The sequence below is a fragment of the Pseudomonas sp. PNPG3 genome, assembly GCF_023093815.1.
In the GTDB taxonomy this organism is placed as follows: Bacteria; Pseudomonadota; Gammaproteobacteria; order Pseudomonadales; family Pseudomonadaceae; genus Aquipseudomonas; species Aquipseudomonas asiatica.
The window spans coordinates 1-94,701 of record NZ_JALLKV010000021.1 but is presented as its reverse complement, the minus strand read 5'-3'; the positions used below and the strand labels follow the sequence as shown (position 1 = coordinate 94,701).

At 62.9% G+C, this 94,701-nt stretch carries 91 protein-coding genes and 3 pseudogenes; 43 read left to right on the top strand and 51 right to left on the bottom strand.

Features of this window, described 5'->3' with window-relative positions:
- Positions 1-186 precede the first annotated feature (186 nt).
- The 4 genes from MJ643_RS15795 to MJ643_RS15780 are packed head-to-tail and all read left to right on the top strand — an operon-like array spanning position 187 to position 3,664.
- Positions 187-1,320 (top strand): MlaE family lipid ABC transporter permease subunit, encoded by a 1,134-nt coding sequence (locus MJ643_RS15795; protein ID WP_024087957.1) that lies wholly within the window; start codon positions 187-189, stop codon positions 1,318-1,320.
- Entirely contained in the window at positions 1,317-2,108 is a 792-nt protein-coding gene (locus MJ643_RS15790) for an ATP-binding cassette domain-containing protein (protein ID WP_023661568.1), read from the top strand. Before MJ643_RS15795 ends, MJ643_RS15790 begins: the two co-directional genes overlap by 4 nt.
- A gap of 3 nt (positions 2,109-2,111) precedes the next feature.
- Complete coding sequence (locus MJ643_RS15785; protein ID WP_003256978.1) at positions 2,112-3,050, top strand: MlaD family protein; 939 nt, start codon at positions 2,112-2,114, stop codon at positions 3,048-3,050.
- The gene (locus MJ643_RS15780) at positions 3,047-3,664 is read left to right on the top strand and encodes an ABC-type transport auxiliary lipoprotein family protein (protein WP_023661567.1); all 618 of its coding nucleotides are present in this window, start codon (positions 3,047-3,049) and stop codon (positions 3,662-3,664) included. Before MJ643_RS15785 ends, MJ643_RS15780 begins: the two co-directional genes overlap by 4 nt.
- A 142-nt stretch (positions 3,665-3,806) precedes the next feature.
- On the opposite strand, the gene MJ643_RS15775 is transcribed toward MJ643_RS15780, so the two are convergent.
- The 6 genes from MJ643_RS15775 to MJ643_RS15750 form a co-directional block, all read right to left on the bottom strand.
- Positions 3,807-5,036: a spore maturation protein gene (locus tag MJ643_RS15775; RefSeq protein ID WP_023661566.1), complete on the bottom strand. Its 1,230-nt coding sequence runs from the start codon at positions 5,034-5,036 to the stop codon at positions 3,807-3,809.
- Positions 5,037-5,213: 177 nt separating this feature from the next.
- On the bottom strand, positions 5,214-6,542 hold the full coding sequence (gene gltP / locus MJ643_RS15770; RefSeq protein ID WP_208209344.1) for a glutamate/aspartate:proton symporter GltP: 1,329 nt from the start codon (positions 6,540-6,542) through the stop codon (positions 5,214-5,216).
- Positions 6,543-7,286: 744 nt separating this feature from the next.
- Entirely contained in the window at positions 7,287-7,757 is a 471-nt protein-coding gene (locus MJ643_RS15765) for an inhibitor of vertebrate lysozyme family protein (RefSeq protein WP_024087956.1), read from the bottom strand.
- Positions 7,758-7,759: 2 nt separating this feature from the next.
- Positions 7,760-7,921 carry a DUF1328 domain-containing protein gene (locus tag MJ643_RS15760; RefSeq protein WP_003252966.1) on the bottom strand — a complete coding sequence of 54 codons (162 nt, stop codon included), beginning with the start codon at positions 7,919-7,921 and terminating at the stop codon, positions 7,760-7,762.
- Positions 7,922-7,962: 41 nt separating this feature from the next.
- Positions 7,963-8,253, bottom strand: a complete 291-nt coding sequence (locus tag MJ643_RS15755) for a hypothetical protein (RefSeq protein WP_013970327.1) — start codon at positions 8,251-8,253, stop codon at positions 7,963-7,965.
- A 174-nt stretch (positions 8,254-8,427) separates the two neighbouring features.
- On the bottom strand, positions 8,428-9,249 hold the full coding sequence (locus MJ643_RS15750; RefSeq protein WP_023661565.1) for a BON domain-containing protein: 822 nt from the start codon (positions 9,247-9,249) through the stop codon (positions 8,428-8,430).
- Between the two features lie 211 nt (positions 9,250-9,460).
- On the opposite strand from MJ643_RS15750, the gene algB reads away from it, so the two are divergent.
- Complete coding sequence (gene algB / locus MJ643_RS15745; RefSeq protein WP_015268485.1) at positions 9,461-10,807, top strand: sigma-54-dependent response regulator transcription factor AlgB; 1,347 nt, start codon at positions 9,461-9,463, stop codon at positions 10,805-10,807.
- Positions 10,804-12,585, top strand: a complete 1,782-nt coding sequence (locus tag MJ643_RS15740) for a KinB sensor domain-containing domain (protein ID WP_023661564.1) — start codon at positions 10,804-10,806, stop codon at positions 12,583-12,585. The genes algB and MJ643_RS15740 overlap by 4 nt, the downstream gene beginning before the upstream one ends.
- A 40-nt stretch (positions 12,586-12,625) precedes the next feature.
- Here MJ643_RS15740 and MJ643_RS15735 read toward each other — a convergent pair whose 3' ends face one another.
- The 7 genes from MJ643_RS15735 to MJ643_RS15705 form a co-directional block, all read right to left on the bottom strand.
- Positions 12,626-14,230: an EAL domain-containing protein gene (locus MJ643_RS15735; RefSeq protein ID WP_015268483.1), complete on the bottom strand. Its 1,605-nt coding sequence runs from the start codon at positions 14,228-14,230 to the stop codon at positions 12,626-12,628.
- 122 nt (positions 14,231-14,352) lie between these two features.
- Positions 14,353-15,141 carry an N-acetylmuramoyl-L-alanine amidase gene (locus tag MJ643_RS15730; RefSeq protein ID WP_013970322.1) on the bottom strand — a complete coding sequence of 263 codons (789 nt, stop codon included), beginning with the start codon at positions 15,139-15,141 and terminating at the stop codon, positions 14,353-14,355.
- Between the two features lie 80 nt (positions 15,142-15,221).
- Positions 15,222-17,165, bottom strand: a complete 1,944-nt coding sequence (locus tag MJ643_RS15725; RefSeq protein ID WP_013970321.1) for a GGDEF domain-containing protein — start codon at positions 17,163-17,165, stop codon at positions 15,222-15,224.
- 27 nt (positions 17,166-17,192) lie between these two features.
- Positions 17,193-18,047 carry an endonuclease/exonuclease/phosphatase family protein gene (locus MJ643_RS15720; RefSeq protein WP_003256949.1) on the bottom strand — a complete coding sequence of 285 codons (855 nt, stop codon included), beginning with the start codon at positions 18,045-18,047 and terminating at the stop codon, positions 17,193-17,195.
- A 12-nt stretch (positions 18,048-18,059) separates the two neighbouring features.
- Positions 18,060-18,692, bottom strand: a complete 633-nt coding sequence (gene dsbA / locus MJ643_RS15715) for a thiol:disulfide interchange protein DsbA (protein WP_013970320.1) — start codon at positions 18,690-18,692, stop codon at positions 18,060-18,062.
- A gap of 151 nt (positions 18,693-18,843) precedes the next feature.
- Entirely contained in the window at positions 18,844-19,461 is a 618-nt protein-coding gene (locus MJ643_RS15710) for a c-type cytochrome (protein WP_003256951.1), read from the bottom strand.
- A 31-nt stretch (positions 19,462-19,492) separates the two neighbouring features.
- Positions 19,493-19,795, bottom strand: a complete 303-nt coding sequence (locus MJ643_RS15705) for a c-type cytochrome (protein ID WP_015268479.1) — start codon at positions 19,793-19,795, stop codon at positions 19,493-19,495.
- A 201-nt stretch (positions 19,796-19,996) separates the two neighbouring features.
- On the opposite strand from MJ643_RS15705, the gene yihA reads away from it, so the two are divergent.
- Positions 19,997-20,629 carry a ribosome biogenesis GTP-binding protein YihA/YsxC gene (gene yihA / locus MJ643_RS15700; RefSeq protein ID WP_013970318.1) on the top strand — a complete coding sequence of 211 codons (633 nt, stop codon included), beginning with the start codon at positions 19,997-19,999 and terminating at the stop codon, positions 20,627-20,629.
- A 400-nt stretch (positions 20,630-21,029) separates the two neighbouring features.
- Here the strand turns inward: yihA and polA are convergent, their stop codons facing one another.
- Positions 21,030-23,777, bottom strand: a complete 2,748-nt coding sequence (gene polA, locus MJ643_RS15695; RefSeq protein ID WP_024087955.1) for a DNA polymerase I — start codon at positions 23,775-23,777, stop codon at positions 21,030-21,032.
- A gap of 75 nt (positions 23,778-23,852) precedes the next feature.
- Between polA and MJ643_RS15690 the strand changes: the two genes are divergently transcribed.
- Positions 23,853-24,140 (top strand): DUF2782 domain-containing protein, encoded by a 288-nt coding sequence (locus tag MJ643_RS15690; RefSeq protein ID WP_013970316.1) that lies wholly within the window; start codon positions 23,853-23,855, stop codon positions 24,138-24,140.
- A 69-nt stretch (positions 24,141-24,209) separates the two neighbouring features.
- Positions 24,210-25,160 (top strand): homoserine kinase, encoded by a 951-nt coding sequence (locus tag MJ643_RS15685; protein ID WP_024087954.1) that lies wholly within the window; start codon positions 24,210-24,212, stop codon positions 25,158-25,160.
- Positions 25,161-25,261: 101 nt separating this feature from the next.
- On the opposite strand, the gene MJ643_RS15680 is transcribed toward MJ643_RS15685, so the two are convergent.
- Positions 25,262-26,218 carry a zinc ABC transporter substrate-binding protein gene (locus tag MJ643_RS15680; RefSeq protein WP_044039948.1) on the bottom strand — a complete coding sequence of 319 codons (957 nt, stop codon included), beginning with the start codon at positions 26,216-26,218 and terminating at the stop codon, positions 25,262-25,264.
- Between the two features lie 18 nt (positions 26,219-26,236).
- On the opposite strand from MJ643_RS15680, the gene zur reads away from it, so the two are divergent.
- From zur to MJ643_RS15660, 4 genes are all read left to right on the top strand, one after another.
- The gene (zur, locus tag MJ643_RS15675) at positions 26,237-26,722 is read left to right on the top strand and encodes a zinc uptake transcriptional repressor Zur (RefSeq protein WP_013970312.1); all 486 of its coding nucleotides are present in this window, start codon (positions 26,237-26,239) and stop codon (positions 26,720-26,722) included.
- Entirely contained in the window at positions 26,719-27,495 is a 777-nt protein-coding gene (gene znuC, locus MJ643_RS15670; protein WP_013970311.1) for a zinc ABC transporter ATP-binding protein ZnuC, read from the top strand. Before zur ends, znuC begins: the two co-directional genes overlap by 4 nt.
- Entirely contained in the window at positions 27,488-28,270 is a 783-nt protein-coding gene (gene znuB / locus MJ643_RS15665) for a zinc ABC transporter permease subunit ZnuB (protein WP_013970310.1), read from the top strand. Before znuC ends, znuB begins: the two co-directional genes overlap by 8 nt.
- 127 nt (positions 28,271-28,397) lie before the next feature.
- Positions 28,398-29,105: a PA5502 family lipoprotein gene (locus tag MJ643_RS15660; RefSeq protein ID WP_013970309.1), complete on the top strand. Its 708-nt coding sequence runs from the start codon at positions 28,398-28,400 to the stop codon at positions 29,103-29,105.
- Positions 29,106-29,214: 109 nt separating this feature from the next.
- On the opposite strand, the gene katE is transcribed toward MJ643_RS15660, so the two are convergent.
- On the bottom strand, positions 29,215-31,350 hold the full coding sequence (gene katE, locus MJ643_RS15655; RefSeq protein ID WP_047595913.1) for a catalase HPII: 2,136 nt from the start codon (positions 31,348-31,350) through the stop codon (positions 29,215-29,217).
- Between the two features lie 227 nt (positions 31,351-31,577).
- Here katE and MJ643_RS15650 point away from each other — a divergent pair, with 227 nt between their 5' ends.
- The 3 genes from MJ643_RS15650 (at position 31,578) to MJ643_RS15640 (ending at position 34,091) form a co-directional block, all read left to right on the top strand.
- Complete coding sequence (locus tag MJ643_RS15650; protein WP_003256960.1) at positions 31,578-32,585, top strand: methionine ABC transporter ATP-binding protein; 1,008 nt, start codon at positions 31,578-31,580, stop codon at positions 32,583-32,585.
- Positions 32,585-33,256: a methionine ABC transporter permease gene (locus MJ643_RS15645; RefSeq protein ID WP_013970307.1), complete on the top strand. Its 672-nt coding sequence runs from the start codon at positions 32,585-32,587 to the stop codon at positions 33,254-33,256. The genes MJ643_RS15650 and MJ643_RS15645 overlap by 1 nt, the downstream gene beginning before the upstream one ends.
- Positions 33,257-33,320: 64 nt before the next feature.
- Complete coding sequence (locus tag MJ643_RS15640) at positions 33,321-34,091, top strand: MetQ/NlpA family ABC transporter substrate-binding protein (RefSeq protein ID WP_013970306.1); 771 nt, start codon at positions 33,321-33,323, stop codon at positions 34,089-34,091.
- Positions 34,092-34,210: 119 nt separating this feature from the next.
- Here MJ643_RS15640 and MJ643_RS15635 read toward each other — a convergent pair whose 3' ends face one another.
- The 5 genes and pseudogenes from MJ643_RS15635 to MJ643_RS15615 form a co-directional block, all read right to left on the bottom strand.
- Entirely contained in the window at positions 34,211-34,843 is a 633-nt protein-coding gene (locus MJ643_RS15635; protein WP_013970305.1) for an SCO family protein, read from the bottom strand.
- Positions 34,840-35,733 (bottom strand): annotated as a pseudogene (gene cyoE, locus MJ643_RS15630) (heme o synthase). The gene MJ643_RS15635 and the pseudogene cyoE overlap by 4 nt, the downstream one beginning before the upstream one ends.
- Positions 35,718-36,797, bottom strand: coding sequence for a COX15/CtaA family protein (locus MJ643_RS15625; protein WP_023660932.1), 1,080 nt, complete (start codon positions 36,795-36,797; stop codon positions 35,718-35,720). The pseudogene cyoE and the gene MJ643_RS15625 overlap by 16 nt, the downstream one beginning before the upstream one ends.
- A 9-nt stretch (positions 36,798-36,806) precedes the next feature.
- Entirely contained in the window at positions 36,807-37,388 is a 582-nt protein-coding gene (locus tag MJ643_RS15620; RefSeq protein WP_023660931.1) for a hypothetical protein, read from the bottom strand.
- Positions 37,357-38,094: an SURF1 family protein gene (locus tag MJ643_RS15615; protein ID WP_024087951.1), complete on the bottom strand. Its 738-nt coding sequence runs from the start codon at positions 38,092-38,094 to the stop codon at positions 37,357-37,359. Before MJ643_RS15615 ends, MJ643_RS15620 begins: the two co-directional genes overlap by 32 nt.
- A gap of 63 nt (positions 38,095-38,157) precedes the next feature.
- On the opposite strand from MJ643_RS15615, the gene MJ643_RS15610 reads away from it, so the two are divergent.
- A complete protein-coding gene (locus tag MJ643_RS15610; protein WP_003258925.1) occupies positions 38,158-38,361 on the top strand; it encodes a twin transmembrane helix small protein in 204 nt (67 codons plus the stop codon).
- A gap of 99 nt (positions 38,362-38,460) precedes the next feature.
- On the opposite strand, the gene MJ643_RS15605 is transcribed toward MJ643_RS15610, so the two are convergent.
- Genes MJ643_RS15605 through coxB form a run of 4 tightly spaced genes read right to left on the bottom strand, consistent with a single transcriptional unit; the run spans position 38,461 to position 42,702 of the window.
- Positions 38,461-39,348, bottom strand: coding sequence for a cytochrome c oxidase subunit 3 (locus tag MJ643_RS15605; protein WP_003258926.1), 888 nt, complete (start codon positions 39,346-39,348; stop codon positions 38,461-38,463).
- Between the two features lie 16 nt (positions 39,349-39,364).
- On the bottom strand, positions 39,365-39,931 hold the full coding sequence (locus tag MJ643_RS15600; RefSeq protein ID WP_013970301.1) for a cytochrome c oxidase assembly protein: 567 nt from the start codon (positions 39,929-39,931) through the stop codon (positions 39,365-39,367).
- 10 nt (positions 39,932-39,941) lie between these two features.
- Positions 39,942-41,531, bottom strand: coding sequence for a cytochrome c oxidase subunit I (gene ctaD / locus MJ643_RS15595; protein ID WP_013970300.1), 1,590 nt, complete (start codon positions 41,529-41,531; stop codon positions 39,942-39,944).
- A gap of 43 nt (positions 41,532-41,574) precedes the next feature.
- On the bottom strand, positions 41,575-42,702 hold the full coding sequence (gene coxB, locus MJ643_RS15590; protein ID WP_015268462.1) for a cytochrome c oxidase subunit II: 1,128 nt from the start codon (positions 42,700-42,702) through the stop codon (positions 41,575-41,577).
- Positions 42,703-43,072: 370 nt separating this feature from the next.
- Here coxB and MJ643_RS15585 point away from each other — a divergent pair, with 370 nt between their 5' ends.
- Entirely contained in the window at positions 43,073-43,714 is a 642-nt protein-coding gene (locus tag MJ643_RS15585; RefSeq protein ID WP_013970297.1) for a hypothetical protein, read from the top strand.
- 132 nt (positions 43,715-43,846) lie between these two features.
- Here MJ643_RS15585 and MJ643_RS15580 read toward each other — a convergent pair whose 3' ends face one another.
- The 6 genes from MJ643_RS15580 to prlC form a co-directional block, all read right to left on the bottom strand.
- A complete protein-coding gene (locus MJ643_RS15580; RefSeq protein WP_013970296.1) occupies positions 43,847-45,379 on the bottom strand; it encodes a SulP family inorganic anion transporter in 1,533 nt (510 codons plus the stop codon).
- Between the two features lie 192 nt (positions 45,380-45,571).
- Entirely contained in the window at positions 45,572-46,291 is a 720-nt protein-coding gene (locus MJ643_RS15575) for a carbonic anhydrase (protein ID WP_013970295.1), read from the bottom strand.
- Between the two features lie 422 nt (positions 46,292-46,713).
- A complete protein-coding gene (locus MJ643_RS15570) occupies positions 46,714-47,772 on the bottom strand; it encodes a PA0069 family radical SAM protein (protein WP_208209345.1) in 1,059 nt (352 codons plus the stop codon).
- Positions 47,773-47,849: 77 nt separating this feature from the next.
- The gene (locus tag MJ643_RS15565; protein ID WP_169774686.1) at positions 47,850-49,844 is read right to left on the bottom strand and encodes a M3 family metallopeptidase; all 1,995 of its coding nucleotides are present in this window, start codon (positions 49,842-49,844) and stop codon (positions 47,850-47,852) included.
- A gap of 124 nt (positions 49,845-49,968) precedes the next feature.
- Positions 49,969-50,250, bottom strand: coding sequence for a YheV family putative zinc ribbon protein (locus MJ643_RS15560; RefSeq protein WP_013970292.1), 282 nt, complete (start codon positions 50,248-50,250; stop codon positions 49,969-49,971).
- Entirely contained in the window at positions 50,247-52,334 is a 2,088-nt protein-coding gene (gene prlC / locus MJ643_RS15555; RefSeq protein ID WP_023661440.1) for an oligopeptidase A, read from the bottom strand. Before prlC ends, MJ643_RS15560 begins: the two co-directional genes overlap by 4 nt.
- Before the next feature lie 66 nt (positions 52,335-52,400).
- Between prlC and MJ643_RS15550 the strand changes: the two genes are divergently transcribed.
- Positions 52,401-52,949 (top strand): gamma carbonic anhydrase family protein, encoded by a 549-nt coding sequence (locus tag MJ643_RS15550; protein ID WP_023661439.1) that lies wholly within the window; start codon positions 52,401-52,403, stop codon positions 52,947-52,949.
- Between the two features lie 121 nt (positions 52,950-53,070).
- On the top strand, positions 53,071-53,721 hold the full coding sequence (locus MJ643_RS15545; RefSeq protein ID WP_024087950.1) for an HAD family hydrolase: 651 nt from the start codon (positions 53,071-53,073) through the stop codon (positions 53,719-53,721).
- A 122-nt stretch (positions 53,722-53,843) separates the two neighbouring features.
- Here MJ643_RS15545 and MJ643_RS15540 read toward each other — a convergent pair whose 3' ends face one another.
- The gene (locus MJ643_RS15540) at positions 53,844-54,917 is read right to left on the bottom strand and encodes an aminopeptidase (RefSeq protein WP_169774687.1); all 1,074 of its coding nucleotides are present in this window, start codon (positions 54,915-54,917) and stop codon (positions 53,844-53,846) included.
- 85 nt (positions 54,918-55,002) lie between these two features.
- Between MJ643_RS15540 and MJ643_RS15535 the strand changes: the two genes are divergently transcribed.
- Together MJ643_RS15535 and MJ643_RS15530 are read left to right on the top strand one after the other, a co-directional pair.
- Positions 55,003-55,416: a hypothetical protein gene (locus tag MJ643_RS15535; protein ID WP_013970287.1), complete on the top strand. Its 414-nt coding sequence runs from the start codon at positions 55,003-55,005 to the stop codon at positions 55,414-55,416.
- A gap of 55 nt (positions 55,417-55,471) precedes the next feature.
- Entirely contained in the window at positions 55,472-55,885 is a 414-nt protein-coding gene (locus MJ643_RS15530) for a hypothetical protein (protein ID WP_013970286.1), read from the top strand.
- A 34-nt stretch (positions 55,886-55,919) separates the two neighbouring features.
- On the opposite strand, the gene MJ643_RS15525 is transcribed toward MJ643_RS15530, so the two are convergent.
- Both MJ643_RS15525 and MJ643_RS15520 read right to left on the bottom strand, forming a co-directional pair.
- Complete coding sequence (locus MJ643_RS15525; RefSeq protein ID WP_003261043.1) at positions 55,920-56,153, bottom strand: DUF1161 domain-containing protein; 234 nt, start codon at positions 56,151-56,153, stop codon at positions 55,920-55,922.
- Between the two features lie 73 nt (positions 56,154-56,226).
- The gene (locus MJ643_RS15520) at positions 56,227-56,652 is read right to left on the bottom strand and encodes an OsmC family protein (RefSeq protein ID WP_169774688.1); all 426 of its coding nucleotides are present in this window, start codon (positions 56,650-56,652) and stop codon (positions 56,227-56,229) included.
- A 152-nt stretch (positions 56,653-56,804) separates the two neighbouring features.
- On the opposite strand from MJ643_RS15520, the gene MJ643_RS15515 reads away from it, so the two are divergent.
- Positions 56,805-57,809: an LLM class flavin-dependent oxidoreductase gene (locus MJ643_RS15515; RefSeq protein WP_013970284.1), complete on the top strand. Its 1,005-nt coding sequence runs from the start codon at positions 56,805-56,807 to the stop codon at positions 57,807-57,809.
- 98 nt (positions 57,810-57,907) lie between these two features.
- On the opposite strand, the gene MJ643_RS15510 is transcribed toward MJ643_RS15515, so the two are convergent.
- On the bottom strand, positions 57,908-58,129 hold the full coding sequence (locus MJ643_RS15510) for a DUF1161 domain-containing protein (RefSeq protein ID WP_023661435.1): 222 nt from the start codon (positions 58,127-58,129) through the stop codon (positions 57,908-57,910).
- 101 nt (positions 58,130-58,230) lie between these two features.
- On the bottom strand, positions 58,231-58,446 hold the full coding sequence (locus tag MJ643_RS15505; RefSeq protein ID WP_013970282.1) for a dodecin: 216 nt from the start codon (positions 58,444-58,446) through the stop codon (positions 58,231-58,233).
- A 150-nt stretch (positions 58,447-58,596) separates the two neighbouring features.
- Between MJ643_RS15505 and MJ643_RS15500 the strand changes: the two genes are divergently transcribed.
- Positions 58,597-58,920, top strand: coding sequence for a DUF883 family protein (locus MJ643_RS15500; protein ID WP_003261039.1), 324 nt, complete (start codon positions 58,597-58,599; stop codon positions 58,918-58,920).
- On the opposite strand, the gene MJ643_RS15495 is transcribed toward MJ643_RS15500, so the two are convergent.
- Positions 58,917-59,813 carry a LysR family transcriptional regulator gene (locus MJ643_RS15495; protein ID WP_024087948.1) on the bottom strand — a complete coding sequence of 299 codons (897 nt, stop codon included), beginning with the start codon at positions 59,811-59,813 and terminating at the stop codon, positions 58,917-58,919. The two genes, MJ643_RS15500 and MJ643_RS15495, sit on opposite strands and share 4 nt — an antisense overlap.
- Positions 59,814-59,924: 111 nt before the next feature.
- Between MJ643_RS15495 and trpB the strand changes: the two genes are divergently transcribed.
- Positions 59,925-61,142 (top strand): tryptophan synthase subunit beta, encoded by a 1,218-nt coding sequence (gene trpB / locus MJ643_RS15490; RefSeq protein WP_015268451.1) that lies wholly within the window; start codon positions 59,925-59,927, stop codon positions 61,140-61,142.
- Positions 61,139-61,948, top strand: a complete 810-nt coding sequence (trpA, locus tag MJ643_RS15485; RefSeq protein WP_013970279.1) for a tryptophan synthase subunit alpha — start codon at positions 61,139-61,141, stop codon at positions 61,946-61,948. The genes trpB and trpA overlap by 4 nt, the downstream gene beginning before the upstream one ends.
- 120 nt (positions 61,949-62,068) lie before the next feature.
- Here trpA and MJ643_RS15480 read toward each other — a convergent pair whose 3' ends face one another.
- Positions 62,069-62,401, bottom strand: coding sequence for a DOPA 4,5-dioxygenase family protein (locus MJ643_RS15480; protein WP_013970278.1), 333 nt, complete (start codon positions 62,399-62,401; stop codon positions 62,069-62,071).
- 52 nt (positions 62,402-62,453) lie between these two features.
- On the opposite strand from MJ643_RS15480, the gene MJ643_RS15475 reads away from it, so the two are divergent.
- Positions 62,454-63,071: an NAD(P)H-binding protein gene (locus MJ643_RS15475; protein ID WP_013970277.1), complete on the top strand. Its 618-nt coding sequence runs from the start codon at positions 62,454-62,456 to the stop codon at positions 63,069-63,071.
- A gap of 32 nt (positions 63,072-63,103) precedes the next feature.
- Here the strand turns inward: MJ643_RS15475 and MJ643_RS15470 are convergent, their stop codons facing one another.
- On the bottom strand, positions 63,104-64,003 hold the full coding sequence (locus MJ643_RS15470; RefSeq protein ID WP_013970276.1) for a LysR family transcriptional regulator: 900 nt from the start codon (positions 64,001-64,003) through the stop codon (positions 63,104-63,106).
- A gap of 108 nt (positions 64,004-64,111) precedes the next feature.
- Between MJ643_RS15470 and betC the strand changes: the two genes are divergently transcribed.
- The 3 genes from betC (at position 64,112) to MJ643_RS15455 (ending at position 68,269) form a co-directional block, all read left to right on the top strand.
- Positions 64,112-65,629 carry a choline-sulfatase gene (betC, locus tag MJ643_RS15465; RefSeq protein WP_023661433.1) on the top strand — a complete coding sequence of 506 codons (1,518 nt, stop codon included), beginning with the start codon at positions 64,112-64,114 and terminating at the stop codon, positions 65,627-65,629.
- 14 nt (positions 65,630-65,643) lie between these two features.
- Positions 65,644-66,573, top strand: a complete 930-nt coding sequence (choX, locus tag MJ643_RS15460) for a choline ABC transporter substrate-binding protein (RefSeq protein WP_013970274.1) — start codon at positions 65,644-65,646, stop codon at positions 66,571-66,573.
- Between the two features lie 130 nt (positions 66,574-66,703).
- Entirely contained in the window at positions 66,704-68,269 is a 1,566-nt protein-coding gene (locus MJ643_RS15455) for a SulP family inorganic anion transporter (RefSeq protein WP_024087947.1), read from the top strand.
- Between the two features lie 139 nt (positions 68,270-68,408).
- Here the strand turns inward: MJ643_RS15455 and aroE are convergent, their stop codons facing one another.
- Together aroE and hemF are read right to left on the bottom strand one after the other, a co-directional pair.
- Complete coding sequence (gene aroE / locus MJ643_RS15450) at positions 68,409-69,233, bottom strand: shikimate dehydrogenase (RefSeq protein ID WP_013970272.1); 825 nt, start codon at positions 69,231-69,233, stop codon at positions 68,409-68,411.
- A 25-nt stretch (positions 69,234-69,258) separates the two neighbouring features.
- Positions 69,259-70,170: an oxygen-dependent coproporphyrinogen oxidase gene (hemF, locus tag MJ643_RS15445; RefSeq protein WP_013970271.1), complete on the bottom strand. Its 912-nt coding sequence runs from the start codon at positions 70,168-70,170 to the stop codon at positions 69,259-69,261.
- Between the two features lie 134 nt (positions 70,171-70,304).
- Between hemF and MJ643_RS15440 the strand changes: the two genes are divergently transcribed.
- Entirely contained in the window at positions 70,305-71,282 is a 978-nt protein-coding gene (locus tag MJ643_RS15440; protein ID WP_013970270.1) for an NADPH:quinone reductase, read from the top strand.
- Between the two features lie 278 nt (positions 71,283-71,560).
- Here MJ643_RS15440 and MJ643_RS15435 read toward each other — a convergent pair whose 3' ends face one another.
- From MJ643_RS15435 to dprA, 3 genes and pseudogenes are all read right to left on the bottom strand, one after another.
- Complete coding sequence (locus tag MJ643_RS15435; protein WP_013970269.1) at positions 71,561-71,872, bottom strand: hypothetical protein; 312 nt, start codon at positions 71,870-71,872, stop codon at positions 71,561-71,563.
- A 333-nt stretch (positions 71,873-72,205) separates the two neighbouring features.
- On the bottom strand, positions 72,206-72,763 hold the full coding sequence (locus tag MJ643_RS15430; RefSeq protein ID WP_024087945.1) for an L-threonylcarbamoyladenylate synthase: 558 nt from the start codon (positions 72,761-72,763) through the stop codon (positions 72,206-72,208).
- A 42-nt stretch (positions 72,764-72,805) separates the two neighbouring features.
- Positions 72,806-73,904: pseudogene (gene dprA, locus MJ643_RS15425) on the bottom strand (DNA-processing protein DprA).
- A 207-nt stretch (positions 73,905-74,111) separates the two neighbouring features.
- On the opposite strand from dprA, the gene def reads away from it, so the two are divergent.
- From def to MJ643_RS15400, 5 genes are read left to right on the top strand one after another with little or no spacing between them, the layout of a single operon-like run.
- Positions 74,112-74,618, top strand: coding sequence for a peptide deformylase (gene def, locus MJ643_RS15420; RefSeq protein WP_003260000.1), 507 nt, complete (start codon positions 74,112-74,114; stop codon positions 74,616-74,618).
- 60 nt (positions 74,619-74,678) lie between these two features.
- Positions 74,679-75,611 carry a methionyl-tRNA formyltransferase gene (gene fmt, locus MJ643_RS15415; protein ID WP_023660947.1) on the top strand — a complete coding sequence of 311 codons (933 nt, stop codon included), beginning with the start codon at positions 74,679-74,681 and terminating at the stop codon, positions 75,609-75,611.
- Positions 75,608-76,918: a 16S rRNA (cytosine(967)-C(5))-methyltransferase RsmB gene (gene rsmB / locus MJ643_RS15410; RefSeq protein WP_024087943.1), complete on the top strand. Its 1,311-nt coding sequence runs from the start codon at positions 75,608-75,610 to the stop codon at positions 76,916-76,918. Before fmt ends, rsmB begins: the two co-directional genes overlap by 4 nt.
- Positions 76,919-76,941: 23 nt before the next feature.
- Positions 76,942-78,315, top strand: coding sequence for a Trk system potassium transporter TrkA (gene trkA / locus MJ643_RS15405; RefSeq protein WP_013970264.1), 1,374 nt, complete (start codon positions 76,942-76,944; stop codon positions 78,313-78,315).
- An 11-nt stretch (positions 78,316-78,326) separates the two neighbouring features.
- Entirely contained in the window at positions 78,327-78,641 is a 315-nt protein-coding gene (locus tag MJ643_RS15400) for a tetratricopeptide repeat protein (protein ID WP_013970263.1), read from the top strand.
- A gap of 97 nt (positions 78,642-78,738) precedes the next feature.
- On the opposite strand, the gene MJ643_RS15395 is transcribed toward MJ643_RS15400, so the two are convergent.
- Complete coding sequence (locus tag MJ643_RS15395; protein WP_003260003.1) at positions 78,739-79,626, bottom strand: lysophospholipid acyltransferase; 888 nt, start codon at positions 79,624-79,626, stop codon at positions 78,739-78,741.
- 41 nt (positions 79,627-79,667) lie between these two features.
- The gene (locus MJ643_RS15390) at positions 79,668-80,219 is read right to left on the bottom strand and encodes a DNA-3-methyladenine glycosylase I (RefSeq protein ID WP_003260004.1); all 552 of its coding nucleotides are present in this window, start codon (positions 80,217-80,219) and stop codon (positions 79,668-79,670) included.
- Positions 80,220-80,302: 83 nt separating this feature from the next.
- On the opposite strand from MJ643_RS15390, the gene glyQ reads away from it, so the two are divergent.
- Genes glyQ through MJ643_RS15370 form a run of 4 tightly spaced genes read left to right on the top strand, consistent with a single transcriptional unit; the run spans position 80,303 to position 84,661 of the window.
- Positions 80,303-81,250, top strand: a complete 948-nt coding sequence (glyQ, locus tag MJ643_RS15385; protein ID WP_013970261.1) for a glycine--tRNA ligase subunit alpha — start codon at positions 80,303-80,305, stop codon at positions 81,248-81,250.
- Positions 81,247-83,298: a glycine--tRNA ligase subunit beta gene (gene glyS, locus MJ643_RS15380; RefSeq protein ID WP_013970260.1), complete on the top strand. Its 2,052-nt coding sequence runs from the start codon at positions 81,247-81,249 to the stop codon at positions 83,296-83,298. Before glyQ ends, glyS begins: the two co-directional genes overlap by 4 nt.
- A 3-nt stretch (positions 83,299-83,301) precedes the next feature.
- Entirely contained in the window at positions 83,302-83,829 is a 528-nt protein-coding gene (gmhB, locus tag MJ643_RS15375; RefSeq protein WP_013970259.1) for a D-glycero-beta-D-manno-heptose 1,7-bisphosphate 7-phosphatase, read from the top strand.
- A gap of 46 nt (positions 83,830-83,875) precedes the next feature.
- Positions 83,876-84,661: a lysophospholipid acyltransferase family protein gene (locus MJ643_RS15370; protein WP_025337179.1), complete on the top strand. Its 786-nt coding sequence runs from the start codon at positions 83,876-83,878 to the stop codon at positions 84,659-84,661.
- 201 nt (positions 84,662-84,862) lie between these two features.
- On the opposite strand, the gene MJ643_RS15365 is transcribed toward MJ643_RS15370, so the two are convergent.
- Both MJ643_RS15365 and MJ643_RS15360 read right to left on the bottom strand, forming a co-directional pair.
- Entirely contained in the window at positions 84,863-86,482 is a 1,620-nt protein-coding gene (locus MJ643_RS15365) for an MFS transporter (RefSeq protein WP_023662756.1), read from the bottom strand.
- 98 nt (positions 86,483-86,580) lie between these two features.
- Positions 86,581-88,227 carry a GMC family oxidoreductase N-terminal domain-containing protein gene (locus MJ643_RS15360; protein WP_024087941.1) on the bottom strand — a complete coding sequence of 549 codons (1,647 nt, stop codon included), beginning with the start codon at positions 88,225-88,227 and terminating at the stop codon, positions 86,581-86,583.
- A gap of 221 nt (positions 88,228-88,448) precedes the next feature.
- Between MJ643_RS15360 and MJ643_RS15355 the strand changes: the two genes are divergently transcribed.
- The gene (locus MJ643_RS15355) at positions 88,449-89,336 is read left to right on the top strand and encodes a LysR family transcriptional regulator (RefSeq protein WP_013970255.1); all 888 of its coding nucleotides are present in this window, start codon (positions 88,449-88,451) and stop codon (positions 89,334-89,336) included.
- On the opposite strand, the gene MJ643_RS15350 is transcribed toward MJ643_RS15355, so the two are convergent.
- Genes MJ643_RS15350 through MJ643_RS15340 form a run of 3 tightly spaced genes read right to left on the bottom strand, consistent with a single transcriptional unit; the run spans position 89,325 to position 92,335 of the window.
- A complete protein-coding gene (locus MJ643_RS15350) occupies positions 89,325-90,143 on the bottom strand; it encodes a sulfite exporter TauE/SafE family protein (protein WP_013970254.1) in 819 nt (272 codons plus the stop codon). The genes MJ643_RS15355 and MJ643_RS15350 overlap by 12 nt on opposite strands.
- Positions 90,140-91,411 (bottom strand): FAD/NAD(P)-binding oxidoreductase, encoded by a 1,272-nt coding sequence (locus tag MJ643_RS15345; protein WP_169774689.1) that lies wholly within the window; start codon positions 91,409-91,411, stop codon positions 90,140-90,142. The genes MJ643_RS15350 and MJ643_RS15345 overlap by 4 nt, the downstream gene beginning before the upstream one ends.
- A gap of 39 nt (positions 91,412-91,450) precedes the next feature.
- Positions 91,451-92,335, bottom strand: a complete 885-nt coding sequence (locus MJ643_RS15340) for an MBL fold metallo-hydrolase (RefSeq protein WP_013970252.1) — start codon at positions 92,333-92,335, stop codon at positions 91,451-91,453.
- A 222-nt stretch (positions 92,336-92,557) separates the two neighbouring features.
- Here MJ643_RS15340 and MJ643_RS15335 point away from each other — a divergent pair, with 222 nt between their 5' ends.
- A complete protein-coding gene (locus tag MJ643_RS15335) occupies positions 92,558-93,850 on the top strand; it encodes a sigma-54-dependent Fis family transcriptional regulator (RefSeq protein ID WP_013970251.1) in 1,293 nt (430 codons plus the stop codon).
- A 71-nt stretch (positions 93,851-93,921) separates the two neighbouring features.
- Positions 93,922-94,020: pseudogene (locus tag MJ643_RS15330) on the top strand (RcnB family protein); the annotation flags it as partial.
- Between the last annotated feature and the right edge of the window lie 681 nt (positions 94,021-94,701).

Below are 94,701 nucleotides of genomic sequence, written 5' to 3'. Positions count from 1 at the left end.
TCCACTGCTCTCACCCTTTCGAGTTTAAGAGACCTTGAAGACACAAGCTGGCTTGTCGTGGCGACGAACCGCGGCGATGGGCTGCAAAGCAGCCCCCAAGGTCCGTGAAGACAGCACATAATCACCAAACAGCCCATGCCCGCTGCGCTATGATCAGGCCCTAAGCCTTAGCGCCGAGTCAGTAGCATGGAGCCGATGACCACCCCCAGCGCCACCCTGGACACCAGTAGCCAACCGGCCTGCCTGCGCATTACCGGTGACTGGACCCTGGCGCACTACGCCAGCCTCAAGCGTGAGAGCGAGCGCCTGCGGGCGCAATATGCTGCCGATACCGTCGCCGACCTTAGCCAACTGGGACGCCTGGATACCGCCGGTGCCTCGCTGCTGGCCGAACTGCTCGGCTCCGAACGTCTGTCCCGCTGCACCCATGGCCTGCCCGAAGCCAGCCGCGCCCTGCTCAAGAATGTCTACTGCTCGGTGCAGGACTACTGCATTCCGGTCAAGGAACCCGAGCGTAACGTGCTGCTGTTGCTTCTAGAGCGCATCGGCTGCGCCGTTGGCAACTTGTGGCAAGACACCCTGCAGGTGCTCGGCTTCGTTGGCCTGATCCTCGAAACCCTGCTACGCCGTGCCCTGCAACCCCATCGCTGGCGCTTTACCCCGGTTGTGGCGCACATCGAACAGACCGGTCTGGACGCCGCGCCCATCGTCGCCCTGCTGACCTTCCTGGTGGGCGCGGTGGTGGCCTTCCTCGGCGCCACGGTGCTGGCCGATTTCGGCGCAACCATCTTCACCGTCGACCTGGTGGCATTCTCGTTCCTGCGAGAGTTCGCCGTGCTGCTGACCGCCATCCTCATGGCCGGCCGCACCGCCAGCGCGTTCACCGCTCAGATCGGCTCGATGAAGGCCAACGAAGAAATCGACGCCATCCGCACCCTGGGCCTGAACCCCATGGAGCTGCTGGTGGTGCCGCGCGTACTGGCGCTGCTGATTTCGCTGCCCTTGCTGACCTTCATCGCGATGATCTGCGGCATCGTCGGCGGCGCGGTGGTGTGTGCGCTGACACTGGACATCTCGCCAGCCATGTTCCTGTCGCTGCTGCAAAGCGACATCGGCGTGCAGCACTTCCTGGTCGGCCTGGCAAAGGCACCGTTCTTCGCCTTCCTGATCGCCTCGATCGGCTGCCTGGAAGGCTTCAAGGTCAGCGGCAGCGCCGAATCGGTGGGCGCGCACACCACCTCGGCGGTCGTGCAGTCGATATTCGTGGTCATCGTGCTGGATGCGGTGGCTGCGCTGTTCTTCATGGAGATGGGCTGGTGAATGGCCAGGAACGTGTGATCGAGGCCCGGGGCATCTGTAACCGCTTCGGCCGTCAGAGCGTGCACGAAAACCTCGACCTCGACCTGTATCGCGGCGAGATCCTCGCCGTGGTCGGCGGCTCGGGCAGCGGCAAGTCGGTGCTGCTACGCAGCATCATTGGCCTGCGGCGGCCCGACGAAGGGCAGATCAAGGTGTTCGGCCAGGACTTGGCCGGCCTGCGCGAAGAGCAGCGCTCACTGGTCGAACAGCGCTTCGGCGTACTGTTCCAGAAAGGCGCGCTGTTCTCTTCACTGACCGTCACCGAAAACGTGGCATTGCCACTGATCGAGCACGCAGGGCTGTCCCGCGCCGATGCCGAGCACCTGGCCGGAGTTAAGCTGGCCTTGGCCGGGCTGCCGATCTCGGCCGCCGACAAGTACCCGGCTTCGCTTTCGGGGGGCATGATCAAGCGCGCGGCGCTGGCTCGTGCCCTGGCACTGGACCCGGACATCCTGTTTCTCGACGAACCCACCGCCGGCCTGGACCCGATCGGCGCCGCCGCCTTCGACCAGTTGATCCTGACCCTGCGTGACGCCCTGGGCCTGTCGGTATTCCTCATCACCCACGACCTCGACACCTTGTACACCATTACCGACCGCATCGCAGTGCTGTCGCAGAAGAAGGTCCTGGTGGCCGGCCCGCTGGCCGAGGTCGAGCAGACCGACGACGCCTGGATTCAAGAATACTTTCATGGCCCACGCGGGCGCGCAGCCGAGCAGGCCGCCACCCGTGCCGGGCAGGAGCGCTGAGCAATGGAAACCCGAGCCCATCACGTTCTTATCGGCCTGGTCACCGTCCTGGTGGTGGCCGGCGCCATGCTGTTCGGCATGTGGCTGGCCAAATCGAGTGTCGACGACGCCTTCAAGGACTACGAAGTGGTGTTCAACGAAGCCGTCTCCGGCCTATCCCGCGGCAGCCCGGTGCAGTACAACGGCATCAAGGTAGGCGATGTGTCCACCCTGCGCCTGGACCCGAAAGACCCGCGCCGGGTACTGGCACGGGTGCGCCTGAGCGCCGACACCCCGGTGAAGGAAGACACCCAGGCCAAGCTGACCCTGGCCGGCGTGACCGGCAACTCGTTCATCCAGCTCAGCGGGGGCACCCCGCAAAGCCCCGAGTTGAAAGGCAAGGACGGCAAGCTGCCGGTGATCATCGCATCGCCCTCGCCAATCTCGCGCCTGCTCAATGACAGCAGCGACCTGGTGACCAACATCAACCTCCTGCTGCATAACGCCAACCAGATGTTTTCCGAGGACAACATCGGCCACCTCAGCAACACCCTGTCCAACCTCGACAAGACCACCGGCGCCTTCGCTGGCCAGCACGGCAGCATCACCCAGGCCATCGAGCAGCTGGTGCAGGTGGGCAAGCAGGCCAGCGCCACCCTGGCCGAAACCCAGGCACTGATGCGCAATGCCAACGGCCTGCTGGGCAGCGAAGGCAAGCAGGCAATCGGCAGCGCCGAGCAGGCCATGCAGTCACTGGCCGAGAGCACCGCCACCATCAACCGCCTGCTCGAGGACAACCGCGAAGCCATCGGCGACGGTGCCCAGGGCCTGAACCAGCTGACCCCGGCGATTCGCGAGCTACGCGAAACCCTAAACGCACTCAAAGGCATTTCCCGGCAACTGGAGGCCGACCCTAGCGGCTACCTGCTCGGCCGCGACAACAACAAGGAGTTCCAACCATGAAACCGTCGCTGCGCCTGCTGGCCCTGGCGGCCGCACTGAGCCTGGCCAGTGCCTGCTCGATCCTGCCGCAGAGCGAGCCCGTCGACCTGTACCGTCTTCCGGTGAACCAGCCCGGCCGGACGGCGCCGGCGCTGGACTGGTCATTGCGCCTGAACAAGCCGCTGGCCAGCGAAGTGCTGGCCGGGCCACGGATTGCAGTGATTCCCCAGGGCGATGTGGTCAGCAGCTACAAGGGCGCGCGCTGGAGCGACGCAGTGCCGGTGCTGCTGCGCAACCGCCTGCTCGACGGTTTCCAGCGTGACGGCCAGGTACAACGCCTTAGCGCCGACGACAGCAACCTGCAAGCCGACTACGAGTTGGCTGGCGAGCTGCAGGCGTTCCAGACCGAATACCGCGCGGGCGGGGCGGTGGAGGTGGTGATCCGCTATGACGCACGCCTGGTCCAAGGCCGCAACCAGCGCATTCTGGCCAGCAAACGCTTCGAAATCCGCCAGCCGCTGGCCGACAAGCAGGTGTCAGCGGTGGTTGCCGGCTTCGGGAAAGCCTGCGACCAGCTGACCGGGCAGGTGGTGAGTTGGACCATTGCGCAAGCAGCCAGCGTTCCCGCTCACTGAACCCCTGCCTGCTTTTTGTGGGAGCGGCCTTGTGTCGCGAAAGGGCCGCGAAGCGGCCCCGGCATTCTTGCATGAGCGCCGAAATCCTGGGGCCGCTGTGCGGCCCTTTCGCGACGCAAGGCCGCTCCCACAAGGGTCCGCGTCAGGCGAAGAACCAGTAGCAGACGAATATCGCCGCGATCACACCGGAAAACTCCGCCAGCAAGGCGCAGCCGACGGCATGGCGCACGCGCTGGATACCCACCGCACCAAAGTAAACCGCCAGCACGTAGAAGGTGGTTTCGGTACTCCCCTGAATCGTCGCCGCCACCAGCGCCGGGAAGCTGTCCACACCGTGGGTCTGCATGGTCTCGATCAGCATCGCCCGCGCCGCACTGCCGGAGAACGGTTTGACCAGCGCCGTGGGCAAGCCCTCGACGAAGCGGGTGTCCAGGCCCAGCCCAGTCACCGCATGACGAATACCGTCCAAGGCCAGCTCCAGGGCGCCTGAGGCCCGCAATACACCCACCGCCACCAGCATCGCCACCAGGTAAGGCAACAGGCCCTTGGCCACATCGAAACCTTCCTTGGCGCCTTCGACAAAGGCTTCATACACCTTGACCCGCTTCAAGGCGCCGATCACCAGGAACAGGGTGATCACGCCAAACAACGTGAGGTTGCCCAGGATCGACGAAAGGCTGGCCAGCGCGGCCGCCGAAAGGGTGCCGAGAAAGGCCATGAAGCCGCCCAGCAGCAAGGCACCGGGAATCAGGTAGGCAAGCACTACCGGGTCCCACAGGCGCAGGCGCTGCATCACTGCCACCGACAGCAGGCCGACCAAGGTGGAGACGCTGGTGGCCAGCAGGATTGGCAGGAACACTATGGTCGGGTCCGCCGCACCTTGCTGGGCCCGATACATGAAGATGGTCACAGGCAGCAGGGTCAACGACGATGCGTTGAGCACCAGGAACAGGATCTGCGCGTTGCTCGCCGTGGTACTGCTGGGGTTCAACTCCTGCAGCGCGCGCATGGCCTTCAGGCCGATCGGCGTGGCGGCGTTGTCCAGCCCAAGGCCGTTGGCGGCGAAGTTCATGGTGATCAGGCCCAGGGCCGGGTGGCCGGGCGGAACTTCCGGCATCAGCCGGGCAAACAGCGGGCCGAGCACCTTGGCCAGCCACTCGACGATGCCAGCCTTCTCGGCGATCTTGAGAAAGCCCAGCCACAGGGTCAGCGTGCCGAACAACAGCACCATCACCTCGACCGACAACTTGGCCATGGCGAATATGCTCTCGACCATCGCCGCGAAGATGCTGGCGTTGCCGCCTATTAGCCATTGGACCAGGGCGGACACTGCCGCCACCAGGAAAAAGCCAAGCCAAAGGCCGTTGAGCATCCGTGTGTTCCCCCTGAAAAATGCCCGAATGATAGCGTATCGGGGCGCATGGCTGGAGACCGCAGACCTGACACAGGGATCGCGCAGGCCTCGAGAAAAGGGTCCGCGAGCAGCCTGGAATCTCACAGGCAACAAAAAGCCCCGACAGGTCGGGGCTTCTTGTTCAGCTCATCAGGCTCAGCGCTTGGCAGCTTCGCCAACCATGGCCGCTTCCTGCTTGCCGGCCATCAGCGAGGCGTAGTACTTCTCGCCCTTGGCGGCGTCGTACATGCCTTCCCAGCGCGCGATGACCAGGGCTGCCAGGGCGTTGCCCACAACGTTCAAGGCGGTACGAGCCATGTCCATGATGCGGTCGACACCGGCGATGAAGGCCAGGCCTTCCAGCGGGATACCCACGCTGCCCAGGGTGGCCAGCAGCACCACGAAGGAAACACCCGGTACGCCAGCGATACCCTTGGAGGTGACCATCAGGGTCAGCACCAGCAGCAGCTGCTGGCTCCACGACAGGTCGATACCGTACAGCTGGGCAATGAAGATGGCCGCGATGCTCTGGTACAGGGTCGAGCCGTCGAGGTTGAACGAGTAGCCGGTCGGTACCACGAACGAGCAGATCGACTTCGGAGCACCGTACTTCTCCATCTTCTCGATCACGCGCGGCAGCACGGTTTCCGAGCTGGAGGTGGAGTAGGCGAGAATCAGCTCATCTTTCATGATGCGCATGATCTTGATCACCGAGAAGCCGAACAGGCGGGCAACCAGGCCCAGCACCATGAAGGCGAAGAAGGCGATGGCGAAGTACACCAGTACCACCAGCTTGGCCAGCGGCAGCAGCGAGCTGAACCCGAAGTTGGCCACGGTCACGGCGATCAGGGCGAACACGCCGATAGGGGCGTAGTTCATGATCATGTGGGTGACCTTGAACATAGTCTCGGAAACCGCCTGGAAAGTACGCACCAGCGGGTCGCGCAGCTCTGCCTGCAGGCTCGACAGGCCCAGGCCGAACATCACCGAGAAGAAGATGATCGGCAGCATTTCGCCACGCATCAGCGCTGCGAAGATGTTCGACGGGATCAGGTTCAGCAGGGTTTCGATGAACGCATACTCATGCTGCACCTCGGCCGCGGTAGCCTGGTACTTGGAGATGTCCACTGTACCCAGGGTGCTCATGTCGATGCCGGCGCCCGGGTGGAACAGGTTGGCCAACACCAGGCCGACGACGATGGCGATGGTGGTCACCACTTCGAAGTAGATGATGGTCTTCAGGCCGATGCTGCCCAGTTTCTTCGCGTCGCCAACCCCGGCGATACCCACGATCAGCGACGAAATCACGATCGGGACGACGATCATCTTGATCAGGCGAATGAAGATGTCACCAGCGGGCTGGAGGACGTTGCTGATCCACCATGCCTTTTCTGCACTGAAATGATTCAGTAGAGCGCCGATTGCAACACCCAGGACCAGACCGATGACGATCTGCCAGGCGAGGCTCAGTTTTGCCTTCTTCATGTCTTTACCCTTTGTTCTAGTGGTCATGGGCACCCAACGGAAACGCGCGTAACAGAGCCGTTGGCTAGGTCACGGGCAGCAGCTGCTTCCGTCCGGCGACTTCATGTAAGGACACCGCAGGCGAGCGACAGGGGCGCTCGGCCGGCGAAAAAGGCGGCAACTATTGCGATGGCAAAGGGGGAAATCTAATGCCGGAAACGCATAGCCCATGCCGTTTATGCATAACATTTCTGACCAAAACGGAAGGTTTGCAAGTGCTTGATTTATAACGTTCGGAATCCCGAACAAGACCAAACCGCCATATTTAGGCAGATTTGGCAGGGTATAAATGGCATTGAAGATGGCTTGTTCGACAATCCGAATGGCTGAAATGCCGCTTGAACAAGCGCTGGGGGGATCGAAAAAAATTTGATGTACGGTCGAGACAAAATGTGTCCCGAAGAAGAAATCGCGCAGGAAGAGAGGTTTCCTACATGGCTCCTCGGAAGTCAGGTCTGGTCAGGTGCCTTGATGCCCCCCCCGACCTGAAACTTCCGATTCCGCCTTTCCTGACCCGGCCCATTGCTGGAGGCACTCCCTGTACCCCTAGGCCACTCCGATCCTGCAACAATCAGAACAGCCCGGCCCCTTGGTCATGTGCAGCCCCTCCTCGGGGCGGCGCATCATAGAAGGCTGAAATATAGAAAGGTTCAGCTTCTATTACGTGACAGTGCATGACCTTTCATCCGTACCACGTACAAACGCTCAGTACCAGTTCGGGTCACGCTTGAGCTGCTCCTGCAGCATCGCTTTCATGCCATCGTCCGGCTCACCCAGCCAGCGGTACTGTGCGTGGCGGGTGGGCGACTTGTCATGCGGCAGACCTTCGGGCACCTCCACGAGCATCCCGTAGGCATCATCCTTGTCCCAGCTGAACGCCACGATCAGGCGCTTGTAGGTGCAGTTGTCCTTGCCTTCGCACAACGGGCCGACCAGGTACTTGTCGCCGTCCTCGGTAACTGCAGACATCTGCTGCTGGGAACTGCCGGTCAGATTGACCACCCAGTCAGGCAGGCGTTCCTCGCCTTTGATCGTGTCCTGCCAGGTTTCCCTGTACTCCGGGTCCGAGCCGAGCAACTGGTCGACCCGGACCTGGCCGTCATTGGCCGCCATCGCCGCTGCACTGCCACCCAGTACCAGGGCGGCAGCCAGGGCTGTCCAACGCTTCCTGCCCATCTTCAACCTCGTCCACGTCCAAAGAAGAAGGAGGCTACGAACAGCACCAGGAAGACAATGAACAGAATCTTCGCGATACCCGTGGCAGCGCCCGCGATACCACCGAAGCCCAGTACGGCGGCGACAATGGCGATGATGAGGAAAGTGATAGCCCAACTCAGCATGGTGGTTCTCCTTTCTTTTTCGGAATCGGTTCAGCCGGCGGTCAGAACACCCAGCGGTCCTGGGGTACGACATTTTCCAAGGTGGCCGGTGACGCAGTGGCCTGGCCGGTTGGCAGCGGGTCGGCGGCCTTGACCAGGGTGTTGGCACGGGTTGCCTGAATCTGCGTCAATAGGGCGGTCTGCGCCGCCACTTGCTCGGCCAGGCGTGCGGTCTGCCAGCTGTAATAGAAGAGGCCAGCGGCCAAAGTCAGTACCAGCGCCAGGCTGAGTGACAACACCTGGCGCAGGGGCAGTGCGGCGCTCTGCAAGCGGTTGACGGATTGGCAGTTCATGCCGGCTCCTCCTGCTGTAATTCTTGTTCAAACCTGAATAAGTAATTGCAGCCTGCATGCCAGCCTTTTGATTCAAATAAAATCCTTTGAAATCAAGCGTTTAAACAGGAAGACAATAATCGACAGGGACGTATCCTGCACGATGCCGTCCGTGGGGTCGTGCGAATTGCACGATCAACCTTCGACCTTGGTCGCTACCTTGAGCAGGTCCGCGTCCACCCCACGCACGCCGATGATCTGCCTAGCGATTTCCACGGCGATGGTTTTCTGCTCGCTGCTGACCACTTCGCCTGAAAGCCGAACCAGCCCCTCTTCACTAGCCACTTTCAGGTTCAGGCCATCGAGGTTGCGGCTGAAGCGGTAGCTGTTCTGGATCTTGTCGATGATCCAGCTGTCACTCGGCTGCGGCCCGGTCGGCAGCCCAATCGGAGCTTCCCGGGCCTTGGCCATGGCGGCGGTATCGAGGCTGACCAGGTTGTTGACCAGGTGCACGCCCTCCGTGGTGCGCGCCACCACGCCGGCCAGCTCCTTGGCCTCGGCACTGTCGACCTTGCCGCGCAGGGTCACCACACCTTCGCTGCTCTGTACATCTATAGGTGCCTTCTCGGTTATGCGGCTCCATAGCAGCCGAGCACGGATCACGGCGGCCAGGGTGGCATCCTCCAGGCGCTGGGCGTAGGCACGCAACGCCAGCGGGCGCTCCACCAGCTGGGCATTGACCCGCAGTTGGTTGTCAACTTGCTCGATGCCACGGGTAGCCAGAGCCACATGCTCTGCCAGCTGGCGCTCGACGTCGTTCTCCACCTCACCGGAAAGCCGCGCCTGCTTGCCATCCACCTCGACCTGAATACGGAACGGGTCGAGCATACGGTTCAGCGACAGGGCAGTTTGCAAGGCCCCCTCCAGGCGGGCGTCTTGCACCGGATCGGCGAATACCGGCGTGAACACCGGTAGCAGTGTGGCTGCCAACATGGCGGCTCGGATGGAAAAGGGCATGGCAGTGCCTCCTTTTGTAGGCAAAAACTGAAAATCCTCGCAACCAATGTGCCACCGTGCGCCTCTAAGAAAATCATCTGGAAAGCGCGGCCTCCACGCGCTGATTGGCCAGTGGCTAGCATGCAAAGGACAGGTTCCTTCACAATGGACCATGCAACTTGCCCGATTTTTCCCACACTAAATGAAGATCTTTCCTAAAGGAGCGCAGCACATGGAGTCAGCCCAGGACAACCAAGGCCGCATTCTGCTGGTGGATGACGAGTCCGCGATCCTGCGCACCTTCCGCTACTGCCTGGAGGACGAGGGCTACAATGTGGCAACGGCCAACAGCGCCGCCCAGGCCGAGGCCTTGCTGCAGCGCCAAGTATTCGACCTGTGCTTCCTCGATTTGCGCCTGGGCGAGGACAACGGCCTCGATGTGCTGGCGCAGATGCGTATCCAGGCCCCCTGGATGCGGGTGGTGATCGTAACCGCGCACTCAGCGATCGATACGGCGGTAGACGCGATCCAGGCCGGCGCCGCCGATTACTTGGTCAAGCCGTGCAGCCCCGACCAGCTGCGCCTGGCTACAGCCAAACAGTTGGAAGTACGCCAGCTTTCCGCACGACTGGAGGCCCTGGAAGGTGAAGTGCGCAAACCCAAGGACGGGCTCGACTCGCACAGCCCGGCCATGATGGCGGTACTGGAAACCGCCCGCCAGGTCGCTACCACCGACGCCAACATCCTCATCCTTGGCGAGTCGGGCACAGGTAAAGGTGAACTGGCCCGGGCCATCCACGGCTGGAGCAAGCGCGCGCGCAAATCCTGCGTGACCATCAACTGCCCGTCACTGAACGCCGAGCTGATGGAAAGCGAGTTGTTTGGCCACACCCGCGGCGCCTTCACCGGCGCCAGCGAAAGCACCCTGGGGCGAGTCAACCAGGCAGATGGGGGCACGCTGTTCCTCGACGAGATCGGCGATTTCCCGCTGACCTTGCAGCCCAAACTGCTGCGCTTCATCCAGGATAAGGAATACGAGCGCGTCGGCGACCCGGTAACCCGTCGCGCCGATGTACGTATACTCGCCGCTACCAACCTCAACCTCGAAGAGATGGTGCGTGAGAGCCGTTTCCGCGAAGACCTGCTGTATCGCCTGAACGTCATCACTTTGCACCTGCCGCCGCTGCGCGAGCGCAGTGAAGACATCCTGACCTTGGCCGACCGCTTTCTCGCCCGCTTCGTCAAGGAATACTCTCGGCCTGCGCGCGGCTTCAGTGACGAAGCCCGCACAGCCCTGCTCAACTACCGCTGGCCCGGCAACATTCGCGAACTGCGTAACGTGGTGGAGCGGGCCAGTATCATCTGCCCGCAGGAACGCGTGGAAATCAGCCACCTGGGCATGGGCGAGCAGCCTGCTGGTAACGCCCCTCGCATAGGCGCTGCACTGAGCCTTGATGAGCTGGAGCGCGCCCACATTGGTGCGGTGCTGGCCGCCAGTGACACCCTTGACCAGGCCGCCAAGACCCTGGGGATCGATGCATCCACCCTGTACCGCAAGCGCAAGCAGTACAACCTATGAAATGGCCGCCCATGAAGCTGCGCACGCGGCTTTTCCTCAGCATTTCGGCGCTGGTCACCGTGGCCCTGCTCGGGCTGCTGCTGGGCCTGGTCAGCGTGCTGCAGATGGCCACGGTGCAGCAGCGACTGGTGCGCGATACCACCCACACCTTGGAAATAGGGCTGAAGTTGCGCCAGAACCTTGGCGAACAGTTGACCCTGATCCTCGATGACGAGACCGCCCCGGAAAACCTGCGGCTGCTGCAAGACAACTTCCAGACCCTGCTCAACCAAGGGCTGGACCAAGGTGGCGAGCGCACCGGCTTCAGCAAGGCCAGCAGCAACTACCAGGCCTTCCTCCAGGCCTACCGCGACAGCCCGGCGCCCTCCCGCAGCATGGGCGTTGACCAACCACTCGGGGCCGCGTTCAACCAGGTCCGCACCGATCTGATCGATTCCCACAAGCAGGCCCTGGAGCACATCACCCGCAGCGAGGAGCACACCCGCGACCACGCCCTGCTGGTCAGCGGCGTACTCGGCCTGATGGGTTTGGTGGTACTGGTACTGGGCTTCATCACCGCGCACAACATCGCCCGGCGCTTCGGCCAGCCGATCGAAGCATTGGCCAAAGCTGCCGACCAACTCGGCAAGGGCGATTTCGACGTCACCCTGCCGGTCACACAGGCCACCGAACTGAACCAGCTCACCCGCCGCTTCGGCCTGATGGCCGATGCCTTGCGCAAGCACCAGGCCACCAACGTCGATGAACTGCTGGCTGGCCAGCAACGCTTGCAGGCCGTGCTGGACAGCATCGACGATGGCCTGCTGATAATCGATCGCCAGGGCCGCCTGGAACACCTCAACCCGGTGGCACAGCGCCAGCTGGGCTGGACCGACAGCCGCGCCGGCAGCAGCCTGGCCGAAGCCCTGCAGCGCCCGGAACTGGAACAGCAGCTACGCCAGGTACTGCGCGGCGGCAACCTCGACCGCCAGCCAGACGACCTGAACATGGACGTCGATGACGAAACGCGCCTGCTCGCCTACAGCCTGACCCCGGTCAGCCACCCGCAAGGGCCGATACTTGGCGCAGTGATGGTGTTGCATGATGTAACCGAGCAGCGCGCCTTCGAACGCGTGCGCAGCGAGTTCGTGCTGCGCGCTTCCCACGAGCTGCGCACTCCGGTGACTGGCATGCACATGGCCTTCGGTCTGTTGCGCGAGCGGCTCAAGTTCCCGCCAGAGGCGCGCGAGCATGACCTGCTGGAGACCATTGGCGAGGAAATGCAGCGCCTGACCCAGTTGATCAACGACCTGCTCAACTTCAGCCGCTACCAGAGCGGGATGCAGAAGCTCGAGCTGGCTCCCTGCGCCATAGACGAACTGCTGGAACGTGCACAACATCGCTTTGCCGAGCCGGCGGCGAACAAGCAGATCGAGTTGATCACGGAGCTGGAGCCGCCGCTACCGCGTATCCAGGCCGATGTCGCCCAACTCGACCGGGTGCTGGACAACCTGTTGCACAATGCCATCCGCCATACCGCCAGCGGCGGTCGTATCCGCTTGCATGCACGACGGCATGCGGAGCGGGTGATCATCAGTGTCGAGGACAACGGCGAAGGCATTGCCTATGGGCAACAGGGGCGCATCTTCGAGCCCTTCGTGCAGGTAGGGCGCAAGAAAGGCGGCGCGGGGCTGGGCTTGGCGCTGTGCAAAGAGATCGTGCAGCTGCATGGCGGGCGCATGGGCGTGTTTTCCCGACCGGGGCAGGGGACCCAGTTCTACATGGCACTACCGGTCTGAATGTACCCTGCCCCCGGCCCCATCTTCGGTGCCGGATCAGTCAATGCTCAACCCGCCGCGGCAGCCGACCTCGAGTCACCAGTTCGGCAAACTGCCGGGCATTCAGTGGCCGGGCAAAAAGCCAGCCCTGGCCATAATTGACCCCTTCGCTGTTCAGCAGCACCGCTTGGTCTTCACACTCGATTCCTTCGGCAATCACCCGCAGGTGCAGGTCGTGGGCCATGCGAATGATATGCGGGGCAACACCGCTACTGGCGGCGTCGTGCCCCAACGCATCGATAAACGCCTTGTCGATCTTCAGGCAGTCCACTGGCAGGGTTTGCAAGTACGCCAGGCTGCAATAGCCAGTCCCAAAATCGTCGATCAGCACTTGATGCCCCACTGCGCGCAGCGCCTGGAGGTTGTCGCGAGCCACAACCACGTCGATCAGGCCGCGCTCGGTCACCTCGAAGGCGATCTGGCTGGCCGACACACGGTGCAAGGCCAGCAAGCGTGCCGCCACCCGGCCGATGCGCGGCACCATCACATCACAGGCCGCCAGATTCACCGAAATGTACAAGTTGGGATGCGAGCGCAGCAGTTGCCCTAGCTGTTCCAGCACACGCTGCAGGACAAAGTCCGTGATCTGGCGAATCTGCCCGGTGTTTTCCGCCAAAGGGATGAACAGGTCCGGGCTGGTCAGGGTACCGTCCGGGCGGCGCCAGCGCACCAGAGCCTCGGCCCCGACACAGCGTCGGCTGTCGAGCTCGAAGATCGGCTGGTAGAGCACCTGCAGTTCGCCGCGACGCAAGGCATTCTGCAATTCCGAGCTCATCGACCGCCGCTGCAGGATCAGTTGCAGTACCAGCCAGCCGATGCAACAGGCCGCCAGTACACTGCCGGGGAACAGAAGCCAGAGCATGCCGTTCATCCTCAACGGCAGGCTCGCCCGCGGGGCGATCAGCACCAACTGGTAGTCCGGTGACTTGGTCGGCATTCGATAGATCAGGCGATCGCTGAGTTCAAGCAGCGACTTGTGGCTGGTTGACCAGGCCGAAGGAGGCGGCCATACCTGCGGTGGGCCCAGCACGGGGATGGCCCGGGCACCGTTGTCCAACACCACCACCAGGCTGCCGCCCGGGGGCAGGTCGACCACATCGGTCAGGTGCCCACGAGAGGTGGATACCACGAACTTGCCCCTCCCAAGCATCAGCGCGGCCAGGTTCTCGTTCGGCTCGGTCGTGGTATTCAGCCAGTAGCTGTAGGTCGGCCCTTGGATGTCGGGGGCGCGCAAGGGTTCGAACGCCCGCTCGTCACCGCGGTTTGAGCAGGCCACATCTCCATCCACGTACGCCGCTTCATAAATGAAGCGGGAACTCAGGCCTACCTGCTGCAATGCCGTCAGCATCGCCGGGCTGCAGCCGCGCAAGGGTTGCGCCTGCAGCAGGTCGACCCCTTCGCGCAACTGGCCGAACACCTGCTCGAGGCGCTCCAGAAAGCGTTCGCCCTGGGCGTTCATCTGTGCACTCTCGCTTTGCTTCATCTGTTGCAGGGCAATGCCGATGCTTGCAGAAAGCAACAGTGCCGCGCTGGCCAGTGCTGCCAACGTGGCCAGCATCCAGGGACGGTAAAAAATTTGGCGCAGCAAGGCGATGAGGGCTGACATCGAGGGCATCCAGTTGATTACTAGGTTATAGCAACTGAATCAGGAATCACCTTTGCCGTTTGGCGCTTCGCTACAAGCGCCGAAGGCCGCTTCTAAACAAGAGCCCGTCTCACCTTGGCAGATCAACGCATCCGGTTGAGCACCTGCAGCATCGCCGCCGTCTGCGCATCCGGCATGCCATCGAAGCGCTGCGGGCGGAAACGCATCTGGAACGCGGCGATCACATGGCGGGTGGCAACATCCAGTACCCCAGTCTGCTCGATCGCATAGCCAAACCGCGCCAGCTCCTGCTGGTACCAGCCCACGCTCGGCGGGTTGACGCTGAAATAGGCTTGCTGCCGTGCCACGGCAGTTGCATCCGGCCAGACCCCCAGCCCGGCGTCGGCCAGGCGTTTCCACGGAAATAGCGGCCCAGGGTCAAGCTTGCGCAGCGGCGCGATATCGCTGTGGCCAATGATGTGCCGTGGCTCGATGTTGTTACGCTTGACGATGTCCTTGAGCAGCGCGATCAGCGACTGGACCTGCGCTTCGCTGTAAGGGTGCCAGACCCGCCCATTCGGCGTGTCGGTGAAGCCCGGGTTGACGATTTCGATACCGATGGACGAGGAGTTCAGCCAGGTCCGCCCCTGCCACTGGCTATCACCGGCATGCCAGGCGCGGCGGCTTTCATCCACCAGCTGGTACACCGTCGCCGGGCCGTCACCAATCAGATAGTGGCTGCTGACTTCCCCATGGGTCAGCAACGCCAGGGAACGCTCCAGCGAAGCATTGGTGTAGTGCAGGACAACGAACTGGATGCGGTTGTCCTGGTTGATCGAAGGGTGGCTACGGTCGATGCGCAGGCCGGTCGAGCAACCGGCGACAGACAACAGCAGGAAGGAAATCAGGGTTTTTTTAAGCGTGGAAAGCACGTCAGTGGCCTCAGCGTATGAGCGCTACAGTATAACGTGCTCCCCAAGGGCCGTGCTTGCCGCGAGTCAGCAGCTACCGGCTATGCCAGCTCGATACGGTTGCGTCCCGATTCCTTGGCCCGGTAAAGCGCCGCATCGGCGCGCTTGAGCACCTGATCGCCGCGCTCGCCGGGACGGAATGCACCCAGGCCGATGGACGTGGTGATCACCACCCGTTCGCCCTTGAAGTGGAACGGGCACGCCTCGACCGTGGCCCTCAGCACCTCGGCTATCTGGGCAGCGGCAGCCGGCGAGGTCTGCGGCAGCAGCAGGACAAACTCCTCGCCGCCAAACCGGGCGATGAAGTCATGGCCGCGCAGGCGCTTGCGCAACTGGTCGGCGACGATCTTCAAGACCTTGTCCCCAGCCAGGTGCCCATAGCTGTCGTTGATACGCTTGAAATGGTCCAGGTCGAGGATCGCCATCGCCAGATGGCCGCCGTGTGCCTGCCATTCGAGCATTTCGCGCTCGACCCGCTCGCTCCAGGCTGCACGGTTGGGCAGGCCGGTTAGGGGATCAAGCAAGGCCTTCTGGCGCTGCTCTTCCAAGTGCTCACGGTAGCCGAGCGCCTCTTGCTCCATGTTCGCCACCCGCTCCGACAGCCCTTGCAGGCGTCCAGCCAGCTCCTGTTCGCGGCGATCACGCTCATGCTTGTGCTCATCCATGGTCACCAACAGACCTTCCAGGCGGTTTTCCAGAATATGCTTGAGGCTGTCGACGTCGGCGGCACCTTGCACACTGCTCTGCAACCCATCGACGTGCTCACGCAGCTGGCTATCCAGCTCGCGAGCGGCCGAGCTGTTGTCGGCATGGCCGGCGCTAGCCTCGTGCAGGTGGCTCTGGAAACCTTCCAGGCGTTCGTTGAGCTGCTGCAGGTAGGTTTCGAATTCGTGCTGGCCGCTGTCGGTGATCGCCAGCATGAGCACAGCCAGGTCATCCAGCACCGGTATCAGCTCATACCAGTTCAAGCCCCGGGCGACGCGTTCACGCATCTCTAGCGCCTGGGCCTTGTGTCGCTCCGGCAGGCTGAGGTCATCGAGCAAGCCGATCAGAGTGTGCTCGATGTGCTCGGCAACCTGGCTGTAGGGCGGCTCCACCGCGTAGGGCAGGGCGTAGGGACCATCTTCGCCAAAGGTTTCTTCGAGTGTTTGCGCCGGTCCTGTTTCAACCGGCGGCTCGCTGGCGATAGCTACCGGTGCCGGTACATCGTCCGGGAGCGGCTGCGGCAGCGGGGCTGGTGACAGTTCGGCCGTTTCGATAAGCGCCGGGCCTGGTGCCTCCAGCTCGGGCTCCGATATTACGAGGGCTTCGACAACAGAAGCTGAGGAGGCTGGCAACGGCTGTAGCGCGTCCATGTCGTCGGGCTGCGGGGCATCGACACCGGCAGGTGCCGCCAAAGGCTGCGCCTCGACAACCGGCAGCGCCAGAGGCACAAGCGCTGGCTCGCCTTGTACGCCATCCTCGCGGCCGCCGAACAAGCGCTGCAAGAAGCCGGGGCGGGCCTCCGCCGCCGATTTGCCCAAGGCTGACAGCGCGCGGCCCTGCAAGCCGCTCAACTCGCCCAGCAACGGTGGCAGGTCGCGTGAGTGGGCCACTCCGCCATCGAGCTTCTTCGCCAGCTTTTTCAACGGACGCGACACATCGTTCGGCAATGGCAGGCCTTGCAGCTGGTCGACCAGCGCTGTCAGCGCATCGCTGACCTGGTTCATGCGGGCTTCCCGACGCTGTTCGGAGTCCAGTACCGCCTTCTCAAGACGAGGAATCAACCCGGCAAGGCCGGCGTCCATGTTGTCGCTGCGGATGACCTCGCGCATTTCCTTCATGCACTGGTCTACCACCTTGTCGCTGCCTTCGGCAGCCAGGGTGCTGCGTACCAAACCACGACGCAGCAGGTCGAGACGGGCGTCCCAACGGCGCTCGAGCTTTTCCTGCTGCTCGATGCTTTTCAGGTATTTTTCTTTCCAGCGCTCAGCGTCTTCAGTCATGCCCGGGTCCGCAAACGGTGATGGCAATTAGCTCAGGACCGGCAGCGTATCCACAGTCAATGCATCAGGCAATCGAATCTCGACAGCAACGGGAAGGTGGTCGGAAATTGGCTGCGCCAGCACCTCGACACGCTCCAGCGTGAGGCTTGGGCTGAGCAGGATGTGGTCCAGGCAACGCTGTGGACGCCAGCTGGGGAAGGTGGCCTCGACTTGCGGGGCAATCAGGCCCAGGTCGCGCAACGGCGAGTGCTCCAGCAGGTCGGTGGCATGGGTATTCATGTCGCCCATCAGCACCTGATGGCGGTAGCCGCCAATCAGCTCGCGGATGTAACCCAGTTGCAGGGCGCGGGTCTTGGCGCCGAGGGCCAGGTGCATCATCACCACGATCAGCGCATCTTCGCCCTCACCAAAGCGCACCAGAATCGCACCCCGCCCAGCCGGGCCGGGCAATGGGTGATCCTCGAGCAGTTGTGGCTTCAAGCGGCTGAGCACGCCATTGCTGTGCTGGGCAAAACGCCCAAGGTTGCGGTTGAGTTGCTGGTACCAGTAGGGGAAGGCGCCCAGGTGGGCAAGGTGCTCGACCTGGTTGACATAGCCCGAGCGCAGGCTGCCGCCATCGGCCTCCTGCAAGGCCACCAGGTCGAAGTCGCCCAGCAGTTGGCCAATCTTCTGCAGGTTGCCGGCACGCCCGTTGTGCGGCAGCAGGTGCTGCCAGCTGCGAGTCACGTAATGCCGGTAGCGCTCGGTGCTGATGCCCACCTGGATGTTGAAACTGAGCAGCCGCAGACGACCATCCTCGGGCAGGCCAGGGGCATGCAAGTGATGCTCGTTGACCTGCGGCTGGTGCAGGCCAATGCCACGCGCGGTTCTGAAGCGGCGCATGGGTTACGCCGCTTACTTAGCGGCGCGCTCCTTGGCGATCAGCTGGTCGGCAACGTTTAGAACGCCTTCCGGCCCGCCGGCGGTACCCAGGTCGAAGCGGTATTTGCCGTTGACCACCATGCTCGGTACGCCGGTGATCTCGTACTTCTTCGCCAGTTCCTTGGCCTGGTTGACCTGGCCCTTGATGGCGAACGAATTGAAGGTGGCGAGGAACTTGTCCTTGTCCACGCCCTGGGTGGCGAGGAAGTCGGCCATGTCCTGCGGGTCGGTCAGGCGCTTGCGCTGGTTCTGGATGGCATCGAACACTGCGGCGTGCACCTTCTGCTCGACGCCCATGGCTTCGAGGGTCAGGAACATCTGACCGTGGGCGTCCCAGGGGCCACCGAACATGGCCGGTACACGCTTGAAGTTGACGTCCTTCGGCAGTTTATCGACCCAAGGGTTGATGGTCGGCTCGAAGTGGTAGCAGTGGGGGCAGCCGTACCAGAACAGCTCGACCACTTCGATCTTGCCAGGTACGGAAACCGGAACAGGGTTGCTCAGCTCGATGTATTCCTTGCCGGCGACAGGCTCGGCAGCCTGGATGGCAGTCATACCGAATACGCTGGCAGCGACCAGCGCGGCGCTGAGAATCAGTTTACGCATGCTTTACTCCTGGGCAATCATTGGTCGCCACGACGCGACCTGCACTGAGACAGGCCGGGAACGGGCCAAGTTCTGTAGTGTAACGGCTGCGGACGGAAAAAAGGGCGGTCCGGCCGCCCTTTCATCATTGGCCTACAACATTAACTGAAAGTTAATGCAGCCCCTGGATGTAGCTGGCCAGCGCCTCGATGTCGTGATTGCTCAACTTGCCGGCGATTGTGCGCATGGTCATGGCATCGCCATCGTTGGTGCGGTTGCCTTCGCGGAAGTCGGTGAGCTGCTTGGTCACGTACTGCGCGTGCTGCCCGCCCAGGTGCGGGAAGCCGGCCAAGGCGATACCCGCGCCGTTAGGCGAGTGGCAGCCGGTGCAGGCAGGCATGCCTTTTTCCAGATCTCCACCGTTGAACAGCGCCCGGCCACGCTCGACCAGCTTGGGATCGGCCGCGCCCACGCTGCCTTTCTGGCTGGAGAAGTAGGCGGCGATATCGGCCAGGTCCTGGTCGCTGAACGCGGCCAGCATGCCGGTCATCTCCAGCACGGTACGCTTGCCCGACTTGATATCGTGCAATTGTTTTTCAAGGTAGCGCTGGCCTTGGCCGGCCAGTTTCGGGAAGTTCGGTGCCAGGCTGTTGCCGTCGGGGTTGTGGCAGGCGCCACAGACGGCCGTCTTGGCCTGGCCGGCGGCGGCATCGCCTTTGACGGGTTGCGCAGCAGTGGCCGCACCTGCGACACCCAGGGTCAACAGCAGACTCACGACTAGTTTGTTCATCAGCTAATCCAACACGGCTAAGGGTGAAATGTTATGTATCGGGACTGCCACTCATCCAAAGGATGACCAAACGGTAGTCCTCGGCACTGCAGTCCATGCACAATCCACGCGGCGGCATAGCCTTGAAACCCTGGGTCACGTGCTTCACCAGTACATCCATGCCTTGCGCCAGCCTTGGCTCCCATGCTGCCCGGTCACCCTGCCTGGGTGCCTGTGGCAACTGCCCGGTGTGACAGGCCGCACACGTGCGGTTGTACAACACCTCGGGATCCTGTGTAGCCTGTGCGCTGAAAAACGGCAGGAACATACCGACAGCAAGCAGCCATTTCGCCATGCGGAACGACCTTCAGGGTTGGGGGCCGCGCTGCGTTCTGTTGCGCGAGCTATTGTTCGACACCCCATGCCCGTTCTCCTTCGCCGGGAGAATGAGCACACAAAAACTGGGGCATTATATACTTCCGCCATCCAAACGGAAACGACACCGCTTGCCAGGCTCGGGCCTATAGAGTCAGGCAACACCCACATCGGATATCCCATGCAAGTCAAGAACCCCATCCTCGGCCTCTGCCAGAAAGCCAAATTCGCCCTCAGCGCTGCCAAGGTCGAACAATGCCCGGACGACCAGGGTTACGAGGTGGCTTTCGCCGGCCGCTCCAACGCCGGCAAATCCAGCGCCCTCAACACCCTGACCCATGCCAGCCTGGCACGCACCTCGAAAACCCCCGGGCGCACCCAGCTGTTGAATTTCTTCAGTCTGGACGATGAACGGCGTTTGGTCGACCTGCCAGGCTACGGTTATGCAAAAGTCCCGATTCCGCTCAAGCAGCACTGGCAGAAACACCTGGAAGCCTACCTGGGCAGCCGGGAGTGCCTGCGTGGCGTGATCCTGATGATGGACGTGCGCCACCCGATGACCGACTTCGACAAGATGATGCTCGACTGGGCCAAGGCCAGCAGCATGCCGATGCACATCCTGCTGACCAAGGCCGACAAGCTGACCCACGGCGCGGGCAAGAACACCCTGCTCAAGGTGCAGTCGGAAATCCGCAAGGGTTGGGGCGATGGCGTGACCATCCAGCTGTTCTCGGCGCCCAAGCGCCTGGGCTTGGAAGAGGCATACCGGGTGCTGGCGGACTGGATGGAGCTGGAAGACAAGCCAGTCATTTGAATGTTTGCTCGTAACCTGTGGGAGCGGGTTTACCCGCGAATGCGGCGGTGCATCCGACATCGCATTCGCGGGTAAACCCGCTCCCACAGGGCTCTCTATTAGCCCTAAGTCAAATTCCGGGCAAAAAAAACCCCGGACTTCGTATGGGGAGGGGGAAGTTCGGGGTCCAAGTCCGGACCGCTAGGGCGGGGTCCAGATATCTGCCAACACTTAACACAACATAGGAGCATCGAAAGGCTTCACCAGCCATTCAGTTACTCTGAGTTCCGTTTCACCGGTTTAGTTCCAGAGCCCTGAAAACTATTTGCGATAGTTTCATGAAACTTCAGCACCGCTGGCACTGAGCAGTGCCGGATCCGCATCGCTACAACACGGATCCTACACAGCTTTCCCCACCCGATCAGTGAGCTTCGTCCCAATTCGCACCAATTCCTGCCTCGACCAGCAGCGGCACATCCAGTTTCGCGGCCTTGCTCATGTGCTGGCGAATTTCATCTTTCACCAGCTCCACCAGGTCCTCGCGCACTTCCAGCACCAGTTCGTCGTGCACCTGCAGGATCACCCGGGCATCCAGCCCGCTCTCGCTCAGCCAGTTATCCACATTGACCATGGCCCGCTTGATGATGTCGGCCGCAGTGCCCTGCATCGGGGCGTTGATCGCCGTGCGCTCGGCGCCTTTGCGCAGGGCCGGGTTCTTGGCATTGATATCCGGCAGGTACAGGCGGCGGCCGAACAGGGTTTCTACAAAGCCTTGCTCCGCCGCCTGGGCGCGGGTGCGCTCCATGTACGCCAACACGCCCGGATAGCGGGCGAAGTAGCGGTCGATGTAATCCTGCGACTGCTTGCGGTCGACGCCGATCTGCTTGGCCAGGCCAAAGGCGCTCATGCCGTAGATCAGGCCGAAGTTGATGGCCTTGGCACTGCGGCGCTGATCGGTGGTGACGTCTTCCAAGGCTACGCCGAATACTTCCGCCGCCGTGGCGCGGTGCACGTCCAGGTTGTTGCGGAAGGCATGCAGCAAGCCTTCGTCCTTGGCCAGGTGGGCCATGATGCGCAACTCGATCTGCGAGTAGTCCGCCGCCAGCAGCTTGTAACCCGGGCTGGCAACGAAAGCCTGGCGGATGCGCCGGCCTTCGGCAGTACGGATCGGGATGTTCTGCAGGTTCGGGTCGCTGGATGACAGTCGACCGGTGGCCGCCACCGCCTGCTGGTATGAGGTGTGGATACGCCCGGTGCGCGGGTTGATCTGCCCCGGCAGCTTGTCGGTGTAGGTGCTCTTGAGCTTGCTCAGGCTGCGGTACTGCATCAGTACCTCCGGCAGCGGGTAGCCTTGCTCGGCCAGTTCGTCGAGCACCGCTTCTGCCGTGGATGGCTGGCCCTTGGTGGTCTTGCTTAGCACCGGCATGCCCAGCTTGTCGTATAGGATCGCGCCCAGTTGCTTGGGCGAGCCGAGGTTGAACTCCTCACCGGCCAGCTCATAGGCGCGCTGCTCGAGCTCGGCCATCTTTAGCCCCAGCTCACCGCTCTGCACCTGCAGCAACGCGGCATCGACCAGCGCCCCCTGGCGCTCGATCTTGGCCAGCACCGGCACCAGCGGCATCTCGATGTCCATCAGCACCGGCTGCACGCTCGGCGTCTGCGCCAGGCGCGCCTGCAGCGCCTGGTGCAGGCGCAGGGTGATGTCGGCGTCTTCGGCAGCGTAGGGGCCGGCCTTGTCAAGGTGGATCTGGTTGAAGGTCAGCTGCTTGGCGCCCTTGCCGGCGATATCCTCGAAGGCAATGGTGGTATGGTCGAGGTACTTCTGCGCCAGGCTGTCCATGTCGTGACGGGTGGCGGTGGAGTTCAGCACGTACGACTCGAGCATGGTGTCGTAGGCAACGCCGCGCATTTCGATGGCGGGCGAGCCATTGGCAAGGATGTTGATATCGTACTTGGCGTTCTGCCCGACCTTGGCCTTGCCCGGGTCTTCCAGCAGTGGCTTCAGCGCCAGCAGCACGGCAGTGCGGTCCAACTGGGCCGGCGCGCCTTCATAGTCGTGAGCCAGCGGCACATAGGCCGCTTCGTGCGGTTCAACGGCGAACGACAGGCCGACCAGCTGGGCCTGCTGAGCGTCCAGGCCGGTGGTCTCGGTGTCGAAAGCGAACAATGGCGCCTGGCGCAGCTTCTCCAGCCAGAAGTCGAAACGGGCCTGATCGAGAATGGTTTCGTACCTGGGCTCGACCTTGGCCACCTGCTCCGCGACCGGCGCGATTTCGTCACCGGCCTTGGCAGCGTCACGCTGCACCTCGGCGATCCAGCTCTTGAATTCCATCTCGGTGTACAGCGCCAGCAACGCGTCGCGATCAGGTTCGCCGCACACCAGGGCATCTACTTCGATATCCAGCGGCACATCGACCTTGATGGTAGCCAGCTCATAGGACAGGAACGCCGCGTCGCGGTGCTCTTCCAGCTTGGCCGGCAGGGTCTTGGCACCGCGAATGGCCAGCGTCGGGACCTTGTCCAGATTGGCATACAGGTCGCTGAGACCGCCGCCGATACCGGTCAGCAGGCCCACCGCGGTTTTTTCGCCCACGCCCGGCACTCCGGGGATGTTGTCGACCTTGTCGCCCATCAGCGCCAGGAAGTCGATGATATGTTCCGGCCCGACGCCAAATTTCTCGTGCACGCCAGCCACGTCCAGCACGCTTCCGGTCATGGTGTTGACCAAGGTAATGTGCCCGTCCACCAGCTGCGCCATATCCTTGTCACCGGTCGAGATGATCACCGGGCGGTCCAACGCGGCGCTGCTGCGCGCCAGGGTGCCGATCACGTCGTCGGCCTCGACCCCCTCGACGCACAGCAGCGGGTAGCCCAGCGCCTTGACGCTGGCGTGCAGCGGCTCGATCTGTACCCGCAGGTCGTCAGGCATGCTCGGGCGGTTTGCCTTGTATTCAGCGAACATGGCATCGCGGAAGGTGCCACCCTTGGCGTCGAACACCACCGCGAACAGGCTGTCGGGGTATTGCTTGCGCAGGCTCTTGAGCATGTTCAGCACCCCCTTCACCGCGCCGGTCGGCATGCCTTTGGAGGTAGTCAACGGCGGCAGCGCGTGGAAGGCGCGGTACAGGTAGGAGGAACCGTCCACCAGGACGAGGGGCGCTTGGCTCATGAGCAGAATCAACCTTTTCGACGGGTCCGGCGCTAGAATAGCCAGAATCATTGACGACAAAGGGACAAGGTTATCATGCGTACACTCAATCGCCTGTTACTGCTCGGTCTGTTGGCCACCATGCCTGTCGTCACCCTGGCGGCGGACGACGCCCCCTCGGCCGATCCCGAGGTGACCATTCGCACGGAAGGCGACAAAACCATCCAGGAGTACCGGCAGAACGGGTTCCTGTATGCGATCAAGATCACGCCGAAAAACGGCAAGCCTTATTTCCTGGTACGCGCCGATGGCTCTGATGGCAATTTCATTCGTTCCGACCAGCCGGACATGCTGATTCCGTCCTGGAAGATCTTCGAGTGGTAATCTGACGCGCACCGTTCACATCAACCCGGCACTTCCCGGCGGAAGTGCCCGTATGGGCAAATTTTCATCATGTCAGTCTTCACCCCCGTGACCCGGCCTGAGCTGGAAACCTTTCTGGCGCCGTACGCGCTGGGTCGTCTGCTCGATTTCCAGGGCATCGCCGCCGGCACCGAGAACAGCAATTTCTTCGTCAGCCTCGAACAGGGGGAGTTCGTCCTGACGCTGATCGAGCGCGGGCCCAGCGAGGACATGCCGTTCTTCATCGAGCTGCTGGACACTTTGCACGCAGCCGACATGCCGGTGCCCTATGCAATACGCGACCGCGACGGCAATGGCCTGCGCGAGCTGTGCGGCAAGCCGGCGCTGCTGCAGCCACGGCTGTCGGGCAAGCACATCAAGGCACCGAACGCCCAGCACTGCGCCCAAGTCGGCGAGCTGCTGGCGCACATTCACCTGGCTACCCGCGAGCACATCATCGAGCGCCGCACCGACCGCGGCCTGGACTGGATGCTGGCTTCGGGTGCCGAGTTGCTGCCGCGCCTTACCGCCGAGCAAGCCGCGCTGCTGCAACCGGCTCTGGATGAAATCAGTGCGCACAAGGCACAGATCCTGGCCCTGCCACGGGCAAACCTGCATGCCGACCTGTTCCGCGACAACGTGATGTTCGAAGGCACCCACCTGACCGGTGTGATCGACTTCTACAACGCTTGTTCCGGGCCGATGCTGTATGACATTGCCATCACCGTGAACGACTGGTGCCTGGATGAACACGGCGCGATCGATGTGCCACGCGCCCAGGCGTTGCTGGCGGCCTATGCGGCGCTGCGGCCGTTCACCGCGGCCGAAGCTGAGCTGTGGCCGGAGATGTTGCGGGTAGGCTGCGTGCGCTTCTGGCTGTCGCGCCTGATTGCAGCGGAATCGTTTGCCGGAATGGATGTGATGATCCACGACCCGAGCGAGTTCGAAGTGCGTTTGGCGCAGCGCCAGCAGGTGGCTTTGCACCTGCCGTTCGCCCTCTAGAGCGTGTCTGCTTCTTCGCGGGTAAACCCGCTCCCACACAGGCGTGAGGCTGGCGCTATCCCTGTGGGAGCGGGTTTACCCGCGAAGAGGCCGGTACAGGCTTACAACTGTTCCAGGCACCCAACCAGGTCGCCACCCAGCTTCTCCAGCAAGCGCTCATAGCCCTTGCCATCCACCGGGTCGGTACCGCCCAAGGCATCCAGCTCGGCCAGGCGCACCGGCAGCCCGGCGGTCAAGGTCTCGGCTAGCCGGGGCCGCAGCGGCGGTTCGCTGAACACACAGGTCTTGCCCACTTCCTGCAGACGCTTGCGCATGGCTGCCACGTGCTGCGCACCCGGCTGCACCTCGGACGCTACGCTGAACACCCCGGTGTGCTTCAGGCCATACTCGGCCTCGAAATAGTCGAATGCTTCGTGGAACACGAAGTACGGCTTGCCGGCAATCCCGGCCACCCGCGCCTTGATCCGCTTATCCAATGCGTCCAGGCGTTCGTCGAAGGCCTTGAGGTTGCTCTGGTAGCGCACCGTATTGGCTGGATCGATCTGCGCCAGGTCATCCGCCATCTTCGCTGCAATTACACGCGCATTGACTGACGATAGCCACAGGTGAGCATCCAGGCTGCCCGGGCGGTGGTCGTGGTCATGGTCATCGTGGTCTTCTTCCTCATGGGAATGGCTGTCCTCGCCAAAATGCCGAAGCTTCATGCCCGGTAGCGCCTGCACGGCCACAGTGGGCTTGCTGCGATTGCCCAGTACCCGCGGCAGGAAGCCCTCCATGTCCGGGCCGATCCAGTACAGCAGGTCGGCATCGCCTACCCGCCGTACGTCGGACGGGCGCAGCGCGTAGTGGTGTGGCGAAGCCCCCGGAGGCAGCAATACCTCAGGGGTGCCAACACCGTCCTGCACGGCAGCGGCAATCTGCTGCAGGGGTTTGATACTGGTCAGCACGCGCACGTCGGCCTGGGCGGAAAATGCGATGAAAGCGACAAAAAGGACTAGGAATCGGGACACGGTGAATACTCGAGTCGTCAGAAACAGGTAACATAATAACGTCTCCATCCAGAACCGTCGCTGCCCATGTCCATCACGCCGCTGGCCAACCGTCCTCACGATCATTCCCATTGCGTACACAGCGCATTGGCTGAAGCCGACGCCTTGTGCACCCGCCAGGGCCTGCGCCTGACCGCGCTGCGCCGTCGAGTGCTGGAACTGGTGTGGCAAAGCCACAAGCCGCTGGGCGCCTACGATATCCTCGCCGTGCTCAGTGAGCAGGACGGCCGCCGAGCCGCGCCCCCCACGGTGTACCGTGCGCTGGACTTCCTGCTGGAAAACGGCCTGGTCCACCGCATCGCCTCGCTCAACGCATTCATCGGCTGCAGCCACCCGGAACACCTGCACCAGGGCCAGTTCCTGATCTGCCGGGCCTGCCATGTGGCAATCGAACTGGAACAGGACAGCATCAGCGAAGCCATCATCAGCAGCGCCAAGGGCGTGGGCTTCGCGGTCGAGACCCAGACGGTGGAAGTGGTCGGCCTTTGCAGCAATTGCCGGAGCGCGGCATGAGCGATGCACTGATCCGCCTGGAGCAGGTCGGTGTCACCTTCGGTGGCGAGGCGGTGCTCGACAGCATCGACCTGTCAGTCTCACCTGGCCAGATCGTCACGCTGATCGGCCCCAACGGCGCGGGCAAGACCACCCTGGTGCGCGCCGTGCTCGGCCTGCTCAAGCCGCACCGCGGCAAGGTATGGCGCAAGCCGAAACTGCGCATTGGCTACATGCCGCAAAAGATCCAGGTCGATGCCACGCTGCCGCTGTCGGTACTGCGCTTCTTGCGCCTGGTGCCCGGTGTAGACCGCGCGGCAGCCTTGTCGGCGTTGCAGGAAGTGGGTGCGGAGCAGGTGATCGACAGCCCAATCCAGACCATTTCCGGCGGCGAGATGCAGCGCGTGCTGCTGGCCCGCGCCCTGCTGCGCGAACCCCAGCTGCTGGTGCTCGACGAGCCGGTGCAGGGCGTAGACGTGGTCGGCCAGACCGAGCTGTACAACCTCATTACCCGCCTGCGCGACCGCCACGGCTGCGGCGTGCTGATGGTTTCCCACGACTTGCACCTGGTGATGAGCGCCACCGACCAGGTGGTGTGCCTGAACCGCCACGTGTGCTGCTCGGGCCACCCCGAGCAGGTAAGCGGCGACCCGGCATTCGTCGAGCTGTTCGGCCAGACCGCCGCACCCAGCCTGGCCATCTACCACCACCATCACGACCACAGCCACGACCTGCACGGCTCGGTGGTCACCCCTGGCACCCATGTTCACGGAGCGCACTGCAAGCATGGCTGATTTTCTTCTCTACGCCCTGCTTGCCGGTTTGTCCCTGGCACTGGTGGCCGGCCCACTGGGCTCCTTCGTGGTATGGCGGCGCATGGCCTATTTTGGCGATACCCTGTCCCACGCCGCCCTGCTCGGCGTGGCCCTGGGCTTTGCCATGGACGTCAGCCCGGCGCTGGCGGTAACCGTGGGCTGCCTGTTGCTGGCGATCTTGCTGGTGACCTTGCAGCAACGCCAGCCGCTGGCCTCCGACACCCTGCTCGGCATACTCGCCCCCAGCACATTGTCGCTGGGCCTGGTGGTGCTGAGCTTCATGCATGATGTACGCATCGACCTGATGGCCTACCTGTTCGGCGACCTGCTGGCCATCAGCACCACCGACCTGGCCTGGATCCTCGGCGGCAGCGCGCTGGTGTTGCTGCTGCTCGCTGCGCTGTGGCGGCCGTTGCTGGCAGTCACCGTGCACGAAGAGCTGGCCATGGTCGAAGGCCTGCCGGTGGCCGGGCTGCGCATGGCGCTGATGCTGCTGATCGCGGTGGTGATTGCCGTGGCCATGAAGATCGTCGGCGTGCTGCTGATCACCTCGCTGCTGATCATTCCTGCCGCTGCGGCGCAACGTCACGCCCGCTCTCCCGAGCAGATGGCCCTGGGCGCCAGCCTGCTGGGCGTGACCGCGGTATGCGGCGGCCTGGCCATGTCCTGGTTCAAGGACACCCCCGCAGGCCCATCGATCGTGGTATGCGCGGCGGTGCTATTCTTGCTGAGCCTGGCCCTGCCAAAACGCTGAAAAACAGGGCGCGTGAAGGCGCGCCCTGCAACCTTTTCGCACGTAAAGGGTCTGTAAGACTTGTTTTCGAGCGTGCGCACCTGGGTGTAGACTTGCTCGCTTTTTGCGCAAATAGAGAGTCGCAGGAATGAAGCCGTTCGCCTCCCGTTATCTGCTTGTTGCCGCGTTTTCCCTGTTCCTGGCTGCGTGTTCCAGCGCGCCGGTCGAACAGGCCACCGCACCTGCCCAAGCCGATGCCTGGCAGCAGTTGCAACAGAACATCGCCAGCAACGAGCTGGCCACCGCCGAAGACCAGCTGGCAGCCCTGCAGGCCCAGGCGCCGGACGACGCGCGCCTGGAGCAATACCAGCGCCAGCTTGCCGAAGCCTACCTGCAACGCAGCCAGATCTTCCTGCAGAAGGGTGATGTGAACGCTGCCGCCACCGCCCTGGCCCGTGCCCGCGCGCTGATGCCGCAGGCCCCGGCAGTGACTGGTGGCGATACCGTGACCCAGGCGCGCAAAGCCGAGCTGGAGAAGGCTGAAGCGGCGTTGAAAGCGGCCGAGGCCAAGCCCAAGGCGCGCATCATCGATCCGGCTGCACCGAGCACCGTCGTGGCCTTGAAGACTACCGACAGCCGCGCCATGCGTCGCCAGCTGGATGACATTGCCGCCGATGTGGTGAGCTATCAATGCGACGTGGTGTTCCAGGTGCCGCGTACCGAAGATGCGCCTTGGCTGAAGACCTTGCTGGAGAAACGCGTGCGCAAGATCGACAGCGGGTTCGAGCTGAAGCAGAAGCACGAGATTCAGCGGGCGTTGCCGGCGCAGGTGGTTCTGGTTCCGCATCAGCGTTAAGAATCTGGGGGCGCTGCGCGCCCCTTTCGTGACACAAGGCCGCTCCTACAAGGGAATGCGATCTCCTGTAGGAGCGGCCTTGTGTCGCGATGGGGTGCAAAGCAGCCCCTTAGGCAGGCACAGCCTCCGCAGCCGCCTCCCGCTCCCACACCCGATGCCCCTCTACCGCTTTGACGAAGGCATCCACGGTCTTTTGCTCGTCCCCCAGCAGCAACCCCTTGTCTTCTTTCAGCCCCAAGCTGCCCAAAAGCTCTTTGGTCACCACCATCGCCTTCAGGTGTTTGTAGCCCTCCAGCAGGAAGTGCTTGGCCAAACCACTGCCTGCCAGCGCATCGGTCGAGGCCTTGCCCGCTGGCACAACAATCCCGTCAAACATGATCGAGGGCATCCCTTCCATGGAGGCATCCACCGGCAGTTGCTTACCGTCCGCGGCCATCACCGGTGCCGAGGTCGGCCCAAGCAGCATCGGCCGGGCACTGTGCGCCTCCAGAGCCTTGACCAGCTTGTCCACGCTGGCAGCGTCTACGCCATCTGCCACCAGCACGGCAATCTTGCGCCCCTTGATGCCAACCGAGCCCGGGTGGTTCATCTGGCTCAGGGCAGGCGACTGCGCAAGCTGGCTTCCCTTCACTTGCACAGTGCCTGCGCTCGGTGCAGGCAAACCGAGGTTGGCAGCAACCGCAGCCGCCAGCTTCAGGTCGATATTGGCGAGAATCTCATTCACTTCCCGAGCACGGATCGTCTCCCGCTCCACCTTGCCCAGCTCAAAGCTGTAAGCCTTGATGATGTGCTGCTGCTCGGTCGGGCTCATGCTCTGGAAGAACAACCGCGCCTGCGAGAAATGGTCGCTGAACGAATCGCTGCGCTGGCGGATCTTGTGCGCATCGATACGCTCCTGGTAGCTCTCGAAGCCGCCATCCTGCGCCGCTGGTGGCGTTTCCTTCGGCCAGCCACCGTCGATGGAATTGGGCTCGTAGGATGCGCGACCCTTGTGCACCAGATGCTGATGCAAGGCGTCACGCTGGTTGTTGTGGTTAGGAGCGACGGGGCGGTTGATCGGGATCTGGTGGAAGTTGGGCCCGCCGAGGCGGCTAAGCTGCGTGTCGGTGTAGGAGAACAGCCGTCCCTGCAACAAAGGGTCGTTGGTAAAGTCGATGCCAGGCACGATATGAGCCGGGCAGAACGCCACCTGCTCCACTTCGGCAAAGAAGTTGTCCGGGTTGCGATTCAGGACCATCTTGCCCAAAGGTGTAACCGGCACCAGTTCTTCCGGGATTATCTTGGTCGGGTCCAGCAGGTCGAAATCGAATTTGTGCTCGTCGGCTTCCGGCACGATCTGCACACCCAGTTCCCATTCAGGGTAATCACCCGTCTCGATAGCCTCCCACAGGTCGCGACGCTGGAAATCAGCATCCTTGCCTGCCAGCTTCTGCGCTTCGTCCCATAGCAAGGAGTGCACACCCTGGCGCGGTTTCCAGTGGAATTTGACGAAACTGGCTACGCCCTGGGCGTTGATCAGGCGGAACGTATGCACCCCGAACCCTTCCATCATCCGCAAGCTGCGCGGGATAGCGCGGTCCGACATAGCCCACATGACCATATGGGCCGACTCCGGTACCAGCGAGACGAAATCCCAAAAGGTGTCATGGGCCGAAGCGCCGGTCGGGATCTCGTTGTGCGGCTCCGGCTTTACGGCGTGGACGAAATCCGGGAATTTGATCGCATCCTGGATGAAGAACACCGGCATGTTGTTGCCCACCAGGTCGAAGTTGCCCTCGTCGGTGTAGAACTTCACAGCAAAGCCCCTCACGTCACGCACGGTGTCGGCTGAGCCGCGCGGGCCTTGTACCGTGGAAAATCGCACGAAGACGGGCGTGACTTTCTCCGGGTCCTGCAGGAAGCCGGCTTTGGTCAGCTCGGCGTGGTTGCCATAGCTCTGGAAATAGCCATGCGCCCCTGTTCCTCGCGCATGCACGATGCGCTCAGGAATGCGCTCGTGGTCAAAGTGCGTGATCTTCTCTCGCATGATGAAATCTTCGAGCAACGAGGGGCCTCGATCACCCGCCTTGAGCGTGTTCTGGTTGTCAGCGATGCGCACCCCCTGGTTGGTACGCAACGCTTTGCCTGTGGCATCGCTTCGGTCAGCCTCCAGGCTCTGCAACTTGGCGTTGGTATTGGCCCGGTCCGGGGTCTGGGTGCCAGCGGCCTCGCTGTGCTTTGGCGCGTCCGTGTTCTTGCTGGGCATGATCGGCTCTCCTCGTCAGTCTTAAGGCATACCCGTTTCGGGCTGTGTGCAAGTAGTGACCGGAAGGCTTTGCCGAGCGTTCAATCAGGATTACCGGTTGTCGCGATATGCCCGAAGGATTGGTGCATTACGAAATAAATGCTAAGAACAGCTATGGGAAAAGGCTAAAATGCGCGACCCCAGCTAACCGCTGACCCAAATTCCATGCGCCCCACAAGGTTCGCTACGTGATCGAGTTCCAACAGGTACACAAGACCTACCGCGTCGCCGGTAGGGAAATCCCCGCACTGAATCCGACCAGCCTGACCATCGAAGATGGCCAGGTGTTCGGCCTGATCGGCCATTCCGGCGCCGGCAAGAGCACCATGCTGCGCCTGATCAACCGCCTGGAAGAGCCTTCCGGCGGCAAGATCATCGTCGACGGCGAAGACGTTACCGCGTTCAACGCGAGCCAGCTGCGCGGTTTCCGTCAGCAGGTCGGGATGATTTTCCAGCACTTCAACCTGCTGGCCTCCAAGACTGTCGCCGACAACGTCGCCTTGCCACTGACCCTGGCCGGCGAGCTGTCGCGCAGCGAAATTGACAAGCGCGTGACCGAGCTGCTGGCCCGCGTCGGCCTTTCCGACCACGCCAGAAAGTACCCGGCGCAGCTGTCCGGTGGCCAGAAGCAGCGCGTCGGCATCGCCCGCGCCCTGTCCACCAACCCGAAGATCCTGCTGTGCGACGAGGCCACCAGCGCCCTCGACCCGCAAACCACCGCCTCGGTCCTGCAATTGCTGGCCGAAATCAACCGTGAGCTGAAGCTGACCATCGTGCTGATCACGCACGAAATGGACGTGATCCGCCGGGTCTGCGACCGCGTGGCAGTGATGGACGCCGGCCAGATCGTCGAGCAGGGCTCGGTGGCCGAGGTGTTCCTGCACCCGCAGCACCCCACCACCAAGCGCTTCGTCCAGGAAGACGAGCAGGTTGACGAAGGCGAGCAGCGTGACGACTTCGCCCACGTGCCGGGCCGTATCGTGCGCCTGACCTTCCAGGGCGACGCCACCTATGCGCCGCTGCTGGGCACCGTGGCCCGCGAAACCGGTGTGGACTACAGCATCCTCGCCGGGCGTATCGACCGCATCAAGGATGTCCCCTATGGCCAGCTCACCCTCGCCCTGATCGGCGGTGACATGGAAGCGGCGTTCGCCCGCTTCAAGGCAGCTGACGTACATATGGAGGTACTGCGTTGATGGACGCCCTGAATTTCTTTGCCAACGTCGACTGGGCCGAAATCTGGCTGGCCAGCGTCGACACCATGATCATGCTGTTCGGCTCGCTGTTCTTCACCGTGCTGCTCGGCCTGCCGCTGGGCGTGCTGCTGTTCCTCTGCGGGCCAAAGCAGATGTTCGAGCAGAAGGGTGTGTATGCGCTGCTGTCGCTGATCGTCAACATCCTGCGCTCGCTGCCGTTCATCATCCTGCTGATCGTTATGATCCCGATCACAGTGCTGATCACAGGCACTTCCCTGGGCGTCGCCGGCGCCATTCCGCCGCTGGTGGTGGGTGCCACGCCGTTCTTCGCGCGCCTTGTGGAAACCGCCCTGCGTGAAGTGGACCGCGGCATCATCGAAGCCACCCAGTCGATGGGCGCCACCACCCGCCAGATCATCACCAGCGCACTGCTGCCGGAGGCTCGCCCGGGCATCTTCGCCGCCATTACCGTGACCGCCATCACCCTGGTTTCGTACACCGCCATGGCTGGTGTGGTCGGTGCCGGCGGCCTGGGCGACCTGGCCATCCGCTTCGGCTACCAGCGTTTCCAGACCGACGTGATGGTCGTCACAGTGGTACTGTTGCTGGTACTGGTTCAAGTCCTGCAGAGCGTGGGCGACAAACTGGTCGTGCATTTTTCCCGTAAGTAACCCCAATGGGGTCGGCCCGGCCGACCCGTTCGGGGGCCGTCGCGGCCCTCACAAGGAGTGATCAATGAAGAAGCTGCTTGCTGTTGTCGCCGCTGTCGCGGCCTTCTCGGCCCACGCCGAGTCCCTGACCGTTGCCGCTACCCCGGTTCCGCACGCCGAGATCCTCAACTTCGTCAAACCTGTTCTGGCGAAAGAGGGCGTGGAGCTGAAGGTCAAGGAATTCACCGACTACATCCAGCCGAACGTGCAGGTGGCGGAAAAGCGCCTGGACGCCAACTTCTTCCAGCACCAGCCGTACCTGGATGAGTTCAACAAGGCCAAGGGTACCAACTTGGTGAGCGTTGCCGGCGTGCACATCGAGCCGCTGGGCGTGTACTCGACCAAGATCAAGAAGCTGGACGAGCTGTCCTCCGGCGCCACCGTGGTCATCCCCAACGACGCCACCAACGGCGGCCGCGCGCTGCTGCTGCTGGACAAGGCCGGTGTGATCAAGCTGAAGGACAACAAGAACATCCTGTCCACCGTGAAGGATGTTGCCGAGAACCCGAAAAGCCTGAAGTTCCGTGAGCTGGAAGCGGCCACCATCCCGCGCGTGCTGACCCAGGTCGATGCTGCCCTGATCAACACCAACTACGCGCTGGAAGCCAAGCTGAACCCGGAAAAAGACGCCCTGGTCATCGAAGGCAGCGACTCGCCTTACGTGAACATCCTGGTTGCCCGCCCGGACAACAAGGACTCGGACGCCATGAAAAAGCTGGCTGCTGCGCTGCACTCGCCTGAGGTGAAGCAGTTCATCAACGAGAAGTACAAAGGCGCTGTGGTTCCGGCGTTCTAAGCCGTCACATCGCGCTGGACTCTTCGCGGGTAAACCCGCTCCCACAGGGATAGCGCAAGGCTCACGGCCTACGCTGTACCTGTGGGAGCGGGTTTACCCGCGAAGCTTTTGGGGCTAACTCAATCCCGCTTCACGAGCCCGGGCAACTGCGCCACCAGCTTCTGGTTGTTGAACGGCGCCCGAATGAACCCGCGCTGACGCCCATCCGGCCCCACAACCGCCAGGTTGCCGCTGTGATCCACGGTATACCCCGGCTTGCTGGTATCGGCCGGAATGAACGGAATGCTCAAGGCATTGGCCAGCTTCTGGGTATCCTCGATCGACCCCGCCACCCCGACGAAATCCTTGTCGAAATAACCCAGGTACTGCTTCAGCTGGTTCGGCGTGTCGCGGTTCGGGTCAACGCTCACCAGCACCACCTGCAGCCGGTCGACGGCCTCCTTGGGCAGCTCGCTCTTCACCTGGCGCAGCTGGGCCAGGGTGGTCGGGCAGATGTCCGGGCAGTAGGTGTAGCCGAAGAACAGCAATGACCATTTGCCCTTCAGGTCATCCAGTTGCACCGGCTGGCCGTCCTGGTTGGTCATGGTCACGTCGGCCACGGTACGGCTCTGCGGCAGCAGGATGATGCCGGCATCGATCAGCTCGGTGGGGTTGGGCTGGTCGCGGCCATTGAGCACCTTGTTGACGGTCAGGCCCAGGATCAACGCGACCAGGGCAACGAGGATGAAGACGGTTTTCTGGGTTCGGGTCATAGGTTCAGCAACAGGTAGTGGTCGAGGAGCAACGCGATGAACAGCGCGAACAGGTAGCCGATAGAGTACTTGAAGGTGCCGATCGCTGCGTGCGGCCGGCTGCCACGGTACAACACCCATGCCCATTGCAGGAAGCGCAGGCCCAGTACAAGGGCACAGGCCAGGTACAGCGGGCCGCTCATGTGGATGGCGTACGGCAGCAGGCTCACCGCCAGCAATACCAGGGTTTACAGCAGGATATGCAGCTTGGTGTAGCGCTCGCCGTGGGTCACCGGCAGCATCGGGATATCGGCCTTGGCGTATTCCTCCTTGCGGTGGATCGCCAGAGCCCAGAAGTGGGGTGGTGTCCAGGCGAAGATGATCAGCACCAGCAGCAGGGGCTCGGCGCTGACATGCCCACTGACCGCCACCCAGCCCAGCAACGGCGGGGCGGCGCCAGCCAAGCCGCCGATGACGATATTCTGTGGCGTAGCGCGCTTGAGAAAACCGGTGTAGAGCACCGCATAACCGAGCAGGGAAGCCAGTGTCAGCCAGGCGGTGAGGGCGTTGGTGAACACCAGCAGCAGGGCCATGCCAAGTAGCGCCAGCGCCAGGGCGAACAGCAGCGCCGGCAGCGGCTCGACCCGGCCCTGGGCAAGCGGCCGTTTGTGGGTACGCGCCATCAGCGCGTCAATACGTCGGTCCACCACATGATTGACCACCGCCGCGCCGCCTGCACAAAAGCCGATGCCCAAGTTGCCGAACAGCAGCACGCTCCAGCTGACACCCGCACGGGTGGCAAGGAACATGCCCGCCAGCGAGGTGATCAGCATCAGCACCACCACCTTGGGCTTGGTCAGCTCCAGGTAGTCACGCCAACTGGCCCTCTGTGCGCTCAGAAGCGTCGCCACGAATCATTCCTCATGTGGTGGGAGATGCCCACGCCAGCCACGGGCCGCAGGCGCCAGCCATGGCCGACACCCACGCGAACCTTGTCGACCACGCGGATGCGGTAGTTCACCAGCACCATGCTCAACAGCAACAGCGCCCCACCAGCGTTGTGCGCCACGGCCACGGCCAGCGGCAGGTGCAGCAGCACATTGCTGATGCCCAGGCCGACTTGCATCACCAGCGCCAGCAGCACCAGCCGCGCCAGGCCAGGGAGGCCGCAGCGGTGCAGCTTCCAGCTGAGCATCAGCAGCACGCAGGTCACCAGCAGTGCACCCAGGCGGTGGCTGATGTGGATGGCCGTGCGCGCATCACTGTCCAGTTGCCCACCCAGGTAATTGGGCCCGACGTGCTGGGTCAGATGGAACCCGTTGCTGAAGTCCGCCGCCGGCCACCACTGGCCGTGGCAGGTGGGCAGGTCGATGCAGGCGACGGCCGCGTAGTTGGCACTGACCCAGCCGCCCAGGGCGATCTGGCCGATCACCACCAGCAAGGCCAGCGCGGCGATCCGGCGCAGGCTCAATGGCAGCTTTGGCAAAGGCGCAAAGGCCCGGGACAGACGCAGGGACAACAGGAACAACAAACTCAGGGTAGTGAAGCCGCCGAGTAGATGCGCGGTGACCACCTGTGGCCACAGCTTGAGGGTGACCGTCCACATGCCGAAGGCTGCCTGGGCCAGCACCACGCCCAGCAGCAGCAAGGGCAGGCGGTAAGGCTGGCCATCGCGGGCATGCCGGCGCAGCGCCTGCAAGGCGAGCAGGGCGATCACCATCGCCAGGGTGCCGGCGAAGTAGCGGTGGACCATCTCGGCCCAGCCCTTGGCGGCTTCCACCGGATGTTCGGGGAAATGCAGCTCGGCATGAGCCAGCTGCGCTTCGCTCTTGGGCACGCTGATGAAGCCGTAGCAACCCGGCCAGTCTGGGCAGCCGAGGCCGGCGTGGGTCAGGCGGGTATAGGCACCGAGCAGGACGACCAGCAGTGCCAGCAAGGTGGCGAACACAGCAAGGCGGAATCCGGGTCTGGCCATGGCAGGCTCCTAGCCGATGTTGGACAGCTTGAGCAGGTGGCGCAGGTCGTCCAGCACATGCTTGCCGTTGACCTTGGCGTCGTAGCGCAGCACCAGGTTGCCGTGTGGGTCGACGATCCACAGCTGCGGGCCGGTCTCGCCGACCTTTTGCAGGTAGCGTTGCGCATCCAGCGGGTAACGCTGCAACTGTGGGTATTCGCGGCCGAGCAACGCCTGGTAATCGGCACTTGCCGGCTGGGCGGCCGCCAGGGCATGGCTGGCACGGCTGGCATCACGGCCCAGGCCGACCTGGATCTGCCGGGCCAGGTACACCAGCCGCTGGCAATCCTCGGCACAGGCTGTGGGTGTGCTCACCAGCAGCTGCCAGCGCTCGTCCTGGCCCGCCACGCCGAGATCGGAAAGGCTCTCACCGTTGCCGATCATCACGCCGTGGTAGCTGCGGCCGTCCGGCACCCAGAACTTGAGCTTGTACATGCTGGTGGCCAGAACCATCGGCCCGAGCACCACCAGCAGAATCAGCAGCAGCTGCAAACGCCCGCGGGCTCTGGGTTTGCTGCGTTCAGGCACTTCCAGTGGAGTGGCGGTGGCCATGGCGTTTCTCCTTGTTGTGGTGCCAGCCGAAGTAGAGGTAGAGCAGTACCAAAGTGGTTGCCAGGGCAAACCATTGCACGGCGTAACCCAGGTGTTTTTCCGAGCCCATGGCAACGACTGGCCAGTCCAGGCGATAGGTCGCCGGGCCGGGTTCCAGGCGCAGCTCATGGGCGAAGCCATCGCGATCGAGCTGTTGCCATAGCTGCGCGGCATCCACGGCAGTCAGCAGGTGCGGCCACTGGCCGCCTGCAGGGTCGGGGTGCAGCTGGAACGTGCTACCAGGCGCGACATACACCGAAGCGTCCAGCGCCAACGCCTGGGCAGGGGTATCGAAATGCACCGGCACGCGGCGGTCCGGCCAGGGCAGCCAGCCGCGGTTGACCAGCAGCCACACGCCGCTGGCCTGATCATGGAAGGGTTGCAGCAGTTCGACACCGGCCTGGCCGTCACGCATGCGGTTGTCCAGAAGCAAGCTGTGCTCGGCGTCGAAGCGGCCATAGAGATGCACGCGGCGGAAGGCATTGTCCTGGTTCGCTGTCAGCTGGGCCATGGCCACTGGCGCTTCGACCCGCCGCTCGGCATAGGCGGCCAGCAGCACGCGCTTTTCCTCGGCACGGCCGAGTTGCCAGCAGCCAAGCGCGATCAGCCCCGGCAGCAGCGCAAGCACCACCAGGGTTGGTACCCAGCCCGGACGAAACGGCCTCATCGGAGCCTCGTCGGGCCGATCGCTATACTTATCCACATCACCGCATCCCCCCGGAGTATCGCCATGCTCAAGGCCGCGATTGTCCTGATGCTGTTGGCCACGATTGCCAGCCTGTTCAGCGGCCTGGTGTTTCTGGTCAAGGACGATGAAAACTCGACCCGTTTGCTGAAGGCACTGACCGTGCGGGTGACCCTGGCGGCCCTCACCATCGGCCTGGTGGCCTGGGGCTTCATCAGCGGTCAGCTGGTCTCACACGCCCCCTTCTGAAGTTTTCACCTGACCCTGTGGGAGCGGGCATGCCCGCGAATGCGATGTTGAATGTACCGACGCATTCGCGGGCGCGCCCGCTCCCACAGGGTTCTCTATTCACAACACATAGACAAAGATGAACAACCCCACCCACACCACATCGACGAAGTGCCAGTACCAACTGGCCGCCTCGAAACCAAAGTGTTTCTCCGGGTTGAAATGCCCGCGCAAGATGCGCACGAACATCACGATCAGGATGATCGTGCCCAAGGTCACGTGGGCGCCGTGGAAGCCGGTGAGCATGAAGAACGTCGCGCCGTAGATACCCGACCCCAGCGTCAGCCCCAGCTTGGTATAGGCCTCGTGGTACTCGTAGGCCTGCAACGCGATGAAGCTGGCGCCCAGGACGATGGTCAGCGCCATCCAGAATTTCAGCGGGCCACGGTGGCCGCGACGCAGGGCATGGTGGGCGATGGTGATGGTCACGCTGGAGCTGACCAGCAAGATGGTGTTGATCAGCGGCAGGTGCCACGGGTCGATCACTTCCTTGGGCGGCGGGAACAGTTTTGGGTCGGGCGTGTGCAGCAGCGGCCAGGTGAATTCGAAGGTCGGCCACAACATGTGCGCAACACCCTTGGCCCCTTCACCGCCCAGCCACGGCCCGGCCAGCACGCGCACGTAGAACAGCGCACCGAAGAAGGCCAGGAAAAACATCACCTCGGAGAAAATGAACCAGCTCATGCCCCAGCGGAACGAGCGGTCCAGTTGCGGGCTGTACAGCCCCGCGCGGCTCTCCCGCACCACCGAACCGAACCAGCCGAACAGCATGTAGGCCAGGAACAACGCACCGATGAAGAAGATCAGCGGCCCGTGCGACTCGGGGTGGCCGGCCTTCATGTCGTTGAACCAGGTACCCAGGCCGAACACCGTGATGAACATGCCGATGGTGGCGATGATCGGCCACTTGCTCTGCGCCGGAACGTAGTAGTGCTCATGACTTGCCATTGCTGTTCTCCTTCCCTTAACGGGCGCCCTGGACGTCCTGGGCCGCGACATGCGCGACCGGCGGGTGGCGAGCGGTGATGTCGAACAAGGTGTAGGCCAGTGTCAGGTGCTTCACGCTGGCCGGCAGGTCGCGGTCGACGATGAAGCGCACCGGCATCTCGATGCGTTCGCCGGGCTGCAGCACCTGCTGGGTGAAGCAGAAGCACTCGGTCTTGTGGAAGTACGCCGCAGCCTCGGCCGGGGTGATGCTGGGGATGGCTTGCGCACTCATCGGCCGGTCGGTCGGGTTATGGGCGACGAAGATCATCTGGTTCACCGCACCCGGGTTGACCTCCAACTGGTCGGCGGTGGAGTAGAAGTCCCAGACCATGTCGCTGGCATTGGTCGACATGAACTGCACCCGCACCGAACGCGTCGGGTCGCTGACCTGGCTGCCTTCGTACTGCCCTCCGGTCTTGCCGTTGATGCCGAAGGCCTTGCACATCACGTCATAGATAGGCACCAGGGCGAAGCCGAAGGCGAACATCACCACCGTCAGCATCAACAGGCGCAACACCAGACGTTTCAGCGAAAGGCCGTTCATGGCACGGTTCCTATTTCACTTCCGGTGGCGTCTGGAAGGTGTGGTAGGGCGCAGGCGAAGGGATCGACCACTCCAGGCCCTCGGCGCCATCCCATGGCTTGGCCGGTGCCGGCGCGCCGCCGCGGATGCACTTGATGACGATGAACAGGAAGAAGATCTGCGTAGCGCCGAACATGAACGCGCCGATCGACGACACCATGTTGAAGTCGGCGAACTGCAGGTTGTAGTCGGGGATTCGCCGTGGCATGCCGGCCAGCCCCACGAAGTGCATAGGGAAGAAGGCCATGTTCATGCCGATGAACGATAGCCAGAAGTGCAGCTTGCCGAGGGTTTCGTCATACATGTGGCCGGTCCATTTCGGCAGCCAGTAGTAGGCCGAGGCGAAGATGCCGAAGATAGCCCCAGGCACCAGCACATAATGGAAATGCGCCACCACGAAGTAGGTGTCGTGGTACTGGAAGTCCGCTGGAGCGATGGCAAGCATCAGCCCGCTGAATCCGCCGATGGTGAACAGGATGACAAAGGCGATGGCGAACAGCATCGGCGTTTCGAAGGTCAGCGAGCCTTCCCACATGGTGCTGACCCAGTTGAACACCTTCACCCCGGTAGGCACGGCGATCAGCATGGTGGCGTACATGAAGAACAGCTCGCCGACCACCGGAATACCGACAACGAACATGTGGTGGGCCCAGACGATGAACGACAGGAAGGCGATGGCGCCGGTGGCGTACACCATCGAGGTGTAGCCGAACAGCGGCTTGCGCGAGAACGCCGGGATGATCGAGCTGACCGCGCCGAAGGCCGGCAGGATCATGATGTACACCTCGGGGTGGCCGAAGAACCAGAACACGTGCTGGAACAGCACCGGGTCACCACCGCCGGCGGCACTGAAGAAGCTGGTACCAAAGTGGATGTCCATCAGCATCATGGTGACGACGCCGGCCAGCACCGGCATCACCGCAATCAGCAGGAATGCGGTAATCAGCCAGGTCCAGACGAACAGTGGCATCTTCATCAGGGTCATGCCCGGGGCGCGCAGGTTGAGGATGGTGGCGATCACGTTGATCGCGCCCATGATCGAACTGATGCCCATCAGGTGGATGGCAAAGATGAAGAAGGTGACGCTGGCCGGCGCGTAGGTGGTGGACAGCGGGGCGTAGAAGGTCCAGCCGAAGTTGGGCCCGCCGCCCGGGCTGAACAGGGTCGAGACCAGCAGCAGGAAAGCTGCCGGCAGCAGCCAGAAGCTGAAGTTGTTCATCCGCGGCAAAGCCATGTCGGGCGCGCCGATCATCAGCGGGATCATCCAGTTGGCCAGGCCGACGAAGGCCGGCATCACCGCACCGAACACCATGATCAGGCCGTGCATGGTGGTCATCTGGTTGAAGAACTCCGGCTGGACGATCTGCAGGCCAGGCTGGAACAGCTCGGCGCGGATCACCATGGCGAACGAGCCGCCGAGCAGGAACATGATGAAGCTGAACCACAGGTACATCGTGCCGATGTCCTTGTGGTTGGTGGTCAGCACCCAGCGCATCAGGCCCTTGGCCGGGCCGTGCGCATGGTCATGGCCGTGGGCGTGGTCGTCGATCACTGCACTCATGTCCTGTCTCCTGCAATCCATTGATTGCCACGAGTAACCCGGTTCATTGCGCTTCTGCCTGCTTCAGCGCCAGCACGTCCTTCGGCGTGACCATGTCACCCTTGTTGTTGCCCCAGGCGTTGCGCTCGTAGGTGACCACGGCGGCGATGTCGACTTCCGAGAGCTGCTTGCCGAACGCGGCCATGGCAGTGCCGGGCTTGCCGTGGAAGACGATGCCCAGGTGGGCTTCCTTCGGCCCGGTGGCGATCTTCGAGCCCTTGAGCGCAGGGAACATCGGCGGCAGGCCCTGGCCTTCGGCCTGGTGACAGGCCACGCAGGTGGTGTGGTAGACCTTGTCACCACGTTCCACCAGTTCTTCCAGGGTCCATTCCTTGCTGGTCAGCTCCTTGAGCTTGGCAGCTTCAGCCTTGCGCTCGCCCAGCCAGGTGTCGTAGTCGGCCTTGGACTTGACCTCGACCACCACCGGCATGAAACCGTGGTCCTTGCCGCACAGCTCGGTGCACTGGCCGCGGTAGATGCCGGGCTTCTCGATACGGGTCCAGGCTTCGTTGACGAAGCCGGGGATGGCATCACGCTTGACCGCGAAGGCCGGCACCCACCAGGAGTGGATGACATCGGCAGCGGTTACCAGGAAGCGCACCTTGGCGCCAACCGGCAGCACCAGCGGCTGGTCGACTTCGAGCAGGTAGTGCTCGTCCTTGGGTGCCTTGTTGTGGATCTGCTCAGTGGGGGTGGCCAGGTTACTGAAGAACTCCACGTCCTGGCCAAGGTATTTGTAGTGCCACTTCCACTGGTAGCCGGTAACCTGGATATCGATGTCCGACTCGCTGGCATCGTAGATGTCGATCAGGGTCTTGGTGGCCGGGATGGCCATGGCCACCAGGATCAGGAAGGGGACCACGGTCCAGAGGATTTCCACCCAGGTGTGCTCGTGGAAATGCGCAGCCTGCTGGCCGGTGGAACGGCGGTGGATGACCATGGACCAGAACATCGCGCCAAAGACAACGATGCCGATGATCACGCAGATCCAGAAGATGGTCATGTGCAGGTCGAAGACGGCGTTGGAGACTTCCGTCGCGCCTGGGTGCATGTTCACGGTCCAGGCGGCGTTGGCCTGACCAAAAACCGACCACAACAGGAGGCCCATCCAGACATGTGGATGTCGCATCATTGCGGGTTCCCCTTCTCGTTCTTGTAGTCCCGGAGGCGTGGCCTGCGGCAAGAGGGAACGGTGGTCAAGACTACCTGGCTTCGACGACCGAGCCCCTGCTAAAAGCAGTCGGGCCTCATCAACGAATCACGTTCACCGGGAGTATAGACAGCGACCAACGGCACGCAACGAAGCCCGTGAAATGAACTTCATGAAATGGCTGAATGGCCTGAAAACCGCGCGCTTGACACGGCATGGCACAATAATGGCTTTTCGATATGCCTGAGCATGCACACGTTTGCGCGAACTTATAACAAATGCGTCTTAGGTATTCTGTATACCGAGCTAATTTAGTGTCTTCCGTTTGAAACGTAATGTCCCTGGAGTTGTCATGAACATCGCTGCTGTACGCGAGCAGGTAAGCCAAGCCCATCAACACGAAGGCCAGACCGGCCAACTGAAAAAGCGTCTCGAGCTGCAACTGCCCCACCTGCACCCCTCGATCCAACTGCCTGAGCAGGACGCCCAGGGTACTTTGGCGCGCTTCGTCAGCGCCTACATCGACCAGGTTCCGGAACTGCTGGAGGCCGCCCATGAGGTCGCCCGCGAGGCCGGGATCGAATCGCAGATCAAACCTGTACTGAAAATCGCCGAAGCCTACTTCCTGCAGCCGCCCAGCCTGATGCAAGGGCATATGGGCCTGGACTGCCTGCTGGATGAGGCCTACCTGGCGCACCGCCTGGTGGAAGAGGTGAACGACCTGTACATCCGTCACTTCCAGCAACCGTTGATCCCGGTCGACACCACCGTCGCCAACCTAATTGCCCACCAGTTGATTGGCGAGACGTTTGCCAACCAGCTGGATGAAGTGGTGCACCACTCGGTGGATGAAATGTTGAACGACGAAAGCTTCGCGGTGGAGTCGGTGGAGGCCTACCGCGAGAAATTGAGCAGTCCGGAAACGGGCGCGGCGTGGAAGCGCTGGCCGTGCCTGTCGCGGCAGTTGGGGGTGGAGCTGGGCCAGCCGGCCTGATATTCCTGTCCCGGCCTCTTCGCGGGTAAACCCGCTCCCACAGGTACTCCACAGGGTTCATAGCCTGTGCAGTACCTGTGGGAGCGGGTTTACCCGCGAAGAGGCCAGTTCAGGCGATACAGACTTTCAGCTTCAGGCCCCAACCCCCGCCGTAGTCCGCATCCGCCCCTCGATCCGCCGCTTCAAGCGCCGCTGCTCGATCAGCAACCGCGACCCATTGGCCGAATTGCTGCGCCCCCAATCCTCAAGCAGCTCAAGGCACGAGTGGTCGATATAGCTGAGGTTACCCAACGGCACATGCAGTGTGGTCCCCGCCGGTACGCTATCCAGCACCTGGGTCAGCGCCGGCACCTTGAGGAAGGTAGCCGCGCCACTCAACCGCAGCTCCATGTGTCCAGCCTTCTCCAGGCTGACCAGATTGATCTTCAACCGCGCCGCCTTCAGTGCCAGCTTCAGCAAGGTCAGGGCAAAGCCCAGCAATACACCGGTCAGCAGGTCGGTAAAGATGATCGCCAGCGCCGTCGCCGCGTAGGTGAACATCGGCATGCGGCCATAGCGGCCCAGCCCACGAAACGCCTTGAAATCCACCAGCTTGACCCCGGTGAACACCAGCACACCCGCCAGGCTCGCCACCGGGATCTGCTGCAGCACGCTGCTCAACGCCACAACGAACGCCAGCAGCCACAGACCATGGAAGATCGCCGAAGCCCGGGTCTGCGCACCTGCCTGCACGTTGGCCGAGCTACGCACGATCACCCCGGTCATCGGCAACGCACCGAGCACCCCGCACAGCATGTTGCCGATGCCCTGGGCCGACAGCTCACGATCAAAGTCCGAACGCTGGCCGCTGTGCATGCGGTCAACCGCTGCAGCCGACAACAAGGTTTCGGCACTGGCGATGAAGGCCAGGGCAAAAGCGGCGACCAACAAGGTAGGGTCGGCCAGTTGCATCAGGTCACCAGGGCGGATCCAGTCGATGGCCTCGGACAGGTCGGCCGGCACCTGTACGCGGTTCACCGGCAAAGCCAGCCAGATGCTGATGGCCGTCATGGCCGACACACCCAGCAGGGCACCCGGGACGAAGCGCAGCCGCTGCGGTCGCAGCCGCTCCCAGCTCCACATGATGGCGATGGTGCCCAGGCCAAGCGCACCGGCCATCCAACCAGAGCCGGCGCTTTCCTGCGGCAGGGCGGCGGCCACGGTCGCTGGGAACTCCAGCAGGTTCTGCATGCCGGATGGCTGCGGCGCGGTGTCGAACATCACATGCACCTGCGAAAGCACGATCAGCACGCCAATCCCCGCCAACATGCCGTACACCACCGCCGGAGCGGTAACCCGGAACCAGCAGCCCAGGCGCAGGCGCCCGGCCAGTAACTGCAGCAAGCCGGCCAGCAGCAGGATCGGCCCGAGCATGGCCATGCCATGCTGGCGTACCAGCTCGAATACCAATACCGCCAGACCTGCGGCCGGGCCACTGACCTGCAGCGGCGAACCGGCGAGGAAACCTACGACAATACCGCCGATAATGCCGGTAATCAGGCCTTTGGCCGGTGGCATGCCAGAGGCGATCGCAATGCCCATGCACAACGGCAGTGCCACCAGGAAGACCACCACCGACGCCAGCAACTCACGCGGCAGGGCCGCTTTCAACTGTGTAATGTTCACCGTGTTTCTCCTTTCTTTGTCACACAGCCATTCCCCTGGCCGTGGGCACGTTTGCCCCTGACGAGCGCGCAGGCGCGGGCCGCCAGCGGGCGCGCCGGCAAGGCAGTCAGGGAATTCAAGGCAGCCGAAGGCCGTGCCACACCCCTATGGGGTGCAGCCGGCTATCAAGGTTCCAGCGGGTGGATGGGTCGCTTAGTAGCGGCCTCTCGGAGTAGCGCAGGGGACCGGCTCGCCAGCAGCCAAGGGCAGGAAGGTATCGCTGGCGGCGTCGTAGGCTTCGATCTTGCTGGTCTCGATGTCGTAGACCCAGCCATGGATGTACAGCTCACCGGCTGCCAGGCGCGAAGCCACCGAAGGGTGGGTGCGCAGGTGATGCAGCTGGGCGATGACGTTTTCCTTGGTCAGCACCTGCATGGTTTCATGTTCGCTGCCGCACGAGCAGTTGTTCTCGACCACGGTGCGGGCCACTTCGGCGTGGCGCAACCAGGCGGACACGGTCGGCATCTTGGTCAGCGATTGCGGGTTGAGTACGGCACGCATGGCGCCGCAGTCGGAGTGGCCGCAGACGATGATGTGATGCACTTTCAACGCCAGTACGGCGTATTCGATGGCGCTGGAAACGCCGCCGTTCATCTGGCCATACGGCGGTACCACGTTACCGACGTTACGGGTCACGAACAGGTCGCCAGGTGAACTCTGGGTGATCAGCTCGGGAACGATGCGCGAGTCGGCGCAGGTGATGAACATGGCTCGCGGGGTTTGCGCGGTGGCGAGCTTCTTGAACAGCTCTTGCTGCTCGGGGAAAACGTCATGGTGAAAACGCAGGAAGCCGTCGACGATGTGCTTCAGGGCGGCATCGGCGCTCTCCGCGGGGACCTGCGGTACGACCTTGGATGGGTCCTTGACGGGCATGATTCATCCTCTTGACGGTGTGTAGGTAAATCCATTTTACCGGTGAAAGATTCTGGCTATGCAGGGATTTAGATGACACGCACGGGCCATAGATCACAGTCGGTGAAGACTGATTTCCTACGCTAGCGGGGAAAACTTAACTGAAACTTAATTCGAAGGCTCTAGAACGGGTGTTCCAGATGAGAAAGGCGGGTATTGGATAATAGCAAAAAAACATCAACTGCCAAGAGCCATTACTGCAATTATCAACTTGAATTAGTTGCATTGAGGGCTGGCAATGCGCCACACGTGGGAACCCGGAACCTGCGCAGAACCTGTGGGAGCGGGCGTGCCCGCGAAGGAGACAACTCGGTACATGGCACCGGCTGCGCCGGTGTTCGCGGGCGCGCCCGCTCCCACAAAGACCGTGCTCTGCTCAAGCATCAGAACAACGCCATCTGCCCACCCGGCGGGCAAAACGCCGAACAATCCAGCGCATGCGCTTCTCGCCCTTTGAACTCCAGCCGCTTCATGGCCTTGGCAAAACGCTGCGCCAGCAACTCGGCAAACACGCCTTCACCGCGCATGCGCGCACCAAAGCGGCTGTCATACAGTTCGCCGCCGCGGCTCTGGCGGATCAGGCTCAACACATGCGCCGCCCGCTGCGGGTAATGGTCCTGCAGCCATTGCTCGAACAACGGTGCCACTTCCAGCGGCAGGCGCAACATCATGTAGGCTGCGCTCTGTGCACCTGCCTCCCTCGCCGCCTCCAGCAGCCGTTCCAGTTCACTGTCGTTGATCATCGGAATCATCGGCGAACACAACACGCCCACCGGCACTCCCGCCTCGCGCAACAAGCGGATCGCCCGCAAGCGCGCCTTGGGTGACGCCGCACGCGGTTCCAGTACCCGTTTCAAGTCATCGTCTAGCGTGGTCAGGCTGATCATCACTCGCACCAGGCGCTGGCGAGCCATCTCGGCCAGCAGGTCGAGGTCGCGCAGCACCAGCGACCCCTTGGTGACGATGGTCACCGGGTGGCGAAAACGCAGCAGCACTTCGAGCAGGCGCCGGGTCAGCAGTTGTTCACGTTCGATCGGCTGGTACGGGTCGGTATTGGAACCCAGGTTGATCGGCGCGCACACGTAACCCGGTTTGCTCAATTGTTGCGCAAGCACCTCGGCGGCGTTGGTCTTGGCAATCAGCTTTGTCTCGAAATCCAGGCCGGGGGAAAGGTCCCAGTAAGCGTGGGAAGGGCGGGCATAGCAGTAGATGCAACCGTGCTCGCAGCCACGGTATGGGTTGATGGAACGGTCGAAGGGCAGGTCGGGCGAGGTATTGCGGCTGATCACCGATTTGGCCGTCTCTACCCGTACCTCGGTGCCCTGGGTTTGCGGCACCTCCTGATACCAGCCGTCATCCTCCGCCATCGAATGGCTGGGGGCAAAGCGGTTGTGCGGATTGTACGCCGTGCCACGGCCCTTTTGCGGTGCTGGAGGAATCATGGCCTACCTCTGATACTGTATTTATGCACAGTATCGCGCATGCCTGATTCTTTCCAGCACCTCCGGTCAGCCCACTCTCACTTCAGGCCATGCCAACGCAGGAAGGGCAGTTGGCTTGACTGCCGGCCGAGAAACGCCTCAATACCGTCACGTAAAGGTCGCGATGCCCCAAGGGCAAGCAATGTCTCCTGCAGCGCCCGGCCTGTGGCCCGGTCCAGCAGGCCTTGGGCCTCGAAGCGGGTGAACAGGTCGAATGCGTGCACGTCCGACCACAGATAGGCGTAATAACCGGCATCGTAGCCATTTACCAGATGGTCGAAGGCATGCGCCGGGTGCTCGAAATCGGCCAAGGGCCAGTAGCCACAACGCTCACGAGCATCGCCCAGGCGCTGCTCGAGGGACCGGCCATCGTTCGGCGTGCCATGCAGGTCCAGATCGAACAGCGCCATGCTCAGGTCGCGCGCGGTTTCCTCCACACCTTGCTGCCGCAAGCGGCGCAGGCATTCATCGACCCGGGCCCGGGAAAGCTTGCTGCCATCCTGAAGTGGCGAAGAGATCGCCACCAGGTAATCCGCGTCCCAGACCCAGCGCTCAAACAGCTTGCCGAACAGTTCCACGCCATCGGTACCGAGTTCGGTGACGTTGGACATCACGTGGTTGGTCGTGCGCACCAGCAAATGGTGCAAGGCATGGCCAAATTCATGGAACAGCTTGCGCAGTGATAGATGGTCCAGTAACGGCTGGCTACCCGGCAGCGCTGCAGGCACGTCGCTGTAGACCACCACCGAGGCCGCCTGGAAGATTCCCTCGGCATCGACCCGGCGGTTGCGAATGTAGGTGGTGAACACCGAGTCAGGTTGCTTGCCGGCATGCTGTACGGCGTCCAGGTACAGGAAACCGATCAAGGCGTTGTCCTGCCACACCTCGAACGGTTGCACGCTGTCATCCCAGGTTGCCAGCGGCTTGGCCAGCAGCGTTACGCCAAACAGTTTTTCCGCCAACTGCTGCAATGCACTGACCACGGCATTCAGCGGGAAGTGTTCGCGCAAGGCTTCGGTGGAAAGCACCTCGCGCGACGAGGCCTGCAGATAGGCAATGTCCCAGGGCTGGACATTCTCCAGACCTTTGGCTGCGGCCTGATGCTGCATTTCTGCACGCCACTGCAGCACGGCCGGCCGCACATGGTCGGCAAGGTCATGAAGAAAGCCGCGCACCTGGGCAACCGAACCCGCGCTCTTCGAATGCAGGCTCTGCTCCAGATGGCTGGCAAAGCCGAGCAAGTGGGCCTTTTCTTCCAGCAGCCTCGCCAGTTGCTCCAGGTGCGAGCGATTATCCTGCTGTTGGCCAAGGCCGACGCCTCGGGTGTTGTAAGCCCGGTATACGCGCTCACGCAGCTGCCGGTTGTCGGCATGCTTGAGCACGGCGTCGGTAGTCACGCTTTCACATGCAATCAACCAACCCGGCTCACCCGCCTCCTGTGCCCTGGTAGCCAGCTCGTCACGGATGCGTTGAGGTACACCGCTCAGTTCGGACTCATCCGTAATGCTCAGCCCTGGCCGGTTGATGTTGCCGCGAAACGCCTCGCGCGCAGCGCCAATCCGTTTCAGCAGTTCGGCCAGGCGCACCTTGCCTGCGGGGTCGAGCGATGCACCGCTGGAGGTGAACTTGTGCAGATGCCAGCGCAGCGTGGCGCGTTTCTGGGCATCCAGCTGCTTGCCGATGTCGCTGTTGGCCAAGCGCTCATACAGGGCCTGCAGTGCGGAGTTGGTGAATTTCTGTTCGAACCGCTCCGTAGCCTTGGCGAAGAAGTCGGAAATGGCACCAGCCCAGGCTTCATCCCGACCAACCAATGGCGAGGCGGCATACAACACCGTCAGAAGCTGACTATCCAGCCCGTCCACCGCCAGCACCATGTCATCCCAGGTTGGCAGTGCCTGCTGGTCGCGGATGATGCGTTCGATGCCTTGCTCGTGCGCCAACAGCACGTGGTCGAAGGCAACTTGCATGTTTTGAAGCGTGATCGACGGATAATCGACGGGGATATGGCTATCTTGCAGAAGTGGGTTATCCATGGTGCAACACCTTGCTCGTAGGGAAGAGCAGGTGAGCTTGCATGGCCAGCGTGCAGTAGGTGGCCTGATTATCTACCACCCGGGCATGCCGGCCCGGGCACGGCGCCCGGGCGGCACGACGGCTTTATTCAGCCGGTTTCTTCAGCTTCGGGTTGGGGAAGAACTGCACCGTCTGTACCTTGGCCGGCGCGGCTTTCGGTTCCAGATGGTTGACCCGGGTGCCGAGCTCCTTCGGCACCGACAAGCCCTGCTCGTTGAGGGTGTCAGTAAAGCCGCAGGCCACGCACTCGCGGTGCGGTACACCGTCTTCGTTCCACATCATCAGCTTGTCGGTCTCGCTGCACGCCGGGCATACCGCCCCGGCAATGAAGCGTTTCTTGGTCTTGTTCACGGCTACCTCGCTCATGCTGCAGCGTCCTCGCTCAGGCCACTATGGCGCAGCAAGGCATCGATGGAAGGCTCACGGCCACGGAAGTCGACGAATAGCTCCATCGGCTCGCGCGAACCACCACGTGCCAGGATCGCCTCGCGGAAGGCTCGGCCGGTTTCGGCATTCAGCACGCCTTCTTCCTCAAAGCGCGAGAAGGCGTCTGCCGACAGCACCTCGGCCCACTTGTAGCTGTAGTAGCCCGCCGCATAACCACCAGCAAAGATGTGCGCAAAGCTGTTGGGGAAGCGGTTGTACGCCGGTGGGCGCATGACGGACACCTCGTCGCGCACGCCTTCGAGCACCTGCAGCACGCTGCGGCCGTCACCATGGGTTGCATGCAGCTCGAAGTCGAACAGCGAGAACTCCAACTGGCGCACCATCATCATTCCCGACTGGAAGTTCTTTGCCGCCAGCATCTTGTCCAGCAGGTCCTGGGGCAGGGGGGCGCCAGTTTCGTAGTGGGAGGAGATCAGTGCGAGGCCTTCCGGCTCCCAGCACCAGTTTTCCATGAACTGGCTCGGCAGTTCGACCGCGTCCCAGGCCACGCCGTTGATACCGGATACACCGGCATGCTCGATGCGGGTCAGCATGTGGTGCAGACCGTGGCCGAACTCGTGGAACAAGGTGGTGACTTCATCGTGGGTCAAAAGCGCCGGCTTGCCGGGCGCGGCCGGGGTGAAGTTGCACACCAGGTTGGCCACGGGGCTCTGCAACTGGCCAGCGGCTGTGCGGCGACGGTCACGCGCGCCATCCATCCAGGCGCCGCCACGCTTGTTGGCGCGCGCGTAGAGGTCGAAGAAGAAGCGGCCGACGTGCTGGCCGTTTTCCTTGATCTCGAACAGGCGCACATCCGGGTGCCAGCTGTCGAAGCCCTTGAGCTCGGCAATCTCGATACCGTAAAGGCGCTGCACGATGCTGAACAGGCCACCCAGCACCTTGTCGATCGGGAAGTAGGCGCGCAGGGCTTCCTGCGACACGCTGTAGCGCTGCTCGCGCAGCTTCTCGCCGAAGTACCCGGCGTCCCAGCTGGCCAGCTCAGGGCAGCCCTGCTCGGCGGCATAAGCCTTGAGCTGCTCCAGGTCCTGGGCGGCGAACGGCTTGGACCGCTTGGCCAGGTCACGCAGGAAGCTCAGCACCTGGTCACTGGACTCGGCCATCTTGGTGGCCAGGCTAAGCTCCGCGTAGTTCTTGTAGCCCAGCAGTTCGGCCAGCTCCTGGCGCAGGTCAAGGATTTCCTGCATCACCGGGCCGTTGTCGAACTGGCCGGCATTCGGGCCCTGGTCCGAGGCGCGGGTGCAGTAGGCCGCGTATAGCTCTTCGCGCAGGGCGCGGTCGCTGGCGTAGGTCATCACCGCGTAGTAGCTGGGGAATTCCAGGGTGATCAGCCAGCCGTCGAGGCCCTTGGCCTGGGCGGCCGCGGCCATCTGCGCCTTGGCCGAATCGGTCAGGCCGGCCAGCGCGGCTTCGTCGGTAACATGCTTGGTCCAGGCCTGTGTGGCGTCGAGCAGCTGGTTGGAGAAACGGCTGCCAAGCTCGCTGAGCTTGCTCTGCACTTCGGCGTAGCGCTGCTGTTTATCCGCCGGCAGGTCGATACCCGACAGGCGGAAGTCCCGCAGGGCGTGCTCGAGGATAGTCTTTTGCGCCACATCGAAGCCGGCGGCTTCGGGGCTGTCGATCAGCGCCTGGTAGGCTTCGAACAGCGCACGGTTCTGGCCCAGTTCGGTAGAGTAGGCGCTCAGCGCCGGCAGGCATGACTCGTACGCTTCGCGCAGCTCCGCGCTGTTGCACACCGCATTGAGGTGGCTGACCGGGCTCCAGGCGGCGCCCAGGCGGTCATTCAGTTCGTCCATGGCCAGCACCAGGCCAGCCCAGGTAGGGTTCTTGCCCTGCTTTTCGAGGATCTCGGCAATGGCTTTACGGTTGTCGGCCAGGATCGCTTCGATCGCCGGCAACACGTGTTCGGCACGGATTTGCGAGAAGGGCGGCAGATCGTAGGACTGCAGAAGCGGGTTGTTCGCACTCACGGTTTGGATACCTTGGCAGAAGAAACACTGCCCCATCTTAATTACAATCGACGCCGACCGCAGCAGGCAGCCTGCCTATCGGCACAGATGAGAGACGCTATCATGGCCACCCGAAGCTTCCAGCAACACACTCCGAAAGTTGGGCCCAGGGCCTTCGTCGACCGATCGGCGGTAGTACTGGGCGACGTGGAAATCGGTGAAGACAGCTCCGTATGGCCTTTGACTGTGATACGCGGCGACATGCACCGCATCCGCATCGGCGCGCGTACCAGCGTGCAGGACGGCAGCGTGCTGCATATCACCCATGCCGGCCCGTTCAACCCGGACGGCTTCCCGCTGATCATCGGTGACGAAGTGACCATCGGCCACAAGGTCATGTTGCATGGCTGCACCCTGGGCAACCGCATCCTGGTCGGCATGGGCAGCACTATCATGGACGGTGCCATCGTGGAGGACGAAGTGATCATCGGCGCCGGCAGCCTGGTGCCGCCGGGCAAGCGCCTGGTCAGTGGGTACCTGTATATGGGCAGCCCGGTGAAGCAGGCTCGGTTGCTGAACGACCAGGAACACGCGTTCTTCGCCTACAGCGCCAGTAACTACGTGAAGCTCAAGGACCAGCATCTGGCCGAAGGCTACGATCAACCTGAATGACCGCATTCGCGGGTAAACCCGCTCCCACAGGTACGGCGCCGGCCTCAGGCCCTGTGATATCCCTGTGGGAGCGGGTTTACCCGCGAAGAAGACCACGCAGCATTCAAAGTGGAACCCGCAAATGCATCAGCAAAACATCCTCTTCGACCTCGACGGCACCCTGACCGACCCACGCCAGGGCATCACCCGCTCGATCCAGTATGCCCTGGCCAAACTGGGCATCGATGAGCCGGACCTCACCCGCCTCGAGCACTTCATCGGCCCACCCCTACTGCAGGCCTTCATGCAGTTCTACAGCTTCGACGAAGCCAAGGCCTGGGATGCGGTGAACTTCTATCGGGAACGCTTCAGCGTCACCGGCCTGTACGAAAACCTGGTGTTCGAAGGTGTGCCGGAGCTGCTCGAGGCCCTGAACGGGCAGGGTCGCACGCTGTACATCGCCACCTCCAAACCGTGGAAGTTCGCCCGCGAAATCGCCCGGCACTTCGCCTTCGACCACCACTTCAAGGTGATCTATGGCAGTGAGCTGGATGGCACACGCACCAACAAGGTCGAGCTGATTCGTCACCTGCTTGAGGAAGAAGGGCTGGACCCGGCGAAGACGCTGATGATCGGCGACCGCAAGCATGACCTGATCGGTGCGCGCAGCAATGGCTTGCAGGCGGTGGCGGTGGGGTACGGGTTTGGTAGCCAGGAAGAACTGATGGCGGAAGAGCCGGCCTACCACTTTGCTACCTTGGCCGAGATGCATCAGGCATTTCTCAAGGCTTGATGGCCTGGGGGCTGCTTTGCAGCCCATCGCGACACAAGGCCGCTCCCACATCGATCGGCGTAAGCAGGACCTTTGTGGGAGCGGCCTTGCGTCGCGATGGGCCGCAAAGCGGCCCCAAATTCTCACAGGTTCACCATCAACCGCTGCAACGCCACCTTCCGCTCTTCAATCGGCAACCGCCCCAGTTGCTCGACCCGCTGATAAAACCGCGCCCAGTCCCCACCCACCTCACGGAACACCGCCGCAAACGCAGGTACCCACTGGTCATACAGCCCGAACGGCAGCAACTTGGCATTGCTCATCGGCCCATACATCCAGGCGTCATAACGCTTGTCACCACCCCACTGGGCATCACGCACCTGCCGGTATTCCCGCCTAAGCCGCTCGAACTCCGCCTGCTTGGCCGCCCGCTTCTTCACATCATCCAGAGGCCCGGCATAAATCGCCTGCAACCGCTCGCGGCTGGCCAGCACCAAACGGATGAATTGCTCACGCTGCTGCCCCTGCTCCCCGCCAGAGGCAGCCAGGCCCCGCGCCACACGCCATTGCCGCGTGCCTTCCTGCTCGACGAAGGAGGCAAACGACTCGTTGAACTCGGTGTCGTCCTGCACATAGAAGCGCTGGTGGGCCAGTTCATGGAAGATCAGCGTGGCCAGGCGCTCGTCGCTCCAGCCCACCATCGACGACAGGATAGGGTCGTCGAACCAGCCCAGAGTCGAATAGGCCTCCACGCCGCCCACGTACACATCCATGCCATCCTGGCGCATCAACGCCGCCGCCCCACGTGCCGCGCCTTGCTGATAATAACCGCGATAGGCCACACACCCCGCGATCGGGAAGCAGTGCGTCACTGGCTGCAACGACAACTCGGGGGTAGCGAACACATTCCACACCACATAGGGCCTGCCAATGTCGGCATACACCCGGTAGCTGCGATTGTCCGGCAGCTTCAGCTGCTGGCTGGCAAATACCCGCGCCTGCCTGGCGTGTTCCAGGCGCGCGCGCAATTGCGCCGAAGTGGCCGGGTTGGCCACTACTTGCTCCACCGGCTGCCGTGCGCGTAGCAGCTGCCACTGGCCCTCGGCCAACTGCCCATAGTAGGCGGCGCTGCTACAACCGTTCAGCAGGAGCACCGCCAGCAGGGGAACCAAACGGGTGAAAACAAGGTCGAGTGGCCCAGGGCCTGAGCGCTGCATAAGAATAAGTCGAAGCATCCGGAACTGTCTGACTCGCTCAAGGCCGATTCACTCCAAGACTATCTCGCCAAGGGGGCGTTTCGCCATGCGTGCACTGTTGGTCACCGGCTCATTGCTGCTGATATCCGCCTGTTCGACCTTGCCAGACCCGGACCCGAACCAGGCCTGGATCGACCTCACGCCCTACGACAACACCTCGCTGCACGCTGTGCAGGTAGATGAACGCGACTGGGCCGATAGCCGTTACTTCGAAGTACAGCCCGGCAGCCACGAGCTGACCGTGCGCTACCAGTTTCCGGTTACCCCCAGCAATATCGGCCCGGTCGAGGAGCCTTTGTGGCGGGATTGCCAGGTCAAGCTGACCTTCAAGGATTTCAGTGCCGGTCAGCGCTACCAGTTGCAGGCTGGCAGCATCGGCTTCCGCCCCTGGATCAAACTCTATGACCGTCAGCAAAAGCTGGTTGGCCAGGGCTCGCCTGCAGGCTGCCAGCGCACCTGAAACGCACAAACGGCGCTATGCTTGTAGCCTATAAGTCGCAAGTGGGAGTCTTGCCATGCGCCAGCCCATGATGCTGATCGCCCTCAGTGCACTGGGGGCATGCGCCAGCCCCTTGCCGCCCGTCGACCCCAAGCAGGCCTGGGTCGATCTGTACACCATGACTCCCGGCAGGGTGATCATGGCCGACCGCCTCGACGGCAAGCGCCTGGAAGATGGCCGTTACTTCCAGGTGACGCCGGGCAAGCACGAACTGGTAGTGCGCTTCGATTACGAGATCTACGGGGGCGGCCTCATGACCCAGCCCCGGGATCGTACCTGCTACCTGACTGTGCGCTTTGACAACTTCAAGGCCGGTGAGCGCTATCGCCTGGAGGCACGGGCGCCGGTAATGGAGCCGCAAGTGCTACTGTATGACGGCAGCCGCAAGGTGGTGGTGAACGAGCCTAGCGAGGTGTTCTGCATTCCTTGATATGGGGCTGCTTCGCAACCCCCGGCTCTGGAATCTACCGATCATTCTTCTGATAAATGATCTTCTTGGTCCCGCCATCGCAGGTCCCGACGACCATGTTCTGGTCCTTGACCTCGCTGTTGGGCACGATCTCCAGGGTATAGGACGAAACACCCTGGGCCTGGATCTTGGCCTCGATCTCGGCTTTGAGCTCCTCGCACGGCTTGACCGCCGCCAACGCAGATGTGGCGACCAGGGAAGCCAACACGGTGATTGCTACGCGAATCATGAAACGGCTCCTGAAAGGGCAGCGTGCTGCCGACGCTGTTTAGACTACAGCAAACCGCCCTCATTGCACGGCTTCATCCCACCAGCGCTGCATCCAGGCTGATCTTCGCGTTCAACACCTTGGACACAGGGCACCCGGCCTTGGCCTTGTCGGCGATCTGCAAGAACTGCGCTTCACTCGCCCCAGGTACCTTGGCCCTGAGCACCAGATGCACCGCCGTAATGGCATAGCCATCAGCTTGCTTGTCGAGTGTCACTTCGGCAGCGGTGTCGATCCTGTCCGGGGTGAACCCCGCTTCGCCCAGCATCATCGACAGCGCCATCGAGAAACAGCCGGCATGCGCCGCACCAATCAGCTCCTCCGGGTTGGTACCGGGCGAGCCCTCGAAACGGGTGTTGAAGCCGTAGGGGTTCTGCTTTAGCGCGCCACTTTCGGTAGAAAGCAGGCCTTTACCGTCCTTCAGGCCACCTTGCCAGATCGCCGATGCTGTCTTTTTCATGATGCCTCCTGGTCTCGGGTTACATGCTTATGGCTTCAGAGGTCAGCCGCCTACGGCAAGTTCAGAGCAATCGCACGGCAAGCATTGAATCCGTCGAATGTGCCCATACAGAGTTGAAAAGGCCTGTGGCCAAACACCTTTGCGGAGGCTCCATGACGCAGCTGCGTGACCTGAAGATTTCCACCCTCGACCTGGTGCCGGTACGCGCCGACGCCGGCCCGGCGCAGTCGCTGCGCAACTCGCTGGACCTGGCGCAGCACGTCGAGCGCTTTGGCTACAACCGCTTCTGGGTAGCCGAGCACCACAACATGGACGGCATCGCCAGCTCGGCGACTTCGGTGCTGATCGGCTACCTGGCCGGGGGGACCTCGAGCATTCGCGTGGGCTCTGGCGGGGTCATGCTGCCCAACCATGCGCCGCTGGTGATCGCCGAGCAGTTCGGCACCCTGGCCAGCCTGCACCCGGGACGCATCGATCTGGGGTTGGGCCGCGCACCGGGTTCCGACCAGATGACCGCCTACGCCCTGCGCCGCGACCGCGCCGGCGGCCCGGATGACTTCCCGGACGATGTCGAGGAACTGTCACGCTACCTCGGCCCGCGTACCGATGATCAAAAAGTGATCGCCGTGCCAGGGCACGATACCGAGGTGCCGATGTGGCTCCTCGGCTCTAGCCTGTTCAGCGCTCAACTGGCCGGCATGCGCGGCATGCCCTACGCCTTCGCCTCGCATTTTGCGCCGCGCTACATGCACGAGGCGATCCGCGTGTACCGCAACCACTTCAAGCCCTCGACCACATTGGACAAGCCGTATGTGATGCTGGGCATCCCCATGGTGGTGGCGGAAACCGACGAAAAGGCCGAGTACCTGGCCACTTCGGTGTACCAGCGCATCCTCGCGCTGATTCGCGGGCAGAGCCTGATGCAGAAGCCGCCTGTGGAAAGCATGGATGGGCTGTGGCTGCCCCATGAACGGGACGCGGTGGGTAGCTTCCTCGGCCTGGCGATGATTGGCAGCCCGCAGAAGGTGCGGGCCAAGGTGGAAGTGCTGCTGGAGCAGACCGGGGCAGATGAGCTGATCTTCACCTGTGATTTGTATGAGCATGCGGACCGGATTCGGTCCTATGAACTGATGGCGCAGGCTCTCAAGACCGCGTGATCTTCTTCGCAGGCTTGCCCGCTCCCACAGGTACAGCGTCGCTCTCTGGCCTGTGATATGCCTGTGGGAGCGGGCGAGCCCGCGAAGAGGCCAGCATATTAGCCGCGGCGGTACACAATCTCCTTGGTACCACCCTCGCAGCTGCCAATCACCTTGCCGGCCGGGTCGCCCTTGTCGACGATCTCCAGCTTGTAGCCGGTGACCCCCTTGGCATCCAGCTTGGCCGCAATCTCTGCCTTGAGCTCCTCGCACGGCTTGCCCGCCGCCAGCGCTCCACCGGCCAGCGTCATCAGGCCCAGCGCCAGAATCAGTTTGTTCATCACTCGCTTTCCTTGTGCAGATGAAATCAGAAAAGGCGCCCGCCAAGGCGCCCCCTCCCTAAATACCCCATCATGCCGGGCTCATCCAGCCCGGCAGTGTTTCAGCTATTGGCGATACGGAAGCCGACCTTCAGCGTGACCTGGAAGTGCGCCGCCTTGTTATCACGGATATGGCCACGGGTATCTATCACTTCGAACCACTCCAGGTGCTTTATGCTCTTGCCGGCTTCGGCCAGGGCATTATTGATCGCCTCTTCGATGCTGGTGGTCGAAGACCCCACCAGCTCGATCTTCTTGTAGGTGTGATGATCGGTCATGAGCGCTCTCCTCGGATGATGGTGAGATTGAGCCTAGCAGCGCAGGCCTGGTTTACCTGCGAGCGGTCACCATTGACGAAAGTTCGATCGCACTTTCCCGCGGACCCAAGGTCGCAATCCTTACAGTCCATACTGCAAAGGAGAGTCAACATGCACCGCAATTCGCTGCGTAGAACGTCCCTGGAAAGCATGGAAGCGGAGATCGAGAGCCTTCTGAAAAGCCTGGAAAACCTCAAGCATGATGCGTCGGAGGAGTCCCAAAAATCGGTGAAGGCAATCCGCAGCAACGCCGAGAGTGCCCTGCGTCATTCTCGCCACCTGTTGAGCGATGCCTACGAGGAAGTGAAGCACCGCACCCGCCAGACCGGCATCGCCACCCGCGACTATGCCCAGGAACACCCGTACACGACTGCCGGCGTTGCCATTGGCGCGCTAGGCTTGCTGGCGGCGTACCTGATGTGCAAACGCAACTAAGCGCCCTGTCGCGCCAGTTCCGCCCTTAGCCACTGCGCCAACTGCTCGGCGCGCCCGTCCGCGGCGCGCCTGGGCACCCACAGCGCCAATGCCGCAGGGGTAGGTGAAAAGCCCCACGGCGCACTCAAACGGCCAGCTCGCAGGTCGTCAGCGACCAGCGGCTGCGGCGCAATCGCCACACCCAGCCCGGCCACGGCAGCTTCCAGCAGGTAATACAGGTGCTCGAAGGCCTGGCCATAGTGGAGGGCCGCCGGCTCCAAACCCTGTTCCAGCGCCCAGGTCGGCCAAGCCTGCGGGCGCGAGGTGGTGTGCAGCAAGGCTTCGCCCAGCAAGGCCTTGGCCGGCGCGCCATGCAAGCGCTCGAAACCGGCGAAATGCGGGCTGAGCACCGGCCCGATGCGCTCCTCGGCCAGTACATGCACCTGCATGTCCGTCGGCCACGGCGGCTCGGCGTAAACCAGCAGCGCATCCAACCCTGGCCGCCGTGGGTCCAGGTCGCCTTCACCGGCCGAAAGGTGCAGACGCAGTTCAGGTAAATCCGCCTGCAGCCGCCCCAGTCGCGGGATGAACCAGCGCGCCAGCAGGCTGCCCGAGCAGCCCAGCACGAACGGCGCCTCGCTGACGTTGTGGCTAAGCTCGGCGCACACGCTGCGCAGGCGATCGAAAGCTTCGCCACTTGCATCGCGCAGACGTACGCCGGCATCTGTGAGTTTGATGCCACGCCCGTCCTTCACGAACAGCGCGACGCCCAGGTGCTCTTCAAGTACCTTGATCTGCCGGCTGACGGCGCCATGGGTGACGTGCAGCGCTTCGGCCGCCTGGCTGACGCTGTTGAGCCGTGCGGTAACCTCGAAAGCCCGAAGGGCGTTGAGGGGAGGGAGGTCGTGGGCCATTTTACCTGTGAGTTTTTCTGACAAGTTTGCGCAATCTTATCGGTTTTCAGCTGGGCTTGCCGTGGTTAGAGTAAAGTCCATCACTCATTCATTACGCCCTGGAGCGCCCCCATGACCCAGTCCCAATACCGCCCCGGCCCCGACGCCAATGGCCTGTTCGGCTCGTTCGGCGGCCGCTACGTGGCCGAAACCCTGATGCCACTGGTGCTGGACCTGGCCCGCGAATACGAAGCGGCCAAGGCAGACCCCAAGTTCCTCGAAGAGCTGGCCTACTTCCAGCGCGACTACATCGGCCGCCCCAACCCGCTGTACTTCGCCGAGCGCCTGACCGAGCACTGCGGCGGCGCCAAGATCTTCTTCAAGCGTGAAGAGCTCAACCACACCGGCGCGCACAAGGTGAACAACTGCATCGGCCAGGTGCTGCTGGCCAAGCGCATGGGCAAGAAGCGCCTCATCGCAGAAACCGGCGCCGGCATGCACGGCGTGGCCACCGCCACCGTCGCTGCCCGCTTCGGCCTGCCTTGCGTGATCTACATGGGCGCCACCGACATCGAGCGCCAGCAGGCCAACGTGTTCCGCATGAAGCTGCTTGGCGCCGAAATCGTCCCGGTCACTGCCGGCACCGGCACCCTGAAGGACGCCATGAACGAGGCCCTGCGCGACTGGGTCACCAACGTCGAAGACACCTTCTACCTGATCGGCACCGTGGCCGGCCCGCACCCGTACCCGGCCATGGTCCGCGACTTCCAGTCGATCATCGGCAAGGAAACCCGCGCCCAGTTGCAAGAGAAGGAAGGCCGCCTGCCAGACAGCCTGGTTGCCTGCGTCGGTGGTGGCTCCAACGCCATGGGCCTGTTCCATGAGTTTCTCGAAGAGCCAAGCGTGCAGATCATCGGCGTCGAAGCCGGTGGCCACGGCGTGCACACCGACAAGCACGCCGCCAGCCTGAACGGCGGCGTACCGGGCGTGCTGCACGGCAACCGCACCTACCTGCTGCAGGACGAAGACGGTCAGATCACCGACGCCCACTCGATTTCCGCCGGCCTGGACTACCCGGGCATCGGCCCGGAGCACGCCTACCTGCACGAAGTGAAGCGTGTCGAGTACGTCAGCATCACCGACGACGAAGCGCTGGATGCATTCCACGCCACCTGCCGCCTGGAAGGCATCATCCCGGCCCTGGAAAGCTCCCACGCCTTGGCCGAGGCGATCAAGCGCGCACCGAAGCTGCCCAAGGACCACCTGATGGTCGTGTGCCTGTCGGGCCGCGGCGACAAAGACATGCAAACCGTCATGAACCACATGGCCGCCCAGGAGAAACAGGCATGAGCCGTCTTGAAAAACGCTTCGCCGAGCTGAAGGCCGAAGGCCGCTCGGCACTGGTCACCTTTGTCACCGCGGGCGACCCGGGCTATGACGCCTCGCTGCAGATCCTCAAGGGCCTGCCGGCAGCCGGTGCCGACGTGATTGAACTGGGCATGCCGTTCACCGACCCGATGGCCGACGGCGTGGCCATCCAGCTGGCCACCCTGCGTGCCCTGGAAGCCGGCCAGACCCTGGCCAAGACCCTGCAGATGGTTCGCGAATTCCGTGTGGATAACCAGACCACACCGATCGTGTTGATGGGCTACTACAACCCGATCCACCGCTTTGGCGTGGAAAAGTTCGTGGCCGAAGCCAAGCAAGCGGGTGTAGATGGCCTGATCATCGTCGACCTGCCGCCAGAGCACGACGCCGAACTGGCAACCCCGGCCCAGGCAGCGGGTATCGACTTTATCCGCCTGACTACCCCAACCACCGACGACGCGCGCCTGCCGCGCGTACTGGAGCGCAGCTCCGGGTTCGTCTACTACGTGTCGGTGGCCGGTGTGACCGGCGCCGGCTCGGCGACCACCGAGCACGTGACCGAAGCCATCGCCCGCCTGCGTCGGCATACCGATCTGCCAATCAGCGTAGGTTTCGGCATTCGTACGCCGGAGCAGGCTGCGGCCATTGCCCGCCTGTCGGACGGCGTAGTGGTGGGCTCGGCGCTGGTCGACAAGATTGCCCAGGCCAAGAGTGCCGAGCAGGCAGTCAACGATGTATTGAGCCTGTGCTCGGCGCTGGCTGAAGGGGTGCGCGGCGCCCGCCGCTGAACCGCGTCGCCTGCTTCGCGGGCACGCCCGCTCCCACAGGGACAACACAGATGCTGAAAGCTGTGGAGGACCTGTAGGAGCGGGCTTGCCCGCGAAGAGGCCAGCACAGGCTATAGAGGCCTATCCCCCGAAAATCGACAGATCCAGCGGCCGCACCGCCCCCATCCAGATCGCATGGTCACGGTGGTCCGCCAGCTCATCACCGGTCAGCGGGTGCATGAACACCACCAACCCCTTCCGATACAGTGCCAACCACGGCAGCACCACCCCCACAAACTCCGGCTCGAAGGCCAGCTGGCAGCTCCAGTCCGGGTGCGGCCCCACCGGTTTCTGGTGCATGCGCCCCATGGTCACGGGAAACAGCCGCGCCGCTTCCTCACACAGCTCACGGGCCTGGTCCATGGTCGCTGCGTCGTAGTAAACGTGGGCGTGGTAACCCTTGATCCTCTGCACGATAACTCCTGATTGCGGTCCAAACATCACCACCTGCAAAGGGAGTGATGCAGTGAAAAACGCCGAAACCCCAGTGTTCAAACTGGTCTTGTTCGGGCCTGAAAGCAGCCTGGGCAACGCCCTGATGGTAGAGCTGCTGTCGCGCCAGCACGAAGTCACCGCCGTGGTCGACGACCTCAACCGCCACGCGCCGCGCCCCGGCCTGCATTTCAAGATAGGCGGGCTTGGCGATGCCGACCAGGCGGAGCAGGGCGCGGCAGGCGGGTCGGCAGTAATTGCCCTGTTGTCGACGCTGGCGCCGGACGATCTGCCCGGGCAAGCCCGCATGAGCGAGGCGCTGGTGGCGGGGTTGAAGCGTACGACTATACGCCGGCTGTTGCTGGTGGGCGATTTCGATGTGCTGGATGAGCCGGGCAAGTACAGCGAGGCGGAGCGGGAGTGTGTGGACCAGGTGGTGGACGGGTTACAGCGCAGTGCCTTGCACTGGACGCTGATCAATGCCCCACAGGAACTGGCCGGGTTGGGGATTGAGCATTTTCGCAGCACCGAAGGTACGCTGGAGCCGGGGTTGGCCGAGCCGTTGCGGCACCTGGCCAGGGTCGCTGCGGGCATGGTGGATATGCTGGAGCTGGATTTGCACCGAGGCGAGCATCTGAACTTCGTGGTCTAGATTGCCGGGGCTGCTGTGCAGCCCCGGGAATGTCACAGGCTGCGCTCGCGCTCCAGCCAATCCACAAACCGCTCGATCAACGCCCCACGCCGCTTGCGTGGTGGCAGCACCGCGTAATACCCGCGCGCCGAGCGCAAACTCCCCTCCAACGGCCGGCATAGCAACCCTTGCTCCACCAGCCCATCCACCAGGTGCCCCCAGCCAATCGCCACCCCTTGCCCGGCAATCGCGGCCTGGATCAGCAACGTATAGTTATCAAACCGCAACTGCCCGGCCGGCGGCGGGCTGGCCACGCCAAACCCGCGAAACACCCCTGCCCAATCAAACCAGCGGCTAGCCTGCTCTCCCTTCAAGTGCAGCAAGGGCAATCGTTGCAAAGCCACGGCTGACAAGGGTTTGCCATGAATCAGCCGGGGGCTGCACACCGGGAAAACCTCCTCATCGAATAGCCAGCGGCTCTCGCCCTGGTGAAAACGCCCGTCGCCAAACAGCACCGCCACATCGATGTCCGGTCGCAACATGCCCTGGCTGCGCTCACCGGTCACCAGGCTCACATCCACCTGCGGATAAGCCTCGTGAAAACGCTGCAGCCGTGGCATCAGCCAGAACGCCGCAAAGGCGAAGTCGGTAGCCACCTGCAGCACTTCGCGCTGACCGCGCCCACTGGCCTGGGCGATGCCGTCCTCCATGGCCTGCAGGCCCTGATGCACCTGTTCGAACAGCACCTGGCCGGCCTCGGTCAGCTCGATACCCCGGTAAATGCGGTCGAACAACCGCGTGCCCAGCTGTGCCTCCAGCCGTTTGACTTGCTGGCTCACCGCCGGCTGCGTGGTGCCCAGCTCCAGTGCCGCAGCGGTAAAGCCACGCAACCGTGCGGCAGCCTCGAACACGCGCAGTGTATCCAGCGACAAGTTGGCAAGGTGGTCAAACATAAGCAGGGCTAATCCCAGTCATTGCCCGCCATGGGCTTTACCCATGTTATCCACAGTCGCATCTTGATAGGCAAGCGGTTCGCATAACCCTCAACGATGGAAGCCACCATGACGCGCCCGAATATCCTGTTCATCATGGCCGACCAGATGGCCGCGCCCTTGCTGCCGATCTACGTCTCTTCGCCGATCCAGATGCCGCATCTGAGCCGCCTTGCCGAACAGGCGGTGGTGTTCGACTCGGCTTACTGCAACAGCCCGTTGTGCGCACCGTCGCGCTTCACCCTGGTCAGCGGCCAGTTGCCCAGTCGCATCGGCGCCTACGACAACGCCGCCGACTTCCCCGCCGATGTGCCGACCTACGCCCACTATCTGCGCCGCCTTGGCTACCGCACCGCGCTGTCGGGCAAGATGCACTTCTGCGGCCCGGACCAGCTGCATGGCTACGAAGAACGCCTGACCAGCGATATCTACCCGGCCGACTACGGCTGGGCGGTGAACTGGGATGAGCCGGACGTGCGCCCGAGCTGGTATCACAACATGTCCTCGGTACTGCAGGCCGGACCGTGCGTGCGCACCAACCAGCTGGATTTCGACGAGGAAGTGGTGTTCAAGGCGCGCCAGTACCTGTACGACCATGTACGCGAAAACGATGGCCGACCGTTCTGCCTGACCGTGTCGATGACCCACCCGCACGACCCCTACACCATCCCCCGGCGCTATTGGGATCGCTACGAAGGTGTGGATATCCCCATGCCCCGCGCCGAATTCGACCAGGCAGAACTCGACCCGCACTCGCAGCGCCTGCTGAAGGTCTACGACCTGTGGAACAAGCCGCTGCCTGTGGACAAGATTCGTGACGCCCGTCGTGCCTACTTCGGCGCCTGCAGCTACATCGATGACAACATCGGCCTGCTGCTGCAGACCCTGGAGGAATGCGACCTGGCCGACGACACCCTGATCGTGTTCTCCGGCGACCACGGCGACATGCTCGGCGAGCGCGGCCTCTGGTACAAGATGCACTGGTTCGAGATGTCGGCGCGGGTGCCTCTGCTGGTGCACGCGCCGAAGCACTTCGCGCCAGCCAGGGTCAGCGCTTCGGTGTCTACCTGCGACCTGCTGCCGACCCTGGTCGAGCTGGCTGGTGGTGCTGTGGATAACCACCTTCACCTGGATGGCCGCTCGCTGGTCGGCCACCTGCAAGGGCAGGGTGGCCATGACGAAGTGATCGGCGAATACATGGCCGAAGGCACCGTCGGCCCGCTGATGATGATCCGCCGGGGGCCGTACAAGTTCGTGTACAGCGAAGACGACCCATGCCTACTCTATGACCTGAGCCGCGACCCGCACGAGCGGGAGAACCTCACCGGCAGCCCGGAACACCAGGCGCTGCTGCAGGCATTTGTCGATGAAGCACAGCAACGTTGGGATATCCCCAGCCTGCGCCAGCAGGTTCTTGCCAGCCAGCGGCGCCGCCGCCTGGTGGCCGAGGCGCTGGCCATCGGCAAGCTGAAAAGCTGGGACCACCAACCGCTGGTGGACGCCAGCCAACAGTACATGCGCAACCACATCGATCTCGACGACCTCGAGCGCAAGGCACGTTATCCACAGCCCGCCCCCCTGGATTGAGAAGAGAGGCCGCCATGCACAAGTTCTCCGCCGCCGTGTTCGCCCTGGCCCTGAGCCTGGGTACCGCCACGGCCCACGCCGCCGACAGCGACGCGCAATGCACCACCGTGAAGATGGCCGACCCCGGCTGGAGCGACATCGCAACGACCAACGCCTTGGCCCGCCTGCTTCTGGAAAGCCTGGGTTACCAGGTGAAAATCGACAGCCTGGCCGTGCCGATCATCTACGGCGGCCTCAAGGATGGCCGCGTCGATGCCTTCCTCGGCAACTGGATGCCGGCGCAGCAGGGCTTTCATGACAAGTTCATCGCCAATGGCGATGTGCAGCAGCTTTCGCGCAATCTGGAAGGAACCGAGTTCACCTTGGCAGTGCCCGACTATGTGTGGAATGCCGGAGTGAAGGATTTCGCCGACTTGCAGAAGCACGCCGACCAGTTCGACAAGAAGCTGTACGGGATTGGTTCCGGGGCACCGGCCAACCTGTCGTTGAAGGAAATCATCGACAAGAATGAATTCAACCTCGGCCAGTGGAAACTGGTGGAGTCCAGCGAGCAGGCGATGCTGGCGCAGGTCGACCGGGCGGTGAAGAAACAGCAGTTCATCACCTTCCTCGGCTGGACCCCGCACCCGATGAACGTGAAGCTGAAGATGCATTACCTGAGCGGCGGGGAGAAGTGGTTTGGCAGCAAGGGCGAGGTGTATACCCTGACCCGCAAGGGTTATCCACAAGCCTGCCCGAATGCGGCCAAGCTGCTGGGCAACCTGAAGTTCACGCTGGACATGGAAAACACCATCATGGCCGAAGTTGTGGACAAGAAGATCAGCTTCGATGATGCGGCCAAGGCTTGGCTGAAGGCGCACCCCGAGTTGCTGGAAGGGTGGTTGGCCGGAGTGACGACCAAGGCAGATGGCAATGCGCTGGAGGCCGTCAAAGCCAAACTGTAACCTCACAAGCAAAACCTCTATCCCTGTGGGAGCGGGTTCACCCGCGAATGCGCTGGTAGATTCAATGCAGCATTCGCGGGTAAACCCGCTCCCACAGGGGACAGTGCAATTTCTGGATTGTGGATAACCCATGCATCGCCTCACTCACCTGCTGCCCTTCCTCTCATGGCTCCCCCGCCAATCGGGCCGCAGCCTGCGCCAGGACCTGCTGGTGGGCCTGAGCGGTGCAATCCTCGCCCTGCCGCAATCCATCGCCTACGCTCTGATCGCCGGCCTGCCCGCCGAATACGGCCTGTACGCCGCCATCGTGCCAGTGCTGATCGCCTGTCTGTGGGGCTCGTCCTGGCACCTGATCTGCGGCCCGACCGCAGCCATTTCCATCGTTCTCTACGCCAGCATCAGCCCGCTGGCCGTGGCTGGCAGCGCCGACTATGTCACCCTGGTGCTGCTGCTGACGTTCCTCGGCGGCATTTTTCAGTTACTGCTGGGGCTTTTGCGCTTCGGCGCACTGGTCAATTTCGTCTCCCATTCCGTGGTGCTCGGCTTCACCCTGGGCGCCGCTGTCGTCATTGCCCTGGGCCAGTTGCCCAACCTGCTGGGCATGGACCTGCCAAGCCAGGCCACGGCGCTGAAGACCGTGCAGGACCTGGCCAGCCATGCCGGCGAGGTCGACCTGCCTTCCTTGATTCTGGGCCTGGCCACAGTGCTGATCGGCGTAGGCTTCAAGCTCTGGCGCCCGCGCTGGCCCAGCCTGTTGATAAGCCTGATTTTGGTAAGCCTGCTGGCCTGGCTGCTGCCCGGGTTCTTTGGGCATGTGCCGCGTGTGCCGGCATTCACCGGCCAGCTACCACCCTTCAGCCCGCTGCCGTTGCTGGATGTGGAACTGATCCTGCGCCTGCTGCCCAGCGCTGTGGCAGTGGGCATGCTCGGGCTGGTCACCAGCCTGTCGATTGCCCGCTCATTGTCAGCACGTTCGGAGCAGTTGATCGACGCAGACCAGGAAATACGCGCACAGGGCCTGTCGAACATCGTTGGTGCATTTTTCTCCGGTTACCTGTCTTCCGGCTCCTTCACCCGTTCCGGGCTGAGCTACGACGCCGGCGCCCGCTCGCCCATGGCCGGGATATTCTCGGCGCTGTGGGTGGCGGTGTTCGCCGTTGCCGGGGCCAGGCTGATCGCGCACCTGCCGATTCCGGCCATGGCCGGCAGCATCCTGCTGATCTGCTGGGGGTTGGTGGACCACCGGGGGATTCGTGCGCTGTTCCGGGTCAGCCGCTCGGAGTTTCTGGTAATGGCGCTGACGGCGGCAGCGACCTTGTTGCTGGAGCTGCAGACGGCGATCTATGCCGGAGTGCTGGCGTCGCTGTTCTTCTATCTGAAGCGCACCTCGCGGCCACGGGTGCAGCAGAGCCGTGAAGGGGAAGCAGATGTGCTGCGGGTGGGCGGGTCGATCTTCTTTGGCGCGGCGCATTACCTGCAGGTGCGCTTGCAGCGCTGCCAGGGGCCGCATGTTGTTATCGATGCCCGGCAGGTGAACTTCATCGATTACTCGGGTGTGGATATGTTGCACCGCGAGGCGCGGCGGTTGCGGCGGGCGGGGGGGAGTCTGACCCTGCACCGGGCCAGGCCGCAGGTGATCGAGGAGTTGCAGAAGCTGGAAGGGGTGGAGTTGTGCCCGATCCGGTTTGAGGAGTGAGGCTGAAATATGGGGGCTGCTTTGCAGCCCATCGCAGGCAAGCCAGCTCCCACAGGGATATCAGAAGGCCTGAGGCCGGCGCTGTCCCTGTAGGAGCTGGCTTGCCTGCGATGGGACCGCAAAGCGGTCCCCGACGATCTCAGCCGCGAGCCAGCTGCCGGCGCAACTCAGCCAACACTGGCGCCGTATCCGGCCGCACCCCACGCCAGATAAAGAACGCCTCAGCCGCCTGCTCAGCCAGCATCCCCAGCCCATCCAGCACCTTGGCCGCCCCCAGCTTCTCGGCCCACTGGCAAAACGGCGTAGGCTCCTTGCCATACATCATGTCGTAGCAAACCGTGCGCCCCGCCTCGACCAGGCTGTCGGCGATCGGCGGCAACTCACCGGCCAGGCTCGCCGAGGTGGCATTGATGATCACATCCACCGGTTCCTGCAACCAGGCAAACCCGCTGGCTACCACAGGCCCCAGCTCATCGAATTCACGCGCCAGCTGCTCGGCCTTTTCCACGGTCCGGTTGGCAATCACCAGCGACTGCGGCTTGTGCGCCAGGATCGGCTCCAGCACGCCACGCACCGCGCCACCAGCACCCAGGATCAGAATGCGTTTGCCTGCCAGCTCGACCCCGGCATTCACCGTCAGGTCGCGCACCAGGCCAGCGCCATCGGTGTTGTCGCCCTGCAGGCTGCCATCGGCCAGCTTGCTCAGCGTGTTCACTGCGCCAGCGCGCCGGGCACGCGGGGTCAGGCTGTCGCACAGGCGGTAGGCCTCTTCCTTGAACGGCACGGTGACGTTGCCGCCGCGGCCTTGCTTGAAGAAGCCGCGCGCGCAGTCGCTGAACTCGTCCAGCGGCGCCAGCAGGGTGGCGTATTCCAGGTCCTGGCCGGTCTGTTCGGCGAACAGGCGATGGATCAGCGGCGACTTGCTGTGGCCGATGGGATTACCAAAAACGACGTACTGGTCCATGACGGCTCCTTGATTATCCACAGGCTTACTGGCCGAGCCAGTCGCGGTCCTGCAGGAAGTACTCGGTCAGGCGTGCTTCTTCGCTGCCAGGCGCGGCCTTCCAGTCGTAGCCCCAGCGCACCTGCGGCGGCAACGACATGAGGATGGACTCGGTGCGGCCGCCGGACTGCAGGCCGAACAAGGTGCCACGGTCGTAGACCAGGTTGAACTCCACGTAGCGGCCACGGCGGTATTCCTGGAACTCACGCTGCTGCGGGGTGTAGGGCGTGCCCTTGCGGCGCTGGACGATCGGCAGGTAGGCGTTGACGTAGGCGTCGCCAATGGCGCGGATGAAGGCGAAGCAGGTGTCGAAGTCCCACTCGTTCAGGTCATCGAAGAACAACCCACCAATGCCGCGTGGCTCGCCACGGTGCTTGAGGTGGAAGTAGCGGTCGCACCAGGCCTTGTAGCGCGGGTACACGTCGGCGCCGAACGGCGCGCAGGCCTGCTCGGCCACACGGTGCCAGTGGATGCAGTCTTCTTCATTGCCGTAGTACGGAGTCAGGTCGAAGCCGCCGCCGAACCACCAGACAGCCTCTTCACCTTCCTTTTCGGCGATGAAGAAGCGCACGTTGGCGTGGGAGGTGGGCACATGCGGGTTGTGCGGGTGGATCACCAGCGACACGCCCAAGGCCTCGAAACCACGGCCCGCCAGCTCGGGGCGGTGGGCACTGGCCGACGGCGGCAGACCGGCGCCGAACACGTGGGAGAAGTTGACCCCGCCTTTCTCGATCACCTTGCCATCGCCGATCACCCGCGTGCGGCCCCCGCCACCGGCTTCGCGCACCCATGCGTCCTCGACGAAGCGGGCGCCGCCGTCTTCAGCTTCGAGGGCAGAGCAGATGCGGTCTTGCAGGTCGAGCAGGTAGGCTTTCACGGCCTCGGTGCGGCTAGTCATCGGGTCACCAGGAACGGGCAGGGAAGAATTCGCCGCGTAGCATACCACCCCCAGCCCGCGCGCCGCAGTTGACGGCGATCAAGCAAAGGCGTCCGATAGAAGGTCTTTCCCGACCCATACGACAGGAGTGCGAGATGGCCAAGCGTATCCAGTTCAGCCAGCATGGCGGCCCGGAAGTGCTGCAGTTTGTGGAATTCGAACCAGCCCCGCCAGGGCCACAGCAGGTGCGTGTACGTAACCATGCGATCGGCCTGAACTTCATCGATACCTACTTCCGCAGCGGGCTGTATGCACCGCCATCCCTGCCTTCGGGGCTAGGCACTGAAGCGGCTGGCGTGGTCGAGGCCGTGGGCGAGGGCGTGACCCGGCTGAAAGTGGGTGACCGCGTGGCCCATGCCGGCGGCCCGTTGGGCGCGTACAGCGAGGTGCATACGCTGCCGGAAGCCAATCTGGTGAAGCTGCCCGACAACATCAGCTTCGAGCAGGCAGCGGCGGTGATGCTCAAGGGTTTGACCGTGCAGTACCTGCTGAAGCAGACCTATGAGGTGAAGGCGGGTGATGTGATCCTGTTCCACGCAGCAGCTGGCGGCGTGGGTTCGTTGGCGTGCCAGTGGGCCAAGGCGCTGGGGGCCAAGCTGATCGGTACCGTGAGTTCTGCCGAGAAGGCCGAACGGGCCAAGGCGCTTGGGGCGTGGGCGACCATCGACTATAGCCGTGAGGACGTAGCCAAGCGGGTGCTGGAGCTGACCGACGGCAAGAAATGCCCGGTGGTGTATGACGGTGTGGGTGCCGACACCTGGCTGACCTCGCTGGACTGCCTGCAGCCGCGCGGGTTGATGGTGAGCTTTGGCAATGCCTCGGGGGCGGTGAGCGGGGTGAACCTGGGGATTCTGGCGCAGAAAGGGTCGCTGTATGTGACCCGCCCGACGTTGGCGACCTATGCCAACAATGCCGAGAATACCCAGGCCATGGCCGATGACCTGTTTGCGATGATCGGCAGTGGCAAGCTGGTTGTGGATATCCAACAGCGGTATCCGCTCAGCGAGGCGGCCAAGGCACAGGCGGAGCTGTCGGCTCGGCGGACTGTGGGTTCCACAATTCTGCTTCCTTGAGTTCACTCCCACAGGTACTGCACCGATCTTAAGTGCAGTGCCATCCCTGTGGGAGCGGGCATGCCCGCGAAGCAAGCACCGCAGTGCATGGCACCGGCTACGCCGGTGTTCGCGGGCGCGCCCGCTCCTACAGGTACTTCACCAGTCTTGAATACAGCGCTATCCCTGTGGGAGCGGGTTTACCCGCGAAGAAGACACCGCAGTGGATGGCACCGGCTGCGCCGGTGTTCGCGGGTGAACCCGCTCCCACAGGTACTGCGTCGGCCTTGAACAGGGCGCTATGCCTGTGGAGGACGGGTGGTTGGTATCGACTCGATACCATCGAGAATCGCCTCCACCAATCCCTCCGCCAATTCAATGGAATGCAGGCTCGACCAATACATGCCACGGCCTTCTTCGCGCAGGTACTCGAGGGCTTTCGAGCCCGTTTCGTAGGCGCCTCGCAGATACAGAGCTACATGAACCAAGGCGTCCTCGGCGGAAATGTTCGGGTTTACGGTGAACAGCGGTTCGTGGCCGGCATCGCAGCGGCCGAAGGGGCGAGTAGAGGTGCAGGGAAGCGGTGGATCGGGGACTATTTTCTTCATCATTGGAAAATGCTCCTCATTGCCGCCACCAATCACTACCACGTGAATGGGTGGCGACTGTACGCGAGGTGGTAGACCCGGGCATTTTCCAATCCAGGCAGGCTCGAAAGCCTCCCACGCACAGTCACCATAGACTGCCATGGAAAAAATGCATCCGGGCTACCACACCCGATCGCCAAGGTATTCAGCGACGGATGAAGCCTAGAGGCACTGGTTCCCACTGAGAAGGTGATGGCAGGGGACGCGGCTTGTAGGATATTTCCCAAGCCACAAGCTGGACAGCCATTCGAGACAAAATCAGAAAAATCTGCGGGGTTCTGGGGCCGCTTTGCGGTATCAGCCCGGACGAACGACTTCGCCAGTCACCAGGTCACGGATCACACTCGGGTTCTTCCGTCCACCCAACGCCCCCCCCAGCACCAGATCCAGCTGACCATGGAAGTACTGCTCCACCCGCAACCGGGTCTTAGCCGCCGGGCGCCCGCCCGGGTTGCACGAAGTGGAAATCAACGGCCCCACCAATGCACACAGCTCACGTACCACCGGGTGGTCACTGACCCGCAGTGCCACGGTGTCATGTTGCCCGGTAACCCATTCGGGCAACAGGTCCTGGTGCGGCACCAGCCAGGTGTTCGGCCCCGGCCAGGTGCTGCCCATGCGGTCGATCCAGTCTTCGGGGAAGTCCTCGAACAAGAAGTCGAACTGGCGGATGTTGTCGGCTACCAGGATCAGGCCTTTATCCACAGGCCGCGACTTCAGCGCCAGCAGGCGATACACCGCGTCCTCGTTCCACGGGTCGCAGCCCAGGCCCCAGACCGCTTCCGTCGGGTAGGCGATCACTGCACCCGCCCGGATCTCACGTGCGGCTTGTTGCACACGAAAACTGCTCACCATTTCTGTTACTCCGCCTATATACCTTGCTTGTGAGCAGTGTACTTAGCCCGCGCGGGCAAACCAACGCCCGGCTTCATTGCTGACCCGGCCTTCCAGCTCCAGTTCGGTCAGCTGCGCCAGCACGTCGGCAAGCGGCAGCTCGCTGCAGTGGGCCAGGCTTTCGCTGGTTTGTGGCGCAGCATGCAGCAGGGCGAGCAGAGGATGGTCGAATTTATCCACAACCGCAGGCGGCAGGTTCTGCCAGCCCTGCAGGCTTTCCAGTATCTGCTCCACGCTCTCCACCAACAGCGCGCCGTCACGGATCAACTGGTGGCAGCCTTTGGCCCCGGGGTGGTGAATGGAGCCCGGTATGGCATACACCTCGCGGCCTTGCTCGGCAGCCAGGCGTGCGGTGATCAGCGAACCACTGGCCAGGCTCGCCTCGACCACCAGCACGCCCAGCGACAGGCCACTGATGATGCGATTGCGCCGCGGGAAGTTGCCAGGTAGCGGCCCGGCATCCAACGGGTACTCGGAAACCAGCGCGCTACCGTTGTCGATCATCGCTTGTGCAAGCGACCTGTGGCGCTGTGGATAAAGTTTTTTGCAACCCCGTACCGAGCACGCCAATCGTGCCCCCACCAGCCTGCAATGCGGCCCGATGAGCGGCACCGTCGATGCCCACCGCCAAGCCGCTGGTAATGGTGAAACCGGCCTGCGCCAGGTAGCGGGAAAATGCCGCAGCAGTGTCGAGTGCTGGGGGTGAAGCACGCCTGCTGCCCACAATTGCCAGTTGTGGGCGCTCGAGCAGGGCTGGGTCTCCAGCTACGAAAAGCAGTGGAGGGGCATCGTCGATTTCCGCCAATAGTGGCGGGTAGCCAGGGCCGTCCCACATCAGCAAATGCTGGGCCGGGCGCTCTAGCCAGGCCATTGCGGCCAGTGCACCCTCACGAACTTCGGCACTGCGCCGGGCATCGATGGTGGCCTGGGGTATGCCCAATGCGCGCCAGGCGCCGGCGGGTGCACATAGCGCCGAAGAGGCACTGCCAAAAGCCTCAAGCAAGGTGTTAAAGCGACGCAATCCCGTCTCCGGCAGCCGGTGCAGGCGTAATCGGGCCTCCAGTTCGGCAGGCGGAAGAGGCGACGAATGGTAGGTCTGCATGGGGATCATCCTTGATCGAATCGGGGCCATCGACGTGGCACAAACTGTGGATAACTTTGTTGATAACGCTTTGACAACCTGTCCATCGAATGGGCAATAAGCTGGCCTTGAAAACCCTAGACGAGCTTTCACAGGTGCTGAAATCCCCGTTTCCCTTTATTATGTGTGCTCAGTTTTCAACCGAACGCACAGTGACTGCCTGACCTTATGGCCATCTTGAACATTCTCGAATTCCCGGACCCGCGCCTGCGCACCATCGCCAAGCCGGTGACGGTGTTCGACGACGCCCTGCGTCAGCTGATCGACGACATGTTTGAAACCATGTACGAAGCCCCTGGCATCGGCCTGGCCGCTACCCAGGTCAACGTGCACCAGCAGGTCGTGGTCATGGACCTCAGTGAAGACCGCAGCGAGCCGCGCGTCTTCATCAACCCCACGGTCGAAGAGCTGACCCACGACATGGGCCAGTACCAGGAAGGCTGCCTGTCGGTACCTGGCTTCTACGAGAACGTCGACCGCCCGCTGCGTGTGCGGGTCAAGGCCCAGGACCGCGACGGCAAGCCTTACGAGCTCGAGTGCGAAGGCCTGCTGGCGGTGTGCGTGCAGCATGAATTCGATCACCTCAACGGCAAGCTGTTCGTCGACTACCTGTCGCAGCTCAAGCGCGACCGGATCAAGAAAAAGCTGGAAAAGCAGCACCGCCAGCAAGCCTGATCCCCACCTTCCAGAAGGCTTGCTCCGGCAAGCCTTTTTCTTTTTTGAAGCGAGAACTCCATGCGCATCGTCTTTGCAGGCACTCCAGAGTTTGCCGCCGAACACCTCAAGGCCCTGCTCGACAGCCCGTACGAGATCGTGGCCGTCTACACCCAGCCCGACCGCCCCGCTGGCCGTGGCCAGAAGCTGATGCCGAGCCCGGTCAAGCAACTGGCTGTGGCCCATGACATCCCGGTGTTCCAACCGCCGACCCTGCGCAACGCCGAAGCCCAGGCCGAACTTGCGGCGCTGAAGCCGGACCTGATGGTAGTGGTCGCCTACGGCCTGATCCTGCCGCAGGTGGTGCTGGATATCCCGCGCCTGGGCTGTATCAACAGCCATGCTTCCCTGCTGCCCCGCTGGCGCGGTGCCGCACCGATCCAGCGCGCCGTGGAAGCCGGCGACGCCGAGAGCGGTGTGACCGTGATGCGCATGGAAGCGGGCCTGGACACCGGCCCGATGCTGCTCAAGGTGGTCACGCCGATCAGCGCCGAAGACACCGGCGGCAGCCTGCACGACCGCTTGGCCGAGATGGGCCCGCCCGCAGTCGTACAAGCCATCGCCGGCCTGGCCGATGGTTCGCTGCACGGTGAAGTGCAGGACGATGCCCTGGCCACCTACGCGCACAAGCTGAACAAGGACGAAGCGCGTATTGACTGGAGCCGGCCGGCCGTCGAGCTGGAACGCCTGATCCGTGCCTTCAACCCGTGGCCGGTTTGCCACAGCACCCTCGATGGCGAAAGCGTGAAAGTGCTGGCCGCCAACTTGTCCACAGCGACAGGCACCCCGGGTGAGATCCTCTCCGCCAGCAAGGACGGCCTGGTTGTCGCCTGCGGTGACCAGGCACTGAGCCTGACCCGCCTGCAACTGCCCGGCGGCAAGGCACTGAACTTCAGCGACCTGTTCAACAGCCGTCGTGAGAAATTCGCCAGCGGCAAGGTGCTGGGCCAATGAACCCACGCCTCGCCGCCGCCCGTGCCCTTGCCGCTGTACTCAGTGGCAAGGCCTCGCTGAACAGTTCGCTGCCAGCGCAACTGGACAAGGTCGATGAGCGCGACCGCGGCCTGACCCAGGACCTGGCGTTCGGTACCGCGCGCTGGCAACCACGCCTCGACCTGCTGGCGGCGCAGCTGCTGCAGAAGCCGTTCAAGGCCGCCGATGCCGATGTGCAGGCGTTGCTGCTGGTCGGCCTGTACCAGCTGTTCTACAGCCGTATCCCGGCCCACGCGGCCATTGGCGAGACCGTTGGCTGTGCCGACAAGCTGAAGAAGCCGTGGGCCAAGGGCCTGCTCAATGCCGTGCTGCGCCGCGCCCAACGCGAAGGCGAAGAATTGCTGGCCGGCATGGAGCGCGACCCGGTGGTACGCACTGCCCACCCGCGCTGGCTGCAGAAGTCGCTCAAGGCCTTCTGGCCGGAGCAGTGGGAGGCCATCTGCGCCGCCAACAACGCCCACCCGCCGATGATCCTGCGGGTCAACCGTCGCCACCACAGCCGCGATGCCTACCTGGCACTGCTGACCGAGGCAGGCGTTGGCGCCAGCGCCTGCCAGTACAGCCGTGACGGTATCGTGTTGGCCGAAGCCTGCGACGTGCGCGGCCTGCCAGGCTTTGCCGAAGGCTGGGTGAGCGTGCAGGACGAAGCCGCGCAGCTGTCCGCCGACCTGCTGGAACTGGCCCCCGGCCAGCGCGTGCTCGACGCCTGCTGTGCACCGGGTGGCAAGACCTGCCACCTGCTGGAAGCCGAAACCGGCCTGGCCCACGTGGTGGCCATCGACCTCGAAGCCAAGCGCCTGACCCGCGTGCGCGAGAACCTCGACCGCCTGCAACTGGACGCCGAGCTGATCGCCTGCGATGCCCGCGACACCGCCAGCTGGTGGGACGGCAAGCCGTTCCAGCGCATTCTGCTCGATGCCCCCTGTTCGGCCACCGGCGTGATCCGCCGCCACCCTGACATCAAGCTGACCCGTCAGGCCGACGACATCCCGGCCCTGGCCACGCTGCAAGGTGAGCTGCTCGATGCCCTGTGGCCGACCCTGGAAGTGGGCGGCATGCTGCTATACGCCACCTGCTCCAGCCTGCCGACCGAGAACACCGAAGTGATCGATGCCTTCCTTGCCCGCACCCCGGGCGCCCGTGAGCTGGACCTGGCCACCGAAGCCGGCCTGCGCCAGCCCCACGGCCGCCAGTTGTTGGCCCAGGAAGGCGGCCACGACGGTTTCTACTATGCCAAGCTGATCAAGATCGCCGCCTCGCGCGGATAAAAACAAAAGGTAGGGAGTAGCGGATGAAGATCATCATCCTCGGCGCAGGACAGGTAGGCGGTACGCTGGCGGAGCACCTGGCCAGCGAAGCCAACGACATCACCGTGGTCGACACTGACGGCGACCGCCTGCGCGACCTGGGCGACCGCCTGGACATCCGCACCGTGCAAGGCCGCGGCTCGCTGCCTACGGTGCTGCGCCAGGCCGGTGCCGACGACGCCGACATGCTGGTGGCGGTAACCAACAGCGACGAAACCAACATGGTCGCCTGCCAGGTAGCCTATTCGCTTTTCCACACCCCGACCAAAATTGCCCGGGTGCGCGAGTCGGCCTACCTGACCCGCGAAGAGCTGTTCGACAACGACCATATCCCGGTCGACGTACTGATCAGCCCCGAGCAGGTGGTGACCAACTACATCAAGCGCCTGATCGAGCACCCTGGCTCGCTGCAGGTGATCGACTTCGCAGAAGGCAAGGCCCAGCTGGTGGCAGTTAAGGCGTACTACGGTGGCCCGCTGGTAGGCCAGCAACTGCGCCAGATCCGCGCGCACATGCCCAACGTCGACACCCGCGTGGCGGCCATCTTCCGCCGCGACCGCCCGATCACCCCGCGGGGCGACACGGTGATCGAAGCAGACGACGAAGTGTTCTTCATCGCCGCGAAGAAGGACATACGCGCGGTGATGGGTGAGCTGCGCCGTATCGACGAAACCAACAAGCGTGTGGTCATCGCCGGTGGCGGGCAAATCGGCGAACGCCTGGCCGAGGCCATCGAAAGCCGCTACCAGGTGAAGATCATCGAGATGAGCCCGGCCCGTTGCCGACACCTCTCCGACACCCTGGAAAGCACCGTGGTGCTGCAGGGCAGCGCCTCGGACAAGGACCTGATGCTGGAGGAGAACATCGCCGACGCCGACATCTTCCTGGCCCTGACCAACGACGACGAGGCCAACATCATGTCGTCGCTGCTGGCCAAGCGCCTGGGCGCCCGCAAGGTGATGACCATCATCAACAACCCGGCCTATGTCGACCTGGTGCAGGGTGGCGACATCGACATTGCCATCAGCCCACAGTTGGCCACCATCGGCACCCTGCTGGCGCACGTGCGCCGGGGCGACATCGTCAGCGTACACTCGCTGCGCCGCGGGGCGGCCGAGGCTATCGAAGCGGTGGCGCACGGGGATTCGAAGTCGAGCAAGGTGGTCGGCAAGGCGATCGAAGACATCGCGCTGCCACCGGGCACCACCATCGGCGCGATCATTCGTGACGAAGAGGTGATGATTGCCCACGACGACACCATGATCGAATCGGGCGACCATGTGATCCTGTTCGTTGTGGATAAAAAGCATATCCGGGATGTGGAGAAGCTGTTCCACGTCGGCTTGAGTTTCTTCTAGGAGCACAGGGCATGCGCGAATCGCTGGAGAAGATGCTGGCCAAGGGTGTGGATAACCCGTTGTTGAGGTTCGGCCTGGGCAAGGCCTGGCTGGACGAAGGCAATGGTGCTGAAGCGGCGGTGCATCTGGCACGGTGCGTGGAACAGGACCCGAAGTACTCGGCAGCGTGGAAACTGCTGGGCAAGGCGCATCATCTGCAGGGTGACCTGGCGGCGGCGCGCAAGGCCTGGGAGGAGGGGATCGTGGCCGCGCAGGCCCATGGGGACAAGCAGGCCGAGAAAGAGATGACCGTGTTTCTGAAGAAACTCAACAAGACATCAGGTTAACGCAGTCCCTGTGGGAGCGGGTTCACCCGCGAATGCGATGTGGGATTCACCGACGCATTCGCGGGTAAACCCGCTCCCACAGGGGACAGTGAAAATCTCAGTACCAGCGTGGCTCGCCAGCCGGGCGCTTCTTGAAGCGCTTCATGCTCCACATGTACTGGCTCGGGTACTCGCGCACATAGCGCTCGACCACCTTGCTCATCGCCGCCGCCGACACGGTCACGTCGGTGCTGTACATCTCTTCCGGCGCCGCCTCCAGGAACACCTTGAAGCCCGAGCCGTCAGGCAACCGCAGGGCATGCAGGAACACCCCAACCGCCTTGCCCCCGGCCAGCATGTTCGGCACGAACTTGCTGGTCAGCGCCTGGGTACCCAGGAACGGCACGAACACCCCGGCCGACTCCGCCGGCTCCGGGTCGGCAGGAATACCCACCTGGCCACCACGGCGCACTTCCTTGATCACGCTGAGGATGCCTTCCTTGGTCGAAGGTGCCACGCGGTTGCCCATCTGCACCCGCTGCTCGCGCAGCAGGTCATCCACCGCCTTCAGCTTCGGCGGGCGATAGAAGATGATCGGTTTGCACTGGTTGCAGTAGAAGTGGTTCAGCACTTCCCAGTTACCCAGGTGGCTGGTGATGCCGACCACGCCCTTGCCCGAGGCCAGGGCCTGCTCCAGCACTTCCAGGCCGTGCACTTCCTTGACCAGCTCCAGCGAGCGCTGCGGCGGCCAGATCCAGGCACAGGCACTTTCGACGAAGGATTTACCGATATCCTTCAACGCGCGGCCCACCAGCTGCTCGCGCTCGGCCGGGTCCATCTCCGGGAAGCACTTGGCGAGGTTGATGCGCACGACATTGCGCGAGCCGTTGGGGATCTTCCACATCAGCCAGCCGATACCGGCGCCGACGCGCTGCACAGCGCCCCAGGGCAGCTTGGCAAACAGGCGCAGCACCCCGACCATCAGGGCGCCCTTGAACTTTTCCACAGGCGAATTCCTTATTTCAGCAAGGCGCGCATTGTAACCCCTCAGCGCAACAAGGCGGCGTAGCGATCGCAATCGGTGGTGTGGTCCATGACCATGCCGGTGGCCTGCATGAAGGCATAGCAGATGGTCGGGCCAACGAACGTGAAGCCGGCTTTCTGCAGGGCTTTGCTCATCGCCTTGGCTTCATCGGTAACCGCTGGCACCTCGCTGCGGCCAGTGAAGTGGTTGATCTTCGGCGCACCACCGACGAATGACCAGAGCCAGTCGGCGGGGTTGTCCACAGCCAGCCAGGCCTGGGCATTACGCCTGGCAGCCTTGAGCTTGAGGCGGTTGCGGATGATGCCGGCATCCTGCATCAGCTCCTCGATGCGTTCGTCGCTCATGACGGCGAGTTTCACCGGATCGAAGCCGTGCATCACCTCGCGATAACGCTCGCGTTTACGCAATACGGTGATCCACGAAAGCCCCGCCTGGAACCCTTCGAGCAAAAGCATCTCGAACAGCAACGCCGGGTCACGCTGGGGCGTTCCCCATTCCTGGTCGTGGTAGGCCTGGTACAACGGATCGTCGGTACACCAAAAGCAGCGTGGCATAAGGCTCCAATGAGTAGAGGGCGAGGCGAATCAGGTTATACTCCCGCTCTTTACATCCGCATCCCCAGATACAGGTGAATTTCGTGAGCCAGCCTACGCCAGCCGTGCGTACCTTCCAAGACCTGATCCTCGCCCTGCAGAACTACTGGGCCGAGCAAGGTTGTGTGGTGCTTCAGCCCTACGATATGGAAGTAGGCGCCGGCACTTTCCACACCGCTACATTCCTGCGCGCCGTGGGTCCAGAAACCTGGAACGCCGCCTATGTGCAGCCTAGCCGTCGCCCTGCCGACGGGCGGTATGGCGAAAACCCCAACCGCCTGCAGCACTACTACCAGTTCCAGGTGGTACTGAAGCCCAACCCGGCCAACTTCCAGGAGCTGTACCTCGGCTCGCTGAAAGCCATCGGCCTGGACCCGCTGGTCCACGACATTCGCTTCGTCGAAGACAACTGGGAATCGCCGACCCTCGGCGCCTGGGGCCTGGGCTGGGAAATCTGGCTCAACGGCATGGAAGTCACCCAGTTCACCTACTTCCAGCAGGTAGGCGGCATCGAGTGCTACCCAGTCACGGGTGAAATCACCTACGGCCTGGAGCGCCTGGCCATGTACATCCAGGGCGTCGACTCGGTGTACGACCTGGTGTGGGCCGACGGCCCGTTCGGCAAGGTCACCTACGGCGACGTGTTCCACCAAAACGAGGTGGAGCAGTCGACCTACAACTTCGAGCACGCCAACGTCGACAAGCTGTTCGAGCTGTTCGACTTCTACGAAAGCGAAGCCAACCGCCTGATCAAGCTTGAGCTGCCGCTGCCGACCTATGAAATGGTCCTGAAGGCCTCGCACACCTTCAACCTGCTGGACGCCCGCCGCGCCATCTCGGTAACCGAGCGCCAGCGCTACATCCTGCGTGTACGTACCCTGGCCCGGGACGTGGCGCAAAGCTATCTGCAAGCCCGCGCACGCCTGGGCTTCCCGATGGCCACCCCTGAACTGCGTGACGAAGTGTTGGCTAAGCTGGAGGCTGCACAATGAGTGCTCAAGATTTCCTGGTAGAACTGGGCACCGAGGAGCTGCCACCGAAGGCCCTCGCCAGCCTTGGCGAAGCCTTCCTGGCGGGTATCGAGAAGGGCCTGCAGGCCGCTGGCTTGAACTATACCGGCAAGCAGGTTTACGCCGCGCCGCGCCGCTTGGCCGTGCTGATCCGCCAGCTGGACGTGCAACAGCCTGACCGCAGCATCAATATCGACGGCCCGCCCCTGCAGGCTGCTTTCAAAGACGGCGAGCCGACCCAGGCTGCCTTGGGCTTTGCCAAGAAATGCGGTGTGGAGCTGTCGGAAATCGACCAGAGCGGCCCCAAGCTGCGCTTCTCCCAGCACATCCCGGGCAAGGCCACCACCGGCCTGCTGCCGACCATCGTCGAAGATTCGCTCAACGACCTGCCGATCCCCAAGCGCATGCGCTGGGCGGCAAGCCGTGAAGAGTTCGTGCGCCCGACCCAATGGCTGGTGATGCTGCTGGGCGACCAGGTGGTCGACTGCACCATCCTGTCGCAGAAGGCAGGCCGTGAATCCCGTGGCCACCGCTTCCACCACCCGGAAAACGTGGTGATTACCACCCCGGCCAACTACGTCGAAGACCTGCGCAAAGCCTACGTGCTGGCCGACTTCGCCGAGCGCCGCGAGCTGATCAGCAAGCGTACCGCCGAGCTGGCCATGCAGCAGGAAGGCAGCGCCATCGTGCCGCCGGCGCTGCTGGACGAAGTGACCGCCCTGGTCGAGTGGCCAGTGCCGCTGGTGTGCTCGTTCGAGGAGCGTTTCCTCGAAGTCCCGCAGGAAGCCCTGATCACCACCATGCAGGACAACCAGAAGTACTTCTGCCTGCTGGACAGCGAAGGCAAGCTGCTGCCGCGCTTCATCACCGTGGCCAACGTCGAGAGCCGCGACCCGAAGCAGATCGTGCAAGGTAACGAGAAGGTCGTGCGCCCACGCCTGACCGACGCCGAGTTCTTCTTCAAGCAGGACAAGAAGCAGCCGCTGGAAACCTTCAACGAGCGCCTGAAGAACGTGGTGTTCCAGGCTCAGCTGGGTACCGTGTACGACAAGGCCGAGCGCGTCTCCAAGCTGGCCGCCTTCATCGCCCCGCTGATCGGCGGCGACGCCCAGCGCGCCGGCCGCGCCGGCCTGCTGTCGAAGTGCGACCTGGCCACCGAGATGGTCGGCGAATTCCCTGAAATGCAGGGTGTTGCCGGTTACTACTACGCGCTCAACGACGGTGAGCCGGAAGACGTGGCCCTGGCCCTGAACGAGCAGTACATGCCGCGCGGTGCTGGCGCCGAGCTGCCGCAGACCCTCACCGGTGCTGCGGTGGCCATCGCCGACAAGCTCGACACCCTGGTCGGCATCTTCGGCATCGGCATGCTGCCTACCGGCAGCAAGGACCCGTACGCCCTGCGCCGTGCCGCCTTGGGCGTGCTGCGTATCCTGATCGAGAAGCAGCTGGACCTGGACCTGACCGGTGCGGTCGAGTTCGCGGTCAAGCAGTTCGGCGCCAAGGTCAAGGCCGCCGGCTTGGCCGAACAGGTGCTGGAGTTCATCTTCGACCGCCTGCGTGCGCGTTACGAAGACGAAGGCATCGACGTGGCCACCTACCTGTCGGTCCGTGCCCTGCAGCCAGGTTCTGCCTTGGACTTCGACCAGCGCGTGCAGGCTGTACAAGCCTTCCGCAAGCTGCCGGAAGCCGAGGCCCTGGCCGCGGTGAACAAGCGCGTGTCGAACCTGCTGAGCAAGGCCGAAGGCGCCATCGCCGATCACGTCGAGCCGAAGTACTTCGACAACGCCAACGAGTTCTCCCTGTACTCGGCCATCCAGCAGGCCGACCAGGCCGTGCAACCGATGGCTGCTGCACGCCAGTACAGCGAATCGCTGGCCCGCCTGGCGGCCCTGCGTGACCCGGTCGACGCCTTCTTCGAGGCGGTGATGGTCAACGCCGAGGATGCCAAGGTACGCGCCAACCGTTATGCCCTGCTCAGCCGCCTGCGCGGCCTGTTCCTGGGCGTGGCCGACATTTCGCTGCTGGGGTAAGCCTTGAAACTGCTGATTCTCGACCGTGACGGAGTAATCAACTACGACTCCGACGCCTACATCAAGACGCTGGACGAGTGGGTGCCGATCCCTGGCTCGGTCGAAGCGATCGCGCAGTTGAGCAAGGCGGGCTGGACGGTGGCCGTGGCCACCAACCAGTCCGGCATTGCCCGTGGCTACTATGCGCTGACTACCCTCGAGGCCATGCACGCGCGCCTGCGCGCGCTGGTGGCCGAGCAGGGTGGCGAAGTGGGCCACATCGTGTATTGCCCGCACGGGCCAGACGAAGGCTGCGATTGCCGCAAGCCCAAGCCTGGCATGCTGCGGGCGATCGCCGAGCATTACCAGGTCGGCCTGGAAGGCGTCTGGTTCGTTGGCGACAGCAAAGGTGACCTGGAGGCCGCCCTGGCCGTCGGTGCACAACCCGTGTTGGTGAAAACCGGCAAGGGCGAGCGGACCCTGGAAAAAGGCGTCCCGGAAACTACACTGATTTTCGACGATCTGGCAGCTATCGCCAGAGAACTAATTTAAACAGTGCGCCTTCGGGCGCATTTTTCTCAGGCGGGCATGCCCCGCAATGGTACAAGCCACTATGTCGATCCTGCAGGCGATCAGAATCTTTCTTTTTTACCTGCTGCTGGGCACCAGTTCGCTGCTGTGGTGCTCGCTGAGCTTCTTCGTCGCGCCGTTCCTGTCGTTCCCCAAGCGCTACAAGTTCATCAACGTGTACTGGTGCCGTTGCGCGTTGTTCCTTGTGCGCACCATCCTGGGTATCGACTACAAGATCACTGGCGCCGAGAACGTGCCTGATGAGCCTTGCGTGATCCTGTCCAACCACCAGAGCACCTGGGAAACCTTCTTCCTTTCCCAGTATTTCTCGCCGCTGAGCCAGGTGCTCAAGCGCGAGTTGCTGTACGTGCCGTTCTTCGGTTGGGCCATGGCCATGCTGCGGCCGATCGCGATCAACCGCGATAACCCCAAGGAAGCCCTGCGCCAGGTAGCCAGCAAGGGTGACGAGCTGCTCAAGCAGAAGACCTGGGTACTGATCTTCCCGGAAGGCACCCGCGTGCCATTCGGCACCATGGGAAAGTTCTCCCGTGGCGGTACCGCGCTGGCAGTGAATGCCGGGCTGCCGGTGCTGCCGATTGCCCATAACGCCGGCAAGTTCTGGCCCAAGACCGGTTGGGGCAAGCGCGCGGGCACAATCGAGGTGGTGATTGGCGAGCCGATGTACGCCAACGGCACCGGGCCACGGGCCATCGCCGAGCTCAACGACCGCGCCGCGGCGTGGAACGAAGCGACCCAGCGGGCCATGGGTTCGCTGCCGCCAGCAGAAGAAAAACCCCAGGAACAGATGGCCTGACCATCTGTGGATAACTTGTGAACTGTTTTTGGATTAAAAGACTGAAGTGATCGCTAAGTATTTGAATTAGCTGTTTATTTCTGTGTATGACATTTTTCTGAAAATCGTGCATAAGTTTTTTTGGGGCATAAGAAAACCGGCTTTTACAGCCGGTTTTTTTATTGCCTCATGCGGGCGTGTAGAAACGGCCCGTTGCAGCCGTCAGATCTTGTCGATATCCACATCCTTGGTTTCTTTCAGGCAGAAGATCCCCACCACCAGGCTGACCCCGGTCACCAGCACCGGGTACCACAGCCCATAGAAGATATCCCCGGTGTACACCACCAGCGCGAACGACACCGTTGGCAGGAAGCCACCGAACCAGCCGTTGCCAATGTGGTAGGGCAGTGACATGGAGGTGTAGCGGATGCGAGTGGGGAACAGCTCGACCATCACCGCCGCCAGCGGGCCATAGGTCATGGTCGCGATCAGGATCATCGCCACGATCAGCACCACCACCATCACTTGGTTGACCTGCCCAGGGTCGGCCTTGGCCGGGTAGCCAGCCTGTTCCACCGCCGCACGCATGGCCGCTTCGTCGAAGCCGTTGATGGTCTTGTCACCGATGTTCACCACCACATCGCTACCTGCCACATCCACCGAGCTGTATGGCAAGCCCTGCTTGACTAGGAATGTCTTGACCTTGTCGCAGGGGCTGTCGAAGCGCGCCTTGCCTACCGGGTCGAACTGGAAAGTACAGCCTCTCGGGTCGGCAGTGACAACGATCGGCGCCTGGCGGCTGGCCGCGTCGATCTGTGGGTTGGCGTAGTGGCTCAGCGCCTTGAACAGCGGGAAGTACAGCACCGTGGCCAGCAGCAGGCCGAGCATCAGGATCGGCTTGCGGCCAATCCGGTCGGACAACCAGCCGAAGAACACGAAGAACGGCGCACCAATGACAACGCTGATGATCAGCAGGGTGTTGGCCTGGGCCGGGTCCATCTTCAGCATCTGGGTCATGAAGAACAGCACGTAGAACTGCGCCGTGTAGAAGGTCACGGCCTGCCCGGCGTTGATGCTGAACAGGGCGGTGAGCACCACTTTAAGGTTCGGCCAGGAAGTGAACGACTCACGGATCGGCGACTTGCTGACCTTGCCCTGAGCCTTCATTTTCACGAAGGCCGGCGACTCGTGCATGCTCATGCGGATCCAGGTGGAAATCGCCAGCAGCACGATCGACAACAGGAACGGCAGGCGCCAACCCCAGGTTTCGAACTGGTCGCCACTGATATAGCGGCTGCCCAGCACCACCACCAGCGACAACAATAGGCCAAGGGTGGCGGTGGACTGGATGAAACCCGTGTGGAAACCGCGCTTGCCGGGCGGCGCATGCTCGGCCACATAGGTGGCCGCACCGCCGTATTCACCACCCAGCGCCAGCCCCTGCAGCATGCGCAGGACCACCAGGATGATCGGTGCCGCGATGCCGATGCTGGCGTAGGTGGGCAACAACCCTACCGCGAAGGTGGACAGGCCCATCAGCACGATGGTGACCAGGAAGGTGTACTTGCGCCCGATCATGTCGCCCAGCCGGCCGAACACCAGCGCGCCGAATGGCCGCACCAGAAAGCCGGCGGCAAAGGCCATGAGGGCGAAGATGAAGGCGGTGGTGTCGTTCACGCCAGCGAAAAACTGCTTGCTGATGACCGCTGCCAGCGCACCATAGAGAAAAAAGTCATACCACTCGAAAACTGTCCCGAGGGATGACGCGAAGATGATCTTGCGTTCTTCACGACGGCTGGAGCTGCTGGCCGCCGCACCCTGCTCTTGGATGTAATCCGACATCGTTGCTGTCCTCGGCCCGCAGGCCACAGTGATTATTCTTGTTGTTCCACTGTCGGCAGCTTCTGACCGCCAGCTGCCGGTACTGCACGCACCCGGGGTCAGGGCGTCGGTATCGCGTCTTCGTTCAGATAGGTCTGGGTAGCAGCTCCTTTGAGGATCAGTTGCGCCGCCTTCTCGGCGATCATCAGGGTGGGTGAACAGGTATTGCCGGAGGTGATCTGCGGCATGATCGAGGCGTCCGCCACGCGCAGGCCGGGAATGCCGTGTACGCGCAACTGGTTATCCACAACGTCCAGTTCGCCATTGCCCATGCGGCAGGTGCCGACCGGGTGGAAGATGGTGGTGCCGATCTTGCCGGCGGCTTCGAACAGCTCTTCTTCGGTTTGCAGGGCTGGGCCCGGCAGGTATTCCTTTGGGTCGAACGCAGCGAGGGCAGGGGCCTGGACGATACGCCGGGTAAGGCGAATGGCATCGGCGGCGACGCGCAGGTCCTGGGAGTCGCTGAGGTAGTTGGGGTCGATCAGCGGCGTGCTGTTCATGTCGCTGCTGCGGATATCGATACGCCCGCGGCTGGCCGGGCGCAGGTTGCACACCGAGGCGGTAAAGGCCGGGAACGTGTGCAGTGGTTCGCCGAATCTCTCAAGTGACAGCGGCTGCACGTGGTACTGCAGGTTGGCGGTGGCCTGCTCCGGGCTTGAACGCACGAATGCACCCAGCTGGCTCGGGGCCATGGCCAGCGGGCCACTGCGGTCATAGAGGTAGCGCAGGCCCATGCCCATCTTGCCCCACAGGCTGTTGGCCATCTGGTTCAGGGTACGGGAATTGCGGATCTGGTAGATCAGGCGCAGCTGCAGGTGATCCTGCAGGTTGCCGCCAACACCGGGCATGTCGTGACGCACGCCAATGCCCAGGCTTTCCAATAACTGCCGCGGGCCGATGCCGGAGCGCTGCAGAATACAGGGAGAGCCCACAGCACCCGCACAGAGGATGATCTCGCGACGTGCCGAAAACTCGTGCCAGGCACCCTGCCAGAACGCCTTTACCGCCCGTGCACGGGTGTTGTTGAGCAGCACCTGGTCAACCTGAACGCCGGTCAGCACGGTGAGGTTGGGGCGATCCTTGATCGGCCGTAGAAAAGCCTTGGAAGCGTTCCAGCGCACACCGCTGCGCTGGTTGACCTGGAAATATCCACAGCCCTGGTTGTCGCCGGTATTGAAGTCATCGACCTTGCCGATGCCGCTTTGCTCGGCGGCATCACGGAAGGCATCGAGGATCGGCCAGCTATAGCGCTGGCGCTCGACCCGCCATTCGCCATCACCACCGTGGTGCTCGCTGGCGCCGGCAAAGTGGCTTTCGCTGGCCTTGAACAGCGGCAGTACGTCCTTCCAGGCCCAGCCGTCGTTGCCTTGCTCGGCCCAACGGTCGTAGTCGGCAGCCTGGCCGCGCATGTAGATCATGCCGTTGATCGAGGAGCAGCCACCCAGCACCTTGCCGCGTGGATAGCCCAGCGCACGACCGCCCAGGCCGGGCTGCGCCTCGGTCTTGAAGCACCAGTCGGTGCGCGGGTTGCCGATGCAATAGAGGTAACCGACGGGGATATGGATCCAGGGATAGTTGTCGCGCCCACCCGCTTCCAGCAGCAGCACTCGGCAGGAAGGGTCGGCGGACAAACGATTGGCCAACAGGCAACCGGCGGGACCGGCCCCTACGACCACGTAGTCGAAGACAGAATCGGCTGATGGCATGTGCAACCTCGGGCCTGATTATTATTCTTGTCCCGATCCATCTTAGTGAGTAATTTCGTGGAGGAAACACGAGATTTCGCGCAGCCGCTGTGCGTTTTAGCACAGTGGTAAGTCTGTACTGGCCTCTTCGCGGGCACGCCCGCTCCCACAAGGTAACGCGATCCCTGTGGGAGCGGGCGTGCCCGCGAAGAGGCCGGAACGAACTGCCAAAAAGGATCAGCATGTTCGACTGGAACGATCTGCGGTTTTTCCTCGAGTTGCAGCGCAGCGGCCGCCTGCTTACCGCCGCCAAGCGCCTCAACACCACCCACAGCACCGTGGCCCGGCACATCGAGAGCATCGAGCAAAGCCTGGGTACTGCGCTGTTCGTGCAGCATGCCCAGGGCTATGAACTGACCCCCTCGGGCCAGGCCCTGCTCAAGCACGCCGAAGCCATGGAAAACGTCGCCCTGCTGGCGCAGGAAGAAATCACCCAGGCCATCACGCCGCTGGGCAAGATTCGCCTGGGGGTGACCGAAGGCATCGGCATCATGTTCTTCACCCCGCGCATGAATGCACTGTTCGACCGCTACCCCGGCCTGGAAGTGGAGCTGGTGGCAGTGCCGCGCTTCGTCAGCATCCTCAACCGCGAGGCGGAGATCAGCATCCACCTGGAACGGCCCAACGCCGACCTGCTGATCACCCGCAAACTCACCGACTATCGCCTGGCCCTGTACGCCAGCCAGGACTACCTGGATCGCGCGCCCCCGCTGCGCAACCGCGAGGACCTGGCCCGGCACAGCTGGATCGGCTATGTCGACGACCTGCTGTTCAGCCAGGAACTGCTGTTTCTCAACAGCTTCTGCCGGGCCCCCAACGTGGTGTTTCGCAGCACCAGCGTGATCGCCCAGCAAACCGCCGCCCGCGCCGGGTTGGGCATCGCCGTACTGCCCAACTACATGGCCCGCCACGACCCGACGCTGGTGCGCGTGCTGCCTGGCGAAACCATCCAGCGCAGCTACTGGATCTGTACCCGCCGCGAACTGCACAAGTCGGTGCGCCTGCGGGTAGTGTGGGACTACCTGCTGGCGCTATGCGCGGCAGAACAGAGCGAGCTGCTAGCCCAGTAGCGCCTTGCCGGCCAGCAGCAGGGCCGCAGCCCAACCGGCCACGGCAAACATCTGCTGCAAGCGCGGCCCGGCCAGCCTGGCCGCCAATGGCCGCGCCAGCAACAGGCCGAGCACCGCACCGACGGCGAACGGGGCGCCAACCTGCCAGTGCATTACCCCTGCGAGGCTGGCGCTGACCACACTGCCGGTGGACACCAGCGCGATCACCGCCAGCGAAGTGGAGACGATGCTGGCCATGCGCAGGTTGGTGTAGCGGTTAAGGGCCGGGATGATGACAAAGCCACCGCCCACGCCCAGCAGGCCGGACAGCAGCCCTGACAATGCGCCGGTAAAGGCCAGGGCGCGCGCGCAGGGCAGGGTCCAGCGCAAACGGCCCTGCAGCGGGTTCAGCACGCAGGGTTCGATGTAGCGATGGGCATCATTGGCTTCGCCGCGCAGTTCCTTGGCCGCCTTGCGCCAGATACGCAGGCAGGCATACACCAACACCCCGGCGAACACCAACTGCAGTGGCGTGTTCGGCAGGCGGTGCGCCAGCATCAGCCCGAACGGCGCCGCTGCCACACCGATCAATGCGATGAACAGCGCCGCCCGGTAGCGCACCAGGCCCTGCCGCAAGCCCAGCACAGCACCCACCGCTGCCGCCATGCCTACGGCCAGCAGGCCGACCGGTGCCGCCTCGACCATCGACAGCCCCAGGCCGAACACCAGCAAAGGCACTGCGAGAATGCCACCGCCGGCACCGGTCAACGCCAGCACGGCACCGATGATCGCGCCCAGGCCCGCTCCCAGTATTTGATGTTCGATCACTGCCGACCCTCGGCTACCAACGGCTGTGGCCGTGCCAGCCACTCGCGGCCCTTGAGCATGCCTTTCCAGTACAAGGGTGGCAGCACCTGCGCCTTGAGCAACCAGGCCAGACGTGTCGGCTTGCGGCCATCCAGCAACCAATTGGGGAAGCTTGGAGCCAGCTTGCCGCCATAGGTGAACTCGGCCAGCACGATCTTGCCGCGTTCGACGGTGAGCGGGCACGATCCATAACCATCGTACTTGGCCAGGGTAGGCAGCCTGCCCAGGGCCACCAGTACATTGTTGGCCACGACCGGAGCCTGCTTGCGTGCAGCGGCGGCGGTCTTGGCATTGCTGGTATTGGCCACGTCCCCAAGGGCATGGACATTGGTGAAGTGGCGATGGCGCAGGGTATGCGGATCGACATCGACCCAGCCGGCGCTGTCGGCCAACGGGCTTTCACGAATGAAGTCCGGTGCCACCTGCGGCGGTACTACATGCAGCATGTCGAAGGCCTCAATACGAGTTTCGCTGCTGCCATCGGCCAAGGTACGCACGAAGGTGGCTCGCTTGTTCGGCCCGTCCACGGCGACCAGGCGGTGGGAAAAATTGAGGTCCACGGCGTACTTGTCGATGTACTTCATCAATGCGGGCACGTAGTCCGCCACACCGAACAATACTGCGCCGGCATTGAAGAAACTGGCTTTCACAGCCCCCAGGTGACCATGCCGCAGCCAGTGGTCGCAAGACAGGTACAGCGCCTTCTGCGGGGCGCCTGCGCACTTGATCGGCATGGGCGGCTGGCAAAACAGGGCTCGGCCTTGCTTGAGCTTCTGCACCAGTTCCCAGGTGTAGGGCGCCAGGTCGTAGCGGTAGTTGGAGGTGACGCCATTGCGGCCCAAGGTCTCGCTGAGGCCATCAATGGCCGCCCAATCCAGCTTGAGGCCGGGGCAGACCACCAACTGTTCATAACTGATGGCGCGGCCGCCTTCGAGGAGGACCAGTTGGCCCAGCGGGTCGAACCCCTGCACACGTGCCTTTATCCAGCGAACGCCGCGCGGAATGGTCGAGGCCATGGTGCGAGCAGTGCTTGGCGCCTTGAACACACCGGCACCGACCATAGTCCAGCCGGGCTGGTAGTAATGCACTTCGGCGGGGTCGATCAAGGTCACATCCAGCGACGGGTCACGGCTGATCAAGCTGGAAGCGGTGGCGATTCCGGCGGCGCCGGCACCGACGATGACCACTTTGTGGTGGTCGGTATTGGCAGGGGACAACAAGGCAGGCATGGCGGTAAATCCTGTAAATCTGGTTATGGGGCAGGGCGGTCACAGCTTGTTCAGCGGTATCTTCAGGTAGCTCACACCGTTATCTTCCGGCGCGGGGAACTGGCCGCTGCGCATGTTCACCTGCACCGAAGGCAGGATCAGCACGGGCATGTCGAGGGTCTTGTCGCGGGCTTCACGCATGGCGACGAAGCTGTCCTCATCGATGCCCTGGTGGATATGAATATTGTTGGCGCGCTGCTCGGCCACGGTGGTGACGTACTGCATGTCACGGCCACCTGGCAGGTAGTCGTGGCACATGAACAGCCGGGTCTGGTCGGGGAAGGCCAGCAAGCGACGGATCGAGCGGTACAGGGTGCGAGCATCAGCCCCAGGGAAGTCGCAACGGGCAGTACCGTAGTCGGGCATGAACAGGGTGTCGCCGACGAACACCGCTGTCTCGCCGGCGTCCTCGATCATGAAGCTCATGCACGCAGGTGTGTGCCCTGGGGTGTGCAACGCACGGGCATGCAGGTTGCCAATGCGGAAACCTTCCTCGTCCTCGAACAGCACATCGAATTGGCTGCCATCGCGGGCGAAGCCAGGCTCGGCGTTGAACAACGCACCGAACACTTTCTGTACCTGGGTGATATGCGCGCCGATGGCGGTATGGCCGCCAAGCTTTTCCTTCAAATAGGCCGCCGCCGAAAGGTGGTCGGCATGCACATGGGTTTCCAGCACCCACTGCACCTCAGCTCGCAGCTCCTTCACCCGGCCAATCAACTGGTCCGCAGAAGCAGTGCAGGTACGCCCCGACTTGGGGTCATAGTCCAAGACACTGTCGATCAACGCACACTTGCGCGTTTCGCCGTCCATGACCAGGTAGCTGATGGTGGAGGTCGCCTTGTCGTAAAAGGCGTCCACGTGCAGGTTGTTGCCGATGATCATCGCGTTCTCCAATTTATCCGCCCAGCCTTGTACAGGCGTAGGCAGTGCCAGGAGGTTTATCAAGATGCATGCCAGGCATTTTCCTGCGGTCTGGCCAATAAAACCGGCCCGTTGCTGACAATTGCCGACGACAGTGGCAGCGCAGATGGCAGTCGACTGTCAGCCAATGGCAGTGTTTGGCAGTCCTTGTTACCCTGCGCCGGTCATCCAATCGGTGCCGTCATGCCTGAAGCCCATCCCCTCATCCTAGCTTTGGTTTCCTATCTTGAGCACGATGCCCTGCCAACCATCGTGCTGGATACCGACTACAACATCCTGGCGGCCAACGCTGCCTATCGCCGCCAGTTCGGTCGCCATGAGCAGGCGCCGCTGGGTGAGAAATGCCACAAGGTCTCGCACCACTACGCCGTGCCTTGCGACCAGGCCGGCGAGCATTGCCCGATGCGCAAGGCGTGGCACAGCAAGGCACCGGAGCGGGTTTTGCACATTCATCACACGCCACGCGGCCCCGAGCATGTGGATGTAGAGCTGCGGCCGATCCTGGATGAACAGGGCAGGGTGGTGGCCTTTGTCGAACGCCTGACCAGCATCACCCTCGCGTCGGCGCAGCCTCAGGAACAAGGGCTGGTCGGCCGCGCGCCAGCGTTCAAAGCGGCCCTGGCCAGCCTGCAACGTGCGGCGCCGGCGCAGATCCCGGTGTTGCTGCAGGGTGAGTCAGGTACCGGCAAGGAACTGTTCGCCCGTGCGGTGCACATGGGCAGCCCCAGGGCCAACGGCCCGTTGGTGGTGGTTGACTGTACCGGCCTGACCGAGTCGTTGTTCGAGAGCGAGTTGTTCGGCTACGAGAAGGGCGCGTTCACTGGCGCCAACCAGCGCAAGATCGGCCTGGCTGAAGCGGCGCATGGTGGCACCCTGTTTCTGGATGAAATTGGCGAGGTCCCGCTGGCGATGCAAGTGAAGCTGCTGCGCCTGATCGAGTCCGGCAGCTTCCGCCCGGTGGGTAGCCTGCGTACGGTGCATTCGGATTTCCGCCTGGTATCGGCAACCCATAAACCGCTGAAGCAAATGGTCGCGGACGGCACCTTCCGCGAAGACCTGTACTACCGCATCAGCGGCTTCCCGATCCGTCTGCCGGCGTTGCGCGAACGAGCAGAAGACCTGCCGTTGCTCGCCCAGAGCCTGCTGCAGCGCATGGCCGGCAAGCCGACACCCAGGCTGAGCGACGAGGCCTTGCAGCAGCTTGGGCTGCATCCATTCCCGGGCAACATTCGCGAGCTGCGCAATATTCTGGAAAGGGCGCGCTTGTTTGCGGACGACGGGCTGATCCGGCCCGAGCATTTGCCGGAGGATATTGGCCCGGCGGGGGCGATCAAGACAGGTGGCCGGCGCAATCACCTAGGTGAGCTGGCGCAGGCACTGGAACAGTTCAAGGGCTCGCGCAGTGAACTGGCCCGTCACCTTGGCCTGAGCGAGCGCACGCTGTATCGCCGGTTGAAGGAGCTTGGCCTGAATTGACGCGTTCGGTTAACGCGGTCTACAAGGGCACGCGTATCCCCGAGGGCAACACACATCCTGTGGGAGCGGGTTCACCACCGCGTGATCACCGCTGGTTGTATGTGAATGGGGACTATGTGCTGGTGGCTATTGCCAGTGGTGTGATCGTCAACGTCCTCAGCGGTTACTGATTTCTGCAGGCACTAAAAAGCCCGCTTTCGCGGGCTTTTTAGTGCCTGGCGATCTACACCGGATGTAGGTTCACAAAATAGGTGATAGGCCAGACCCCGTGAAATTGGAATCTTCGCCATTTTTTTTGTGAAATGAAGGGGTGCTTTTCACAGAAAAGCCGAGAAATCCCTACTCACCAATCACAAAAGTTGATTGGCCTGGAAAGGGCCGTTTACGACCGACGCGTGACTTTTCGGTAAGGGATGAGGAGTAGTCGCAGCGATCCTTTAGCTCCTAGTCTGGCGACCTTGGGTTCAGAATCCGACTGGCAATGCCCGCCGTCACTACTTCAGAGGAACCAGCTTCCTCTGCTGCCAAAATTGCGGGGGGCTCATGCTGGTACCCAGGCCCGACAAATGCGCAGTTGCAGCCCTCAATTGCAAGGCTATCCAAAGCGGCACGCGTGTCAATCAAGATCTGATGCATGACGATGGCCGGCCTCACGGAGGTGAAACCGGAGATTCAGATTGACTAAACCGACCCCGTAGACACTGAATCGCCCCTGGTTTTCTAGACACTCTCCAAGCTCAGGAAATAGCGTTTCTCATACTCTACTGGAGACAGCTGCATAGCACTGCTGTGTCGGCGTTTAGGGATGGTCTGAAGTAGCCCCTGTTTTCCGGCTACTTCGCCATCGACAC

Excerpts from the sequence above, each read along its gene's own strand:
- MJ643_RS15795 (WP_024087957.1), top strand. The coding sequence starts at position 187 with ATGGAGCCGATGACCACCCCCAGCGCCACCCTGGACACCAGTAGCCAA.
- MJ643_RS15785 (WP_003256978.1), top strand. The coding sequence starts at position 2,112 with ATGGAAACCCGAGCCCATCACGTTCTTATCGGCCTGGTCACCGTCCTG.
- MJ643_RS15780 (WP_023661567.1), top strand. The coding sequence starts at position 3,047 with ATGAAACCGTCGCTGCGCCTGCTGGCCCTGGCGGCCGCACTGAGCCTG.
- MJ643_RS15775 (WP_023661566.1), bottom strand. The coding sequence starts at position 5,036 with ATGCTCAACGGCCTTTGGCTTGGCTTTTTCCTGGTGGCGGCAGTGTCC.
- gltP (WP_208209344.1), bottom strand. The coding sequence starts at position 6,542 with ATGAAGAAGGCAAAACTGAGCCTCGCCTGGCAGATCGTCATCGGTCTG.
- MJ643_RS15765 (WP_024087956.1), bottom strand. The coding sequence starts at position 7,757 with ATGGGCAGGAAGCGTTGGACAGCCCTGGCTGCCGCCCTGGTACTGGGT.
- MJ643_RS15760 (WP_003252966.1), bottom strand. The coding sequence starts at position 7,921 with ATGCTGAGTTGGGCTATCACTTTCCTCATCATCGCCATTGTCGCCGCC.
- MJ643_RS15755 (WP_013970327.1), bottom strand. The coding sequence starts at position 8,253 with ATGAACTGCCAATCCGTCAACCGCTTGCAGAGCGCCGCACTGCCCCTG.
- MJ643_RS15750 (WP_023661565.1), bottom strand. The coding sequence starts at position 9,249 with ATGCCCTTTTCCATCCGAGCCGCCATGTTGGCAGCCACACTGCTACCG.
- algB (WP_015268485.1), top strand. The coding sequence starts at position 9,461 with ATGGAGTCAGCCCAGGACAACCAAGGCCGCATTCTGCTGGTGGATGAC.
- MJ643_RS15740 (WP_023661564.1), top strand. The coding sequence starts at position 10,804 with ATGAAATGGCCGCCCATGAAGCTGCGCACGCGGCTTTTCCTCAGCATT.
- MJ643_RS15735 (WP_015268483.1), bottom strand. The coding sequence starts at position 14,230 with ATGTCAGCCCTCATCGCCTTGCTGCGCCAAATTTTTTACCGTCCCTGG.
- MJ643_RS15725 (WP_013970321.1), bottom strand. The coding sequence starts at position 17,165 with ATGACTGAAGACGCTGAGCGCTGGAAAGAAAAATACCTGAAAAGCATC.
- MJ643_RS15720 (WP_003256949.1), bottom strand. The coding sequence starts at position 18,047 with ATGCGCCGCTTCAGAACCGCGCGTGGCATTGGCCTGCACCAGCCGCAG.
- dsbA (WP_013970320.1), bottom strand. The coding sequence starts at position 18,692 with ATGCGTAAACTGATTCTCAGCGCCGCGCTGGTCGCTGCCAGCGTATTC.
- MJ643_RS15710 (WP_003256951.1), bottom strand. The coding sequence starts at position 19,461 with ATGAACAAACTAGTCGTGAGTCTGCTGTTGACCCTGGGTGTCGCAGGT.
- MJ643_RS15705 (WP_015268479.1), bottom strand. The coding sequence starts at position 19,795 with ATGGCGAAATGGCTGCTTGCTGTCGGTATGTTCCTGCCGTTTTTCAGC.
- yihA (WP_013970318.1), top strand. The coding sequence starts at position 19,997 with ATGCAAGTCAAGAACCCCATCCTCGGCCTCTGCCAGAAAGCCAAATTC.
- polA (WP_024087955.1), bottom strand. The coding sequence starts at position 23,777 with ATGAGCCAAGCGCCCCTCGTCCTGGTGGACGGTTCCTCCTACCTGTAC.
- MJ643_RS15690 (WP_013970316.1), top strand. The coding sequence starts at position 23,853 with ATGCGTACACTCAATCGCCTGTTACTGCTCGGTCTGTTGGCCACCATG.
- MJ643_RS15685 (WP_024087954.1), top strand. The coding sequence starts at position 24,210 with ATGTCAGTCTTCACCCCCGTGACCCGGCCTGAGCTGGAAACCTTTCTG.
- MJ643_RS15680 (WP_044039948.1), bottom strand. The coding sequence starts at position 26,218 with ATGGAGACGTTATTATGTTACCTGTTTCTGACGACTCGAGTATTCACC.
- zur (WP_013970312.1), top strand. The coding sequence starts at position 26,237 with ATGTCCATCACGCCGCTGGCCAACCGTCCTCACGATCATTCCCATTGC.
- znuC (WP_013970311.1), top strand. The coding sequence starts at position 26,719 with ATGAGCGATGCACTGATCCGCCTGGAGCAGGTCGGTGTCACCTTCGGT.
- znuB (WP_013970310.1), top strand. The coding sequence starts at position 27,488 with ATGGCTGATTTTCTTCTCTACGCCCTGCTTGCCGGTTTGTCCCTGGCA.
- MJ643_RS15660 (WP_013970309.1), top strand. The coding sequence starts at position 28,398 with ATGAAGCCGTTCGCCTCCCGTTATCTGCTTGTTGCCGCGTTTTCCCTG.
- katE (WP_047595913.1), bottom strand. The coding sequence starts at position 31,350 with ATGCCCAGCAAGAACACGGACGCGCCAAAGCACAGCGAGGCCGCTGGC.
- MJ643_RS15645 (WP_013970307.1), top strand. The coding sequence starts at position 32,585 with ATGGACGCCCTGAATTTCTTTGCCAACGTCGACTGGGCCGAAATCTGG.
- MJ643_RS15640 (WP_013970306.1), top strand. The coding sequence starts at position 33,321 with ATGAAGAAGCTGCTTGCTGTTGTCGCCGCTGTCGCGGCCTTCTCGGCC.
- MJ643_RS15635 (WP_013970305.1), bottom strand. The coding sequence starts at position 34,843 with ATGACCCGAACCCAGAAAACCGTCTTCATCCTCGTTGCCCTGGTCGCG.
- MJ643_RS15625 (WP_023660932.1), bottom strand. The coding sequence starts at position 36,797 with ATGGCCAGACCCGGATTCCGCCTTGCTGTGTTCGCCACCTTGCTGGCA.
- MJ643_RS15620 (WP_023660931.1), bottom strand. The coding sequence starts at position 37,388 with ATGGCCACCGCCACTCCACTGGAAGTGCCTGAACGCAGCAAACCCAGA.
- MJ643_RS15615 (WP_024087951.1), bottom strand. The coding sequence starts at position 38,094 with ATGAGGCCGTTTCGTCCGGGCTGGGTACCAACCCTGGTGGTGCTTGCG.
- MJ643_RS15610 (WP_003258925.1), top strand. The coding sequence starts at position 38,158 with ATGCTCAAGGCCGCGATTGTCCTGATGCTGTTGGCCACGATTGCCAGC.
- MJ643_RS15605 (WP_003258926.1), bottom strand. The coding sequence starts at position 39,348 with ATGGCAAGTCATGAGCACTACTACGTTCCGGCGCAGAGCAAGTGGCCG.
- MJ643_RS15600 (WP_013970301.1), bottom strand. The coding sequence starts at position 39,931 with ATGAACGGCCTTTCGCTGAAACGTCTGGTGTTGCGCCTGTTGATGCTG.
- ctaD (WP_013970300.1), bottom strand. The coding sequence starts at position 41,531 with ATGAGTGCAGTGATCGACGACCACGCCCACGGCCATGACCATGCGCAC.
- coxB (WP_015268462.1), bottom strand. The coding sequence starts at position 42,702 with ATGATGCGACATCCACATGTCTGGATGGGCCTCCTGTTGTGGTCGGTT.
- MJ643_RS15585 (WP_013970297.1), top strand. The coding sequence starts at position 43,073 with ATGAACATCGCTGCTGTACGCGAGCAGGTAAGCCAAGCCCATCAACAC.
- MJ643_RS15575 (WP_013970295.1), bottom strand. The coding sequence starts at position 46,291 with ATGCCCGTCAAGGACCCATCCAAGGTCGTACCGCAGGTCCCCGCGGAG.
- MJ643_RS15570 (WP_208209345.1), bottom strand. The coding sequence starts at position 47,772 with ATGATTCCTCCAGCACCGCAAAAGGGCCGTGGCACGGCGTACAATCCG.
- MJ643_RS15565 (WP_169774686.1), bottom strand. The coding sequence starts at position 49,844 with ATGGATAACCCACTTCTGCAAGATAGCCATATCCCCGTCGATTATCCG.
- MJ643_RS15560 (WP_013970292.1), bottom strand. The coding sequence starts at position 50,250 with ATGAGCGAGGTAGCCGTGAACAAGACCAAGAAACGCTTCATTGCCGGG.
- prlC (WP_023661440.1), bottom strand. The coding sequence starts at position 52,334 with ATGGGGCAGTGTTTCTTCTGCCAAGGTATCCAAACCGTGAGTGCGAAC.
- MJ643_RS15550 (WP_023661439.1), top strand. The coding sequence starts at position 52,401 with ATGGCCACCCGAAGCTTCCAGCAACACACTCCGAAAGTTGGGCCCAGG.
- MJ643_RS15545 (WP_024087950.1), top strand. The coding sequence starts at position 53,071 with ATGCATCAGCAAAACATCCTCTTCGACCTCGACGGCACCCTGACCGAC.
- MJ643_RS15540 (WP_169774687.1), bottom strand. The coding sequence starts at position 54,917 with ATGCAGCGCTCAGGCCCTGGGCCACTCGACCTTGTTTTCACCCGTTTG.
- MJ643_RS15535 (WP_013970287.1), top strand. The coding sequence starts at position 55,003 with ATGCGTGCACTGTTGGTCACCGGCTCATTGCTGCTGATATCCGCCTGT.
- MJ643_RS15530 (WP_013970286.1), top strand. The coding sequence starts at position 55,472 with ATGCGCCAGCCCATGATGCTGATCGCCCTCAGTGCACTGGGGGCATGC.
- MJ643_RS15525 (WP_003261043.1), bottom strand. The coding sequence starts at position 56,153 with ATGATTCGCGTAGCAATCACCGTGTTGGCTTCCCTGGTCGCCACATCT.
- MJ643_RS15520 (WP_169774688.1), bottom strand. The coding sequence starts at position 56,652 with ATGAAAAAGACAGCATCGGCGATCTGGCAAGGTGGCCTGAAGGACGGT.
- MJ643_RS15515 (WP_013970284.1), top strand. The coding sequence starts at position 56,805 with ATGACGCAGCTGCGTGACCTGAAGATTTCCACCCTCGACCTGGTGCCG.
- MJ643_RS15510 (WP_023661435.1), bottom strand. The coding sequence starts at position 58,129 with ATGAACAAACTGATTCTGGCGCTGGGCCTGATGACGCTGGCCGGTGGA.
- MJ643_RS15505 (WP_013970282.1), bottom strand. The coding sequence starts at position 58,446 with ATGACCGATCATCACACCTACAAGAAGATCGAGCTGGTGGGGTCTTCG.
- MJ643_RS15500 (WP_003261039.1), top strand. The coding sequence starts at position 58,597 with ATGCACCGCAATTCGCTGCGTAGAACGTCCCTGGAAAGCATGGAAGCG.
- MJ643_RS15495 (WP_024087948.1), bottom strand. The coding sequence starts at position 59,813 with ATGGCCCACGACCTCCCTCCCCTCAACGCCCTTCGGGCTTTCGAGGTT.
- trpB (WP_015268451.1), top strand. The coding sequence starts at position 59,925 with ATGACCCAGTCCCAATACCGCCCCGGCCCCGACGCCAATGGCCTGTTC.
- trpA (WP_013970279.1), top strand. The coding sequence starts at position 61,139 with ATGAGCCGTCTTGAAAAACGCTTCGCCGAGCTGAAGGCCGAAGGCCGC.
- MJ643_RS15470 (WP_013970276.1), bottom strand. The coding sequence starts at position 64,003 with ATGTTTGACCACCTTGCCAACTTGTCGCTGGATACACTGCGCGTGTTC.
- betC (WP_023661433.1), top strand. The coding sequence starts at position 64,112 with ATGACGCGCCCGAATATCCTGTTCATCATGGCCGACCAGATGGCCGCG.
- choX (WP_013970274.1), top strand. The coding sequence starts at position 65,644 with ATGCACAAGTTCTCCGCCGCCGTGTTCGCCCTGGCCCTGAGCCTGGGT.
- MJ643_RS15455 (WP_024087947.1), top strand. The coding sequence starts at position 66,704 with ATGCATCGCCTCACTCACCTGCTGCCCTTCCTCTCATGGCTCCCCCGC.
- aroE (WP_013970272.1), bottom strand. The coding sequence starts at position 69,233 with ATGGACCAGTACGTCGTTTTTGGTAATCCCATCGGCCACAGCAAGTCG.
- hemF (WP_013970271.1), bottom strand. The coding sequence starts at position 70,170 with ATGACTAGCCGCACCGAGGCCGTGAAAGCCTACCTGCTCGACCTGCAA.
- MJ643_RS15440 (WP_013970270.1), top strand. The coding sequence starts at position 70,305 with ATGGCCAAGCGTATCCAGTTCAGCCAGCATGGCGGCCCGGAAGTGCTG.
- MJ643_RS15435 (WP_013970269.1), bottom strand. The coding sequence starts at position 71,872 with ATGATGAAGAAAATAGTCCCCGATCCACCGCTTCCCTGCACCTCTACT.
- MJ643_RS15430 (WP_024087945.1), bottom strand. The coding sequence starts at position 72,763 with ATGGTGAGCAGTTTTCGTGTGCAACAAGCCGCACGTGAGATCCGGGCG.
- def (WP_003260000.1), top strand. The coding sequence starts at position 74,112 with ATGGCCATCTTGAACATTCTCGAATTCCCGGACCCGCGCCTGCGCACC.
- fmt (WP_023660947.1), top strand. The coding sequence starts at position 74,679 with ATGCGCATCGTCTTTGCAGGCACTCCAGAGTTTGCCGCCGAACACCTC.
- rsmB (WP_024087943.1), top strand. The coding sequence starts at position 75,608 with ATGAACCCACGCCTCGCCGCCGCCCGTGCCCTTGCCGCTGTACTCAGT.
- trkA (WP_013970264.1), top strand. The coding sequence starts at position 76,942 with ATGAAGATCATCATCCTCGGCGCAGGACAGGTAGGCGGTACGCTGGCG.
- MJ643_RS15400 (WP_013970263.1), top strand. The coding sequence starts at position 78,327 with ATGCGCGAATCGCTGGAGAAGATGCTGGCCAAGGGTGTGGATAACCCG.
- MJ643_RS15390 (WP_003260004.1), bottom strand. The coding sequence starts at position 80,219 with ATGCCACGCTGCTTTTGGTGTACCGACGATCCGTTGTACCAGGCCTAC.
- glyS (WP_013970260.1), top strand. The coding sequence starts at position 81,247 with ATGAGTGCTCAAGATTTCCTGGTAGAACTGGGCACCGAGGAGCTGCCA.
- MJ643_RS15370 (WP_025337179.1), top strand. The coding sequence starts at position 83,876 with ATGGTACAAGCCACTATGTCGATCCTGCAGGCGATCAGAATCTTTCTT.
- MJ643_RS15365 (WP_023662756.1), bottom strand. The coding sequence starts at position 86,482 with ATGTCGGATTACATCCAAGAGCAGGGTGCGGCGGCCAGCAGCTCCAGC.
- MJ643_RS15360 (WP_024087941.1), bottom strand. The coding sequence starts at position 88,227 with ATGCCATCAGCCGATTCTGTCTTCGACTACGTGGTCGTAGGGGCCGGT.
- MJ643_RS15355 (WP_013970255.1), top strand. The coding sequence starts at position 88,449 with ATGTTCGACTGGAACGATCTGCGGTTTTTCCTCGAGTTGCAGCGCAGC.
- MJ643_RS15345 (WP_169774689.1), bottom strand. The coding sequence starts at position 91,411 with ATGCCTGCCTTGTTGTCCCCTGCCAATACCGACCACCACAAAGTGGTC.
- MJ643_RS15340 (WP_013970252.1), bottom strand. The coding sequence starts at position 92,335 with ATGATCATCGGCAACAACCTGCACGTGGACGCCTTTTACGACAAGGCG.
- MJ643_RS15335 (WP_013970251.1), top strand. The coding sequence starts at position 92,558 with ATGCCTGAAGCCCATCCCCTCATCCTAGCTTTGGTTTCCTATCTTGAG.